The organism is Streptomyces sp. NPDC091682, assembly GCF_044756625.1.
Lineage (GTDB): Bacteria > Actinomycetota > Actinomycetes > Streptomycetales > Streptomycetaceae > Streptomyces.
In genome coordinates this window covers 1-98,448 of the sequence record NZ_JBIVTH010000027.1, presented here as the reverse complement: position 1 = coordinate 98,448, position 98,448 = coordinate 1, and the positions used below count along the sequence as shown (strand labels likewise).

Here is a 98,448-nt window from a genome sequence, read left to right as displayed (position 1 = left end):
CGAACCATTCCCCTTGCACCACGAGAACGAGTCTGGCCCCACCGCTGACGCGGCGGGGCCAGAACCCAACATCTTCATCAGTTTCCTAGGCCGTCCCTTCCGGGAGGTCGTGGACGGGTGAGCCAGGTCTCGACTGAGGGATCTTGGAGATCTTGAAGGGGTGTGACCCCGATGGACCAGGAACCCGCCAGAGCTTGATCTCGGCCTGCTGAGTGCCTGACGCTGTCGGGGATCTTGGGGATGACGGTCGGCCATGCCCTCGACATCTCAGTCTCCGTGATCCCCGACAGCGTCACCCGCGATCAGCTCTGCGTCTCCTCGCGGCGTCCAATAGCGGCCGCATCGGGTACGACGAGCAGCTTGCCGGTGGTACGCCGAGCCTCCAGATCGCTGTGGGCCCGGGCGGCCTCGGACAATGCGTAGCGGCCCGTTACGGTGACCTCGAGCGCCTTGGAGCGCACCCACTCGAACACATCGGCGGCCCGTCGGAGCAGTTCGGACCGATCGGCGATGAAGTCCCCGAGGCTGGGCCGGATCAGGGTCAGCGAACCGCCGTGGGCGAGCCGAATCGGATCGAACGGCGGCACGGCACCACTTGCCGCGCCGAAGAGCACGAGATGGCCGCGGGTTCGCAGGCTGGCGAGGCTCGCATCGAAGGTGTGCGCGCCGACGCCATCGAAGACGACCGGCAGTCCCTGGCCGCCGTTGAGCCGCCTCACCTCGGCTGCGAGATCGTCGACTGCGGAGGAAAGGATCACCTCGGCGGCCCCGGCACGCTTCGCCAGCTCGGCCTTGGCCGAGGTCGACGTCGTGCCGATCACCCTGCCGCCGAGATGGGTGATGAGCTGGGTCAAAAGCAGCCCCATGCCACCAGCAGCCGCATGCACGAGCACGGTGTCGCCCCCCTGAACCGGGTAGGCGTCCTTGACGAGATAGTGCGCGGTCATGCCTTGGAGGAGCACGGCGGCGGCCGTCTCGAAGCCGATGTCGTCGGGCAGCGGCACCAACCGGGAGGAGTCCACGACGGCCCGCTCGGCATACGTACCGGGAGTCTCCACCCAACCGACCCGGTCCCCGACTGCGACGTCAGCGACGCCGGGTCCCACTTCGACGACCGTGCCGGCGCCCTCAGTGCCCGGGGTGAAGGGCAGCGGGAGGATGTACCGGCCCTCGCGGTGGTAGACGTCGAGGAAGTTGACCCCGGATGCGGCGACCTCCACGACCGCCTCGCCCGGACCCGGCCGCGGCTGGTCCACCTCGGCCTCCTGCAGCACCTCGGGACCGCCCACTTCGTACACCTGAATCGCTCGCATGACCCTCCAATTAACGGCTCGTCCACCACCAACCCCGTTGCTGGCGAACCGATTCCCGGCCAGCAGACCAGCCCGCCGCTTCCGCACCGCCGTACGGCCACCCGCCATCACCGGCGCAGCCTCCGGCAGCTCCACCGCCCACGCCGCCTCCTCCCGCGTCGGCGCGAAGAACAGCTGCAGCTCATGCGCTCGCCGGGCCCTTGCGCCCCGGGGGATTTCCCCTGGGGCGCCCGTCGCCCGTCGCCCGTCGCCCTGCGCCTCGGCGGGCGGCGAGCGGCGACCGTCCCGGCCTGCCGGGGGCGCGGGGGCGGATCCTGGAGGCATGCCGGGACGGCGGCCCTCAGTGCTTCGCGGCGGGCGCCTTACCCGTGGCCTTGGCGTAGAGCGAGGCCGCGTACTCGCCGAGGACCGTGCTGGTCGACACGTCGTCCGTGTCCCCGCCCGTGAGGATGCCGATGATCTTCCCGTCGCCGGCGATCCACGCGCTGCCGCTGGTGCCGCCGGGGAAGTCGGCGCAGTCGAAGCGCTGTTGGGTCGCGCTTTCGCGGACGGCCACCGACTTGCACGTACGGGGGACCTTGCGGTCGGCGGGGTAACCGGTCACGGTGACCTCCTCGCCCGCACGGCCGCTGGTGTCGAGGACGGCCGCGCCGGTCACGTCCTCGATGGTGCGGCCCTTGGCGTCCGGGGCGAGGCGGGCGAATGCGAGGTCGTAGTCGTCGTCCGTGCCCTCGGCCCAGCGGTCGTCCTCGAAGACCTGCTCGATCTTCCACGTGCCGTACGGGGCGACCCCGTTGGCGTACGCGGGCGCGAAGACGGCGCTTCCGCCGCTCTGGTCCCCTTCGAGCAGGCAGTGCCCGGCAGTGATGATCAGGTTCCGGCCGGGGCTGCTCACCACGGTGGCGGTGCAGAAGTGATCACTGTCCAGGCCGTTGGTGAACAGGGCCCCGGTGAAGGCGGCGGGCCCTCCGGGCGGCGGGGTGACGGCCGGCGGCAGGGTGGTACCGGGGGGTGCGGACAGCTGCGGCTTCGCCACTTGCGATCGCGATGACGGTCCCGTCGGCGAGGCGCTCGGCGCCGCCTTCGCCCGTACCTGAGGAACTCCCTCCGGTGGCGGCGAGAGCTTGGCCACCGCAGCGGACGCCCCGAGGGCCGCCACCGCGCACAGCACCGCCGTCACGACGGTCCGCTTGTCCACCGGCATGATCATCCTCCCGCTTTGCCCTGGCGAAGCATGCCCCGGCGGCAGGGTCGGGTGCAAGGCCGCGGACGGCCCCCGGCCCGAGCCTCACACGGTTTGGACCTGCAGGTCACACACGAAGCGCAGGCCCGGACGGCCGTCCAGATCGACATCGCCGGAGACCACGAATCCCGTACGGGCCAACACCGCGCGCGAGCCGGTGTTGTCGAGCGTCGTGACCGCCCGCAGCTCGGCCAGTCCGTACTCCGCGACGGCGAGCCCACATGCTTCCCGGACCGCGGCCGTGGCCAGGCCCCGGCCCGCGGCACGCTCGGCGATCCGGTATCCGAGCTCGGCCGAACCGGCTGCCACGTCAACGAGGTTGACCCGTCCCACCACCTCGCCCCCGTCGCCCACCAGGACGTGGAAGAAGCACAGCCCGGCGGCCTGCTCGGCCATCAGCGCGGCGTGCCGCTCGTCGAAGGCGGCGAAGTAGCGGTCGCCCCGGTCCGGGACCGACGCGGCGAAGTAGGACCGGTTCTCCCGCTCGAACGCGAGTAGTGCCGGGGCGTGGTCGAAGCGGAGCAACTGGAGTCGGGTCACGGCCAGATGGTAGGGGCTGTCCCCCACGGCCCCACGGCCCCACGGCCCCACGGCCCCCACGGGCCCTTACGGACGCCGGACCGGGCGCTCGCGCAGCCGCTGTCGGGCCGCGATGCCGAGCGTGATCCCCCAGAACAGGAAGAGCCCGTACCAGAACAGCCCCCAGACGGCCTGCGGGTGGGTGTCCGACCCGGTGCCCGAGCGGGTCCGGCCCGCGCACGACCCTCTCCACCCCGCGCGGGGGAACCCCCGGTGCGACGCATAGGTCGTCTGCCCGATCCCCGGCCCCCGCCTTAGAACACAGGCTGGGCCGGTGATCGAACGAGGTGTGGGGAAGGTCCTGCGGGACCGCAACGCGCGGCTCTACCTGTCCGGGGTGGTGGTCTCGGGGTTCGGTACGAGCGCCATGTGGCTGGTCGCCGGGGTCTGGGTGAAGTCACTGACCGGGTCGGACGCCCTCGCGGCGCTGACCGCGTTCGCCCTGTGGGCGCCGGTCCTGGCCGGACCGGCCCTGGGGGCGCTCGCCGACCGGCTGCCCCGGCGGCCGCTGCTGGTCGCCCTCGGCCTCGTGATGGCCGCGCTGCTGCCCGTACTGACCCTGCTGGACTCGGCGGACCGGGTGTGGCTGCTGTTCGCGGTCCTGCTCGTGTACGGGGTCTGCGGCACCGTGCACGGGGCGGCGGAGGCGGCCCTGGTTCCGCAGGCCGTCGGCCACCGGCTCCTCGGGGACTTCAACGGACTGCGGCTGACCGCCGCCGAGGGCACGAAGCTGCTCGCACCGCTGGTGGGCGCGGGCCTGTTCGCCCGCTTCGGCGGGGCGTCGGTGGCCCTGCTCGACGCGGTGACCTTCGCGCTGGCGGCGGGGATCTTCGCCCTGCTGCGGGTGGCCGGGGAGCCGCCGGAACGGGAGCGGATCCGGGGCGGGCCGGGAGGATTCGCGCAGGTGCTGGAGGGCGGGCGGCAACTGCGGGAGGCGCCCGCGGCGCGCACGCTGGTGGCGGTCGGCGCCGCCGTGATGTTCCTGGCCGGGCTGAACGGCGCGGCGATCTACGCGGTCGCCGGGGACGTGCTGGGGCACGCGCCCACCTACGTGGGGGTGCTGTACGCGGTGCAGGGCGCGGGTTCGGTCCTGAGCGGGCTCCTGGCGGGCCCGCTGCTGCGGTGCGTGCCGGAGCGGATGTTCACGGCCGTCGGAGTGACCCTGTTCGCCCTCGGCGCCGGGGTCCGGGCGCTGCCGTACGAAGCGGTGGCCCTGGCGGGCAGCGCGGCCATCGGCGCCGGGCTGCCGTGCGTGTTGGTCGCGGCGCTGACGGCGGTGCAGCGCGAGGTCCCGAACGCCGCACTGGGCCGGGCCGCGGCCACGGCCAACACCCTGATCTTCGTACCGAACGCGCTGGCCCTGGCGCTGGGCTCCGCCCTGGTGGCCTTCGTGGACGTGCGCGTGCTGCTGCCGGTGTTGACGGTGGCGGGGCTGGCGGTGGCCCTGGCGCTCGCGGCCGGGGCCGGCACGCGGGCCGTCGCCGGGGCCGGCACGCGGGCGGGGCACGGGTGACCGTAGGGCGTGGCCGGCGAAGGGGGCCGGGCCACGCCCTACGACCGCGGGATCACGCCCCCGGGCCCGGCCACAGGCCGTCGGGCGTGAGTCCGAGCAGGTCGATCGCGTTGCCGCGCACGATGCGGTCCACCACGTCCGGTGCGAGGTGGCCCATCTGCGCCTCGCCCACCTCGCGGGACTTGGGCCAGGTGGAGTCGGAGTGGGGGTAGTCCGTCTCGTAGAGGACGTTGGCGACGCCGATCGAGTCGAGGTTCTTCAGTCCGAAGGCGTCGTCGAAGAAGCAGCCGAAGACGTGCTCGGCGAAGAGCTCCGACGGCGGGCGCAGCACCTTGTCGGCGACCCCGCCCCAGCCGCGGTTCTCCTCCCAGACCACGTTCGCCCGCTCGAGGATGTACGGGATCCAGCCGATCTGGCCCTCCGCGTACATGATCTTCAGGTTGGGGAAGCGTTCGAACTTGCCGCTCATCAGCCAGTCGACCATCGAGAAGCAGCAGTTGGCGAAGGTGATGGTGGAGCCGACCGCGGGCGGTGCGTCGGCCGAGGTGGAGGGCATGCGGGAGGAGGACCCGATGTGCATGGCGATGACCGTGCCGGTCTCGTTGCACGCCTCCAGGAAGGGGTCCCACTCGTCCGTGTGGATGGAGGGGAGGCCCAGGTGCGGGGGTATCTCGGAGAAGGCCACTGCGCGCACTCCGCGCGCGGCGTTGCGGCGGACCTCGGCGGCGGCCAGTCGGGCGTCCCAGAGCGGGACCAGGGTGAGGGGGACGAGACGGCCGCGCGCTTCGGGGCCGCACCACTCCTCCACCATCCAGTCGTTGTAGGCCCGGACCCCGAGGAGTCCCAGCTCACGGTCCTTGGCCTCGGTGAAGGTCTGGCCGCAGAAGCGGGGGAAGGTCGGGAAGCAGAGGGCCGACTGGACGTGGTTGACGTCCATGTCCGCGAGCCGGTCGGGAACCGAGAAGGACCCCGGGCGCATCTGCTCGTAGGTGATGACTTCCAGTTTGATCTCGTCGCGGTCGTACCCGACAGCCGTGTCGAGGCGGGTGAGCGGCCGGTGCAGGTCTTCGTACACCCACCAGTCGCCGATGGGGCCCTCGTCGCCCTTGGCCCCCATGACGGGGGCGAACTTGCCGCCGAGGAAGGTCATTTCCTTCAACGGGGCGCGGACGACGCGGGGACCGATGTCGCGGTACTTGGACGGGAGCCGGTCCCGCCAGACGTGGGGGGGCTCAACCGTGTGGTCGTCCACCGAGATGATCTTCGGGAAGGTCTCCATGACCCCTACGGTAGCGCTGATCTGACGAACCGTCAGCTAGTTGACCAGTGATCGCTCGGACACGGGCTGACGTGTGCGCGCGAGACAAGGCAGACTGACCCTTACACCGACGGAAGGCAGGGGGACGACAGATGGACGGCGTACCGGCCATCCCGAGCCCGCGGAAACATCCCGAGGCCCGTACGGCTGCCGTCGTACCCGAATCCGGTCCGGGGGCGACCCCCGCACGACGTGCGACCCCCGCGCCCGGCACCACTGCGCCCCGAACGGGTCCAAAACGATCCGCGCCCACGGGGTCCGCGGGGCCAACCGAGCCCACCGCATCCGCCCGGTCCGCCGAGCCCGCCGCAGGCGAGACGGCAGGCGAGACGGCGGGTCCGGGCGAGTCCCGCTTCGCCGTCCTCGGCCCCGTCCGGGCCTGGCGGGGCGCCGAGATCCTGCCCTCCGGCACCCCCCAGCAGCGCGCCCTGCTCGCCGTGCTCCTGCTGCGCGACGGCCGCACCGCCACCGCACCCGAACTCATCGACGCCATCTGGGGCGAGGAGCCGCCGCAGCAGGCCCTCGCCACCATCCGCACGTACGCCTCCCGCCTGCGCAAGGTCGTCGCCCCCGGCCTCCTCGTCACCGAGTCCGGCGGCTACGCCATCCGGCTGCGCTCCACCGCCACCCTCGACCTCGGCGTCGCCCGTAGCCTCGCCGCCGACGCCGAAGCGGCCCGGGCCGCCGGTGACCGCTCGCTCGCCCGTACGCTCCTGACCCGCGCCCTCGACCTTTGGGAGGGCGAGCCCCTCGCGGGCGTCCCCGGCCCGCACGCCGAGACCGAGCGCATCCGGCTCGTCGAATGGCGCCTCCAGCTGCTGGAGACCCGCCTCGACCTCGATCTGGAGGTCGGCCACCACGCCGACGCCGTCTCCGAGCTCACCGCCCTCACCGCCGCCCACCCGCTGCGCGAACGCCTGCGCGAGCTGCTGATGCTCGCCCTCTACCGCAGCGGCCGGCAGGCCGAGGCCCTCGCCGTCTACGCCGACACCCGGCGCCTGCTCGCCGACGAACTCGGCGTCGACCCGCGCCCCGAACTGGCCGCGCTCCAGCAGCGTATCCTCAACGCCGACGCTGATCTCGCCCGCGCGGAGGACCCCGCCCCGGCCGCCGCGACCGTTCACGTGAGGCCCGCCCAATTGCCTGCCACCGTTCCCGACTTCACGGGCCGCGCCAGCTTCGTCGCCGAGCTCGGCGCGATCCTCGGCGGCGGCGCCCAGGACCAGGTCATGGCCGTCTCCGCGCTCGCGGGCATCGGCGGCGTCGGCAAGACCACCCTCGCCGTCCACGTGGCCCACGCCGCCCGCCCGCACTTCCCCGACGGCCAGCTCTACGTCGACCTCCAGGGCACCGAGGCCCGCCCCGCCGAGCCGGAGGCCGTGCTCGGCTCCTTCCTGCGCGCCCTCGGCACGCCCGACACGGCCATCCCCGACTCCGCCGCCGACCGGGCGGCGCTCTACCGCTCCATCCTCGACGGCCGCCGCGTGCTGGTCCTCCTCGACAACGCCCGCGACGCCGCCCAGGTCCGCCCGCTGCTCCCGGGCACCGCCGGCTGCGCCGCCCTCGTCACCAGCCGGGTCCGCATGGCGGGCCTCGCCGGGGCCCATCTCGTCGACCTCGACGTGATGAGCCCCGAGGAGGCCCTCCAGCTCTTCACCCGCATCGTCGGCGAGGAGCGCGTGCGCGCCGAACGCCAGGCCGCCCTCGACGTCGTGGGCGCCTGCGGTTTCCTGCCGCTCGCCATCCGCATCGCCGCCTCCCGGCTCGCCGCCCGCCGCACCTGGACCGTCTCCGTCCTGGCCGCCAAGCTCGCCGACGAGCGCCGCCGCCTCGACGAGCTCCAGACCGGCGACCTCGCCGTCAAGGCCACCTTCGAGCTCGGCTACGGCCAGCTGGAGCCCGCCCAGCAGCGCGCCTTCCGCCTCCTCGGCCTCGCCGACGGCCCCGACATCTCCCTCTCGGCGGCGGCCGCCGTGCTCGATCTGCCCGAGTACGACACCGAGGACCTGCTGGAGGCTTTAGTCGACTGCTCCCTCCTCGAATCCGCCGCCCCCGGCCGCTACCGCTTCCACGACCTCGTACGCCTCTACGCGCGTGCCTGCGCCGAGCGCGACGAACAGCCTCCGAGCGGGCGCGAGGCGGCCCTGGACCGGCTGCTGGACTTCTACCTGGCCACCGCCTCCGGGGTCTACGCCCTGGAACGCCCCGGCGACCGACTGCCCGCGCACCTGTCCGACACCCACTACCCCGGGCTGGTCTTCGCCGAACCGCGCGCCGCCCTGGACTGGCTGTACGCCGAGGCCGACCCGCTGCTGGCGTGCGTACGGCAGGCCTCCGTACGGGGCGGTGAGTCGCTGGTCCTGCGCCGGGCCGTGGACCTGCTGTGGGCGGCGAAGGACCTCGCCGAGTCCGGGGCCAACTCCCGGCAGTACGAGTCGGCCGCGGTCGCCCTGCGCGACGCCGGCCAGGCGGCGAAGGAGCCGTACGCCGAGGGCCGCGCCCGCACCACCCTCACCAACGTCCACCTGGTGGCGGGCCGCTTCGCCGAGGCCGACGACGAGGCCGCCCGGGCCACCGTGCTCGCGCGCGAGGCCGGCGACCCGCTGCCCATGTGCTGGGCCCCCAACGACCGCGGGATCATCGCCCTCTACGAGGGGCGGCACGCGGACGGCGAGCGCTACCTGCTGCAGGCCATCGAGTGCTTCCGCGCCGACGGCAACAACGTCGGCGAGGCCAGCGCCCTGTGCAACCTCTCCCGCATCCACGTGGAACTGGGACGTCTGCCCAGCGCCATAGACCTGGCCCAGCAGGGCATCGCCATCTACGACCGGATGGGCCTGAGCCTGCGCCTGGCCAACGGCCGCTACGCGCTGGGCATCGCCCTCACCCAGGCGGGTCGGCTCGGCGAGGCCCTGGCGCAGCTCGCCGAGGCGCTGTCGCTGTTCCACGAGAACCGCCAGCCCCTGTGGGAGGGCGTGACGCACTTCCGGCTCGCCGAGGCCCACCTGGCGGCGCGCCGACCCACGCTGGCCGCCTCGCACGCCGAGCAGGCCATCGCGCTGCGCGGGATCGGCGGGGAGTGGCGCCGGGCGACGGTCCTGACGGTGCTCGGCAAGGCGCTGCGGCGGCTGGGGCAGCGGGACCGCGCGCGGGCCTGCTGGCGGGACGCGGAGGCCGTGTTCACGCAACTGCGGTCAACCGAACTGGGCGAGGTACAGGCCCTGTTGGCCTCGGAGATCGCTGCCTGAGCTGCGGGGACGCAAGTTGAACGAGGCGTTCATCGTTCGTTTATCGCCGTCCGACACGATGAGTGCATCGACCCGGTGCCTCGGGGGAGCATCCGGGTCGGTTGGTGGACTACCCGTTCGGCGGTCATCGGGGGAATCGCCGAACGGGCCCAGCCCTAACCATCCTTCAGGAGAATCGATGACGACGAACGAGAACCTCAAGCCGCTCGACAACCACGCCTCGGGCGTCGAGATCGAGACCCTGGAAAACCACGCTTCCGGCATCGAGATCAAGCCGCTGGAAAAGACGGCGGACCCGGCTGCGGTTCCGGTCGCACCGCCGGTCGCGGGCGAGGAGATCCTGACGCTGGACAACCACGCGTCCGGTCCGCGCCCGTAACACTCGCAAGACGTACGGGGGAGCAACGGGGGAACGGCGGTCGCGGTGGCCCGGAGGGGGAGCCACCGCGACCGCCGTACACGTATGTGCGGGGGCAGCGGCATAGGCTGGGGGTGTGTTCTCCTCCCACGGGCCGAGCGTCCGCGAACTGGCAGTGCAGGGCCTCTCCTCGGTCGAGCGGGGCTACGACCTCCTCGCGCCGAAGTTCGACCACACCCCCTTCCGCACCCCCGACCGGATGCTCGACGCGGTCGAGGAGACCCTCGCCCAGTACGAGGGCGGCTTCGGCGCCGGTCTGGACGTGTGCTGCGGCACGGGCGCCGGGATCGACATGCTGAGCCGGCTGTGCCGCGGCCGGATCACCGGGGTGGACCTCAGCGCGGGCATGCTCGCGGAGGCCGGGCGCCGGTACGCCGCGGGCGCGGACGCCGACGCCGATCGCGTGGACTTCGTACGGGCCGATGCGCGGGCCCTGCCTTCCGCCCTCGCGAACACCTACGACCTGGCGGTCAGCTTCGGCGCCTTCGGCCACTTCCTCCCGTCGGAGCGCCCCGCGCTCTTCTCCGGGGTCCACGCCGCCCTGCGCGGGGGCGGCGTCTTCGCCTTCCCGATCGGCGCCCCGCTGCCGCTCGGCTCCCGGGTGTGGTGGGCGACGACGGGCTTCGACGCGGCGATGCGGGTCCGCAACGCGGTGTGGCGTCCCCCGTTCGTCATGTACTACCGCACCTTCCCCCTGGGCCCGGTCCGCGAGGACCTCCGGGCGGCGGGCTTCACGGTGGAAACGGTCCCCCTGGCCCACTTCGGCCACCGCCCGGACGGCACCCCCCACTGGCGCCTGGTCCTGGCCCGCCGCGGCTGACCCGCCCGCGCCGACGTATCGATCTGGGCGGCCTCGTCCCCTGAACCGGCTCAGCCGGTGCGGAGGGCGCGTTTGAGGATCTTGCCGCTCGCGTTGCGCGGGAGCTCCGTCACGAACTCCACCGCGCGCGGGACCTTGTAGTTGGCCATCTCGCGGCGGGACCAGGCGATCAGGTCGTCCGCGGTGAGGGTGGAGCCGGGGCGACGGACCGCGTAGGCCTTGCCGACCTCGCCGAGGCGCGGGTCCGGGATGCCGATCACCGCGACGTCCGCGATGTCCGGGTGGAGGCCGAGCAGTTGCTCGATCTCGGCGGGGTAGGCGTTGAACCCGCCGACGATGAACATGTCCTTGATCCGGTCGGTGATGCGCAGGTTGCCGGCCTCGTCCACGTACCCCACGTCGCCGGTGTGCAGCCAGCCCTCGGGGGTGATGGTCCGGGTGGTTTCCTCGGGGTCCTCGAAGTAGCCCTGCATGACGTGGTAGCCGCGGACCACGATCTCGCCCACGTGCCCGGCCGGCTGCGGCCGCCCGTCGGTGTCCAGGATCCTCACCTCCGTGTCGGGGATGGCCCGGCCGGAGGTGGCGGAGACGGTCTCCGCCGGGTCGCCGCGGCGGCACATGGTGACGATGCCGCTGGCCTCGGAGAGCCCGTACGCCGTGAGGACGGTGGCGATGCGCAGTTCGCCGCTCAGCCGTTCGACGAGCCGCAGCGGGACCACGGCGGCGCCGGTGACGACCAGGCGCAGGGCGGAGAGGTCGTGGCGGTCGCGCTGGGGGTGGTCGAGGATCGACTGGTGGAGGGTGGGCGGCCCGGGGAGTACGGAGATCCGCTCGGCGGCGACGTTCGCGAGGACGGTGTCCACGTTGAAGACGGGCTGCGGGACCATCGTGGCCCCGCGCATCAGGCAGGCGATGATCCCGGCCTTGTAGCCGAAGGTGTGGAAGAAGGGGTTCACGATCAGGTAGCGGTCGCCCTCGCGCAGTCCGGCGAGCTCGCTCCACACGTCGTAGCAGCGCAGGGACTGGGCGTGGGTGATGACCGCGCCCTTGGGGCTGCCGGTGGTGCCGGAGGTGAAGATGATGTCGGAGGGCGACTCGGGGCGGATGGATTCGGCGCGCTCGCGGACCGCCGCGGCCGGTACGCCGTCCCCGCCCACCAGGAACTCCTTCCAGGTGCGGAAGGAGTCGGGGGCGTCGTCGGCCAGGACCACGACCTGTTCCAGGTGCGGGAGTCCGGGCAGCGGGCCGGTGCCGGGGCCCTCGGCCGCGGCGCGGCGCAGGGAGGCGACGTAGGAGGTGCCGAGGAAGGTGCCGGTGACGAAGAGCAGCCGGGCCCGGCTGCGCTCCAGGACGTACGCGGCCTCCCCGCCCTTGAAACGGGTGTTGAGGGGGACGAGCACCGCGCCGGCCGAGACGGCGCCGAGTGCGGAAACGATCCACTCCAGGGTGTTGGGGGCCCAGACGGCGACCCGGTCGCCGGGCTCGGTCCCGGCGGCGAGGCAGGCCGCGGCGGCGCGCTCGACGCGCTCGCCGAGCTGCGCGTAACTGATCCGGGTGCGTCCGTCGACGACGGCCTCGCGGTCGGCGTACCGGGCCGCCGCCGTCCGGACGAGCTGCGCGATGCTGCCCCAGCGCAGATCCCCGCGGACGTCCTCGCGCTCGCCCTCGCGCCCGTCGCCGCGCACGCCTTCGCGCACGCCTTCGCGCCCGTCGCCGCGCCCGTCGTCACCCATGCGTGCCACCTTCCCGCAGACCCAGTAGCTGACTATCCGTCAGATTAGCTGTAGCCTTCGCGGCTGTCAGTACTGGCGCACCCCGGAGGTGGCGATGGCGGCAACGCTCAAGGACGCGACGGCGATAGTCGGCATCGGGCAGACCGCCTTTGCCAAACGTCTCCCGCAGTCCGAGAAGGAGTTGGCCTGCCGGGCCATCCTCGCGGCCCTCGCCGACGCCGGCATCGACCCGTCCGAGGTCGACGCCTTCGCCTCCTACACCATGGAAGAGACCGACGAGGTCGAGGTCGCCAAGGCCATCGGCGCCGGCGACGTCACCTTCTTCTCCAAGATCGGCTACGGCGGGGGCGGCTCCTGCGCCACCGTCGGCCACCTCGCCTCCGCCGTCGCCACCGGCCAGGCCACCGTCGGCGTCGCCTGGCGCTCCCGCAAGCGCGGCTCGGGCCCCCGCCCCTGGAAGAACACCGCCGTCCAGCTACCCACCCCCGGCCAGTGGACCCGCCCCTTCGGCCTGCTGCGCCCCGCCGACGAGATCGGCATGCTCGCCCGCCGCTACATGCACGAGTACGGCGCCACCCGCGACCACCTCTTCAACGTCGCCATGGCCTGCCGCAACCGGGCCAACGCCAATCCGGCCGCGATGATGTACGAACGCCCGCTGACCCGCGAGATGTACATGACCTCCCGCATGATCAGCGACCCGCTCTGCCTCTTCGACAACTGCCTGGAGACCGACGGGGCGCTGGCCTGCGTGATCGTCTCCGCCGAACGCGCCCGCGACTGCCGCCAGAAACCCGTCTACGTGCACTCCGTCGCCCAGGGCCTGCCCGCCCAGCACCACGGCATGGTCAACTACTGGAACGACGACCCGCTGTCCGGCCCCGCCTGGACCGCCGCCCGCCACCTGTGGAAGCAGGCCGACTTCGGGCCCCAGGACGTGGACGTTGCCCAGATCTACGACGCCTTCACCCCGCTGATCCCGCTCTCCCTGGAGGGCTACGGCTTCTGCGGCCGCGGCGAGGGCGCCGCCTTCACCGAGGGCGGCGCCCTGGAGACGGGCGGCCGGCTCCCCATCAACACCGGGGGCGGCGGCCTGTCCGAGGCGTACGTGCACGGCTTCAACCTGATCAACGAGGGCGTCAAGCAACTGCGGGGCGTCTCCACCGCGCAGGTGCCCGACGCCGCGACCTGCCTGGTGACGGCGGGCGAAGGCGTCCCGACGTCCGCGATCCTGCTGAGGAGCTGACCGATGACCACCGCGTCCGAAGCCGCCGCCGAGGCCGCGGCCGAACTGCTGCTGCCGGTCCCCGACGAGGACGGCGCCCCCTTCTGGGAGTACGCCGCGCGGGGCGAGCTGCGCGTCCAGGCCTGCGCCGCCTGTGGCCGGCTGCGCTTCCCGCCCCGCCCCTGCTGCCCGCACTGCCGGTCCTTCGACGGCGAGTGGCGCCGGATGAGCGGCCGCGGCCGCATCTGGTCCTACGTCCGGCCGTACCCGCCGCTGCTGCCCGCCTACGCCGCGCAGGCCCCGTACAACGTGATCCTCGTGGAGCTCGCCGACGCCCCGCACATCCGGCTCGCCGGGAACCTGGTGACCTCGGCCGACGCGCCGCTCGACTCGGTGGACCCGGCCCGGCTGCGGATCGGCGCCCGGGTGCACGTGGTCTTCACCGAGACGGGCGGCATGGCCGTGCCCCGCTGGGTCCTGGAGAAGTCATGACCGTGCGGGTGGAACGGGACAGGGCGACCGGCGTCGCCGTCGTCACCCTGGACCGGGAGCACCGGCACAACGCCGTCGACCTGGCCACGGCGGCCGAACTGGGCGAGGTGTGGCGGGAGTTCCGCTTCGCCGAAGAGGTGCGGGCGATCGTACTCACCGGCGCCGGGGCGACCGCCTTCTGCACCGGCATCGACCGCGGCGTCGACGTGCCCCAGCCCGCCTCCCCCTACTCGACCGACGACCCGCTGATCGCCATCGGCCCCAAGGCGGGCGACCTCTGGAAGCCGGTCGTCGCCGCCGTCAACGGCATGGCCTGCGGCGGGGCCTTCTACCTGCTGGGCGAGGCGGAGTTCCTGATCGCCTCCGAGACCGCCACCTTCTTCGACCCGCACACCACCTACGGAATGGTCAGCGCCTACGAGGCCGTCTACATGGCGCAGCGGATGCCCTTCGGCGAGGCGGCCCGAATGTCCCTGATGGGCACGGCCGAGCGGCTCTCCGCGCGCCGGGCCCACGAGATCGGACTGGTCTCGGAACTGACCGCGCCCGACGAACTGCTCCCGGCGGCCCTCCGGGCGGCACAGACCCTGGCCGGCTTCCCCACGGAGGCCGTGCAGGGCACCGTACGGGCCCTGTGGTCGGCGAAGCAGGCCGCGCTCCAGCAGGCGCTGACGCACGCTCCGGCGCTGATCGCGCTGGGGAACCTGGCGCCGGAACGGCAGGCGGAGCTGTTCGCCTCGCGGCGGCCCGGCACGGAGTTCCGGCTGCGCTGACGGGCCGCACCTCAGGCAGGCCGGTCCGCGTTCGAGGTGGACCTGACCGTGGTGAGCGGCGGAGTACCGCCGACGCACGCACGGCGCGGCCACCGGACCCCCGTGGCCCACCCCCGTGGCCCCCCCCTGTGGCGGACCCGAGGTGCGGGTCGCAGGGGCCCGGCGTAGGGTCGGCACCGAGACCCCCTACCTCGAAGGGCCGGGCATGCTCCGCAACGCACTCGGCTCCCTGATGGGTCTCGTCGGAGCGGCGGCCGCCGTCTGGAGCCCCTTCCGTGCCTGGTACGACGGCCGTCTCGGACGCGACTACCGCGTCCAGGAGCTCTTCACCTCCACCGGAATCACCGACCACGGGTCCACCCTGGCGGCCTCGATCCTGCTCCCGTACCTCTTCGCCGCCGTCCTCACCCTGTGCGCCGTCCTGCTCCGCTCGCGCCTGCTGATGGCCCTGGCCGGGATCGTCGTGCTCGGCTTCACCGTCCTGTGGACGGTCCGCCAGGGACAGGCGGCCGGCAGCCTCTCCATCGGCGGCACCACCCGGGCCCTCGGCGACGGCCTCGCGAACGCCTACGGCGCGGGCGCCCTGATCCTCCTGGGCGCAGTGGTCATGCGCGGCCGCCCCGGCCGACCCGCCCGCCCCCTCCCCCCGACGACGCCCGCCTAGGGCCTGTCGTCGACAGCGGCTCGGCCATCACCGCAGATCGCCCGAGCGAACGAGCACAGGGAATCCGGACCGGCCCCAAATGCTCCGCATTGCCCCCAACTGGCGCCCCCGCCAGGCGGTGTTGTCGCACTGCCGTGCAAGGATGATTCGCAGAAGCGTCGGGGAATTCCAATGAGCACGGGGGTGCGGGAGCATGTCTGTCACGGTGCCGGACTGGGCGGACACCCTGCTGGATCTGATCGGTGTGGCCTGGCCGAACGTGGACGAGGACGCCTACCGGGACATGGCGGACTCGCTCCGCGAGTTCGCCGAGGACCTGCTGGACGACGGCCAGCTCGCGAACAACCACGTCGAACGCCTGCTCTCCGCGAGCAAGGGCGAGTCGATCGAGGCCCTCAACAAGCACTGGAACACCGTAAAGACCAAGCACTTCAAGGACCTCGCGTCCGCGGCCCGCACCATCGCCGGGGCCATGGACCTGGCCGCCGACGCCGTGGTCGCCATGAAGTCCGCCGCCCTGGTGCAGCTCGGCTACCTGGCCGCCGAAGCGGGCATCGCGCTCTCCCTCATACCCGTCACCGGCGGCCTGTCGATGCTGATCGGGGCCGGTGCCATGCGCGCCACCCAGGAAGTCATCAAGCGCCTCATCAAGGAGTGCATGGAGGAGGCCGTCGGCTACATCGTCTCGGCCATGACCGAGCCGGCCGTCGCCGCCCTGGAAGGCATGGCCGCCGACCTCGTCGTCCAACTCGGCTCCATGGCACTCGGCTTCCAGGACGGCGTGGACCTCGACCAGGCCAAGGACGCAGGCAAGGACGGCTTCAAGGAAGGCGTCCAGTCCGGCAAGGAATCCCTCCACCTCGCCTCCGCGGGCGGTGGCGGCGGTGGCGGCGGTGGCGGTACCGGCCTGGTCGACCTGCACATCGAGCACTCCGAGCACGACCGTGCCGGGACCAGCCTCAACACGGTCAGCACCGGCATCCACGGCAAGACCAGCTCGAAGCTGACCAAGGCCAAGTCACACCACGGCCGCACCCGAGGGCGCGACTCCATAGCCCAGGCCATCGACCCCGTCGCGGACAAGGCCCTGGCAGCCCTCACCAAAGCCACCAAGGCCATGGGCGACCACGTGGGAACGACCCTCCCCAAAGCCGTCAAGCAGATCTCCACCGACCACAAGAAGAACGACCAGGCCCTCCACGACGACTTCAACCGGCTGAAGGGCAAGGGCTCCGGCGACGGCAGGGCCGGGGACCACAAGTACGCCAAGGGCGACGCCGCAGGCGGCAAGGACGCGAGCAGCCGCACGAAGCCCGACTCCTTGGGCAAGGCCAAGGACGAGCCCCGCCGCAACGGCATCTCGCTGGACAAGAAGCGGTGCGAGAACGATCCGATCGATGTCGTCACCGGCGAGATGACGCTGCCGCAGACGGACCTCGCACTGCCCGGCACCCTCCCGCTCGTCCTCAAGCGCACGCACCTGTCCGAATACCGCTACGGCCAGTGGTTCGGCCGCAGCTGGGCCTCCACCCTCGACGAGCGGCTGGAGGACGACCCGCTCGGCGGCGGCCTGATCTGGGCCCGCGAAGACGGCTCCCTCCTCGTCTACCCCCGGCTCCCACAGGCGGGCGGCGACCCGGTCCTGCCGCTCGAGGGCCCGCGGCTCGCCCTCGCCCACGACGGCCAGCACGACGGCGAGACGACCTACACGGTCACCGACACCCGGTCCGGGCTGACGAAGTCCTTCACCGGAAGCCCGTACCGCACCTCCGCGGCGTACTGGCTGACGACGATCGAGGACCGCAACGACAACGTCATCTCCTTCGCCCGCGCCGGCGACGGAGCCCCCACCACCGTCTCCCACAGCGGCGGCTACACCGTCCGGCTCGCCACGGACGACCAGCGGGTCACCGCCATGGACCTGCGCACCGGTGACGGGCCCGTCACCGTCATGACGTACGGCTACGACGAGTCCGGCAACCTGGCCGCCGTCGCCAACTCCTCCGGACTGGCCCAGCGTCTGACCTACGACGAGGACGCCCGCGTCACGTCCTGGACCGACCGCAACGACTCCACCTTCCGCTACGTCTACGACACCACCGGCCGGGTCGTACGCACCATCGGCCCCGACGGCTTCCTCTCCTCCACCTTCGCGTACGACACCGCATCCGGGACCACCCGGTACACCGACTCCACCGGTGCAGCCACCGTCTTCCGGTTCAACGACCACCTCCAGGTCATCGCCGAGACCAACCCGCTCGGCCACACCGTCCGTCGGCTCTGGGACCCGTACGACCGCCTGCTCGCCCAGACCGATCCGCTCGGCCGGACCACGACCTACACCTACGACGGACGTGGCGACCTCGTACGCATCGACCACCCGGACGGCAGCACGGCCACGGTCGAGTACAACGACCGGCACCAGCTGACCTCCGTCACCGGCCCCGACGGCTCGACGTCGCACCAGGAGTACGACGACCGCGGGAACCCGACCCTCTTCACCCGCCCGAACGGCACGGCGACCCGGCTCACCCACAATGCGTCGGGCCACCTGACCGGCATGGACGATTCCGGCGGCACGTCGGACCGCCTGCTCTGCGATGCCGCCGGCCTCCCCCTGGCCGTCCGGGGTCCGCTGGGCACGGTCACCCGCTACGAGCGGGACGCCTTCGGCCGCCCGATCCTGATCTCCGGGCCGGACGGCCGCACCACACGGCTGGAGTGGACGGTCGAGGGCGAACTGGCCCGGCGCACCGACCCCGACGGCTCCACCCGGTCCTGGACGTACGACGGCGAGGGAAACTGCCTGACCCACGTCGACGCCGTGGGCGGCGAGTCCCGCTTCGAGTACACCCACTTCGACCTGGTCACGGCCCGCACCACACCGGACGGAGCTCGCCACTCCTTCGCGTACGACACCGAACTGCGCCTCACCCAGGTCACCGACCCGGCCGGCTCGTCGTGGAGCTACACGCACGACGCAGCCGGACGCCTCACGTCCGAAACGGACTTCGACGGCCGCGTCCTGCGCTACACCCACGACGCGAACGGACAGTTGGCCAGCCGCACCAACGGCTGCGGTCAGATGGTCCGGTACGAACGCGACGCCGTCGGCCGGGTGGTGACCAAGGACGCCGAGGGCGCACTCACCCACTTCGCCTACGCCGCGTCCGGCCGCTTGGCCCGGGCAGCGGGCCCGGATGCCGAGATCCTGTTCACACGGGACGACTCGGGGCGGGTCGTGCGCGAGCTGTGCAACGGCCGAGAGCTCAGCCACACCCACGACGAGGCCGGCCGCCGCGTCGGTCGCACCACGCCGAGCGGGGCGGTCAGCTCCTGGACCTTCCCCGCCGACCACAGCGCGCTGCTCAACGCCTCGGGCCGCCAGGTGACCTTCGAGTTCGACGGGACGGGACGCGAGACCACGCGCCGCATCGGCGAAACGCTCACCATCGACCATGCGTACGACGACCAGGGGCGCCTCACCGACCAACGCGTCCGGGTCGCCGGCGACCGGACCGTCCAGCACCGCGTCTACGGCTACCGCCCGGACGGCCATCTGACCTCGGTCGACGACCACCTCGCCGGCCGACGCCGGTTCGATCTGACCCGCGAGGGCCGGATCACGGGTGTGACCGCCGCGAACTGGAGCGAGCGGTACGCCTACGACGAGTCCGGCAACCAGACCGAGGCCTCCTGGCCTGCGGACGACAGCGCTGCAGGGCCCCGCACCTACGTGGGCACCCGCCTCACCGGGGCGGGCTCGGTCCGCTACGAACACGACGCGCAGGGGCGGGTGGTCCTGCGGCAGAAGCGCCGCCTCTCGCGCAAACCAGACACCTGGCGCTACGGCTGGGACGCGGAGGACCGCCTCGTCTCGGTCACCACGCCGGACGGCACCCGCTGGCGGTACCTGTACGACGCGCTGGGCCGCCGCGTCGCGAAGCAGCGCCTGGCGCCGGACGGGGCGTCGGTCACCGACGAAGTGACCTTCACCTGGGACGGCGACACCCTCATCGAGCAGGTGACCCGCACCCACGGCTCCCGAGAGGCCGTCGCGCTGACGTGGGACCACGACGGCGTGAAGCCGGTCACCCAGGTGGAACGCCGCCTCCTCGACCAGGCGGAGATCGACAGCCGCTTCTTCGCCATCGCCACGGATCTGATCGGAACCCCTCGCGAGCTCGTCGACGAGCAGGGCGAGGTGGCCTGGCACACTCGCGCCACGCTCTGGGGCGTCACCACCTGGAACCGCGACGCGACGGCCTACACCCCCCTCCGCTTTCCGGGCCAGTACTTCGACCCGGAGTCCCAACTCCACTACAACCGCCACCGCCACTACGACCCGGCTTCCGGCCGGTACGTCTCCCCGGACCCCCTCGGTCTGACCCCGGCACCCAACGCGTTCGCGTACGTCGACAACCCAACGACGTGGATCGACCCGCTGGGCCTGGCGATGTGCCCGCACAGCAAGAACAAGGAGAACCGGCACAGCGTGGTCCTGGGCGCGAACGTCGCCCCGCACGACCAGTCCGACAGTCTCGCCAGGTACCTGCGGAACGACCCGAACGACCCGGATTACCACGACCCGGCCAGACCGCGGGATCCGGGCGCCCACACCTACAACGGTTCCGCCTACTCGGGGCAGGAGGCAGGCGGTCCGGTATGGATGACCAACGTCATGAGCGCCGTCAACGATCGGGGCACGACGTTGTCGATCACCCTTGACGGCATGCCGAACAGCTCCGGCCAGGTGGGCAACTGGAACACGCCCGAGGACATCGTGGACGCGTTCCAGACGGCGGCCAAGCACGGCGCACAATTCAACAGCCGGCACGAAGACAACTACCCGGGCCGCGGCGACGGAACGGCTTGGGAGATGAGCCAGGTCGCTCTCGCCGTCACGCAGCACGACGGCGCAGCCGCCTGGGGCGATGCCGACCACGAACGCCCCGGACGCCCTTGGGAGGAGATCCACTGGTACTCCGAGAACCAGCGGATCCACGTACCCAAACCGGATATCCCGGAGATCACCCCGGACCTGTCGCTGCTACACAAGAAGAAGTGATGTCACCGCATGACGAACGATGAAGCCCCGCCGACCGCAGCGGAGATCGTGGCGACCGCATGGCGGACCGTCCTCGCCTACGGCCCTGACCGGGTCGATCCCGCCGTGCCGCGGGCCGCACACAGCCATGCGGCACTGCGGGAACTGTTCCCCGCCGTCAGCCACGGCGTGCTGTACCTCAGCCGTTGCATCCAGTTCCCGTGGACCCGGGACATCGGTACCGCCTTCCCGCAGGCCAGCGGCGGCTACCGCGTGCGCCGGCAGTCCGACAACACGCTGCTCGGCGTGACGGAGACGGCAGAGGAGGCCTACCACCTGATCGCCGCGCGCCTCCCCGAGGACTGCGGCCCGGCGATCGACGGCACCGCGAACGACCTGTGACGTCCGCCCAACGCACGGCACGCGGTGCGGTGCGGCGGGCCCGGCCCGGAAACGGCGGCGGCCCCGGCCCCCGGGAGGGGGCGGGGCCGACCGGCCGGTGGGGCGGGGTGGGGATCAGGCGGCGTCGACGACGCCGGAGGCCGAGATCTCGACCTTGCCCTTGGGGGCGCCGGACTGGGAGCCCAGGGCCTCGATCTGATCCACGAGCTCCTGGCCCTCGACGACCTCGCCGAAGACGACGTGCTTGCCGTCGAGCCACGAGGTGACGACGGTGGTGATGAAGAACTGCGAGCCGTTGGTGTTGCGGCCGGCGTTCGCCATCGACAGCAGGTACGGGCGGTCGTGCTTCAGCTGGAAGTTCTCGTCCTCGAACTTCTCGCCGTAGATGGACTTGCCGCCGGTGCCGTTGTGGTTGGTGAAGTCACCGCCCTGCAGCATGAACTGGGGGATGACGCGGTGGAAGCCCGAGCCGGCGTAGCCGTAGCCGTTCTGGCCGGTGGCCAGCTCACGGAAGTTGCGCGCCGTCTTCGGGACGACCTCGTCGAAGAGGCTGAAGACGATGCGGCCGGCAGGGGCGCCGTTGATGGTGATGTCGAAGTAGACGTTGCTCATGGGGTCCATCCTGTCACTCCCGGTGCGGTGCGCTACCCGGCGGGGCCGCAGCCCCGCCTCCGGGCAGGTCAGCCGCTCGTACGGGTGCCCGTCCCCTTCGCCGCGTCCAGGGCGTACACGCAGCGGTCCTTGCTGCATGCGTAGACCACGCCCGCCTCCGCCACCGGGGCGCCCGTGATCTCGCCGCCCGTGGCCAGCTTCCAGCGCAGCTGGCCGCCCGCCGCGTCCAGGGTGTACAGGCAGTGGTCGGCCGAACCGAAGTGCACCCGGCCGTCCGCGACCGCCGGCAGGCCGGTGATCTCGCCGCCCGCCGCGAACCGCCACTTCGGAGTGCCGGTGACCGCGTCGAGCGTGTACAGGGCGCTGCCCGCGCCCAGGTGGACGTTGCCGTTCGCGACCACCACCGGGTCCGGGGACTGCCGTCCCTCGGTCGCGATCCGCCAGCGGTCCTGACCGGTGGCCGCGTCGAGGGCGTAGACCGTGCCCAGGTAGTCGACGAGGTAGACCCCGCCGCCCGTGATGGCCGCGCCGGGCGCGAAGGCCGGGGGCGCCAGGAAGACCGCGGGGGCCTCGAAGTGCCAGCGGACCCGGCCCGAGGCCCGGTCCACCGAGATGACCCGGGTGCCGGCCGCGACGTACACGTTGCCGTCCGCGGCCGGAGTGACCCGTACGGGCACGTTCCCGCAGGAGGCCGCGTCACCGATCGGGTAGGACCAGGACTCGCGGCCGGTGCGGGCGTCCAGGGCGCGCAGCCGGGCGTCCTGCCACACGTACACCGTGCCGTCGTGGAGGACGGGGGCCGCCTCCGGGGTCTCGAAGTCGCTCTGCGCGCCGGTCAGCTCCCACAGCTTGTGGCCGGTGGAGGCCTCCCGGCCCTGTACGCCGCCGCCGCGGCTGGCGGTGACGACGGTGCCGCGCTCGGCGCGCAGGGCGTACACCCAGGCGTCGGTGGACAGCCGCCACCGCTCGGAGCCGTCGCCGGCGTCGAGCGCGTAGAGGGACGGGCCGTCGGAGGCGTGGATCCGGCCGTCGGCGACCGCCATGGACCAGGCGACGTCGCGGGTCTTGAACTGGCGCCGGCCGCTCGCCACGTCCAGGGCGTGGACCTCGAAGGAGGTCACGTACAGCAGGTTCCCGGCAACGGTCGGCGTGCCCCACACCTCGTTGGACATGCGGAAGCGCCACGGCCGCCAGCGGCCGCTGTCCGGGGCCGGACCGGGGCTCGGTACGGGCTGCACCGCCGACGGGGTGGCCACCGACCCGCCGGGCGGGCGGATCCAGCCGGTCGCCGAGTCCGCGGCGGCCGGGGAGGCGTGTGCGGCCGGGGCCGCGGCGGTCGCGCGCGGCCCGGGCCCGATCGGCACCGGCGAGCCGCCCAGGCGGACCGGCTCGCCCGAGGGCACCGGAGACCTCGGCGGGTGGTGCGGGCGCTGCGGGACGGCCTGGCCGGTCCGCGGGTCCACCCAGGAGTCGGCCCCGCGCGGACGCCGGTGCGTGACGGCCTCGGCGGCCGCCCCGCGGCCCCCGGAGCCCGATCCGGGCGCCGGCAATGCGGGGAGCGGCGCGGGCGGCGTACGGTGCCCCGCACGCCGTGCCTCGATCATCGCGACGGCCCTGGCGGGCAGCCACGCCGAGGCGGTGCCGCTGTCGTCGCCGCCGTCGAACAGGTGCGGGGCGAGCTGCGCCTGCAGGTCGGCCGGGGTGGGCCGGAGCGTGGCGTCCATCTGCATGCAGGAGTCGATCAGCGGCCGCAGCTCGGCCGGGAGGCCCTCCAGGTTGGGGCCCTCGCGCAGCAGCATGAAGACCGTCTCCACCGGGTTCGCGCCGTGGTAGGGCGGGTGCCCGGTGGCGGCGAAGACGAGGGTGGAGCCGAGCGAGAAGACGTCGCTGGCGCCCTTGACGCTGCGCGAGTCCTTGGCCTGCTCGGGCGACATGTAGGCGGGGGTGCCGACGGCGACGTTCGTCATGGTCAGGCGGGTGTTGGAAACCCCGCTCGCGATACCGAAGTCGATCACGCGCGGGCCGTCCTCGACGACGAGCACGTTGGACGGCTTCAGGTCGCGGTGGACCAGGCCGGCGCCGTGGATGGACTGCAGGGCCTCGGCGATGCCGGCCGCGAGCCACCGTACGGCCTGGGCGGGCATGGGCCCGCACTCGTTGACGATCTCCTCCAGGGAGGGCGCCGGGACGTAGGCGGTCGCCAGCCACGGCACCGCGGCGCGCGGGTCGGCGTCGACCACGGCCGCGGTGTAGAAGCCGGACACCGCGCGGGCCGCCTCCACCTCGCGGGTGAAGCGGACCCGGAAGAGCTGGTCCTCGGCAAGCTCGGTGCGCACCGTCTTGATCGCGACCCGCCGTCCGGACGCGGACCGCGCGAGATAGACCAGCCCCATGCCGCCGGCGCCGAGCCGTCCCAGCACCTCGAAGGGGCCGATCCGTCTCGGGTCGTGCTGCGTCAGCTGCTCCACCACTCGCCTCCACACCTCCCCGTACGGGCCACTCAGCGGGCCCGCATCCACCGGCACGGGGCCCTGCCCCGTGCAGCGTCTCACTCCGGGCGCCGCCCGGGTCGAGCAACCCCGATTCTGTCAGGCCCGGACCCGGTCCGGCCCCGGCACGTCGAGCGGGGTGGTGTGATCTGCTCGACGATCCCTCCGGGACCGGGGGGACACGGGCCGGATGCGGGCCCGATGCGGGCCGGATGCGGGCCGGATGCGGGCCCCGCGGCCCGGCGGGTGGGGGGTACTCGACCGGTCATGCGTCCGGCTGCGCGCCCGGCTGCGTACGGGGTTCCGAGAGCAGCCCGAAGACCGCCCCCTGGTTGTCGGCGACGACCGCGATCCGCCCGTAGGGGGTGTCGAAGGGATCGGCGGTGACCCGGCCGCCGAGCCGCTGCACCGTGGCGACGGACCGGTCGCAGTCCGGTACGGCGAAGTAGGCGAGGAAGTGCGCGGGCATCGCTTCGGGGAAGGCGTCGGTGATCAGGCTGCGACCGAGGACGGCGGTGTCCGTGCCGGGCGCGGTTCCGGGCGGGGACCAGATGCGGTACTCGACGCCGGCGTCGTCCTGGTCCTGCGGGACGTAGCCGAAGACCTTGGCGTAGAAGGCGTCGACGGCGTCGCGGGCGCGGGTGTAGACCTCGCTCCAGCAGTACGTGTACGGCTCCTGCTGGGCCTCGAAGCCGTGGTGGGTGCCGGGCTGCCACAGGCCGAAGACGGCGCCGCCGGGGTCGGCGGCCATCGCCGCGGTGCCGTACGGGCCGACCGGCATCGGGTCCATCACCATCTGGCCGCCGGCGGCGCGGATGCGTTGGGCGCAGGCGTAGGCGTCGGTGGTGTAGAGGTAGATCCCCCAGACGGTGGGCATGCGGCCGTCGGGCTTGGGGGCGAGGGCGGCGACGTTGCGGCCACGGCTGTAGGCCTGGGTGTAGTGGCCGTACTCGGCGCCCGCAGCGTCGGCGAAGGTCCATCCGAAGAGCTCACCGTAGAAGCGCTTGCCCCCCTCGACGTCCGGAAGCGAGGCGTCCACCCAGCAGGGGGCGCCTTCCACGAATGCGGCCATGGGCCCGTTTCCTTCCGTTGTGCGGGGGTGTGTACCCTCCCAACCCTCTCAGCCATGATCCGCCCGAAAACTTGTCCACAGCCTGTTGATAAGACTATTCGGGGGAAATCCCATGGAACCGGGCGACACGCCCGGGCCGGGGCGGGGGGCGGGGGTGGCGCGGGGACACGGCCCGGCCGGGGGCGCGCGGGGGCCGATTTCCGTCCGGAATGCGCCTGCCCTACCGCCCGGGAGCCCCTTCGGCCCAGGCCAGGGGCCCCGTAACCCCATTTGCAGGCGGCCGAATAGCGCCCCGATCACCCCTCGGTAAGCTGACGGCATGACAGGACAAGTACGCACCGTCGACGGGCGTGTCGCCGGCCGGCGCGGCCAGGCGACGCGGCAGAAGCTGCTCGACTGCCTCGGCGAGATGCTCAGCTCCTCGCCGTACCGCGACGTCAAAGTGATCGACGTCGCCCGCAAGGCCGGTACCTCCCCCGCGACCTTCTACCAGTACTTCCCGGACGTCGAGGGCGCCGTCCTGGAGATCGCCGAACAAATGGCCACCGAGGGCGCACAGTTGACGTCGCTCGTCGAGGGCCGGACCTGGGTCGGCAAGTCAGGGTGGGCCGCCGCCGAGGAACTCGTCGAGGGCTTCCTGGAGTTCTGGCGCCGCAACGACGCGATCCTGCGGGTCGTCGACCTCGGCGCGGCCGAAGGCGACAAGCGCTTCTACAAGATCCGCATGAAGATCCTGAACTCGGTCACCAACTCCCTCACCGAATCGATGAAGGAGCTCCAGGCCAAGGGCAAGGTCGACAAGGACATCAGCCCCGCGGCGATGGCCGGTTCGCTGGTCGCGATGCTGGCCGCGGTCGCCTCGCACCAGAAGGGCTTCCAGACCTGGGGCGTCAAGCAGGCCGAGCTCAAGCCGAACCTGGCGCTGCTCGTCCACCTCGGCATCACGGGCAAGAAGCCGACGAAGTAGCGGCGGCCCCCGGACGCCCTCCAGGGGCCCGCCGACCACGCCCGATCGCCTGCGATCAGCGACGCTCCAGGCGGAACAACCGGATCTCGCGCTCGATGCGCGCCTGGTACGTCGCGTAGGGCGGCCAGAACCCCAGCACCGCCCGCCACGCCTCCGCGCGTTCCTCACCCGCCAGCAGCCGGGCCCGGACGGGGATGTCCCGACCTTGCCAACTCACGTCCGCGTCCGGGTGCTTGAGTAGGTTCCCGGTCCATGCCGGATGCCCGGGCCGGCCGAAGTTGGAGCCGATCAGGATCCACGTCGTCCCGCCGTCCTCCGGCATGCAGGCGAGCGGGGTCGTGCGCGGCTCACCGGTCTTGGCACCCTTGGCGGTGAGGATCACGCCCGGCAGCATCTGGGCGCTGAGGATGACCTTGCCGCGGGTCAACTTGTGCACCGCCTTGTCCAGGGCGGGGATGAAGTGCGGTGCGATCTTGGCGAAGAGCACGGTCGAGGAGATCTTCTGCATCAGCTTGACGCCGGGAGCCACGCGAGCCATCAGACGGCCACCTTCTCTTGTGCGGGCGGGGGTGTGGGCTCGGGCGAAGGTTTCGACGGAGGTTTTGGTGGAGCCGGAGCCGGAGCCGCCGCCGGGTCCGCGAACAGGCCCGCGCGGTCGGCGGCGTGCGCCCGCAACCGGTGGACCGGGCCGAACAGCAGCTCGTCGGCCGCCGCCCGCTTGAAGTAGAGGTGCGCGTCGTGCTCCCAGGTGAAGCCTATGCCGCCGTGCAGCTGGATCGCCTCGCCCGCGGTCACCCGTAGCGCCTCCAGGGCCTGGGCCAGCGCGAGGCCGCCCTGGTCGGGGTCCCAGGCGGCGTAGTAGGCCGCCGAGCGGGCCGCCTGCACCTGCACGTACAGGTCGGCGAGGCGGTGCTTGACCGCCTGGAAGGAGCCGATCGCCCGGCCGAACTGCTCGCGCTGGCGTACGTACTCCACCGTGCGGGCCAGCGCCTGACCGGCCGCGCCGACCGCCTCGGCGGCCAGTACGGCAGCGGCGGTGCGCCCCGTGGCGGCGAGCGCGCCGAGCACATCGACCCCTTCGGCCCCTTCGACCCCTTCGACCCCGAGCAACTCCGCCGGCACGTCCCGCAGTTCGATCCTGGCTTGCGGGCGGGTCTCGTCCAGGACGACCTGCCGGGACCGTACGAGCCCCGGCGCGTCCTCCCGCACGAGGAACAGCAGCGTGCGGCTGCACGCGAAGCCGCCGGTGTGCGCGGCGACCAACAGGAGCCCGGCGCTGTGACCGTCGAGCACCTGGGCGACCTCCCCGTACAGCCGCCAGCCGGCGCCGGTATCGGCGGCGGTGGTATCGGCGGCGGCGGCAACGGCGCGGGCCTGGACGCCGCCCGCGCGACCGCCGCCGGACCACTGTCCGGCGGCGTCCTCCCCGGTCAGTGCGAGGGCGGTGGCCAGCGCCGGGCCGCTGATGGCGAGGGCGGCGGTCAACCCGCCCGTCGCCAGCAGCGGGAGCAGCGCGGAGCGCTGGGCGTCCGTGCCGAGGGCGGCGATCAGGGGCGCGCACAGCGCGGCGGTGGCCAGCAGCGGCGAGGGCAGCAGCGCCCGGCCCGTCTCCTCGCAGGCCAGGGCCAGGTCGGCGGGGGCGCAGCCGACGCCGCCGTACTCCTCGGCGACGGCGATGCCCGGCAGCCCGAGCTGCCGGGCCAGCTGCTGCCAGAGCTCGCGGTCGTGCCCAGCGGCGGTGCGGACGGCCGCCTTGACCTCGTCGGGGCCGCAGCGTTTGCCCAGGATCTCGCGCAGGGTACGGCGCATCTCGTCCTGCTCCGCGGTGAAGGCGGCATCCATCGTCGAGCTCCTCCCGGGGGCACCTCCCAGCGGTAGCTGGGCTGTATCTGACGGGCCGTCATGTTAGGCCCGACGGGGTCAGATGCACAGGGGGCTACGGGAGTCGGTTGCGCGGCGGGGTCTAGCGTCTGACACTTCGTCAGATATACGGTCCCCTCATGCCTGGACCCACATCCGGACCCTTCTCCGGACCCACGATCGGCCCCACGACAGGCCCCGCGACAGGACCCACGACCGGCCCCGCACCTCGCACCCGCCGGCGGGTCGCGGTGGTCGGCGTCGCCCTTTCGGACTGCGGCCGGGTCGACGGCCCCACCCCCTACGCCCTGCACGCACAGGCCGCCCGGCGCGCCCTGGCCGACTCCGGCCTGCAACGTTCCGTCATCGACGGCTTCGCCTCGGCCGGCCTCGGCACGCTCGCACCGGTCGAGGTGGCCGAGTACCTGGGTCTGCGCCCCACCTGGGTCGACTCCACCTCGGTCGGCGGCTCGACCTGGGAGGTCATGGCCGCCCACGCGGCGGACGCGATCGCCGCCGGGCACGCCAACGCCGTGCTCCTGGTCTACGGCTCCACGGCCCGCGCGGACATCAAGGCGCGGCGCCGCACCTCCAACCTCTCCTTCGGAGCGCGGGGACCGCTGCAGTTCGAGGTCCCGTACGGCCACACGCTGATCTCCAAGTACGCCATGGCCGCCCGTCGCCACATGCACGAGTACGGGACGACGCTGGAGCAGCTCGCCGCCGTGGCCGTACAGGCCCGGGCGAACGCGGCCACGAACCCGGACGCCATGTTCCGCGACCCGATCACGGTCGAGGACGTGCTCGGCGGGGACATGATCGCCGACCCCTTCACCAAGCTGCACTGCTGCATCCGCTCGGACGGCGGCTGCGCGGTGCTCCTGGCGGCGGAGGACTACGTACCGGACACCGCGAAGGCCCCCGTCTGGATCTTGGGGGCCGGTACGTCCGTCTCCCACACCACCATGTCGGAGTGGGAGGACTTCACGGTGTCCCCGGCGGCGGTCTCGGGCCGCATCGCCTTCGAGCGGGCCGGCCTCACCCCGGCGGACGTGGACCTCGCGGAGATCTACGACGCGTTCACCTACATGACCCTGGTGACCCTGGAGGACCTCGGCTTCTGCGCGAAGGGCGAGGGCGGGGCGTTCGTGGAGAAGGGCCGCCTGCTGCGTGACGGGGAACTCCCGGTCAACACCGACGGCGGCGGCCTCTCGGCCTGCCACCCCGGCATGCGCGGCCTGTTCCTCCTGGTCGAGGCGGTCCGCCAACTCCGCGGCGAGGCGGGGGCCGGCCAGGTCACCAAAGCCGGCGGCCGCCTCCCGGAGGTCGCCCTGGCCTCGGGCACGGGCGGCTGGTTCTGCTCGTCGGGAACGGTCCTGCTGGGGCGGGGGTGACCGGCCCCCGGCCCGGGTGCGGTCTTGCCGGGACGGCTACTTGCTCTTACTTGCCCTCGGCGAGGGTGTGCGCCACGAGCGCGTTGGCGTGACCGTGCCCCAGACCGTGCTCGGCCTTGAGCCACGAGACGAGCTCCATGTGCTTCGTCAGCGGCGAGGACCGGATGAGGTCCTGCCACTCCCCGATCGGACGTCCGTACTTCTTCTCGATCGAGGGGAAGTAGCTGGCGGGGCCCTTGACTGTCTCGGCCATGATGCGTGTCCCTCCGGGGGTGCGTGCGGGTGTGTGCGCGGGGCGGGGTACGGAGTGGTGCGGTCTCGTACGTATGACTGCGTCGGGGAGGAAAACTCATCGGTGGGGCGAAAGATTTCTTCGGGGGCGGGGCGGGGCGGGGCCACCCGGCCGGCATCAGGGATGCGTATGGGGTTTTCCCGTCAGTCCGATCGTCTCCGGGGCGGGCCGGTCCCTCAAGGGCGCTCCTCCGTCGCGTCGCTTCGCGATGGCCTTCGGCCACCCTTGACCGACCGTCCCGCCACGGAGAACCGAAGACTGCCGAGAAACCCCCAAAAGAACGAGCCGGGTGTTCAAGGACCAGGGCGGGGCGGTCGGAGACGCCCGTCCCCGTCCGGAGTGAAGAGCCGCGGCCGAGAGACGGGGCCCGTCCAGACCCGGGCCCGGGTCAGTGGGCGCGTCCGATCGCTACGCGCTCGTCACCGCTCAGCGTCCGACGGCCGTCTTGGGCCGAACATAGGCCGCCCACGGCCTCGGGTCCGGCGCTCGACCTGCGTCCGACGACCGGCCGGGGCTGGAAATAGGCCGCCTCAGATTGCCACGCTCTTCTCAACGACCCCGACCGGCTGTCCACGTCACTTGCTGTCCGTCGCGCGTGGGTGCCCGGTTCCGGCAAAGGTGATCCAACAGGTGTCACGAGCCGTGTCCACGAGGTACCAAATCCGACCGCCTCCCGTCACCTCGATCTGCCACTGCGCACACGTCTGTCCACGGTGAATTCCGTGGGACAGAGTTCCCTTGAGACGGTGGTGACGAGATGTTTCGACCGCGGGCCTGGGTTCCGTGCGCATCATGACCCAGGCGCGGTACGTGTTCTCACGTGCTTGCTGGGCGAGACATTCCCAGCCCTTCGCCGATGCGGCATCGGCGAAGCGGACATCCCATTGACCCTCAGGTGCCGGAGGTGCGGCTCGGTCACCGCGTCCTGTGGTCAACGGACGTCAAGCGGGTCGGATGCGGGGCCGTAGTCCGCACCGTGGTCCGTCGTCAGTGCCGACAGGAGAACAGGATCGGAATGCACCTCGGCCGTGTGCTGCCAGGCGATGAGCAACTGAGCGACGGACGCGTTGTTGCCGATCGAGTCGGCGGCGCGCATGGTGTCGACCAATTCCACAGCAAAGGCATGGACGTCCGGCTCAGGAAGGAAACGGACCCAGGGAAATGCCTCCGGCAGTATGTCGAGGAGCAACTCCATGCTGCCGGGCTCTCGCCTCGCCATGGCTGACAGCATCTTTGTGGCGGCCGAGACCACGGTCTGGTCCTGCTCGGCTCTGGCCGCGGTGGTGAGGACCAAATCCTCACCGTCCCTACGGTGCAGCAGCAACCGTGGTGACTCCTTGAGCCGAGCCAGAGTCTGCTTGTTCTTGTTGACCAGCTCGGAGAAGTTCACGGCGGCGTTCTCGGCACTCATGACTTTGAAACTACTTCGAAAGCAATGGACCCGCCATCGCCCGCACGAGGGACAGAGACGGGACCAACCCCGGACGGCCGTCGGACGCGTGCAGGAGGAACGCCAGCGGGTCGTGGGCGGCCTATGTCCGGCCCGAGACGGGGTGGAGACGCTGAGCAATGGGGAGCGCGTAGCGATCGGACGCGCTCCCCCCGACGCGGCAAGTGGCTGTCGTGGGTCCCGTCTGGGCACCGTGCCCTGCCGGTATCTGCCTGGGTGTCTCCGACGGCCCGTCCCTGAAGCTTGGACCGGCCCGTTCTTTTGGGGGTTTCTCGGCAGTCTTCGGTTCTCCGTGGCGGGACGGTCGGTCAAGGGTGGAGCGCAGCGACATCGCGAAGCGACGCGACGGAGGAGCGCCCTTGAGGGACCGGCCCGACACGGAGACGATCGGACTGACGGGAAAACCCCATGCACAACTCTGATACCGCCCCGGCGACCCCCGCCCGCCGAAGCCCGCCCGCCCTGGTTCCATAGGCCTCATGACGAGCGAGACCAGCGGTTCCGGCCGGGCCGGCGAAGTCGCCACCGACGCCTTCCACTCCACCCTGCACTCCCTGCGCGTATGGGACTCCCCCTTGCCCGACTTCGACCCGGAGGCTGCCCCCGCCGAGCCCGTTGCTCTGTTCCGGGAGTGGTTCGTGCATGCCGCGCGGGCGGGGCAGTTGGAGCCGCACACGATGGGTCTGGCGACCGTGGACGGGGACGGGCGGCCCGATGTGCGGACGTTGATGCTGCACGACGTCGACGCGCGCGGCTGGCACTTCGCCTCGCACGCCACCAGCGCCAAGGGCGTGCAGCTGGCCGGGCACCCGGAGGCCGCCCTCGGGTTCTACTGGCCGACCGTGGGCCGCCAGGTCCGCGTCCGGGGCCGGGTCGCCGCCTGCGGGCCGGAGGAGAGCCGGGCGGACCTGGCGGTCCGCTCGCGGGGTGCGCTCGCCGCCGCGCTCACCGGGCGGCAGAGCGAGGTGCTCGGCTCGGTGGCGGAGCTGGCGCGGGTCTCGGCTGCCGCCTGGGAGCGGGCCGGCGTCGAGCCGGACGCGCCGGCCCCGACCTGGACGCGGTACGTACTGGAGCCCACCGAGGTGGAGTTCTTCCAGGGGGACGCCGCGCGCCGGCACGTCCGCCTGCGGTACTCCCGTACCGCGGGCGGGTCCTGGGACCGCGAGCTGCTCTGGCCCTGATCCCCGGCCCGAGTGACCCCCGCCCGGAAGACCCGGGCCCGGAAGACCCCCGGCCCGGAGGGCCCTCAGTCCGGTGCCGGCCGAAAGACCGCCACCCGCACCCCGTCCGCGGCCTCGCGGAAGGTGACCGTCAGCGGCATGCCGATGCGCAGGTCCGCCGCCTCGCAGTCCACCACCTCGGTCATCATCCGCGGGCCCTCGGCGAGGTCGACGACGGCCGCCGCGTACGGGACGCGCGTACCGAACGGCGGGAGGTCGTTGCGGTGGATGACCGACCACGTGTAGAGGGTCGCCCGGCCGCTCGCCGGCTCCCACGTCACGCGGTCCTCGCCCGCCCAGCAGAACGGGCAGAACTCGCGCGGGTAGTGGTGCGCCCGCCCGCAGTCGGCGCAGCGCCGCAGCAGCAGCCGGCCCTCCGATGCCGCGTCCCAGTAGGGGCGGGTGAAGTCGTCCGCCTCGGGGAGGTCGTACCGGACCGCGCCGCTCACGGGAACAGTCCGATCGCCGCGTCGAGGGACCAGGTCTGCCAGGACATGGCGAGGAGCGCGACGAGGGAGATGAGCGCCATCATCGCGTTCTGGCCCTGCTCGGCCCAGTCGTGGATCATCAGCACCAGGTAGAGCAGGTTCAGCAGGAGTCCGCCGATCAGTGCGACCGGGGTCAGGAAGCCGAGTACGAGGCCCAACCCGAGGGCGAGTTCCGCGTAGACGACGGTGTACGCCATCGCCTTCGGCCGCGGTGCGACGACCAGCTCGAAGCCGCCCTTGACGAAGGTCCACCGGTGTTTGCCGGCGACGTCGGCGGCCCAGGCGATGCCGGTGCCGCGCTCGAACCAGCCCTTCTTGTCCTTGTGCCGCCAGCTCTCCAGCCACCACAGGCCGAGGCCTATCCGGAGCACGGCGAGCCATTCGGCCCCACTGAGCCAGATGGTCTGCATCGGCGGCCCCCACCCCTCTCGCGATCGACGCGCACGCTCTATCTGACGGTACGTCAGTTGAGCGGATCCGAGGCGATCGCGCAAGGCCCCGGCCGGCCGGGGATCCGCGCTCCTGCGGCCACCGTGCGCGCCCGTGATCGATCCGCAATCGATTCCCCGCCCGACCGAGACCCATCAACCCAGCGTGGCGATACGATCACACCTCATGCCCGGAGACCCCACAGCACCCGACATGACCACCCGCCCCCGCCCCGTGTACGTCATCGGGGCCGGCCCCGGCGGCCTCGCCGCCGCCGCCGCGCTGCGCGCCCGCGGGGTCCGTGCGGTGGTCGTCGAGAAGTCCGACGAGGTCGGCGCATCCTGGCGGCAGCACTACGACCGGCTGCGCCTGCACACCACGCGCCGGCTCTCCGCCCTCCCGGGCCTGGCCATGCCGCGCCGCTTCGGGCGCTGGGTCGCCCGCGACGACGTCGTGCGCTACCTGGAGAAGTACGCCGAGTTCCACGAGCTGGAGCTGGTCACCGGCGTGGAGGTGACCCGGATCGAGCCCGCCGCGCCCGAGGGCGAAGGCGAGGGTGAGGGCGGCTGGACCCTGCACGCCAGCGGCGGCCGGGAGCTGGCGGCTTCGGCCGTCGTCATCGCCACCGGGTACAACCACACGCCGGCGCTGCCCGACTGGCCGGGCCGGGACGCGTACGAGGGCCGACTGCTGCACGCCCGCGCGTACCGCAACCCCCGGCCGTACGCCGGCCAGGACGTCCTCGTCGTCGGCGTCGGCAACACCGGCGCCGAGATAGCCGTCGACCTCGTCGAGGGCGGCGCGGCACGGGTGCGGCTCGCCGTGCGCACCGCGCCGCACATCATGCGCCGCTCCACCGCCGGCTGGCCGGCCCAACGCAGCGGGATCCTGGTGCGCCGACTGCCGGTGTGGCTCGTGGACCGGGTGGGTCGGCTCGCCGCCGGGGTCTCCGTACCGGACCTGTCGGCGTACGGGCTTCCGCGCCCGGCCGCCGGGCTGTACAGCAGGGTGAAGCAGGGGTCGATACCGGTTCAGGACGTCGGCCTGATCGACGCGGTCCGCAGCGGCAGGGTCGAGCCGGTGGCCGCCGTCGAGTCCTTCGACGGCGCCGAGGTGGTGCTCGCGGACGGCTCGCGGATCACCCCGGACGCGGTGATCGCGGCGACCGGCTACCGCCGGGGGTTGGAGGGGCTGGTCGGCCACCTCGGGGTGCTCGACGAGCGCGGCCGTCCGCGCACGCACGGCGCCCGCACCCCCGAGCAGGCCCGCGGCCTTTACTTCACCGGATTCTCCAACCCCATCAGCGGCATGTTCCGGGAGATGGCCCTGGACGCGGAGAAGATCGCCGGGGCCATCGCCCGCCGCGCCGCAAAGGGGGCGCGGTGAGCAACTCCGACGCCGCCGCCGTCCTGAGGACACCGGACCTGGCGCGGGCGCTGCGCGCCGTGCGCACCCTGCTGGACATCGCGGACACCACGGGCGGGGAGGTCGACTTCGAGGCGGTGATCCGGTCGCCGGAGGTTCTGGCCCGTGTGCGCGAGGTGCTGCCCGCCCTGAAGTGGTCGGCCGCGGCCGGAAGGGAGCACGGCTCGTCGGACGCCGGCGACGACCCGGTGCGGTGCCTGCCGGTCTCGGTCTTCGACTTGTGCCACCCGCTCGATCTCGCCGAGCCGTTCGTCGCCGCGCTGTGTCCCGACCCGGCGGCCGTCCGGTTCGATCTGAACGCCTGGCCCGAGGTGCCCGAGGCCGGGCTGGAGTACGTCTCGCAGAAGTACGCGTACCTCACGCTCTCGGTCAACTCCCGCTACCTCTAACAGTGCGAGCTGTCCGAGGACCACCCCCTCCACGTCCACGTGCGGAACACCGCGCTCGCCGAGGACACCGCCCGCATCGTGTGGCTCGCCGATCAGGTCGGCGGCCGGTTCACCGGCCGGGTGGAGACGGCGCTGCTGTGAGCGACCGGGGCTGCCGGGCTGCCGGGCGGGACGGACCCGCCCGGTCGTCGTGTCGGCCGAATCCCGCCCTGGACCGGTCCGGGCGGGATCTGTCACCGTTCACTTCACCGGAATTCTCTCAGGAGGCCGCGGCCTTGGGGCCGGGGAGGAATGGGTGCTTGGGTCGCAGGCGCGGAGCGCTGGAGGTCGGTTCGCATCTGGTCCGACCTGTGCTTTCGGCTGTTGTCATTGGTCGGGGATAGGTTGTTGGGATGGTGACGACGCAGATGGCGGGGGATTCCGGACATGCCCGGTGGACCTTCCGCGTGCGCGTGTCGTCCACTGCGCTCGCCGCCCTGACGGCGGAGTGGGACCGGTGTCGCTGGGTGTGGAACGAGTGCTGCGCGAAGTCGAAGCAGACGCACCTGTGGAACAAGGACCGGCCCGAGGGCGTCGACAAGCAGACCTGTGGTCCGGCCCAGCTCGACAAGATGCTGACCGAGGCCCGAACAAAGAAGCTCCGCCATCTTGAAGTGGCTGGTCAGCGGGGTGGCGTGACCTCGTTTCGGGGTGCTCGTGCTGGTCGTGGGCGGCAGTCTGTGTTGTAGATCGTCCGGCGGGGTGGTTGTACCGATGAGTTCACTGTCCTCGAACGGTCTACCCAGCGACACGACTGGCTTTGTAGGCAAGTTCCAGGAACGTCTGTTGCTCAGCGCCAGAAACGCCCGGTTCTGCGGGAGAGTGATGTCGCTGAGATGAGATTCGAGAACACCTCGGTGCTTGCTTCGGGACCATGATCGTGCTGCGCAGGGACCTGGTGCTGCCGAAGCCGATCTGTACGCGGCCACCTGCCGTGACGCAAAGGCCGGCCTGTCGCTGCGTGCGGTCACGACGTCCTGCACTGCGCGCACGGTGGTCACATGGTGGAGGCCATCATCGCCACGAAGATGAGGCCCGCCGTGACGGCCCACAGCAGCAAGGTCCCGATGGTGGCTGCCACACGTGTGAAGGGGCGACGGACAACGCCCGGGTGGCCGGGGCTGTCCGGGTGTTAGCTGATCTCGATCTGGCTCGCGAAGTTGCTCCGGTAGCAGCTGTGGGTCTGGCCGCTGGAGTCCGTGTACGCGTACTCCTCCGCCTTGCCGGTGTATGGACGGGTGCGCAAGGCCATCACCGTGATGGCGTGCCGCGGGAACAGCCACATCTGGAAGGTCCCGTACGTCGCGGCGGCACTCGCGACGTTGAAGAGCACGGTCACGAGTCCCGCGGGGACCGCGAGGAGGAGCATGCCCGCCTCTCCCTTCATGACGACCAGCACGCAGGTCAGGATGAGCGTGACGACACCAGGCCCGAACGCGATCGCGAGCGAGGCGATGTCCTGCGCCTTCGCGCCGGCGCTGAGGGACGGAGGGCGCAACGAGCGGGTCGTCACGAGCGACGCGCCATCGAAGGACGGGTCCGGCTCCGGCAACTCGGCCAGGGCCGTGCCCACCGCCATCGCGAACAGGTCTGCGGCAGCCTCGCTGACACCATCGATCCGGTACGTAACGGGCGTGCCGCCGGCCGGGACCCGCAGTTCGACAGATACGGCACGACGGTTCGGTATGACGTCGCGGATGGCCCGCAGGGGGATGAGTAGCTCTTCGTCCCTGCGGCGCAGCGTCAGTGCGTCGTCCTCGTGACGGAGAACGGCGCCGCCGCCGCGCAGGACAGGGATGGAGGGTGTGGTCGACATTGACGTGATCGTAAGGGGTGATCACTAACCCTGACACGACGCTGCCCTCGTAGGTTGGCGTCACTGTCCCTACTTCTCGCCAACATCCGTGGCGCCAACCACCCATCACCGTTCCTGGAACGCGGCAACAACTGTTCCTGGTTCTCGGTTCTGGCACAGATCTTGGGGAGCGGTCGCGGAGAGCGACGGTGCCGTTCGATTACAGGGGGAGGGGCGCGAGCCCAGGGCCCCCTGTTTCAGTGCCCCTTTGGTCGCTCATCCGGCACTCATCGATCGCATGGGCACAGGATCCGGTGTGCGTCGATCAGTGTGAAGGTGTCTTCGCTCCAAGAGCAGACCTCAAGCCACGCCAGATACCCGTCCTCGGCGAACACCAGAACCTCGCCGGCGGTCTCTCCGTCCGCGCCGAACAGTTCCATGTCGGCCACCACCTGCGTGCCCGTAAGCGCGGGTGCAGGTGAAACACCGTCCGCATCGAGACTGAAGTACGTCGAACCGCAGCCGCACGCACAGCACTTCTCCAGTCGGAGATGCCGCATCTGCCGATGCAGCGCGAGACCTGGGTCCACCACCATGCTCAAAACGGTGTCCAGTACGTGAGCAACGTCAGTAGGCAACACTCTGGTCATGTCTGCAAGGTATCTGACCTGCGCAGTACTTCTCGGTTCTCGCGCAGCTCTTGGGGAGCGTCTCGTAGTGCTACTGGAGCAGGATCATCTTTCGGAGAAGTTCGAATCCGGCGCGGCCATAGAGCTGCCGCTTGATCTTCTTGATGCGGTTGACGGCTCCCTCGATACTGCCGGAGCTCCAGTTGAGAGTGAGACCGGCTGTCACTGCGTCGAGGTCTCGGAGCAGATGGAGTGCGAAGCCGGTGAGGCCGGGTAGCTGGCTGGCGTCGACGGCATCGATCCAGGTGGGGAGTGTGGCGCCGAGGCGTCCGGTGAGGATCTCGCCGAACTCGCGGACATGCCTGGAGGCCGTGTCAAGTTCAGGGCAGCGGGCAAGGATGCCCTTCAGTCCGGCGCGGTCATCTTCGGTCAGGGCGGTGGGGTGGCGAGTGAGCCAGCCGGTCACCTGCCGCACCGACGGCGGCCGCGGTGCCGCGTCGGCCGGAGTCCTGCGGAGGGTCGCGATGTGGGCGCGGACCATCTGGTAGGTGACGGGCGCGTTGGCGGCAATGAGTTCGCCGTGCAGTCGGGTGACGCTGGTGCATCCCTCGGCGAATCGCCGCTCCAGGTAGGGCTTGTAGGGGTCCAGCTTGCTGGACCGGGGCCGGTTCTCGCGAAAGGTGTCCTGCCAGCGTGCGGCGTTCGCGTACCGGAGCACGGTGTTGAGACCCCAGCCCAGGTGCCGAGCAATCGCCCGGCGTGAGTGGCCTTGGGCGAGGAGCTCGTGGACCAGGGCGTGTGCTGCCTTCTTCCGTTCGGCCCGCCGGCCGACAGGTGCCGAGTCGTCCTGCGGCCGAGCGGGGTCGGGACGGGTCGCGCCTGGCAGTGTGCCGGTGGGCGACGGGCTGCGCAGGCAGTCGCGGTGGGCGGCGACGCAGGTCTCAACGGCTCGGCCGAGGCCCTGCCACAGATGGAACCGGTCGGCGACCTGCAGAGCGCCGGGGGCGCCGCGGCGGGCGCCCTCGGCGTATGCGCCAGCTCGGTCCCGGCAGATGATCTCCACGCCTGGGTGCTGGATCAGCCAGGCGGCCAGTGGCCCGGCTTCGCGGGTCGGGAGCACATCGACCACGCGATGGTCTTCGACGCTGGTCAAGACGGTGGAGTAGGTCTGGCCGCGACGGATCGCGAAGTCGTCCACGCCCAGCACACGCGGCGTGCTGGGCGGCCAGCCGGGCCCCGGCCCGCCCGGCCAGCGCGAGCCCCACCCGCTCCAGGGCGCGGTTGAGCCGCGTTGTAAACCGTGCGTGAGGGACGGCCAGCCGTGAGAACGGCTCGGCGAACGTCCGGCGCGGGCAGTCCGCCGCTCCGCAGATGAAGCGCCGGACCGTCAGCAGGATCACGAAGCCCCGTTCAGCGAGCGGAAGGTCTTTCAGCCTGCGTTGGTACCGGTCGTGGACTCGGTCCGAGAAGCGACCACAGTCCGGACATGCCGCCCCCACCGCGCGGCCTCTCGCCATCACCTCGACTGTGCCGAACGCGGCCGTCACCGCCTCGACGTCCACATCGTCGATCCCGTCGAACACCAGCGAGTCCCAGAACGGTGCATCGGTCTGCATGACCAGCACCATCACCGCCCACAACCGAGCGCAGCAGCGGCAGGCAGGCACCTGAGGGAGCGTCAATTCTGATCGAGGGATGCCAAGGCGTACGCGGTCTCACGCGAAGCGTCTCCTCGCAATCGAACAACGGGGTAACGCTCCGCGACGACTCCCCAAGATCTGTGCCAGAACCTGGTTCTCACCTATGTAGCCAACACGACCGTTCTCGGCAGGAGTACCATGTCCACCATCCAGCCAGTGATCTTTACTGCCAACCAGGACGTTCTGCTCGGCTTCTATACGAAATTGTTCGGCGCTGAGGAGATCTTCCGGGTACCGGCGGAAGGCCCGGCCTTCTACCTCGGCTTGCGCATCGGCGACACCGACCTCGGGCTGGTGGCCAAGGCGAACCTGGGGACCGGGGCGGCGTCGCGGATCCTGCTCAGCATCGGTGTCGACGATGTCGACGAGACGCTCGGCCGGGTGGAGGCGCTGGGCGGCTCGGTCCGCAGCGGCCCCAACGACATGCCGTGGGGACAGCGCGTCGCCCACATCCAAGACCCCGACGGCAACCCGGTGAACCTCACTCAGTACTAGGCCGGGCCCAGTTCCGGGTCGCGGGTTTCGTGGACTTCCCAGTGGCCCAGGCGGTCCGTGAGGGCCGCTCGGCGGCGGGCCAGGAAGACGAAGGCGGCGACGGCGGTGGTTGCGGCGGCTGCGGTCGTGGACAGTGCGGCGCCCCAGGACATCGGGACCATCAGGACGTAGGTGGCGAGGGCGTAGGACAGTAGCAGGCCGCCGAGCCAGGGCCAGTGGGCGCCCGGCAGCACGGTGGTGGGGGTGGGGGCGAGGACGGTACGGCGATTTGGGTCGGGCTGTACGGGGGTCGCGGGGGCGAGGATTCGCTCGAAGTCGGCGCGGTCCAGTTCCAGCCACGCCGCCTCGCCTTCGTCGGTGACGAAGACGACCGGCTGGTTGTTCCTGATCAGGCGCCAGTTGCGGGCGCCGCACAGCCAGCCCGGCCGTTCGCCCATGGTGGCCGCGAGCAGGGAGAGCGCGTGGGGCGGGCCGCCGCGGTTGGCGGCCAGTACCTCGGAGCCGTCCTCCAGTGCGAAGCGCAGCTTGTGGTCCGAGGTCACGCGGACGGTGCCGTCGACGTCGCCGAGCGACACGTGGTCGCCGCGCCGGGCCGAGGTGATCCGTGCACGGACGGCGGGCAGGGCCGATCCGCCGGCCGCGTCCTCGCGGAGGGTCCGAGCGGCGGCGTCGGCCTTCGGGGCGTACCAGGTCACGCGCAGCACCCAGATGTACAGCAGGAGGCCGCCGGGAACGAAGGCGGCCACCGTGAGATAGGGCGGCAGGGAGAGCGCGAACGGGGAGTCCGTCTCCGCGTACCGGCCGATCTGGCCGGAGTAGTCCACCACGCCGCCGAGTTCGGGTGCCGAGGGGGCGTACAGGACGATCACGGGTCTGGGCGAGCTGCGCCTGCTCCCCCCTCCCCGCATCCCGAAGTGGCCGTTGAGCACCGCGACCCGCCCGGTGACCCGGTGACCGTCCGGGGCGAGGACGGGGACTTCGACCGTCACGTCACCGCTGGACATCGCGACTTTCGGGTCGTCTCTCGTCAGCCGGTGAACGTCGACGATCGTGCCCTCGGCGGTTTCGGCGCCGGCCTTCTGTATCGCGGCGATGCGCCTGAGGTCGTCGCCGTCCGGCCGGATCGCCAGCTCGGTCGCCACGGACAGGGCGGGCAGTATCACGGCCACGCCCAGCAGCCACGGTGTGATGCGGCGGATCCACTGCGGCTCGACGGGCAGGTGTGCGGGCGGTGGCGTGGGATCGGCCTGCTGAGGGGCCGCAACGCGGACCGGCCGGGAACCCGACCACACCCATACGGCGCCCAGGACCAGAGCCACGGCCCCGAGTACGGCCACGTCCGGCCGGTACGCGGACATACCCGCCCGCAGCAGCAGTGTCCAGATCGCCAGCACTGCGAACAGCAGCGCGCCCCCACCCGAAGTCCTGGTCAGCCAGGTGTTTCTCGCCATGATCGCGGACTGTACCAACGCCGGTGCGCGGGGCGGCAGGCCCGCGGTAGAGATCAATTGTCTGTAGTGGCCTCGATGTTCGTCAAGACGAGCAGCGCGCGAAACAGGTGGGTGGCGCGGGCGGGGTCAGTACGGAGCTTGGTGAGGATCCGCCAGTTCTTCAGGTGGGCAAAGCCGCGTTCGACGGGGACGCGTCCGGCGGCCAGGACCCGGTTGGCCTCCTTCTCGGCGGGGGTGAGCTTGCGGGCGCGGGTGGCCTTGAAGCCGGTGACGACCACGGGATCGTCCAGGCCGAGGAAGCCGAGGTCTGCCAGGGCGCCGAGGCCGGCAGCACGCAGGTGGGCCAGGATGCGGTCGCGGCGGGCGGCGGTGATGTCGTGGGTGCGGCCGGGCCGGGCGGCCGATATCCACACCAGACGGCCCCGCTCGTCGGTCAGCGCGAGGACGTGCAGGCCGTGGCGGCGATGCTTGCCGGAGTAATTTGGGCGGTTCGCCTCTCCGGTACGGCGCTGGGTGGGGATGAGGGTGCCGTCGATCAGGACGACCTCGCCGCCCTGCCGGGCGATCTTCTTCAGGGCGCGGTCCAGGCGAGGGGCCTTCGCGGCCAGCAGGTGGATCAGCTCGTCGCGCCAGCACCGGATGGTGGTGGCGGAGATGTCGTTGCCGCCGGCCATGTCGGCCAGGCGCTGATCGTGCCGCAGCACAGCCAAGACGATCACCGCGATCCTCCCGGGCGGCAGCGCCCGCCACCTCGACCGTATCGCTTTGAGATGGCGTCGCAGCAGGTCGGAGAGGTAGTTCAGGGTGTGCGTGGACAGCGGCAGGCGGCACTGGTAGACGAGGGACACAGTGTCCCCAGCGTGCTCTTTGGTTTTCGTCATACAATTCCAACAGCCGCCGGGGGCACCTTGGTTACGCCCCGATCTCCGTGCGGACCGTTCACGGGCGGGTGGTGAACTTCCCATCGGGTCGTTTGTGCAGCCAGCCGCGGTCGGCCAGCTTCGTGAGCTTCCCGCGCAACGGCTCCAGCTTGCCCCGTACCCCGGTGTCCAAGCCCAGCAACTTGCCGAGCTGCCGGGTGGAGACCGGGCCGGCGGCCTGCCGCACCGCGGTCAGGATGCGCTGATACTCCGCCGGCAGTGCGGACTCAGCCACCCCCGGACCATGGTCCGGGACCAGCCGCACCGCCCGACCTGCCACCTGGACCACCGGCGACCCGGCCTCCGTGCGCTCGTCGGCGAGCTGCTCGCTCATCCGCTGCCACACCCGCTCGGCCACGGCCAGCTCATCGCGCTCAGCTCGCACCTCCGACAGCTCCGCACGCCGCGCGGCGATCCGCTCCAACACCTCGGGATCCATCATGGGCCGGAGCGTAGGAGCGGCACCCGCGACGACGGACGGGAATCCACAAACCCACTCCTGCCAGACGATCTACACCCCAGACTGCCGCCCACGACCAGCACGAGCACCCCGAAACGACATCACACCAGCACCCTGACCAGCCACTTCAAGATGGCGCAGCTTCAAAGAACACCTGGCTTCGGGATGGATCCTCGGTTCCGCAGCAGCAGTTGATCCGGGACTTCGGCAAGTCCAAGGCCAGGGCGCAGAAGGACATCCGCGCACGACTGCCCATGGCGCGTCGGGCCGGGATGCCGAAGTGGAAGAAGAAGCGGGAGGCGCTGCCGTCCCTCAACTACACCCGGCGCGGTTTTCGGTTGAAGGACGGGAATCTGCACCTGGCGGGCGGGATCGCCCTGACGGTCGTGTGGTCGCGCGGCCTCCCTGCCGACCCGACCTCCGTGCGTGTCTACCGGGACAGTCTCGGGCACTGGTACTGCTCGTTCGTCGTCCCCGCCGAGGTCGAGCCGCTTGCGGAAACCGGCGCGGTGATCGGTATCGACTGGGGTGTGAAGGAGACCGCGACCACCACCAGCGATGCCCACGACCTCCCGCACTCCGAGCACGGCAAGAAGGCCGCCGTCGGCCTCGCGCGCTACCAGCGGATGATGGCCCGCCGAAAACCGAAGAAGGGCAAGCCCTGCTCGAAGGGCTACGAGCGGGCGAAGAGGCGAGTCGCGAAGCTGTACAAGAAGGTGGCCCGGCAGCGCCAGGACACCGGCCGTAAATGGGCCAAGCGTGTGGTCCGCAACCACGACGCCCTGGCGGTGGAGGACTTCCGCCCGAAGTTCCTCGCCAAGTCCACCATGGCGCGGAAGGCGGCCGACGCGGCGATCTCCGCGACGAAGACGGCCCTGGTCGAGATGGGCCGAAAGCACGGCCGTGCCGTGCACCTAGTACACCCCGCGCACACCACCATGGATTGCGCGCAGTGCGGAGCGAGAACCAAGCACGCACTCCCCCTCTCGGAACGAACCTATGCCTGCACCGTGTGCGGAGCCGTGTCCCCCAGGGACAAGAACTCCGCCCGCGTGATGCTGGTCCGGGCTGGTCTCAACCCGGCTGGTGCCGAGGGCGTAAGACCGCCTGGGGCGCTGCCCCGGGTGGCTGCCTGAGCCAGAAATCCCCGATCAGCCCTGGAGGGTGAAGAATCCCCTCCCTTCAGGGAGGGGAGGATTCAACACACCACCTCCACACCTTTCCTGCGCAGCCCTGTTCCTGACGGCACGTCAGTTCAGTAATCTGACTACACGTCAGTTATCGAGTTCCATCGAGGTTCATCGAGCAGGAGCGGGCGGCAACGATGCTTGGATCTACTCACGGCACCCTCACCACCGACTTCCGCGCACGTGTCGAGGCCTGCGGGGAGTCTCCCAGGACCGCCGTCCATTCGTCGGCGGCCCCCTCCGCCGACGACGCGGTCCCCCTGGACGTCAGCGGACGACCGCTGCACGCCGAGGTCCCCGACCTGGACCGGTTCTTCCGACCCGAATCCGTGGCCGTCATCGGCGCCTCCGACGCGGAGGGCCGGCCGAACACCGGCATCACCCGCCAGCTCATCGCCTGGGCGGAGCGCGTCGGCGCCCGGATCCACCCCGTGCACCCCACCCGCCCCACCGTCTTCGGGCTGACCTGTCACGCCTCCGTGGCCGACCTGCCCGAACAGGTGGACCTCGCCGTCCTCCTCGTCGCCGACCCGCTCCCCGTCATCCAGGAACTGGCCGAGACCAAGGTCAAGTTCGCGGTCGCCTTCGCCTCCGGCTTCGCCGAGACCGGCGACGCGGGAGCCGCCGCCCAAGAACGGCTCGGCGCCGCCGTCCGGGGCTCCGGCCTGCGCCTGCTCGGCCCGAACACCAACCTCAACGCCTTCCAGGAGTTCCGCGAGGACCTCGACGGCCCGGCCATCGCCCTCATCACCCAGTCCGGCCACCAGGGCCGACCCGTCTACACCCTCCAGGAGCTGGGCATCCGGCTCTCCCACTGGGCACCCACCGGCAACGAGGCGGACCTGGAGACCTCCGACTTCATCTCCTACTTCGCCGAGCAGCCCGAAGTCGGGGCCATCGCCTGCTACGTGGAGGGCCTCAAGGACGGCCGGTCCTTCCTGCTCGCCGCCGACCACGCCGCGCGCAACGGCGTCCCCGTCGTGGCCGTCAAGGTGGGCCGCACCGAGACCGGCGCCCGCACGGCGGCCTCCCACACCGGGAAGCTGACCGGCGCCGACACCGTCGTGGACGCCGCCATGCGCCAGTTCGGCGTCATCCGCGTCGACGGCCTCGACGAACTCCAGGACACCGCCGCACTGCTCGCCCGGGCCCGCAGGCCCACGGCGGACGGGGTCGTCGTCTACTCCATCTCCGGCGGCACCGGGGCCCACTTCTCCGACCTGGCCACGGAGGCGGGCCTGACCCTGCCCGCCCTCTCGCAGGCCAAGCAGGACGAGCTCCACCAGTGGATCCCCGAGTACCTGAACGTCGCCAACCCCGTCGACAACGGCGGCCACCCGGTCGGCGACTGGCGCGGCCGCAAGATCATCGACGCGATCCTCGCCGACCCCGCCGTCGGGGTCCTGATCTGCCCGATCACCGGCCCCTTCCCGCCCATGAGCGACAAGCTCGCCCAGGACCTGGTGGACGCCGCCGAGCAGAGCGACAAGCTGATCTGCGTGATCTGGGGCTCCCCCGTCGGCACCGAGGACGCCTACCGCACCACCCTCCTCGGCTCCTCCCGCGTGGCCACCTTCCGTACCTTCGGCAACTGCATCACCGCCGTACGCGCCTACCTCGGCCACCACCGCTTCACCGCCCGCTACCGCTCCCCCTTCGAGGACGCACCGCGCACGCCCTCGCCCTCGTACCGCAAGGCACAGGCCCTCATGCGGCCGTCCCAGCAGCTCAGCGAGCACGCGGCGAAGCAGCTCCTGCGCGCCTACGGGATACGGGTCCCCCGCGAGCAGCTGGTGACCAGCGCGGCGGCGGCCGTCCGCGCCGCCGGGCTGGTCGGCTACCCGGTGGTGATGAAGGCCTCGGGTCCGCAGCTGGGCCACAAGACGGAACTCGGCCTGGTGAAGATCGGTCTGACCTCGGCGAGCCAGATCCGTGACGCGTACCGGGAGCTGACCGACATCGCGCGCTACGAGAACGTGCCGCTCGACGGGATCCTGGTGTGCCAGATGGTGGAGCGGGGCGTGGAAATGGTCGTCGGCGTGACCCAGGACGACCTCTTCGGCCCCACCGTCACCGTCGGGTTGGGCGGGGTCCTGGTGGAGGTCCTGCACGACGCGGCGGTCCGCGTGCCGCCGTTCGGCGAGGACCAGGCGCGGGCGATGCTGAGGGAGCTGCGCGGGCACGCGCTGCTGGAGGGCGTACGGGGGGCGCCCCCGGCCGATGTGGACGCCCTGGTGGAGGTCGTCCTGCGGATCCAGCGGATGGCCCTCGAACTGGGCGACGAGCTGTCCGAGCTGGACATCAACCCCCTGATGGTCCTCCCCCGGGGGCAGGGGGCGGTGGCCCTGGACGCCCTCGCCATCTGCCGCTGACGCTGCACCGGCCCCGCGAGCCGTTTCCCGGGCTCCGCCCGGACCCGCGCCTCAATCGCCGGCGAGGCTGAAGGATCCAGCCCGCCCGGCGTTTGAGGGCACGGGCGCGAAGCGCACGTACGGGGTCCGGGGCGGGGCAGGCTCCGCGCAGCGGCGACCGGCACCCGGCCACGGCACCCGGCCACGGCCGCAACCACCGACCACGAAGGGAGCCAGGCCCATGACCGCCGCCCCCGAGGACGAAGTCCTCCACCGCATCGAGAGCAACGTCTCGTGGATCACCCTCAACCGCCCCGGGGCGATGAACGCCGTCACCTGGGACCAGCGCGAGCGCGTCGTCGCGCTGCTCGCCGAGGCCTCCACCGACCCGGCCGTGCGGGCCGTCGTCGTCACCGCCACCGGCAAGGGCTTCTGCGCGGGCGCCGACCTGCGCGGCGGCCCCGCTGCCGGTGGGGAACGCATCGCCGGCGACGTCGCCCGGATGATCCGCCTCGGCGCGCAGCGCCTGATCACCGCCGTCCTCGACTGCGAGAAGCCCGTCCTCGCCGCCGTCAACGGCACGGCCGCCGGCATCGGAGCCCACCTCGCCCTCGCGTGCGACCTCGTGATCGCCGCCGAAGGGGCCCGGTTCATCGAGGTGTTCGTCCGTCGCGGCCTGGTTCCCGACGGCGGGGGAGCGTACCTGCTGCCCCGGCTGGTGGGCCCGCAGAAGGCCAAGGAGCTGATGTTCTTCGGCGACGCCGTACCGGCCTCCGAAGCCGAGCGCCTGGGCCTGGTCAACCGGGTGGTTCCGGCCGAGGAGTTGGAGGCGACGGCACGGGAGTGGGCGGAGCGGCTCGCCCAGGGGCCCACCCGGGCCCTGGCCATGACCAAGCAGCTGGTCAATGCCTCCCTGGACGGCGACCGGGCGGCCGCGCTGGCCGCCGAAGCCACCGCTCAGGAGATCAACATGACGACCGCCGACGCCAACGAGGGCGTGGCGAGCTTCGTGGAGCGCCGTACGCCCAAGTACCTCGGCCGTTGACCCCGGCGCCCCGGCGCGCGCGACGGCGCACTACATCCGCGGGTCGGGCTTGAGCAGCGCGAACACCGCTCCGGCCGGGTCGGCCAGCCAGGCGATCCGGCCGACCTCGGGGAGGTCGGTGGCCGGCATGACCACCGTCCCGCCGCCCGCCCTGGCCGCCGCGACGGTGGCGTCGACGTCCGCCGAAGCGAAGTACGGCACCCAGCGCGCCTGCTCCTCCCCGCCCTCCCCCAGGAAGGGGGCGACCCCGCCGAAGGAGGCGTCCTGCTGGTCACCGTCGGCGGTGCTCAGCACCCGGTACGTCATTCCGGGTGCGGGCATCTCGGCGCTGCGCCAGCCGAACAGCCCGGCGTAGAAGGAGATGTCGGCGACGGGGTCCGGCACGTGGAGCTCCGTCCACACCAGCGAGTTGTCGGCGGAGGTCAGCTGGAGCCCGGCGGTGTTCCCGGGCTGCCAGCAGGCGAACTCGGCGCCCTGCGGGTCGGTGAACTGGGCCAGCCAGCCCTCCCCCATGACGTCCATGGGTTCCATCCGGACCGTGCCGCCGCCGGCGGTGACGGCCGTGGCGGTGGCCTGGATGTCGGGGGTCATGAAGTGCTGCATCCAGGCGGAGCCGGCCCCCTCCTCGGTGAGCGGCCCGAGTGCGGCGACGGTCTTGCCGTCCACCTGGAAGAACCCGTACCCGCCCGCCTCCGGTCCGGCGGAGACGAACTCCCAGCCGAGGACGGCGCCGTAGAACGCGGCGGCCGCCGCGGTGTCGGGGCTGCCGAGGTCGAGCCAGTTGGGTGATCCGGTGGTGAAGTCGGTGCCGAGCATGGGTCCTCCCGGGAGTACGGCGGCGGTACGAGGTCGCTGCCACGATGCCGAGCCTCCACCCGCGCCGGGGCCCGCGGAGCCGCCCGGCCGGCCGGTTTCACCCGTGTGGGGGCGTCACCACCGTGCCGGTGCGGCGCAGGATCCGTACGTCCCCGGCGTCCGGGTCGCCGACCAGGTGGAACAGTGCCGGACGCGCCGCGGTGCCGGTCACCTGCCAGGTCTTCTCCCATCCGGAGCAGTGGCTCACGTCGATCTCCACCCCTGCCCGCGTCCCGGTTCGGGGATCGTCTGCGCGTTCCGTCCAGGTGCCGGTGGCAGTGCAGTACGTGACGGAACCGTCGAAGTGGTGCACCGCCACGCGTTCGACCGCTGCGTCGCCGCCCTCGTACAGCCGGACCGCCCCGTCGCCGTCGTCCCCGCGCCACTCGCCGACGTACTGGGCGCGGACCAGGGTCGGTGGCTCGTAGGTCTTGAAGGCTCCGGCGTCGCTCATGGCCGCCACGACCGCGGCTGCCACGAGGACGAGTACGGGAGTGGCGATGCCCGCCCTCGCCACCAGCGTGCCGGGCCGCGTTCCCGACCGGTGCGCCAGGTGGGCCACCAGCAGGGGCGGCACACCGATGCCCGCGATCCAGGCCAGGGCCTCGAGGTACGGGGCTCCGGCGAACCGGGCGAGCAGGGCGGACACCGCTGACACCGAGCAGAGCCAGGCCACCGCGGCTGCGGCGCGGCCGGTCCTGCGGGCGAGGGCGAGGGCCGGCCGGGTGAAGACCAGGGCGTGCAGGAGGCCGAGGCCCAGGAACACCACGGGGGCGAGCACGCTCAGCACCAGGAACAGGAAGACGACCGCAAGCGCCCATACCGTTTGGCCATAGGTGTCACCGGAGTCCGGCACGGCGACCCAGACGGTCAGGCCGACGATCATCTCCACGGCGAACACGGCCTCGGCTCCGGGCGCCGACGCCCACCACGAGGGGCGTTCCACACCCGGCTCGCATGCCCTCCCCGCCACGACACCCACCTCAACTCAACTCACTTGAACGCGTTCAATGGCCCTTCGACCCCACCATACACCCGACTTGAACATGTTCAAACAAGGCCGGATCCCGCACCACCCTTCCTATCTGACGCATCGTCAGCTTCAATCGTGAGTGTGATGGGACACGCAGGGATGGCGGCCACCGTCGTCCGATACCTCAGGTCAGTGGGCTCCCCCACCTCCGCCTCGGCGCAGCGGGAAGCCGGGTCCGTCGACGCCCTGCCGCGTCCCGACCTGCGCGCGGTCGGCGAGGACGAGCGCGCGCCGGTGTCCCCCGCCGAGTTCCGGGCCGTATTGGGGAACTTCGCCAGCGGGGTCACCGTCATCACGGCACCGCCCGGCGAGGACGCTCAGGGCCCGGCCGGCTTCGCCTGCCAGTCGTTCGCCTCGCTGTCCCTCGACCCGCCCCTGGTCACCTTCATGGTGGCCCGTACGTCGACCACCTGGCCGCGGATCGCCCGCGCCGGGGTGTTCTGCGTCAACATCCTCGGTGCCGAACAGGGCGAGTTGTGCCGGTCCTTCGCCGTCAGCGGCGCGGACAAGTTCGCCGGGGTGACCCACACGCCCGCCCCCGTCACGGGATCGCCGCAGCTCGACGCCGTGCCCGCCTGGATCGACTGCCGCATCCAGGCCGTCCACACCGGCGGGGACCACCTCATCGTCGTGGGGCGGGTGGTGGCCATGGGTGCGGCCGGCGAGGGCGAACCGCTCCTCTTCCACAAGGGTCGCTTCGGACGCCTCGCCGACTGACGGACCGGGTCGGCGAACCGAATCGGCGAAACGAGCCGACGGGCCGGCCCGCCGGTCTTCCTGCGGCAGTTCGATGTCCCCGCGCCCGTCCGCTGCGTAAGCTCCCCAGGGGCTGGAGCACCTCGGTGTTCCAACCCCTTCGGAATTCTTCGGATACGCGGGGATTTGATTTGATACTGAACCTGATGCGCCGCACGCGCGGCGCCGTTGCCGTCACGGTCGCCACCGGAGCCCTCCTGGTGGCCGCCACGCCGTCCTCGTCGGCGGCTCCGGTCGCCGCACCTCCCGTCACGGCCGCCGGCTCGATCCTGATCGACGGCACCAGCGGGGCCACGCTCGCCAGCAAGGACGCCGACACCCAGCGGCAGGGGGCGAGCACCACGAAGATCATGACCGCCCAGGTCGTGATGCGCACGCCCAACCTGAACTACGACCAGAAGATCACCATCAAGCAGGAGTACCTGGACTACGTCGCCCGCGAGGGCGCGAGCTCCGCCCACCTGAAGGTGGGTTCCACCCCGACGGTCCGCCAGCTGCTGTACGGGCTGATGCTCCCGTCGGGCTGCGACGCGGCCTACGCGCTCGCCGACACCTTCGGCAAGGGCGCGACCACGCAGGCCCGCACGGCGGACTTCATCGCGCAGATGAACGCCAAGGCGAAGTCGCTGGGCATGACCAAGACGGTCTACGACTCCTTCGACGGCATCTCGCCGACCGGCAAGAACGTCACCACCGCGCGCGACCTGGCGAAGCTCACCAAGTACGCGATGTCGGGCGTGACCTTCCCGAAGATCGTGGGCGCGAAGACCTACAGCACGGGCGGCACTTCGACCGACGCCACGTGGGGCAACAGCAACCTGCTGATCAGGGAGCGTCCCACCGGCTACGCGTACCCGGGTGCGATCGGCGTCAAGACCGGCACCGGCTCCGCCGCGGGCAAGTGCCTCGTCTACTCCGCGACCCGCAACGGCAAGACCGTCATCGGCGTCCTGCTGAACGACGAGGAGCGCTACGCGGACTCGATGAAGCTCATGGACTGGGCGCTCGGTTCGAGTGCCGGCTCCGGGGCGGCACTGCAGCGCGGCAACACCGACCCGATCCCGGACGTCCTCGACTGACGGTGACACGGTGGACGGCTCCTGCGCCGGCGGGTTCGCACCCGCCGGCGCAGGAGCCGAGCCGTTTCCGGGGACCGGCGGCGCCGGGTCAGAAGGTGAGCACGCCCCTGGCCACCCGCCCGTGGTGGGCGTCGTCCACGGCCTCGGCGAAGTCCTCGACCGGGTAGACCTCCGTCACCAGTTCGTCCAGCAGCAGCCTGCCCTGCCGGTAGAGCTCGGCATAGAGCGCGATGTCGCGCTGCGGGCGCGAGGACCCGTACCGGCAGCCCATGATCGTCTTGTCCAGGTACATGGACGACACGAGGAACGACGCCTCCTCGCGGAAGCCGGGCACCCCCAGCAGGACCGCCTGCCCGTGCCGGTCGAGGAGGTCGATCGCCTGACGGATCAGCTTGACGTTGCCCACGCACTCGAAGGCGTGGTCGGCGCCGGTCGGCAGGATCTCGCGGACCGCCGCCGAGGAGTCGGCGACGGCGGACGCGTCGATGAAGTGCGTGGCGCCGAACTGCCCGGCCACCGCCTCCTTCGCCGGGTTCGCGTCCACCGCCACGATCGTCGTGGCGCCCGCGATCCGGGCCCCTTGCAGCACGTTCAGCCCGATGCCGCCGGTGCCTATGACGACCACGCTCTCGCCGCGGTCCACCCGCGCCCGGTTCAGTACCGCCCCCACTCCGGTGAGGACCCCGCAGCCGATGAGCGCCGCCGAGGTCAGCGGGATGTCGGTCGGGATCTTCACTGCCTGCACGGCCTTGACCAGCGTGCGCTCGGCGAAGGCCGAGTTGGAGGCGAACTGGAACAGCGGCGTCCCGCCCCGCGAGAACGGCTGGCCCGGCATCCCGATCGCCTTGCGGCACATCGTCGGCCGGCCCCGGTCGCAGTCCGCGCACGCCCCGCAGTTGGCCAGGGTGGACAGCGCCACGTGATCACCCGGCACCACGTGGGTGACGCCCGGGCCCACCGCCTCCACGACCCCCGCGCCCTCGTGCCCGAGCACCACCGGCGGGGGGAAGGGGATCGTCCCGTCGATCACCGACAGATCGCTGTGGCACAGCCCGGCCGCGCCGATCGCGACCAGCACCTCCCCCGGCCCCGGGTCCCGGATCTCCAGGTCGTCGACCACCTGAGCCTGCTTGCCGTCGAACACGACGCCTCTCAACCGGACTCCTTAGGCAGGCCGAGCACGCGCTCGGCGATGATGTTCCGCTGGATCTCGTCCGAGCCGCCGTAGATGGTGTCGGCGCGGGTGAACAAGAACAGGCGCTGTTCCTCGTCGAGTCCGCGTTCGTACGGGAGCCCGGGCGTCCAGGCGGCCGGCCCGGCCGTGGCCGCCGCGCCGCGGACCTCCACCGCCAGCTCCCCGAGCCGCCGGTGCCAGCCTCCCCACAGCAGCTTGGCCACGCTGGGCGCGCCCGCGCCGCCCGCGCCGCCGCCCGAGCCCGCGCCGCCGCCCGAGCCCGCGCCCGCGCCCGAGCCCGAGCCCGAGCCGAGGGTGCGCAGCGCGTTCCACCGCATCGTGCGCAGCTCGGCCCACTGCCGGACCAGCCGCTCCCGCAGGACGGGGTCCCCGGCGCCGGCTGCGACCCGCGCCGCGTACGCGGCCAGGACGCGCTCCAGTTCGGCCGCGAAGCCGATCTGCTGGACCAGGGTCGAGACGCCGCGCTCCAGGGCGAGCAGGCCCATGGCCACCCTCCAGCCGTCGCCCTCGGCGCCGACGACCTCGGCCGCGACCGCCCCGTCGAAGAACACCTCGTTGAACTCGCTCGTGCCCGACATCTGCCGGATCGGCCGGACCTCGACGCGGCCGGGTTGGTCCATGCGGACCAGCAGGAACGACAGCCCCCGGTGCCTGCGCGAGCCGGGCTCGGTGCGGGCGAGCACGAAGCACCAGTCGGCGTCCCGGGCCAGCGAGGTCCAGATCTTCTGGCCCGTCACCCGGTACCGCCCGTCGGCCGCGTCCCGTACCGCGGCCGTACGGATGCCCGCGAGGTCGGACCCGGCGCCCGGCTCGCTGTAGCCCTGGCACCACAGCTCCTCGCCCCGCGCGATGCCGGGCAGGAAACGGTCCTGCTGCTCGGGCGACCCGTGGGCGATGAGCGTCGGGGCGAGGAGGTTCTCGCCGATGTGGCCGACCCGGCCGGGCGCGCGCAGGGCCGCGTACTCCTCGGCCCACACCACCTGGCCGGTCAGGGACAGCCGCCGGTTTCCCCACCCGTCGGCCTCCCAGCCCTGCCCGATCCAGCCGCCCCGGCCGAGCTCGCGCTCCCACGCCCGCCGGATTCCGGCCCCCTCGTGCTCGCTGCCCGGCCCGCCGAGGCCGAGGGCTTGCGCGTACGGGCCCACGAGGTGCTCGGCCAGCCACGCGCGGGCGCGCCCGCGCAGCTCCTCGTCCTCGGCCCCGAAGCTGAAGTCCACGCCGCTCCCCCTGCTCCTGTCCGGTCGGTCGGTCCTACGCGTTGGGGCGGTCCTTGGCTGCCGCCGCCTTGGCCATGGCCTCCAGTTGCGCGAGCATCGGCATCGGGTCGGTGCCCACCGTGCCGGGCAGGAAGTCGGCGATCTTCTCCGGTGTCCAGGAGCCTTCGGCGTATCCGGCGCGCAGTTCGCGCGGCTGCGCCCAGACGGCGATCTTCGGGCCGGCGATCGTGTAGACCTGCCCGGTGATGTCCTCGGCCCTGGCCTGGTCGCTGAGCAGGTAGGTGACCAGCGCCGCCACGTCCTCGGGCTCGCCGATCTCCTTGAGTTCCATGGGGACCCCCGCGGACATGCGGGTGCGGGCGACGGGGGCGACAGCGTTGGCCGTGACCCCGTACTTGGCCAGGCCCAGCGCGGCGGAGCGGACGAGCGAGATGATCCCGCCCTTGGCGGCGCTGTAGTTGGCCTGGGCGACGGAGCCCTGGTGGTTGCCGCTGGTGAAGCCGATCAGGGTGCCCGTGCCCTGCCTGCGCATGACGGCGGAGGCAGCGCGGAAGACGGTGAAGGTGCCCTTGAGGTGGGTGGCGACGACCGGGTCCCACTCCTCTTCGGACATGTTGAACAGCATCCGTTCGCGCAGGATGCCGGCCACGCAGACGACCCCGTCGATGTGGCCGTACCGCGCGAGTGCGGTGTCGACGAGGCGCTGGCCGCCCGCCATGGTGGAGATGTCGTCGGCGACGGCGACGGCCTCCCCGCCGAGCTCGGTGATCTCCTTCACCACGGCCTCGGCGATCTCGCTGGTGGGCTCCGCGCCCTCGATCCCGACCCCGTAGTCGTTGACGACGACCTTGGCGCCCTCGGCGGCCGCGGCGAGTGCCACGGCCCGCCCGATGCCCCGGCCGGCGCCGGTGACGGCGACGACCTTGCCTGCCAAGAAGTTCCCCACGCCCGGCCCCTTCCCGCGATTTCTGACGGACCGTTAGATTCTATGGGTAGTCAGATGCACCTGCACAAGCCCTCGTTGTTGCCGTAACCGCCGCATCCACGCAAGGAGCTGTCGACGCCCATGACCCTGCCCGCCGAGTTCCACGACATCGCCAAGCGCGTCAACAACTGGGGGCGCTGGGGCGCCGACGACGAGATCGGCACCCTGAACCTGATCACCGACGAGGTGGTCCGGGGCGCCGCGGCACAGATCCGTACCGGCCGCCGGATCCCGCTCGCCCTCCCGCTCAAGGAGGACGGGGTCCAGGTCGGCATGATCCCCGGCCGGATCAACCCGCTCCACACGATGGTGCAGATCAACCAGGAGCTCTTCGGCCCCGGCACGGTGGCGTGCAGCGACGACGCCGTGAGCATGGGCCTCCAGGCGGGCACCCACTGGGACGCCCTCACCCACGTCTCGCACTCGGGGAAGATCTACAACGGCCGCCCGGCCGGCACCATCACGGCACACGGCCGCGCCGAGTTCAGCGGCATAGACAAGGCCGGCCACATCGTCTCGCGCGGGGTGCTCCTCGACGTGGCGCGCGCGAAGGGGCTGGACCGGCTGCCGGGCGACCACGCGGTGACCCCCGGGGACCTCGACGAAGCCGCGGAGTTCGGCGGGGTCACCGTCCGCCCCGGGGACGTCGTCCTGGTCCGCACCGGTCAGATCCAGGTCTACCTGGCGGGTGACAAGCACGGCTACGGCTTCCCCTCGCCCGGGCTGTCGATCCGCACGCCCGAGTGGTTCCACGCGCGGGACGTGGCGGCCGTCGCGAACGACACCCTGACCTTCGAGATCTTCCCGCCGGAGATCGAGAACCTGTGGCTGCCCGTGCACGCCCTCGACCTGGTCGAGATGGGCATGCACCAGGGCCAGAACTGGAACCTCGAAAAGTTGTCCACAGCCTGTGCAGAAGAGAACCGGTACGCGTTCCTCCTCTCCGCGATGCCGGAACCGTTCGTCGGCGGCACCGGTACCCCCGTGGCCCCGGTGGCCGTCCTCTGAGCCCGGCGGGGCAGGGGGCGGACCCGAAGAATCCGGCCACCCGCAGGCCGCCGGAGTGGAACCATGAGGTGTACATGACGCGTCACCGTTCGCGTGCGTCACACCCCGTCCCCGCCACGTTCCCCGCAGGAGAAGCCCGCATCATGGCCAACCCGTACCAGGTAACGCCGCCACCCGCCCCCAGACGCCGCTCGGGCGGCAACGTCGTCGCCGTCATCGTGCTCGCCGTGCTCGTCGTCGGCGGCTACTTCTTCATGCAGTCCCGCAAGGACGACGGAAAGCCGTCGGCGTCCCCCTCGGCCTCCCCCTCCGCCAAGCCCACCGCCAAGGACCCCGGATCCCCCGAGTCCTCCTCCGACACCTCCAGCGCCTGGAAGGTCGGCGACTGCGGCGGCCCCGACCCGGCCAAGGCACCCGACGGGTACAAGCGGCAGGGCTGCTCCGACTCCGGGGCGACCTTCAAGGCCATCGACATCAAGGAAGCCAGCATCTTCCCGGGCGGGGTCCAGTGCCCGCCCGGCACGGACCTGATGATCGACGTGAGCATCTCCTACGGCGGCAAGGGCAGCGGCATCCCCACCAACACGGTCTGCGGCCGCAACCTCTCGGGCGACCACCCCGGCGACGCCGGCGCCGGCGGCGGCCAGCTGGTGAAGGGCGACTGCGTGACCTCCCAGGCCAAGGAGGTCGCCTGCGGCGGCTCGGGCGCCCAGAAGGTCCTCGGCCTCGTCAAGACGCAGGCCGAGTGCCCCTCCGGCACCACCGACCCGATCAAGCTGACCATCGCGGTCGGCCGCCCGTACGACGTGATCTGCACCGACGGCTGAGACGCCCCGAAAGACGCGACCGCCCGCCGCCCCGGCACGCCGCCCGGGACGGCGGGCGGTCGGCTGTCGGCGGTCGCCTGTCGGCCGTCAGCTGTCGACCGCCGCCGAAAATGCCGCGCCCCCGCGCCGGCGAAGGCGCAGACTCGCCCCATGGCGGACATGCGGGCGTTCCGGGAAGCGGTCGACGACTGGGCGAGCGGCGGTACCGGCCGGGCCGCGCGCGAGCTGGCCGCCCACCTGGACGTGCGGACGGCGGTGCTGCTGGAAGGCCCCAGCGACCTGGCGGCCGTCGAGGCGCTCGCCGAGCGGCGCGGCCGCGACCTCGCCGCCGAGGGCGTGTGCGTCGTACCGATGGGCGGGGCGATGAGCGTGGCCCGGTACACCGACCTCCTGGGACCGCCCGGCCTCGGCCTGCGCCTGACGGGACTGTGCGACGAGCGCGAGCAACCCTTCTACGACCGGGCGCTGGAACGGGCCGGGGCGCCGCGGCAGGGCTTCTTCGTGTGCGTGGCGGACCTGGAGGACGAACTCATCCGCGCGCTGGGCACCGCGAGGATCGAGGAGGTCTTCCGGGTCGAGGGCGACCTCCGCTCCTGGGAGACCTTCGTGCGCCAGCCCGCCCAACACGGTCGGCCCCGGCAGCAGCAGTTGCGGCGCTTCTTCGGCACGAAGAAGGGGCGCAAGATCCGCTACGGGCGCCTCCTCGTCGAGGCCCTCGAAGCCGACCGGGCACCGGACCCGCTCGACGACCTCCTCGCGAGCCTGTGACCGATCGGGCCGGGCTGCTCGATCAGCCCGGCCCGGCGGGTTCTTCGGGTGGCGGCGGCGCGCATGCACGCCCCGAGCGCGGCACGGCAGCCGCCACCCCACGACCCGCACTCGTCAAGGCCTGCCCTTGGCGTCCCCTCGCGTCGAATCGCTCCACACCAGGGTGATCAAGACGTGACGAACCGTCAACACCTCGTTAGAGGTACACGCGCGGTTCCCGCGGCGGAGTATGAATTTCCGACGGGCCGTCCGCGGGCCTCTCGGACGCGCAGTCCGAGGTGAATTTCTGCGCGCGGTCGATCTCGCACCAGATCCGTTTGCCCGCGCCCTCGCGCTGCCAGCCCCAGCGGTCAGCCAGCCCGTCGACCAGCTCCAGGCCGCGCCCGCCCGTGTCCTCCCCGCACGCCTGCCGGCGGTTCGGCGCCCGATCGCTCGCGTCGGCCACCTCGACCCGCACCCCCGGCCCCCCGAACAGCATGCGCAGCACGGCCGGACAGCCCGTGTGCACGACCGCGTTCGTGACGAGCTCGGAGATCAGCAGGATCAACGTCTCGGCGAGCGGCTCGTCGTCCCCTATGCCCGACCCCGCCAACCGGGAACGCGCCCACCGGCGGGCCCGGCCGACCTCGGCGGGATCCGCACCGACCTCCAGCTGAACCTGAAGCACCTGCACCGCTCACACCATCCGAACCGGCGGACACTTCGCCTCGCGACAGGACGGGACCACCGACTGTGATCCCCTTCCGTAGCAGCATGGTTGACGTACAGTCACCACAACAAGCGCTTCGGGCATATTCCCGCGCGAAGGAGTGGGCGTGGTGCATACTGTGCGACGCTCGCGCCGCTCAACCGCTCGCATTCGTGGGAGCGTACCGGAGCAGGCCCCCGCTTCCGGGGCGCAATGAGTCGGGCGAAGGACACAAACCGATATCAACTCTCTGTAATCGGAAATGCGTCCCGCGCCGTTGCTGCCGTGCCTGCAGGTCACCGTGAGCAACGCCCGCCGAAACCTCCGGCCGACGGGCCTCCTACCCCGCCCGCCCCACCTACCCGCCCCGCCCCACCTACCCCAGCCGCCCGGCCCCCTCCTCCGAGTCCACCAGTTCCCGCGCCAGCAGCTCCTCCGCCTGCGCCGCCGTCCGCCACTGCTCGGCCCGCACCCAGGCCCGCTTCAGGTGCAGGTGCACGTCCGCCTCCCAGGTGAAGCCCATGCCGCCGTGCACCTGCAGGCAGTCCCGGGCACCCTGCACCGCCGCCCCGTCCGCCAGGAGCTTGGCCGCGGCCACCTCGCCCGCGTCCCCCGTCACCGCCGCCGCGTAGACCGCCGTACGGGCCACCTCCGCCCGCACCAGCATCCGCGCGCACAGGTGCTTGACCGCCTGGAACGCCCCGATCGGCTGCCCGAACTGCTCGCGCTCACCCGCGTACCGCACCGCCAGCTCCACCGTCCGCAGCGCGCTCCCGACCTGGAGCGCGGCCGTCAGCAGCGCCCCCGCCTCCCGGTACGCCGAGGCGTCGCCCGCCACCGCCACCCGGTGCAGCGGGGTCAGCGGGTCCACCGAACGCACCGGCTCGCCCGCCGGCACCCCCGACGCCCCCAGCACCGCGTCCGCCTCCGCGAGGTGGGCCACCAGCGGCCCGCCCAGGTCGAAGGCGCTCACCACCGCCGTCCCCGCCGCCGCCCCCGGGACCACCCCTGCGGCCAGGTGCGTGGCGACCAGCGGCCCCGGCACCAGCGCCCGGCCGGCCTCCTCGAAGACCAGGACCGCCTCGGGCAGCCCCAGGCCCACACCGCCCTCGGATTCCGGCAGGCGCAGCGCGAAGAACCCCGCATCGCCCAGCTCCCGCCACAGCGCGCGGTCCACCGTCACCCCCGTGTCCACCGACGCCCGCAGCGCCTCGCGTCCGTACCGGCCCGCCAGCAGGTCCCGTACGCCCGCCCGCAGGTCCTCCTGCTCCTCGGTCGGCTGGAAGTCCACGCCCCTCACCGGCCCTTCGGGAGGCCGAGGATCCGCTCGGCGACGATGTTCCGCTGGATCTGGGAGGTGCCCGCCGCGATCGTGTACGAGAGGGACGAGAGCCGGTCCAGGGTCCACTCCTCCTCCAGGGACAGGGACCGGGCCCCCAGGACCTCCGCCGCCGTGTCGTACAGCTCCTGGCGGGCATGCGAGTAGGCGAGCTTGAAGACGGAACCGCCGATGCCGGGGACCCCGCCCGCCGACCGCTCGGCCTCGCTGACGTTCCACTGGGTGAGCCGCCACAGCGCGCCGAACTCCCCGTACAGCCGCCCCAGCCTGCGCCGCAGCACCGGGTCGTCCCACCGGCCGTTGGCCTTCGCCGTCCGGGCCAGTTCCCCCAGGGTCCGGCGGCAGGCGACGACCTCGCCGACGAAGGCGGTGCCGCGCTCGAAGGACAGCGTGACCATGGTGACCCGCCAGCCGTCGTTCTCCGCGCCGACCCGGTTGGCCACCGGGACCCGCACCTCGTCGAGGAACACCTGCGCGAACTCCGCCGACCCGGCGAGCGTGCGCAGCGGCCGTACGCTCACCCCCGGCGCGTCCATCGGCAGGGCCAGCCAGGAGATCCCCCGGTGTTTGGGCGCCCCGGGATCGGTGCGCACCAGCAGCTCGCACCAGTCGGCGACCTCCGCGTGCGAGGTCCAGATCTTCGACCCGCTGATCACGTAGTCGTCGCCGTCGCGCACGGCCCGCGTCCGCAGGGAGGCCAGGTCGGAGCCCGCGTCCGGCTCGCTGAACCCCTGGCACCACACCTCGTCGCCGCGCAGCACGGGCGGCAGCCAGCGCGCCCGCTGCTGCGCCGTGCCCTCGGCGGCGATCGTCGGGCCGGCGTGCAGCAGCCCGACGAAGTTCGCGCCGACGTACGGGGCGCCGGCACGCTCGGTCTCCTCCAGGAAGATCAGGTGCTGGGTCGGGGTGGCCCCGCGGCCGCCCGCGTCCACCGGCCAGTGCAGGCCCGCGTACCCGGCCTCGTACAGCCGGCGCTGCCAGCCCAGGTCGTACGCGCGCCGGCCCGGCCAGTCGTCGGGGGACGGTCTGGCGGGCAGTTCGGGGAGCACCTTGGCGAGCCAGGCGCGCAGCCGGGCCCGGAAGTCCTGCTCCTCCTCGGTGTAGGTCAGGTCCATCAGCGGCGGCTCTTGTCCAGGTCGAGGCCGAGCATGCGGATGGCGTTGCCGCGCATCAGCTTGTAGACCGTCTCGTCGTCCAGGCCCTTCACGTGGTCGAGGGCGACCTCCTTGGTGTGCGGGAAGGTCGAGTCCACGTGCGGGTAGTCGGTCTCGAAGGTCGCGTTGTCGCGGCCGACGACGTCGAGGGCGGCGATCCCGTGCTTGTCGCGGAAGAAACAGCAGAACATCTGCCGGTAGTAGTACGTGGACGGCGGCTCGGGGATCAGGTCGCGGACGCCGCCCCAGGCCCGGTGCTCCTGCCAGACGTCGTCGGCGCGTTCCAGGGCGTAGGGGATCCAGCCCATCTGGCCCTCGCTGTAGGCGAGCTTGAGCGTCGGGAACTTCACCAGGACGCCGCTGAAGAGGAAGTCCATCATCGAGGCCATCGCGTTGTTGAAGCTGAGCGAGGCCTGGACGGCGGGGGGTGCGTCGGGGGAGGCGGCGGGCATCTGGGAGCTGGACCCGATGTGCATGTTGACCACCGTGCCGGTCTCCTGGCAGACGGCGAAGAAGGGGTCCCAGTAGCCGGAGTGGATGGAGGGGAGCCCGAGGTAGGTGGGGATCTCGGAGAAGGTCACGGCCTTCACCCCGCGGGCCGCATTGCGCCGGATCTCGGCGACGGCGAGGTCGATGTCCCAGAGCGGAATGATGCACAGCGGGATGAGCCGGCCGCCGCTGTCGCCGCACCATTCCTCGACCATCCAGTCGTTGTAGGCGCGCACGCAGGCGAGGGCGACCTCCTTGTCGTGGGCCTCTGCGAAGGTCTGGCCGCAGAAGCGCGGGAAGGTCGGGAAGCAGAGCGAGGCCTCGACGTGGTTGAGGTCCATGTCGGCGAGGCGCGCCGCGGGGTCCCAGCAGCCCCGGCGCATCTCCTCGCGGGTAATGCCCTCCAGGGTCATGTCGTCGCGGTCGAAGCCGACGGCGGCGATGTTGCGCTTGTACGGGAACTTCAGGTCCTCGTAGATCCACCAGTCGGTCGGCGGGCCGTCGGGGTCCATGGTGATGACGTACTTGCCGCCGGTGTAGGCGAGTTCGCCGATGCCGGCGGTGAGCGCCTTGGGGCCGCGGTCGCGGTACTTGGCGGGCAGCCAGACGTCGAACAGGTGCGCGGGCTCGATCACGTGGTCGTCGACGCTGATGATCCGAGGCAGTCCCAGTTCCATAGCAGTCTCCCCAATTCACCGATCTGATGGATCGTCAGAAACAAGCTAGCCCCGCCACCCCTGGACCGACAAGCATCGGCGCCCTACGCTCTGCGGTTGATCTGACTATCCGTCAGCTATGGGGAGGTCTGGGATGACGGACACCGCGACCGCGACAGAACTGAGCCGCTCCCGCACCCTGTGGGAGCTGGTCTCCCGCCGGGCCGCACTGACCCCCGACGCCCCCGTCCTGATCGAGGCGGCCGAGGACCGGTCCGAGGACCGGTCCGACGACCGCCGACTCACCTTCGGCGAGCTGCACGACCGCTGCGAACGCGTCGCCGCCGGCCTCCACGCCATGGGGGTGCGCCCCGGCACGGTCGTCGCCTGGCAGCTCCCCACCCGCATCGAAACGGTGCTGCTCTCCGTCGCCCTCGCCCGCATCGGCGCCGTCCAGACCCCGGTCATCCCCTTCTACCGGGACCGCGAGGTCGGCTTCGCCCTCCGCGAGTCCAAGGCCGAGCACTTCGCCGTCCCGGGAACCTGGCGCGGCTTCGACCACACCGCCATGGCCGCCCGCCTCGGCGCGCGCGGCACCTTCGAGGCCTACGCGGACCTCCCCGACGGCGACCCGGCCGTACTCCCCGCGCCACCCGCCACCGGCACCGACGTCCGCTGGATCTACTGGACCTCCGGCACCACCTCCGACCCCAAGGGCGTCCTGCACACCGACCGCTCCCTGATCGCGGGCGGCTCCTGCCTGGCCCACGCCCTCCACCTGGGCCCGTCCGACGTCGGCTCCATGGCCTTCCCGTACGCGCACATAGGCGGCCCGGACTACCTGGTGATGCTCCTCCTGTACGGCTTCCCCGCCGTGCTCTTCGAGAAGTTCGCGCTGCCGGACGCCCTGGCCGGCTACCGCCGCCACGGGGTCACCGTGGCGGGCGGCTCCACCGCCTTCTACTCCATGTTCCTGACCGAGCAGCGCAAGGCCCCGGACGTCCCGCTGATCCCCACCCTGCGCCTCCTGGCGGGCGGCGGCGCCCCCAAGCCGCCGGAGATCTACCACGCGGTCGTACGGGAGCTGCGCTGCCAGCTGACCCACGGCTACGGCATGACCGAGGTCCCGATGATCACCATGGGCTCCCCGGACGACACCGCCGAGCACCTCGCCACCACCGAGGGCCGCCCCCCGGAGGGCATGTCCATCCGCATCACCGCCCCGAACGGCACCGAGCTGCCGCCGGACACGGACGGCGAAGTACGGCTGCGCGGCGAGGCGGTCTGCCGGGGCTACCTGAACGGCGACGACCCGGCCGGGGCCTTCGACCCCGACGGCTACCTGATCACGGGCGACCTCGGCCACCTCACGCAGGACGGCTACCTGGTCCTCACCGGCCGCAGCAAGGACGTCATCATCCGCAAGGGCGAGAACGTCTCGGCGAAGGAGATCGAAGACCTCCTCCACCAGCTCCCCGGCATCACGGACGTGGCGGTCATCGGCCTCCCGGACCCGACCCGCGGCGAACGCGTCTGCGCAGTGGTCGAACAACCCCCGGGAGCGGCCCCCCTGACCCTCCCCCAGCTGACCGCCCACCTGCGCGCCCAAGGCCTGGCCCCCCACAAGCTCCCGGAACGACTGGAACTCCTGGAGGCCCTCCCCCGCAACGAGACCCTGCGCAAGGTCCTGAAGTACAAGCTCAGGGAGCGGTACGCGTAGGGGTCGGGCCGGTACGGGTGCCACGGTGCCCGGGGCCTTCACCCCCGCGGCCCCGCCACCCCGGGTCGGCGGCTGCCCACCCGCCCCCGAGGTGCAGCGGGGTCGGAGCGCGGCGGAAACCGATGGGCGTGGAGAGAGAAGTACGGCGGGGTGCTGGGGGCGGGTCTGCGCTGGGCGGCATCAGGGACGTGCTGGGGGTTTCCCGTCAGTCCCATCGTCCTTCCGGGTCGTGCCGGTCCCTCAAGGGCGCTCCTCCTTCGTCGTCGCGTCGCTTCGCGATGGCCTGCGGCCACCCTTGACCGACCGTCCCGCCCCGGAGATACGAGGACAGCCGGGAACCCCCCAGAGGAACGGGCCGGGGGATCCTTTCCAGGGACGGGGCGTCGGATACGCCCATGCCTGTCCAGCGTGAAGGACGAGCAGGAGACGGGCCCCATCAGAGCGGCAGGCCGTGTCGGGGGAAGCGCGTCCCATCGCTACGCGCTCCCGACGTCCCAGCGTCCGACGACCGTCCGGGGCTGGACACAGGCCGCCTCAGATCGCTACGCGCTTCTCGATCACGCGTCTGCGAGCGTCACATCAGGTGGCGGCTTCCTCGATGGCCTCGAAGATGTCGGCGTCAGTCTCCTGCTGCCAGGACGGCAGGTCTGGCCAATCAGCCACGTAGCCCGGCTTCGGGTCCTCGAAGTGCTTGAACATCTGGGCCGTCCAGCACGTCGCGACAAACCGGCTCTTCTGCTCACGGGACAACCTCGACGTGTGGCCACCGCTGATCTCGATGAACTGCCGGACCTGGTCGTACACCGAACCTGCGGCCTCGCGCTCCCAATCCGGGGTTTCCTCCCACGGAGTGACGTAGCCGGCCTTCGGCTCTCCCGGGTAGTGCTGGCGCACTCCCCCGATCCAGGCCTCACGGAACAGTCGTGCACCCTCGGTCTGCAACATGCCTACCCCTCTCGTCACGGCGTGCTCAGTGCGGCGATCTCCGCCCCCAGCTCCGCTACGCGGTGGTCTCGACTCAAGGGACCGAACTCGGCGCACAGGGCTTGGAGTCTACGGGCGACGTATCCGGATGATGAGGCTCGGGCCAGGCTCACGGCTTCCTGCCCGTACGCCAGAACCTGGTCTGGATCACGCCGCTTCGCTCCAATGGCAGCCAGGCTGGTCAGCACTGTGCTCCGGCGCCGATACGACTGCCCCGAGGCGAGCGCCGTCTGCGCCAATGCTGTCTTCAACGTCACTTCCGCCAGGTCCAGACGGCCGAGCTGCACGTAGCGGGCTCCCCGCTCCTCGGCCAGGCGGGTGCCGTCGAAGCGGAGCCATCCACCGTTCGTGCTGCCAGCGGTAAGGTCCCTGACCTTCTCGGCCTGGTCCAGGGCGCGTTCGCACGCGGTGAGGTCCCCGAGACCCGCATACGTCTCCGCTTGGACAGACGCGACCCAATGCCGTGTCGAAAGGGCGTTGTCCCCTCGACCGGCCAGCCGTTCGGCCGCGCCCAGCACCTGCGCCGCCTGGCGGTAGCGCCGCTCGGACATGTCCACGTAGGCGTGGCGTACAAGGGCGCAGGCCCACAGGTCGTACGCGCCCGCGTCCTTACTGACCGAGGCAGCGAGCGAGTACGAGGCTGCGGCGTCGGTGTACCGGTCCCCGTCGAAGGCGACTTCACCGGCCAGCTGGAAGAGGTCGGCCGCTGCGCTCAAGAGAGGCCGGGAGCTGCCTCGGCTGGCGGCCAGCGCTTCGTTCAGAGTCGTCAGCTGGTCACGGATGACGGGGTAGACCGAGCCTTTCGAACGCGCCAATTGGTAGACCTGCCACAGGTGGCCGTTCATCCGCTCGAAGTCGGCAGGCACCCCCCTCAGCACCCCATCGGTGAGGGCCTCGGCCTCGTCGACCGGCAGGGCCGTCAGGGCCCCGCTGACCGTGAGGATGCGGAGGAATTCGCGGCGGATCATTTCGTCGGGGGCTCCCGCGCTCGAGTGGTCACTGGACTGCCGCCCTGTGGCCTCCTGCCCTGCGGCTCGTAGCTCTGCCAGGAGGACATCAAGCTCTTGGAGGCTGACTTCGAGGGCACTGGCCAAGCCTCGCCGCTGGGGTGGCTGCGGTTCGATCCTGCCGCTCTCCCAGCGCCCGACCGTCGTACGGTCCACGCCGAGCAGCCCGGCCAATTTCTCCTGACTGTAGCCCAGGGTCTTGCGTCGTTCAGCTAATCCCATAACGACCTCTTTCCGCGGCCTCGAAGCCTGCGGCACCCGTGCACGGATCTGCTCCAAGAATGCGGCATGCATGCCGTGGATCCCCTCGACTGCCACCGGTTCTATGGGAGTTGTCGCGAACCGATCGGGCATGACGCAGCGAAGGGTGCCGATATGGCAACACAGACTGGCACAGAGGAACACGTCCGCGAACCACACTCGCGTACTCGCGAACTCACGGCGGAGCCTTGCCCCCTCATGACGCTTCGCGTGTCCCGCGACTCAGGTCGTACGTGGACTCAGACGACCCATGTCCAGGCGGGTGACTCGTACGTCATCCTCTCGGACCCGGGCCGCTACCCGCCGTGCGAGTGCCCGCGCTGTGGTGACCAGCGGGGATCTGCCTGTGCACAGGGTCTGCACCCCGCGGGTTGAAGCCAGCACGTCCTCAAGACGCGCGCACAGCGCGTCGCCTCCCGATGACCTCGGTGCGGCAGGCACGTTCCCGGCCCCGTCCTCACGACGGTGTCCAGACATGAAGGAGAAGACAGGTGTTCAGTCACGCCGACCGCGTACCCACCAGTGACGCCTTGCCCATGGGACATGTCACGTCCGTCCCATGGGGCGTTCAGCGGATGGCTCCCTACCCTGCCGTGGCACCCGAATACCGGCACGTCGAGATCGACGCGCACACCCAGACCGCCCGCTACTACGGTGCCGATGGCGAGCCGATGATGATTCCCGAGCACGGGACCAGCACCGGCACCAACCCGGCGACCAACACCGGAAACCCGTCCGACGGCAGCAGCGGCGGCGGTTCGGGCGGCGGGGACCAGGACACCGGGAACGACAACGACCAGTGAGCCACTCCGGCCCGGTGATGGTCGTCACCATGAAGGACGACCCCACGGCCGACCTGGTGATCCGCGAGCTGCACGACCGGGGCGTACCGGTCGTGCGGCTCGACTCCGGGGACTTCCCCGCCACCTTGTCGTTCGCGGCATACGTCACGCCTGAGGGCATCGAGGGGTCCTTGACCACCCCGACCCGGACCGTGGACCTGACACGAATCCGGTCCCTCTACTACCGGCGACCGTCAGGATTCGCCTTCCCCCACCTGCCCGAGCATGACGCCCGGTTCGCGCTCACCCAAGCGCGGTACGGGCTCGGCGGCGTCATCGCCTCCTTGCCGCGCTGCCTGTACGTCAACCACCCGCACCGCATCGGCGACGCCGAGTTCAAGCCTTCCGGCCTCGCAGCCGCCGCCATCTCCGGTTTCGACGTCCCCGCCACGCTCATCACGTCCGACCCCGGCGCCGCCCGCACCTTCATCAAGGATCATCACGGGCCGGTGATCTACAAGCCTCTGTCGACGCCGCTGTACCGCATCGACGGCGTCTCCTGCACCGTCGAAGTGAACGAGGTGACGGACGACGAGATTGACGACCGAGTCTCCGGGACAGCTCACCTGTTCCAACACCTCGTACCCAAATCGGCCGACGTGCGGGTAACCGTGATCGGTGACCGCGTTTTCGCGGTTCGCATCGACTCCGACCTGTTGGACTGGCGGACCGACTACGACCGGCTCGGCTACAGCGTCGTACAGCCCCCGCCCCAAGTCACCGCGAGCCTGTTTCGATACCTGTCGCTGTTCGGGCTGGTCTTCGGAGCTTTCGACTTCGCAATCGACCAGACGGGGACATGGTGGTTCCTTGAATGCAATCCCTCCGGACAGTGGGCGTGGCTGGAGCCCGAGACCGGATTGCCCATGGTCGCAGCCATGGCTGATCTCTTGGAAAGGAACGGCACGTGAACGACCAGGCGCAGAAGCTGCGATTGCAGCTTGCCAAGCAGCTCGCCGACGCCGGTCACCTGCGCACGGACCCGTGGCGCCGAGCAGCCGAGGCCGTGCCGCGTCACGAGTTCCTGCGGGGCGGATACTTCGAACGCAGCGACGTGCCGGGCCGCCCCACGGCCTGGACACCCGTCATGCCTGAGAGTCCGGCATGGCTGGAGGCCTGCTACACGGACGACTCTCTGGTCACGCAGATCGCGGGCACCATCGTGCCTGGTGACCTGCGTGGGGAGATCACGCGCCTGCCCACGTCGTCCAGCACCCTGCCGTCCTTGGTCGTGCGGATGCTCGAAGAGCTCCGGATCGAGGACGGACACCGTCTGCTCCTCGTCGGCCTCGGAACCGGATACTCCAGTGGCCTGGCCTGCCACCGCCTCGGCGACGATCGCGTAACCGCCGTGGAGATCGATGCAGACGTCGCCGCGCGTGCCCGAAGCGCGCTCGGCCGCTGCGACTACGCGCCTACGGTGGTCGTCGGCGACGGTCTCGCCGGGTGGAGGGACGGCGGCCCCTACGACCGGATCGTCGCCTACTGCGGAACGGTCACCGTTCCCTACGAGTGGGTGGAACAGACGCTGCCCGGCGGAGTCATCCTGGCCACCGTAGGTGGGTGGATGTACTCCTCCGAACTCGCTCGCCTCACAGCCTCCGGGGACGGCACCGCCACAGGTCGGTTGCTCGACGGCCGCAACTCGTTCATGCTCGCCCGCCCACAGACGCCCCCACCCATCGGGCTCCTCCCCGACCTCGATCAAGCCGACGAACAGCCCACAGAGCTTGCCGCCCCCGTACTCGACGACTGGGACACCCGGTTCGTCGCCCAGCTTGCCGCTCCCCGTGCTCAGCGCATGACCTTGAACCGCAACGGCGGCACAGAACACGTGCTCCTCGACGTCGAGGCGGGAGCATGGGCGGTACTGCGACAAGACGGCAGCAGGTGGCTGGTACGCCAGGGTGGGCCGGACGAATTGTGGGACCGGATCACAGACCACGTCACCCGCTGGCGCCACGACGGATCGCCCACTCTCGACCGGTTCGACATCACGGTCACGCCTGAAGGGCAGACGATCACATGGCGGCGCTGATCGCCCACTCTGTGCCCCAGACGGATCGCAGCCGCGTGATCGAGAAGCGCGTAGCGATCTGGGGCGGCTCATGTCCGGCCCCTGACGGCTCGCGGACGCCGTCGGGCAGGAGCGCGTAGCGATGTGGGGCGCTCCTGGCTCCCGCCCGGGCTCCTCCGACGTCCCGATGGTCTCTTGACGCCCGGCCCGTTCCTTCGGGGGGTTCCCGGCTGTCCTCGTATCTCCGGGGCGGGACGGTCGGTCAAGGGTGGCCGCAGGCCATCGCGAAGCGACGCGACGACGAAGGAGGAGCGCCCTTGAGGGACCGGCACGACCCGGAAGGACGATGGGACTGACGGGAAACCCCCAGCACGTCCCTGATGCCGCCCAGCACGGATACCGCTCCCGAATCCCCGCCGCACCTCCCCGGCCCCGCCGCGCCGCGGGGGCGGGGGCCGCGGGGGCGGGGGCCCCGCGCGCAGTGATACCCGTACATGCGCCGGCCCCGCGCCCGCGCCCCGCTCCCCCGCCCCGACCCCTACAGCCTGCTCAGTGACGCCGCCGCGAACAGGACGTCGCGGATCGCCTCGCGGTCACCGTGCTGGCCCACCGCCGCCTCCTCCGGGGAGATGTGCCCGGCTGCCAGCTGACAGAACTCGATCCCGTCCAGGGCGATCTCCGCCACCGTGCGTTCCGGCGACGGCTTCGCCCCCGGCGAGTCCAGCGCGATGTCCCAGCCGCCACCGCCCGAGCCCTCGATCTCCAGGTGCAAGGTCCGCCCGGGCGCGCCCGCCGCGACCAGGCCCCGCGCCGGAGCCGCCAGACCGGCCCGTCTGCGCTGCGCCAACGCGCCCGGCAGGAGCCGCGCCGCCAGGTCGATCATCCCGTGCAGGTGCGGGCCGGCCGGCGGCTCGTACGGGTAGTCCACCGCCTCCGCGATGTCCCACGCGTGCACCCAGCACTCGAAGGCCCGTTCCAAGAACGCGTCCCCGAGCGGCAGCGCGAAGCCGCCGTAGTCCACCGCCAGCTCCGCGACTCCCCGGCCGGCGAAGGAGACCGTACGCACCAGCGTGTGGCCCTGCTCCCGCCACGGGTCGCGGACCTGCCGCGTGACCGGGTGCGGGGTCGCACCCCAGAAGTGCTCCGTCCGCACGGTCGGCCCGCCCTTCGGCGCGTCCGGACCCAGCGGGTCGTCGAGCCCCAGCGCCGAAGCGACCAGTCCGTCCACCGTCAGCAGATGGCCGATCACCCCTGCCACCGTGGTCCGCTGCGACCGCAGCCGCTCCTCCTCGAACCACTTGAGCCGCACCGGGGTGTGCCACTCCGAGTCCCCGAAGTCCTGGAGCAGCGCGTCGAGCCGCGCGGTCTCGGTGTCGTACGGGCTCGCCCACACCGGCACCGGGATGCGGGCCGGCCGCTTGCCCAAGCAGTCCTCCAGGACGCGCGAGCGCAGCAGCGGTTTCAGGTCGAGGCTCTCCTCCGGGTGCAACAGCCCCACCGCGTCGCGCAGCCGCAGCGCCTCTTCCGCGCAGGGCGCGCACTCGGTGAGGTGGTCCTCCACCGCCTGGGTCTCCTCGGCCGAGCAGGCCGCCAATGCCCATGCCCCGAGCAGGGACTTCAGCACGGCGTGCGAGGGCGGGGGCGGCACCTCGACCGGCGGCGGCAGCGGCGGCAGCGCCCGCGGCGCGTGCCCCGGGTCGAGGTCGTCCGCAGCCCCGCGCGGACCCGGTATCCGCGCCCGACCGCCGGGACGCTCGTATCCGTCATCGGGCGGCTGGGGAGGGCCGTTCATCGGGGCGTTCCATATCCGGACTGGGCGCTCTCCTCCTGCGGGAGGGCGTTGGCGGTCGACAGCAACTGCAGTCCGAGCCGCAGCCTGCGCCGCGCCTCGTCCTCGCTGATCTGCAGGTCGGCGGCGGCCTGCCGGTAGTCCCGCCGCTTGAAGTACGCGAGTTCCAGCGCGGCGCGCAGCGGCGCGGGCATCGAGGTGACGATGTAGTCGGCGCGCGCGGCCGCATTGGCGGTGCGCACCTTCTGCTCCAGCTCCTCGCGCGAGCCGCGGCCCAGTTCGGCCTGGCGCAGCCGGGCCACCGCCTGGCCCTGGGTGATCCGGGCGACCCAGGAGCGCATGGAACCCTGCTTGGGGTCGTAGGCGTCCGGGTTCTCCCAGATGTAGCCGAAGACCTCTCTGGTGATCCGGTCCGCCGCCTTCTCGTCGCCCAGCACCCGGTGCGCCAGGCTGTGCACGAGTGAGGCGAAGCGGTCGTACAGCTCCCCGAGCGCGGCGGCCTCGCCACGGGCGAGCCGCTGCTGCATGCGGCGGTCCCAGCGCGGTGGTGCGTCCTTCGGCATGAATGCCCCCAGCCGTGTGTCGACTCAACGAATGTAGTGGGCACATGGCGGATCGCGCCTGTTTTGGAAGAACCTCTCCCCGGAAGTGCGCCCTGCGTGATAGGGGCGTGGCAGGGCGTGAACGGTGGTACGTCCGACGGCACATGGGGACAGGTGTACGCGCCCCACCGCGCTCCCCGTGCGCGGGTTCGATGCGGCCGCCTCCTTGACCGCTTCGCTTAACGTGCAGGCCGCATAGGGCTTACGCTCCTGCCTTGTCTTGATCTGAACCCCACTGCACATGTGAAGGCGGAACGCCGAAATGGACAGCGCAGAATACGAGCGCAAGATCGCCGCCCGATTCGCCACCTTCGACCAGGACGGGTCCGGGTACATCGACCGGGAGGACTTCAGCGCTGCCGCGAAGTCCGTCCTGGCCGAATTCGGTACCACCGCCCGGTCGGACAAGGGCCAGGCCGTCTTCGCGGGCGCCGAGGCCTTCTGGCAGGGAATGGCCGGCATCGCAGACGTCGACGGGGACCAGCGGGTGTCCCGCGAGGAGTTCATCACCGGGGCCGCGAAGCGGCTGCGCGACAACCCGGAGCGGTTCGCGGAGATCGCGCGACCGTTCCTGCGGGCCGTGATCGCGGTGGCGGACGAGGACGGCGGCGGCACGACCCCGCCGAATGCCGCCCGGGTCCTGCGCGTCCTGGGCACCGCCCCGGAGCTGGCCACTCAGGTGGCCGCGGCCCTGGACGCGGACCACGACGGTCGCATCTCGGAGGACGAGATCCTGGCGGCCTTCGCGGGCTACTGCGGCGTGGAAGCCCCCGACGCGTAACGCCTGCGGCGCGCTCGGCAGGTGACGGCGGGGCCCCGGCCCCGCCTCACGCTCCCGCGGCCGGGGCCACAGGCCGCCGCGCTGGCCCCTGCGGCCCGGGGCGCCGCCCCGGACCCCGCGCCTCAAACGCCGGCGAGGCTGTCTCGGCTACCCGAAGACGACCGTCCGGGCGCCGTTGAGCAGCACGCGGTGCTCGCTGTGCCACTTCACCGCCCGTGCGAGCGCCTGGCACTCCACGTCCCGCCCGATCGCGACCAGCTGGTCCGGTGTCACCTCGTGGCCCACCCGCTCGACCTCCTGCTCGATGATCGGCCCCTCGTCGAGGTTCGCCGTCACGTAGTGCGCGGTCGCGCCGATCAGCTTCACACCGCGCGCGTGCGCCTGGTGGTACGGCTTGGCGCCCTTGAAGCTCGGCAGGAACGAGTGGTGGATGTTGATGATCCGCCCGCTCAGTTCCGTGCACAGGTTGTCGGACAGCACCTGCATGTAGCGCGCCAGGACCACCAGGTCGACGTTCTCGGCGCGCACCAGCTCCAGCAGCTGCGCCTCCGCCTCCGCCTTCGTGTCCTTGGTGACGGGGATGTGCACGAAGGGGATGTCGTAGGAGCCGACCAGTTCGGCGAAGTCGGTGTGGTTGGAGACCACGGCCGCGATCTCGACCGGCAGGGCACCGATGCTGGTACGGAACAGCAGGTCGTTCAGGCAGTGTCCGAACTTGGACACCATGAGGATGATCCGCATGCGCTCCTCGGAGCGGTGGATCTGCCAGTCCATCTTGAAAGAGTCGCCGATCGCGGCGAAGCTGGCGCGCAGCTTCTCGACCGTCACCGGGGGCTCGGCCTCGAAGTGCACCCGCATGAAGAAGAGCCCGGTCTCCCGGTCTCCGAACTGCTGGCTGTCCACGATGTTGCATCCGGTCATGAAGAGGTAACTCGACACGGCATGCACGATGCCCTGCTTGTCGGGGCAGGACATGGTCAGGACGTATTGGGGCTGGGCCTGGGCCTCGGTGTGCGGGTCGCTCATGACCGCACAGCCTTTCACACCGCGCGGGTGAGGATCTTCAACACATCGAGCGATGTCGGTCGCACGTCCGGGTCGTCACCGTCGGCCTCCGCCAGCCGCACGTGCGCCTCGCGCGCGGCACGTACCGCCTCGGGCCACGCGTGGTGCTCCAGGTAGGCGGAGACGGGGGCGTCGGGCCCGACCTGGTGGAGGATGCGGAGCACCCGCAGCACGGCGAGGTCGACGACGGCCGCCTCCTGCGAGTCGCGGAAGATCGTGCCGACGTACTTCTCGGCGGACCAACTGTCGAGCCAGGTGTCCTCGACGAGCCGGTACACGGCGTCGGTGATGTCGCCGTACGCCGCGTCGCCGGTCAGCCAGGTGTCCTCGTGGAAGACCGGATCGGAGAGCATGTGCAGCGCCGAGCGCACGTTGCTGCGCCAGCGCCACCACGGCATGTCATTGAGGGGCATGCCGCCCATGGTGGAGGAGCGGCCGCCGCGTCGGGAAGGGTTCTTCGAACCTTGGGCGAATGTCACGCTTTCGATCGTACGTTCCTGGTCAGTGCGATCTTGAGGCGCCCACGGGGACCACGCCCCCGCAATTCACCTGGGCGTCACCCGATGTTGTGTCCATCTCACTCGACAGTTACCGGTGGGGCGGAATGGTGCATGGACATGACCCTTTCGCGACGCGTCGCATCCCGCTCCCGCACCTTCGCGGCCACGGCCATGGGCGCGTGTCTCATCGCCGGGTGCGGGACGCTCCCCGGGGGCTCGGGGGGCTCCGGGGAAACCGTCACCGTCATGACCTTCGCCCCTGAAGACACCAAGGCGACCAACATGCCCGGAATGACCGGCATGGCCAAGGCGTACGAGCGCTACGTGAACTCCAAGGGTGGGATCAACGGGCGCAAACTCCGCGTATTGACCTGCAACGAGAAGAACACGCCCTCCGGCGCCGCCGACTGCGCCCGCAAGGCCGTCGCCGAGAAGGCCGTCGCCGTCGTCGGCTCCTACAGTCAGCACGGACGCGCCTTCATGGCCCCGCTGGAGGCGGAGAGCGTCCCCTTCATCGGCGGTTACGGAGTCTCCTCCGAGGAGTTCCAGTCCCCCCTGTCGTACCCGGTCAACGGCGGCCAGCCCGTCCTCATCGCCGGCGCCGGCCACCAGCTGAGCCGCGCCTGCAGCCAGGTCGCCCTGGTCCGCCCGGACACCCTCGCGGCCGACACCCTGCCGGTGCTGCTCAACGCCGGACTGCGGGCCAACAAGATGGCGGACGCCTCCGACATCCGGGCCGCCGAGGACTCCGCCGACTTCGGACCGCAGGCGCGCGAGGCCCTCGCGCACACCAGCGGCACCGGCAAGGACAAGGAAAAGGACAAGGGTTGCGTGACCGCCGTCCTCGGCGAGCGCACCGAGACGTTCTTCGACGCCTTCCGCCGGACCGACGCCCAGCGCAAGAAGCCGCAGATCTCCTCCGTCCTGGGCAGCGTCAGCCAGTCCCTGGTGGACCGCACGGGCGGCAAGGAGAGCCCCTTCGAGGGGGCGTACCTGACCAGCTGGTACCCGGTGGCCGCCGATCCCCTCTGGGAACCCATGCGGAAGGTGGTCACCGAGTTCGCCTTCGGCGACGACAACGTCGACCCCGACGACAGCGGGGCGCAGACCACCTGGATCGCCTACACCGTGCTCAGCGAGGTGCTGGGGCGCTTCAAGGAGGACGATCCCGTCACCAGCCGCAAGGTCAAGCGCGCGCTGAACGAGTCGCAGCCGGTCAGCACCGGAGGCCTGACCCCGAACCTGAGCTGGCGCTACCAGGACATGCGCGCCGTCGCCGGCTTCCCCCGCATCGTCAACGGCCGGGTCACCTTCCAGATCGTGCAGGCCGGGCGGCTCGTGGCGCAGCCCGGCGAGCAGTCCCTGGACATGACCCCGACCCTGGTGACGGCCCCGCCCATGGCCTGACCACCCGCATCGGCTCAGAGCTGGGACTTGTCCCGCTTGGTGAGGCCGTACTTGCCGGCGATCGCGTTCCACCCGGTCGCGGCGGACTCCTTGGCCCTGGTCGCCTCGCCGCTCGACCGGTTGCCCTCGGAGGCGTTCTTGGTGACCTTGGCCTTGCCGTCCTTGCACTTGTCGTCGTCCACGTCGTCGGCCCAGGCCGCGTAGCTGTTGTCGGCGTCCGCGGAAGACTGCCAGGCCTTGGTCAGCGACGCGGACAGCTTCGCGTGGTCCGGGAGCTGGTCCAGCTTCAGCTCCTGGAGTCGGGTGACGAGCTCCTCGCGCTGGCGGGCCGCGTCGCGCAGGTCGGCGGCCGCCTGGTCGAGGTTGTTGCAGCCCTTGATGTCCTCCACGGCCTTGATCACCGCGGCCCGGCTGTCGTTGCTGTCCGCGAGGAGCTTGTCCAGCTGGACGGCCTGCGGGCGGGCCGGGTCGACGGGGGCCTCGCCGCCGGGGGCCGCGGAGCCGCCGCTCGTGGTCGGGGTCCCGGCGACCGCGCCGGGGTCGTTGTTCTGCGGCTTGTCGTCGGCGAGCAGCGAACCGATGCCGAGCCCGGCGACGGCCAGGCCGATGACCACCGCGCCGATGATGACGGGCGAGACCTTGCGCGCGGGCTCCTGGGGCGGCGGGGGCGCCGCGTACTGCTGCTGCTGCTGCGGGTGCGGCTGCTGGTACTGGGGCTGCTGCTGCCGGTACTGGGGCTGCTGCGGGCGGGCCGGATGCGGGCGCGGCGGCGGCTGGCGCAGCACGGGCTCCTGGACGGGCGGCAGGTGCTGGGTCTGCCCGGGGGAGTCGTCGCCCCGGAAGAGCCCGTCAAAGCCTTCCACGCCGCGGTCGGCGGGGACCGGCGGTATGTACTGGGTCGCCGCCTCGCCGTGCGCGGGCGCCGCCGGGACGGGCGGGATGTACTGCGTCGCCGCCTCGTCATGGCCGGAGGCCGCCGGAACCGGCGGAATGTACTGCGTCGCCGCCTCGCCGTGCCCGGGCGCCGCCGGGACGGGCGGGATGTACTGCGTCGCCGCCTCGTCATGGCCGGGCGCCGCCGGGACGGGCGGGAGGTACTGCGTCGCCGCCTCGGGCAGCGGGGGGTAGCCGTAGCCGTGCGGATCCCCCGGCCCCTCGTAGCCGGGCCCCACCACGTGCCCCGGGGCGCCCTCCGCGCCGGGATAGGCCTGCGGATATCCGTACGCGGCCCCGGGCTGCACCTGCTGCTGCACCTGTTCCTGCGGCTGCGGCTGCTCCGGGTACGCCGGGTAGCCGGACGCCGGGTCCGGACCCCACGGGGCACCCGGCTGGGGGGCGCCCCCTTGTCCGCTCTGCGTCACCGGGACTCCTTCTCCGACTCGCCCGACCCTACGGAACCGTCAGGTCACGCTACCCCGTCACGCACCGCCACCGTGAGAGCACCCCGAACCCCGACCGGCCCCGACCGGCCCCGACCGGCAAGACGCGCCCTACGCCGTCACCTCCAGCCGCGCCGCGAACTCCCGCACCGCTGCCTCCTCCCGGTACGGCTCCAGCCGCGCCCGGAAGTCGTCCAGGTACTCCACGCCCCGGTTCGAGCGGAGCCCCTCCAACAGTTCCGCAGCCCGCGTCGCCGTCAGGCAGGCCTGTTCCACTTCCCGCTGCTGCACCTGCGCCGCCGCCAGCAGCAGCAGCCCGATGGCCCGGCGGCGCGCCTTGCCCGCCGGCAGGCCCCGTAGGGCCTCCTCCGCCCGCCTGGCCGCCGCGTCCGCCTGGCCCAGGTCGCGGTGGCAGTGCGCCAGCTCGTCCGCGAGGTACGCCGCGTCGAAGTGGCGGATCCACACCGGGTCGTCACCCGATTCCGGCTCCGCCCGCTCCAGCGCGCTCACCGCCCTCCCGGACAGCACCGCCGTCGCCCGGGCGTCCCCGAGCAGCGCGTGGCCGCGCGCCTCGGCCGCGTAGAACATGGCCTCGACCCGCGGGGTGACCTGCCCCCGCGTCCCCTCCTGGGCGGCCCGCGCCAACTGCGCGATCTCCCGCGGGTTGCCCAGTTCGGCGGCGAGGTGGCTCATGGACGCGGCGAGCACGTAGCCCCCGTACGCCCGGTCCCCCGCCGCCTGGGCGAGGCGCAGCGCCTGGATGTAGTACCGCTGCGCCAGCCCCGGCTGGCCCGTGTCCACCGCCATGTAGCCGGCGAGCTCGGTCAGCCGGGCCACCGAAGCGAACAGGGCCCGCCCGACGGGTTCCCGGTAGGAGCCCCCGATCAGCCCGGACACCACCGAGTTGAGGTAGTGCACGACCACCGGCCGGACGTGCCCGCTACCAAAGCGGTGGTCGAGGTCCTTGAGGGCCTCGGTGGTCGCCCGGACCGCCTCCACGTCCGGCATGCCCACCCGCGAGCCGCCGCTGCGGGCGACCTGGGTGTCGGCCCCGGTGATCAGCCAGTCGCGGCTCGGCTCCACGAGCGCGGAGGCGGCCACGCTGGAGCCCGCGAGGAAGTCGCGGCGGCCGACGTCGCTGCGCCACAGCTCGCAGACCTGCTCGATCGCGCCGATGACGGTCGGGGAGAACTGCAGGCCGACGCCGGAGGCGAGGTTCTTCCCGTTGGCCATGCCGATCTCGTCGATGGTGACGGTCCGGCCGAGCTTGCGCCCCAGCGCCTCGGCGATGATCCCGGGAGCCCGGCCGCGCGGCTGCTGGCCGCGCAGCCACCGGGCCACGGACGTCTTGTCGTAGCGGAGATCGAGGCCGTGTTCGGCCCCGCACATGTTCACGCGCCGAGCGAGCCCGGCGTTGGAGCACCCGGCTTCCTGAATGAGCGCCTGCAGCCGTTCGTTCGGCTGGCGGGCGACGAGAGGCCTGGCTGCCATGAAAACCCCCTGCTGACCGCGGGTGATCCGTTGGAATGATCACTTCCCGCCTGATGTGCGGAGAATCTTCCGCTCTGCGTCGTGTCGCTACCCAGTAACAGCGCCCCGGCCTCCTACGCGCCCCCACGCGTGCATCAGTGCGCCCCGTTTGCAGGATCGATGCTCCGCCCGCCGCCGGGTTTACGCCCGTAACCCCGGGTGACCCGAGAAGTTGTGATGGGCGTGGAAGAGACCATCGGAGTCACGGAGACCGCACCCATCCCCAAGCAGCGCGGCGAGCAGCTGCTGGACCATGCCGTGCGGTACGCGGAAGAACGGCACTGGGATGTCTTCGCCGGCACCTGGTTGGAGCCCGCGGACGGCCGCGAGCTGTGCTCCTGCGGGGCGGCGGACTGCCCGGCTCCCGGCGCGCACCCGACGGTGGAGGACTGGGCGGCACAGACCACCGGCAGCGCGGTGCAGGTCAGGCGGATCTGGGCGAAGCAACCGCAGGCCTCGATCCTGCTGCCGACCGGCCGCGCGTTCGACGCGCTGGACGTGCCCGAATCGGCCGGGTTCCTCGCGCTGGCACGGCTGGAGCGGATGGAGCGCACCCTCGGGCCGGTCACCCTCACGCCCGACCACCGGATGCTGTTCTTCGTCCTGCCGGGCGCCGGCGTCAAGGTGCCCGACCTGGTGCGCAAGCTGGGCTGGCCGGCCGCCACGATCGACCTGGTGGCTCGGGGCGAAGGCGAGTACGTCGCGGCGCCGCCCACCCGCTTCGGCGGCCGGGGCTCGGTCCAGTGGGCGCGGCGGCCCACGCCGGCGAACCGGTGGCTCCCGGACACGGAGGAGCTGATCGACGCACTGGCGTACGCGTGCGGCAGCGAGGCCGCGGCGGAACGCAGGCGCCGCCAGGGCTGACCCCCGAACTCACCCTCCGCACCTGCGAAATCAGGGCGAGAACTGATGACATAAGTAACTGCTCAAGCCTCTCCCCCTCCTCCTATGGTGAAGGAGGAACGACCAACGGGGACGTGATGAGAGGCAGGCGCATGCCGGACCAGGGCGATGCGACGGGTGGACCGAACGGAACGGGTGGCGCGCGGTCCGCGCCGCCCGCCGTGCGGGTGGAAGGCCTGTGGAAGCGGTTCGGCGACCAGGTGGCCGTCGAAGGGATAGACCTGGAGCTGCCCGCGGGGCAGTTCATCGGCCTGGTGGGCCCCAACGGCGCGGGCAAGACGACCACGCTGTCGATGGTGACCGGGCTGCTGCGCCCGGACATGGGGCGGGTCCACGTCGCGGGGCACGACGTATGGGCCGACCCGACCGCGGTGAAGGCGCGGATCGGCGTACTGCCCGAGGGGCTGCGGCTCTTCGAGCGGCTGTCGGGGCGCGAACTGCTCGGCTACATGGGCCGGCTGCGCGGGCTGCCGGGCGAGGAGACCGACAAGCGGGCGACGCAGCTGCTGGAGGTCCTCGACCTCGCGGGCTCGCAGCACAAGCTGGTCGTGGACTACTCGACCGGCATGCGCAAGAAGATCGGTCTGGCGGCGGCGCTGCTGCACAACCCCGAAGTGCTCTTCCTGGACGAGCCGTTCGAGGGCGTCGACCCGGTGTCGGCGCAGACCATCCGCGGGGTGCTGGAGCGCTACACGGCTTCCGGCGCCACGGTCATCTTCTCCTCCCACGTGATGGAGCTCGTCGAGTCGCTGTGCGACTGGGTGGCCGTGATGGCCGCCGGCCGGATCCGCGCCGCGGGCCCGCTGGCCGACGTACGGGGCTCCGCGCCCTCGCTGCAGGCCGCCTTCCTCGAACTGGTCGGCGCGCACGGGCGCGACGCGGCAGGGGACTCGCTGGAGTGGCTCGGCGGCGGCTCCGGGGCGGGATCGCGATGACCTCGCCCGCCAACCCGGCCGCAGGTCCGGCCGCAGGTCCCGCCGGCACCGTGACCGCTCCCGCCACCGGGTCCACCCGGTCCACCGGAGCCCCGTCCGTCGCGTCGGTCCCGCTGACCCCGGTCTTCGTCCGCCTCAAGCTGTCGCTCCTGCGCAACGGGCTGAAGGGCTCCTCCAAGCGCAAGGCCGCCTACTTCTCGTCGCTCGCCTTCGCCCTGGCCGTCGGCTTCCTCGTGACGCTCGGCCTGGCCCTGCTGCACGGGAACGCCCACGCCAGCACGGTCGTCGTCCTGCTGGCCGCGATCCTGGCCCTCGGCTGGGCCTTCATGCCGCTGTTCTTCCCCACCGGGGACGAGACCCTCGACGCGAGCCGGCTGGTCATGCTGCCGCTGCGCCCGCGTCCTCTCGTACGGGCCCTCCTCGTCTCCTCGCTGGTCGGCATCGGGCCGCTGTTCACGCTGTGCCTGGCCATCGGCTCCGTACTGGCCGTCGCGCGCGGCGCCGCCGGCGCGGTGGCCGCCGTGGTGGCCGCGCCCCTGCTGGTGCTCGGCTGCGTGACCCTCGCACGGGCGGTGGCCACGGCCAACGTGCGGCTGCTGAGCAGTCGCAAGGGGCGGGACATGGCGATCCTCAGCGGTCTGCTGATCGCGGTGGGCGGCCAGCTGGCCAACTTTGGTAGCCAGCGCCTCTTCGAGGTGGGCGGCCTCACCACGCTGGAGCCGGCCGAGGCCGTGGTGCGCTGGCTGCCGCCGGCGACCGCCGTCGGCATGGTGGACTCGGCGAGCGAGGGCGCGTACGGGGTGGCGGCCGCCCAACTGGCCTTGACCCTGGCCGCCGTGGCCGCCCTCCTGTGGTTCTGGGAGCGGAGCCTGACGCGGCTGATGGTCACCCCGGACGGCTCGACCCTGACGGCGGCCCAGCCGACGAGGGACCGCGGCGCGGGCGGCCTGTGGTCCCTGCTGCCCGCCGGCCGGACGGGCGCGACCATGCAGCGCACGCTGCGCTACGCCGTGCGCGACCCGAAGACCAAGGCGTCTTGGGTGACCGGACTGGCGATCGGCCTGATCATCCCCGTCTTCAACGCCCTCCAGGGCACGGGGTCCGTCTACCTCGGCTGCTTCGGCGCGGGCATGCTCGGCATGCAGATGTACAACCAGTTCGGCCAGGACACCTCCGCGTTCTGGATGGTCGCGCAGACCATCAGCTCCCCGCGCGACGCGTACGTGGAACTGCGCGCGCGGGCCGCCTCGCTGGCCCTGGTCACCGTCCCGTACACGGTCCTGGTCATGGTGGTCACGGCCGCGCTGCTCGGCGACTGGTCCACCTTCCCGGCGGCCACGGGCCTGGCCCTGGCCCTGTTGGGCTCGATGCTCTGCACGGGGGCGCTGGCCTCGGCCCGCTTCCCGTACTCGATCCCGTCGGACGGCGCCTTCAAGAACGTCGTCCCGGGACAGGCCGGACTCGCCTGGGCGGGCATCTTCGCCGGGATGCTGGCCTCGGCGGTGATCTCCGCCCCGGTGATCGCCCTGACGATCTGGATCAAGGTCGGTGGCCACCAGGACATCTCCTGGATCGCGCTCCCGCTGGGTGTGGCCTGGGGCGCACTGGCCACCTGGACGGGCCTGCGGCTCGCCGCCCCGACGGTGGCGCGCAAGCTCCCGGAGATCCTGTGGGCGGTCAGCAAGGGCTGACCGCCGACCGTACTGGAACGGGCCGGCCTCCCCTCCCCTCGCGGGAGCGGAGGCCGGCCCTCTTCGCACAGGCCCGGCGTCAGTTGGCGGCGAGCAGGACGAGTACGACGACCGAGCCGGCGAAGACGACGACGTGCCGGAGGTTCTGGAGGTACGGCATCACCCAGTCGGGGAAGCCGTCCTCGGCGGCCCGGAGCATGGACCTGACGTCGATGCGCTGTAGTTCGGCGTCACCGGACTTGGCGAAGGCGGCGGTCACGGACGGCACGGCGGTCAGGTTCGAGTAGAGGATCACACAGTTCACGAGGATGACGAGCGGCTGGACGATCCAGGACACCGTCCCGCTCCACGAGCTACCGGCGATCCCGAGCACCGCGGGCAGGGCCAGCGCCGCCGCGATCCCGACGGGGGCCCAGGTCTCGTGCCCGCCGGCGTCGAGCCGCATGCCGTTCTCCGCCATGACGCTGGTGCGCACCCCCTGCCGCCCCAACTCGGCCTCGACGGCGGCCTGGGCGCGGGCGCCGTAGCGGCTGCGCACGACGGGAATGCTCAGGAAGGCGACGGCGATCAGGAGCTGCAGGGCGGCGACGGCGTTCATCGGGGGACCTCGTTTTCTCGGTGCTTGCCTGGCGACGTCGCCACCATGAGGCCGCCCCCTGACAGGCCCCGAACACCTCACTGACAGACCGCTGACACGCTCGGTCGTACGACGGCACGACCGCCGACGGCACGACCGCCGACCGTTCCGCCCCTCCCTGCGCACCGGGGGGCGGAACCGTCGGGGTGGTCAGGGAGCTTCGGCCTTGATGCCGTCGAGGAAGGGTTCCAAGACCTCGCGCCAGGCCGTCGGCTGGTCGTAGTGGAGGTAGTGACCCGCATCGGGGATTTCCGCGTACTGGCCGGCCGGGAGGACGCGCACCATTTCCTGGGCCTCGGCCCGGCCCAGTTCGCCGTCGAGGCCGCGGACCACCAGGGTCGGGCAGCGGACCTGGGCGAGCTCCTCCCAGTGGGCGTCGTGGACCCAGGTCTCGCGGGCCGTCAGCATCTGGCGGCGGGAGAAGACCGGGCGCCAGCCGTCCGAGGCCTCGTGCATGACCTCGGCGAAGAAGGCACCGCGGCCGGGGTCGGGACGTTCCACCCGGGGGTCGTCCTCGCCGAACCAGCGGCGGGCCGCGTCCTGGGTGGGGAAGGGGAGGGGCCAGTGGTGGAACCAGTCCTCCCATTCCTGCTGGGAGGCCGCGCCCAGGGCGGAGGCGCGCATGTCGCAGATGACCACGGCTTCGACCAGGTCCGGGCGGCGGGCCGCGAGCTGCCAGGCGGTGAGGGCGCCCATGGAGTGGCCGATCAGTGTCACGGGGGCGAGGCCGAGCTGCTCGACGGCCGCTTCGGCGTCGGCCACGAAGGCCTCACGGCCCAGGGAGGTGGGGGTGCCGTCGGGGGCGGCGGGCGGGCGGGCGCTCTGGCCGTGTCCGCGCTGGTCCAGGGCCACGACGCGGCGGCGCTCGCGGAGCCAGCGGGCGGTGCCGGCCCAGTGGAAGGCGCGGCCCATCAGCCCGTGCAGTAACAGCACCCCGGGGCGGGTGTCGGGCTCGGCCTCTGCTTCGCGGAACTCCCAGGCGGCCAGGCGGACGCCTTCGGCCCCTGTCACATCGACGCGCTGTACCACCGCAGATGCACCCCCTTCGCTCCCCGCCAGACTATCGAACCCGTATTCGAGAACGGGTTTTTCGCCTACAACACCGCTCTTTCGAGTGACCTTGCTCAAGGATTGACCGCCGCTGCCGATGGAGATCCTTTCAACAGGGAGGCGGGCCGCTCGGGGAAGACGGTCCGAGGGGACGACCTTGAGAGCTCGGGGCTCCAGGTCACAAGGGGAGGACCGGTCCCGGCGCCGAAAGGCGCCGGGACCACCCACACCAAGGGCTGGTCATCCGTACGGGTCACGACCCGTGGGACAGGAACCCCCGGAACGCGTCTCGTACGGATCGATCCCCCGGACTCATCCGCGTCGACGCGAACGCCGACGCGCCGGGATCAGCGCTTCGCCACGAACACGTGCGAGGCGACCTCCACGTCCAGCTCGGCGGCCTCACCGCCACTGCCGACCAGCACACCCCCCGGAGACTCGGTCACGCTCACCACCGCGCCGGGCTGCACGCCCGCCCGCCGGAGCGTGTACATCAACTGGGCGTCCGTCTGGATCGGCTCACCGATCCGCCGGACGACCACGGTCTTGCCTTCGGTGCCCGCATCGAGCTCGGACAGGCTGACCATGCCGTCCTCCAAGAACGGGTCGGCCTCGGCCTTCTCACCCAGCTCCTCCAGCCCCGGGATCGGGTTTCCGTACGGCGACTCGGTCGGGTGGCGCAGCAACTCCAGCACCCGCCGCTCCACCGCTTCGCTCATCACGTGCTCCCAACGGCAGGCCTCCGCGTGCACCTGCTCCCACTCCAGCCCGATGACGTCGACGAGCAGACACTCCGCGAGCCGGTGCTTGCGCATCACGCGCGTGGCCAGTCGGCGGCCCTCCTCCGTCAGTTCGAGGTGCCGGTCGCTGGCGACGGCCACCAGGCCGTCCCGCTCCATGCGCGCCACCGTCTGGCTCACCGTCGGACCGCTCTGGTCGAGCCGCTCGGCGATCCGGGCGCGCATGGGGACCACGCCTTCCTCTTCCAGCTCGAGGATGGTGCGGAGATACATCTCCGTGGTATCGATCAGTCCGGACATTCGTGCCCCTCGGATTGCGTGCGCTGGCCCTGCCCCCAATTCTGACGCATCGGGCCGACAACCGTCCCGTGCCGAGCGTCAAGACGGCTCCCGGACATCCCCCCGACATCCCCGGGAAGATCGTTCGGGGATGTCGGGGGCGCGCGACCAGAGCTTTCGGCACGGGATTGACGTTCGTATTGACACACCCTTGGTCCAGACCGCACGGTGAGCGGCGGACACGGACGCTCCCCCACCCCTGGAAGGGCCATCGGCGTATGAGCGAGAGCAAGCTGGCCGGCCAGTTCTTCGATGCCGCCATCGGTCTGCTGGAGCGGGTGCGGGACGAGGAGGCCCCGCACATCGCCGAGGCCGGCTCCCTCATCGCCGACGCGGTCGCCGCCGGCAACCGGCTCTTCGCCTTCGGCGCCGGGCATTCCTCGCTGCCCGCCCAGGACGTCGTCTACCGGGCCGGCGGCCTGGCCCTGATGAACTTCCTCGCCGTCCCCGGCACGGCCGGCGTCGACGTCATGCCCGCGACCCTGGGCAGCGCCCTGGAGCGGGTCGACGGCCTGGCCGGCGCCGTCCTCGACAGCAGCCCCGCCTCCGACGGCGACGTCCTCGTGATCATCTCCCTCTCCGGGCGCAACGCCCTGCCCGTCGAGATGGCGATGAACGCCCGCGCCATCGGCCTCAAGGTCATCGGCGTGACCTCGGTGGCGTACGCGACCGGGACCAAGTCACGGCACCTCTCCGGCACCTTCCTCAAGGACCACTGCGACGTCGTCCTCGACAGCAAGATCGCGGTCGGCGACGCCGAGCTGAGCATCGACGGCATCGACGCGCCCTTCGCCCCCGCCTCCACCGTGGTGACCAGCGCGATCATGCAGGCCGTCATGGCGACGGCGGCCGGCGAGCTCGCCGCCCGCGGGGTGGAGCCCCCGCTGCTGCGCTCGGGCAACGTCGACGGCGGCCACGAGTGGAACGGCCGCGTGATGCAGGAGTACGGCGACCGGATCTTCTTCCGGCACTGAGGGGTCGGCCCGGGAGGCGCCTGCGGGCACCCGGGCCGCGCTCACTCCTCGCCCGGACCGGCCGGACCCGCCGGACCTGCCGGACCCGCCGGACCCGCCGCCAGGTCCAGGTCGGCCGCGACCCGGGCCGCGACCTCCTCCGCGTACACCGCGTCCGCGCGCTCGAAGGCCGCCCGCGAGGGCCCGCGCAGGAACGTCAGCGCCCCCAGGGTCCGCCCCCGGCTCCGCAACACCGTGCACAGCCCGTGCACGGCGCCCTCGGGCCACTGGCGCGCCCGCGCCCACTGCGCGTCCGCCTCCCCGCGCGGGGCGCTGGTGCGCACCGAGCCGATCCGGTCCAGCGCCTGCAGCGCCGGGTGCCCGGCCGCGTACCGGACGGGGATCGACCCGGGCCCCGGCAGCACCGGCGGCGACGCGGCGGACCGTACGAGCCTGCGCCGCTCGGGGTCGGCCGTGGGGTCCAGTACGTCCAGCAGCGCGTGCTCGGCGAAGCCGGCGAGGGCGAAGTCCAGGCGGACGGCGGCCGCTTCGGCCGGATCCTCGCACTCGGCGGCGGCCCGCCCCGCCCGGTGGAGCTGGTGCGAGCGGAACCGCAGCTGCGCGGTGTCCAGTTGCTCCTGGCGGGCCTCGGTGACGTCCTGGAACAGCCAGCCGACGCCCAGCGGTACGGGCTCCTCCGCGAGCGGCGAGGCCAACCGCAGGAACCCGCACCGCCAGCACCTGCGCCGCACCCCCTCCGCCGTGCGCACCGACACCCACATCTCCACCGGCGCGGGCGGGGCCCCTTCGGCGAGCACGTGCTGGAGCGCGCCCTCCAACTCCTCGACGCCCTGGGTCAACAGCTCTCCCAGGGGCCGCCCGAGCAGTGCGGTGCGGCCGGTCCCGAAGGCCCGGGCGGCGTGCCCGTTGACCACGGCGGGCCGCAGGTCGACGTCGACCAGGACGACGCCCCACGAGGCGTCCTCCATCAGGGCCTCGCTCAGCGCGATGGAGCGCTCCAGGTCGATCTGGGCGTGCACCTCGCTGAAGGCGCAGTACACCCCGGCGGGTTTCCCGTCCGCGCCGGGCACCCCGGCGGACTGGGTCCGTACGAGGACGCGCCCGCCGTCCTTGGTCAGCAGCGCGAACTCGTGCACCTGCCGGCCGGGCACGTGCTGGACGGCCATCAGCCGGTCCTGGACGTCGTGCGCGTCGGCGGCCCGCACTGCCCAACCCTCGAAGCCCTTGCGACCCACGGCCTCGGCCGCGGTCCACCCCAGGATCCGCTCGGCCTCGCGGTTCCAGTGGGTGATCACGCCGTCGGAGTCGAACGCGCACAGGGCGGCGTCCATCCCGTCCAGCAGCGCTGCGAGCAGATCGTCAGCGGTCTCGTTACGTCCGTAGGCACTCACCTGGGACCCCCAGCAGGTGTTCGCGTATGCGGCACGTCAGATCATTGAACTCGAACGTGACCCACACCACACCACTTTCGGGGAAATCGGCGCGCATCCCCACACACCTGGGAAAGCACCACCGGAACGGCCACACGTTCGAGTGACCAGCCCCAGTCATCACGATCCCCGGATCAGTAGAGGTGCCTAGATGACTACGTTCCGCACGGGCGAGCGGACCCACCAGGCTGTGCTTCCTCAGCAACCTGCTCTGGAATCCGCGGGCGCAGACACCCCTGGGAGCAGGGACGAAACGGCTCACGGGCTCCCGGCCGCAATGCCGGGCACCGGTGTGGAACATGGGCGAGGGGAGACCGGCGAAGTCCGCACCGGGACACGTCGGCGGCACGCCCGATCTGCCGCTTCGGCAGCGGAGACGGCAGAGACCGGGAGCGGTGACGCTCCCCGCCCGGCAGCAAGCCGAGTGTTCGTGCTGGCCAAGGGGGGCGAGCCGCTGATGCCCTGCCATCAGGCCCGTGCACGCGAGTTGCTCGCTGGTGGACGTGCCGTCGTGGCACGGCGTGCTCCGTTCACCATCCGGCTCAAGCACCGTACCCGTGCGGGCTCGGCCGTCGAAGGCGTACAGCTGCGCCTCGATCCTGGCTCCAAGGCGACGGGTATCGCCATCGCCGACGAGCGTCACCGGAACGGCCCGAAGGGCCGAACCGCGGTCGCCCGCCGGGGTCTGATCACTCTCGAACTCCGGCACCGGGGACAACAGATCCACGGCGGCATGGTGCGACGCGCCGCCTATCGGCGCCGGAGGCGCTCGGCGAATCTCCGGTACCGGGCGCCCCGGCACGACAACCGCCCGCGGCCGGACGGCTGGCTCCCCCCGTCCCTGCGCCATCGCGTCGACTCGACCACGGCCGTGGTCGCGCGACTGTGCCGATATGCACCAGTGCGTGAGATCCACGTGGAGCAGGTGGCATTCGACACGACCGCATTCGCCGGAGTCATGCCGTCCTGCGTGCAGGACGGCATCGAGCCGACGTACGCCGCCTCCGAGGTCCCTCAGTTCCTCCGGGCCAAATGGAAGAGGTCCTGCGCCTACTGCGACGCCACGGGGGTGCCTCTCAACATCGATCACGTCCGTGCACGAAGCCGTGGTGGATCGGATCGGGTATCGAACCTCGTCCTCGCTTGTGTTCCCTGCAATCAGGCAAAGGGGACGGCACCCGTCCAGGAGTTCCTCGCCGACCGGCCGGCCCGGCTGGAACGCGTGATCAGGCAGCTGAGGAAACCTCTGCAGGACGTGGCCGCCACTAACGCCACCAGGCTCCAGCTCGTGAAAGCGCTCGCAACGCAGAGTGTGCCGGTGCATGCGTGGTCGGGCGGGCGTACCCACTGGAACCGGTTCGCGATGGGCTTGCCGAAGAGCCACACGCTCGACGCCCTGACCAACGGAGTCATCGACCACGAGCGGGGGACGCGCTCGTCCGGGTACCCGCGCAGATCCTAGTGGTGTCGTCGACCGGGCGTGGTTCGTACGCCAGGACCACCCCTGACCGCTTCGGATTCCCCCGCTTGCAACGGCCCCGCGGCAAGGTCCACCACGGGTACGCAACCGGAGACCTGGTGGCGGCCGTCGTGCCCAGAGGAAAGTGGGTCGGCAGGTGGGTGGGACGCATCGCGGTCCGGACCAGCGGCCAGCATCGCATCACGACGTCGACCAGCCGCTTTGACGTCTCCCACCGGAACTTGCGGCTACTTCAGAGAGCCGATGGATACACCTACGGATTCGCCGAAGAAATTCGATTGAGCGGACCGCACGGGCCTGCCTAGAGTGGAGGCACACTGAAAGGAGGTGATCCCGGAAATGTACGAACTCCGGACGCGTGAGGTGGCTGCGGGCTAGGGCCCGTCGTCAGTAGCGCACCCAGTGCGGTGCCCGGCGGAATCGCCCGGCGCCAATCCCAAGCAGTCACCCGACCCGCGGGCTCGCCGGCACGTCCGGCCGGCTTCTCTCACTGCAGGAGAGAAACCCGAGCCCGCGGGTCGCCTGCGTTCACCGCTCCCGCTCGGGGTGAGCGGGAGCGTACGGTCCCACTGGCGGGAGCCGCCGCAGACCCGCCCGCCCGGCTACGGGCAGAGCCGCTCCACGCGCCACTTGGCCCCGTCCAGGACGTAGTGCAGACGGTCGTGCAGGCGGTTCTCGTGGCCCTGCCAGAATTCCACCTCCTGCGGGACCACGCGCAGGCCGCCCCACTCCGGCGGGACCGGCACCTGCTCGCCCTCCGGGTAGCGGGCCGCCAGCTCGGCGTAGCGCCGGTCCAGCTCCGCACGGGAATCGATGACGCTGGACTGCTCGCTCGCCCAGGCACCCAGCTGGGAACCGTGCGGGCGGGAGCGGAAGTACGCGGCTGTCTCGTCGCGGCCGATCCGGGCCGCCGTACCGGTGACGATCACCTGGCGGGCGATCGGGTGCCACGGAAACAGCAGCGCGACCTGCGGGTTCTCGGCCAGCTCGCGGCCCTTGCGCGAGGCGTAATTGGTGAAGAAGACGAAGCCCCGGCCGTCGAACTGCTTCATCAGCACCGTCCGCGAACTGGGCCGGCCGTCCGGGGTGGCCGTCGATACGACCATGGCGTTCGGCTCGAAGAGGTGCGAGTCGGCGGCCTGCTGGAACCAGAGCGCGAACTGGTCCATCGGATGCTCGGCGAGGCTCCCCTCGTCGACGATCTCCGAGCGGTACTGCTTGCGCATCATGGCGGGGTCAATGTCCTGATCGGTCACGCTTGCCATCCTGCCGCAGCCGGACCGGCGACGGTGTGCCGTATGTCACGCTTCCGCAGTCGGGGCGGAGCGGCCAAAATCTTGGGGCCGGTCCGAAGGTCCCCGAGCGGGTGACCGACGGCCGTGCCGGGCATCAACGGGGATGACCGCGCCGGACCGCGAATCACGCCGGGAGCCGCGCGTGTTCGCACTATCTGAGGAGCCGCCTGATGTCCGACTTCGTACCCGGGCTCGAAGGGGTCGTCGCGTTCGAGACGGAGATCGCCGAACCCGACAAGGAAGGCGGGTCGCTCCGCTACCGGGGCGTCGACATCGAAGACCTCGTCGGCCACGTCTCCTTCGGGAACGTCTGGGGCCTGCTGGTCGACGGTGCCTTCAACCCGGGCCTGCCCGCCGCCGAACCTTTCCCCATCCCGGTCCACTCCGGTGACATCCGCGTCGACGTCCAGTCCGCGCTCGCGATGCTCGCCCCCGTGTGGGGTCTGAAACCACTGCTGGACATCGACGTGCAGACCGCCCGTGACGACCTCGCGCGCGCAGCCGTGATGGCACTGTCGTACGTCGCCCAGTCCGCCCGCGGCCAGGGCCTGCCCATGGTGCCGCAGCGGGAGATCGACAAGGCCGAGTCCGTCGTCGAGCGGTTCATGATCCGCTGGCGGGGCGAGCCGGACCCGCGGCACGTCAAGGCCGTCGACGCGTACTGGACCTCGGCCGCCGAGCACGGCATGAACGCCTCCACCTTCACCGCGCGGGTGATCGCATCGACCGGCGCGGACGTCGCCGCCGCGCTGTCCGGCGCCGTGGGCGCCATGTCGGGACCGCTGCACGGCGGGGCGCCGTCCCGCGTGCTCGGCATGATCGAGGAGATCGAGCGCACCGGCGACGCCGTGGCGTACGTGAAGAAGGCTCTCGACAAGGGCGAGCGGCTGATGGGCTTCGGGCACCGCGTCTACCGTGCCGAGGACCCGCGCGCCCGCGTGCTGCGGCGCACCGCCAAGGAGCTCGACGCGCCGCGCTACGAGGTGGCCGCCGCGCTGGAGAAGGCCGCACTGGAAGAACTGCACGCGCGCCGCCCCGACCGGGTGCTCGCCACGAACGTGGAGTTCTGGGCCGCGATCATGCTGGACTTCGCCGAGGTCCCCGCGCACATGTTCACGTCGATGTTCAGCTGCGCCCGCACCGCCGGCTGGTCGGCGCACATCCTGGAGCAGAAGCGCACGGGCCGCCTGGTGCGGCCCTCGGCCCGCTACACCGGGCCCGGGCGGCGCAACCCGCAGGAGATCGAGGGCTACGCGGACATCGCCGAGACGGCGTAACCGCCGCTCGTGTCCTGGGGCGCCGTATCCCGCTCTCGCGGGGTGCGGCGCCCTTCCCGTTCCCGCCGCCTCAGCCCAGGGCCGCGTCCAGGATCCGGGACCACTGGGCCACCACCCGGGCCCGGCGGGCCGTATCGTCGGTGAGCACGTTGGCGAGGCCCAGGCCCCGCGCCATGTCCAGCAGACCCTGCACGGTCTCCCGTACGCCCGGCACCGACTCGTCCGCACCCAGCAGCTCGACGGCGATGCGGTGGGTCTCGCGACCGACCCGGGCCTCCAGTTCGGTGACCTGGGGGCGCAGCTGCTCCTCGTTGGAGGCGGCCACCCACAACTGCAGGGCGGCCCGGAAGAGGGCGCCGGTGTACAGGTCGACCAGCGCCTCCACCACGGCGGGCCGGGCGGCCGGGCCGGCGTGGAAGAGGTCGCGCAGGGCCGTGGAGCGCTCCTCGGCGACGTACTCGACGGCCGCGGTGAACAGGTCCTCGCGGGTCGGGAAGTGGTGCTGGGCGGCGCCGCGCGAAACCCCGGCCCGTTCCGCGACGACCGAGACGGTCGAACCGGCCCAGCCGTGCTCCGCCAGGCAGGACACCGCCGCCTCCAGGAGGTGGCGGCGGGTGACGCGGCTGCGCGCCTGCTTGGGGCCGGTCACAGCGACCATGACGGTTCCCGGCGCTCGAAACGGGCGGTGATGCCTTCGCGGGCCTCTTCGGAGGCGAACAGTCCGGCGGACAGCTCGGTCAGGCGGGATCCGTCGCGGGCGAGGGCCTCGCGTACGGCGGCGGACGTCAACGCCTTGGTCGCGGCCAGCCCCTGCGGGGAGGCCTTGCGCAGGCCGGCGAGTACCGGCTCCAGGGCCGTGTCCACGTCCTCGCCGTGCAGGGTGAGCAGTCCGATCCGGGCGGCCTCGGCGGCGTCGAAGGCCTCGGCGGTGAGGAAGTAGCGGGCCGCGGCGCGCGGGTCGAGGCGGGGCAGCAGCGGCATGGAGATCACCGCGGGGGCGAGGCCCAGGTGGGTCTCGGTGAAGGCGTACGAGGACTGCGGTCCGGCGGCGGCGACGTCGCAGACACCGAGCAGCCCGAGGCCGCCGGCCCGGACGTGGCCGGTGACCCGGGCGACGACGGGCTTGGGGAGCTCGGCGGTCTCGCGGAGCAGGGCCAGGAAGTCGGCGGGATCGCAAGGTGACTTGAGGTCGGCCCCGGCGCAGAAGGTGTTGCCGGTGTGGGTGAGGACGACGGCCCGGACGTCCGCGTCCGCGGCGGTGGCGGCGAGCGCGGAGCGGAGCTCGGCGACGAGGTCGACGGAAAGGGCGTTGCGGTTGCCCGGGGAGTCCAGGGTGAGGGTGGCGATGCCGGTCGCCTGGGCGGCGTGCACTCGTGGGGCCATGTCTCCTCCGGAGTGGCTTGCGGATGGGGGTACTTCGGGAGCCGGGTCCCTCCGGGAGGGTACGTGGACGGCTGCGGTGTGCCCTGCGGTGTGCCCTGCGGGCGGCTCGGCGGTGTTCGGCTCGGTGGCACGTTGCCTCGTGCCGAGGTGGGTCGCCTCAATCGCCGGCGGGGCTTCAAAGGGTGGGGCGGGGCCCCGCACGAGGGTCTCCTCGGCTCGGCGCGCGCGGGCACGTCTCGGCTGTACCCGGCGGTCGCGCCTCGTCCTGCGGGGACCCTCCTGCGTGTCCCCGCCCCACGGCAGAGCTTCGACAGCTACGACCCATCCCCCCAACGCCAAGGCTCCTCCTCCCTCCATCCGGGCCCGTGCCGCCGAGGTGTGGGGGACGTGCGGGCGTGTGCCGCTGAGGGGTGGGGGGACGTGGCGGGGTGTCCCCGCAGGACGAGCGCGCACCACCGGGCACAACCGAGACATGGCGCACCGCGCGAGCCGAGGAGACACCCCCCCCCCGCCCCCCCCCCCCCCCCCCCCCCCCCCCCCCCCCCCCCCGGCCCCCGGACCGACCCACACCAACAACCCGCCACCCCCAACCCCGCCCACCCGCCGAGGCGCGGGCCCGCCCATTCAGCCTCGCCGGCGATTGAGGCGCGGGCCCGGGCAGCGCCCGGCAGACGGCAGCAACACGACCAAGCAGCCCGCAGCGCAACGGCGCGGGCCCGGGCAGAGCCCGGCGAGGATCCGGACCCCGCGCACCGCCGACCAGGCCTCACGGCAAACGCGTCGATATGTGACGCTTGAGCCGTGCGCATCCTCGTGGTCGAAGACGAAGAAGGCCTCGCCGAATCCCTGCGGCGCGGCCTCTCCGCCGACGGCCACCGCGTCGACGTCGCCCACGACGGCCACCGCGGGCTCGACCTCGCCCTCGCCGGTGGCCCGTACGACGTCGTCCTGCTCGACCTGATGCTCCCGGGTCCCAGCGGCCACGCGATCTGCACCCGCATGCGCGCCCACGGCGACACCACCCCGGTCCTGATGCTCACCGCCCGCGACGGCGAGTACGACGAGGCCGAGGGTCTGGACTCCGGCGCCGACGACTACCTCACCAAGCCGTTCTCCTCCGTGGTCCTGGCCGCCCGGATCCGGGCGGTGGCACGCCGCGCCGGCACGCCGGACCGCGGCACCCTGCAGGCCGGCGACCTCGTCCTGGACCCGCAGGGCCGCCGCTGCCGCCGCGGTGACCGGGACATCGAACTGACCGCCCGCGAACTGGGCGTCCTCGCTTGTCTGATGGAGCAGCCCGGCCGGGCCGTCGCCAAGCAGGACATCCTGGACGAGGTCTGGGACACCCCGCACGGCATCGACCCGAACATCGTGGAGGTGTACGTCTCCTCGCTGCGCAAGAAGATCGACGCACCCTTCGGCCGCCACTCGATCCGCACCGTCCACGGAACCGGCTACCGGATGGCCCCCGACGGTGGTTAGGCCCCGGCGGGCGGATCCCGTGCGCCGTGAAGCCGCCCGCCGCAGGCGACCCGGCATCCGGGCGCGCACCGCCGCGGCCGCCGCACTCGCGATGGCCGCCGTCCTCGCCGGCGGCGGGCTGTGGTTGCACGCCCTGCTCCGGGCCAACCTCCTCGAGAACACCACCGGCCGCGCCGAGCTCGCCGCCCGCAAGGTCGCCGCCCAGCTCGACAACCGGACCCTGCCGACCGGCGGACGGCTGGCCGCGCCCGAGAGCGGAGTGGACCTGGTCCTCGTACGGGACGCGGCCGGGCGGACGGTCGCGTCCACCGGCGATCCGAAGCACGCCCCCGACCTCGGCGGCGCCCCACTGCCCGGCCCCGGTGACGACTCCCGGTCGGCCGTGCTCCCGCCGGCGCACTCCGGCGGGGAACGGCGTGCGGTGGTCGTCGTCGAGGCGCCGGGGGCGCACAGGGTGTACGCAATGACCGTGCTCGGCGACGTGGACGACGCGACCCGGGCCGTCGCGGTCGGGCTGCTCGCGGGGGCGCCCCCGCTGACCGGCTTCGCCGCCGCCCTCGCCTGGTGGGTGACCGGCCGCGCGCTGCGCCCGGTGAGCGCGATCCGCTCCGAACTGGCGGCGGTCACGGCGAGCGAGCTGGACCGGCGAGTTCCGGACCCGGGCGGGGTGGACGAGATCGCGCAGCTGGCCCGGAGCGTCAACGAAACCCTGGACCGGCTGGAGCGTTCCGACGCCCGGCAGCGGCAGTTCACCGCGGACGCCTCCCACGAGCTGCGCAACCCGCTGGCCGCCGTCCGGTCCCGGCTCGAGGTGGCCCTCGCCATGGACCGCCCCGACCGGGAGTCGGTCGCGGCCGCGCTGGCCGATACCGAGCGGCTCCAGGCCGTCGCGGCGGACCTGCTACTGCTGGCCCGCCTCGACGGCGGACCGGCGTCGGCGCCGCGGAGCGAGCCGGTGGACCTGGCCCTGCTGGCCGCGGAGGACGCGGCGCGGCGGGGTGGCTCGCGGATCGCGCTACGGCTGGACGCGCGGGCGCCCGTACCGGCCTCCGGGGACCCGGCGCGGCTGGAACGGGCCCTGGCCAACCTCGTGGACAACGCCCTGCGGTACGCCAGCGCCGAGGTGGTCGTACGGGCGGCGGCGCACGACGGATGGACGGTGCTGGAGGTCACGGACGACGGCCCCGGCATCCCGGAGGCGGACCGGGACCGGGTCTTCGAACGCTTCGTACGGCTGGACGCGGACCGCGGCCGGGCCAGCGGCGGAACCGGGCTGGGCCTGGCCATCGCCCGGGAGATCGCGCGGGCGCACGGGGGCGACGTACGCGCGCTGCCGGCGCCCGCCGGGGGCGCTCGGCTGGTGCTGCGCATCCCGTAGGCCGGCGCCTCAGGATTCCTTCAGCGGACCTGCGTCAGCATCGGCAGGCATGAGCGCGCACCGGAGGAAGCCGACGACCCGATCCCGCCGCCGCCACCCGGCCCGCCGCCGGCGGCGGCTGGGCCGCACGCTGCTGGTCACCGGTTGCGCGCTGGTGGGCCTGACGGGCGGCGGAGCCTGGTACCTGTACCGCGACCTCGCCGCCGGCATCGGCAGCTCCAAGGCCCTCGAAGGCGCGGAGAAGTCCACGTCCGGCGACAGCAACATCCTGCTCATGGGCCTGGACAGCCGCCGGGACCAGAACGGCGAGAAACTGCCGGAGGAGGTCCTCGACAAGCTGCACGCCGGCAGTTCGGACATCGGCGGCTACAACGCGAACACCCTGATCCTGCTGCACGTACCCGGGGACGGCGGCCGGGCGAAGGCCTTCTCGGTGCCGCGCGACGACGTCGTCGACATACCCGGCCACGGCAAGGACAAGATCAAGAAGGCGTACGGGCTGGCGAAGGAGAAGAAGCAGGAGCAGCTCGCCGCGCGGGGGGTCAAGGACGTCCGGCAGCTAGAGCGGGAGGGCCGGGAGGCGGGGCGCGCGGCACAGATCGAGACGGTGCGGAACTTCCTGGGGGTCCCCATCGATCACTTCGCCGAGCTGAATCTGGCCGGTTTCTACCACCTCGCGGACGCGCTGGGCGGGGTACCGGTGTGCCTGAACAAGGCGGTGAAGGACACGTACTCGGGCGCCGACTTCCCGGCGGGCCCACAGACGCTCGACGGCCGGCAGTCGCTCGCCTTCGTGCGGCAGCGGCACGGCTTGGACAGGGGTGACCTGGACCGGACCAAGCGCCAGCAGGCCTTTCTCGCGGGCGCGACGAAGAAGCTGAACTCGGCCGGGACCTTCACCGACCCGGCGAAGCTGATCAAACTGATCGACGCCGCCAAACAGGACGTGGTCACGGACGAAGGCTGGGATCTCCTCGCGTTCGTGAAGCAGGCGAAGAACCTGTCCGGCGGGAAGGCGCAATTCACGACACTTCCCATCGAAGGTTTCGGGAGGAACCATGGGGAGGACATCAACGTCGTAGATGATATGAAGATAAAGCGCCTCATTGCCGAACAGATCGGACCCGAAGCTTCCGCTGACGCCGGTGCATCGGGCGCCACGTCCTCGCCCCCGTCCCCGTCGCCGTTCTCGCCTTCGTCCTCGTCCTCACCTTCGTCCTCGCCCGATGCGGCGCCCCCGCCGCCCTCGCCGTCCGCCCCCAAGGAGGGTGGCGGCATCCCGTGCGTGGACTGAAACCCCTGACGTCGGCGGTCGCCCGCCGCCGCACCGAGGCGCTGCTCCTGGTCTTCGTCATCGCCATCGCCGTGTTCGGCCACGCCGCCGCGGGCCTCGCCATGAACGGCGAGCTGCCGCCCAAATTCGTCGACTTCACCATCAGCATGACCCTGCTATCGCTGGTGGGGCACCTGGGGATACGCCGGTTCGCGGCCTACGCGGACCCGTTGATCTTCCCGCTCGCCATGCTGCTGACCGGCCTGGGACTCGTACTGATCCACCGGCTCGACCAGGGCTACATCGAGCGGTGGAACTCGGACGCGAACGCCCCGGGCCAGCTGTTGTGGACGGTGGTCGGCGTCGCCGCCTGCATCGCGGTGCTGGCCCTGTTGCGCGACCACCGGCTGCTCCAGCGGTTCATCTACATCACGATGGCCGTCGCGCTGGTACTGCTGATCGCGCCGGCGTTCTTCGGCGCGGACACGTACGGCGCCAAGCGGTGGATCATCCTCTTCGGCTTCTCGGTCCAGCCCGGCGAGTTCGTGAAGATCATGATCGCGATCTTCTTCGCCGGGTACCTGGTCATCCACCGGGACTCGCTGGCCCTGACGGGCCGCAGGTTCCTGGGCATGCGATTGCCCCCGATGCGGCAGCTCGGCCCCATCGCCACGGTGTGGATCCTCTCGATGCTGGTGCTGATCTTCGAGCGCGACCTGGGCACGTCACTGATCTTCTTCGGCGTCTTCGTGGTGATGCTGTACGTCGCCACCGAGCGCACCAGCTGGATCGTGTGCGGCGTGCTCATGGCCTCGGCGGGCGCCTTCGTCGTCGGCTCGACGGAGCCGCACGTCAAGGCGCGCGTGGCGGCCTGGTTGAACCCGCTCTCCGTCTACTGGGACACCCCTCCCCCGGGCATCACCTCGGACCAGTCGGCGCAGGCCCTGTTCAGCTTCGGCACGGGCGGCATCTCGGGGACCGGCCTCGGCATGGGCCACCCCGAGCTGATCAAGTTCGCCGGGCGCAGCGACTTCATCCTCACGACGGTGGGCGAGGAGCTCGGCCTGGCCGGGGTCATGGCCGTACTGATCCTCTACGCGCTCCTCGTGCAGCGGGGGCTGCGGATGGCCCTCGGCGCGCGCGACCCCTTCGGCAAACTGCTCGCGGTGGGCCTGGCGGCGGCGCTGGCCCTGCAGGTCTTCGTGGTCGCGGGCGGCGTGACGGGCCTGATCCCCCTGACGGGCAAGGCCCTGCCCTTCCTCGCCAAGGGCGGCTCGTCCCTCCTGGCCAACTGGGTCATGATCGCCCTGCTCCTGCGCATCAGCGACAGCGCGGAACGCCAACGCGAGGCGGACACCCACGGCCCGGTAGAAACGACGATCACGCCGGTGGTGCGGGTGTAGGGGGCGGGGCTCTTGGCCGGCGTCGGGGACGTGTACGGGGTTTCCCGTCAGTCCCATCGTCCCTCCGGGGCGGGCCGGTCCCTCAAGGGCGCTCCTTCGTCGCGTCGCTTCGCGATGGCCTACGGCCACCCTTGACCGACCGCCCCGCCACGGAGATACGAAGACTGCCGGGAACCCCCGAAGGGAACGGGCCGGGGGAGGCTTTCAGGCGCGGGGCGGTCGGCGACGCCCGGGCAGATCCCGGCAGGGCACGTCCCGAGACGGGGCCCATGACAGCCACCTGCCGGGTCGGTGGGCGCACCATGTCGCTACGCGCTCCTCACCCCTCAGCGTCCGACGGCCGTCTTGGGTCGGGCATAGGCCGCCCACGGCCCCGGCCCGACGCTCGACCCGCGTCCGACGGACGTCTGGGGCTGGGCATGGGCCGCCTCGGATCGCTCAGCGCGTCTCCGTGGACGTGTCCGGCGCCCGTACCGGGCTGATCACGGTCTTCGCGGGGGCCTCATTCGGCGGGCTCGACGTTGGCGGCGGACGTGGTGAATTCGCGCCCGGACGGGCCACGGATGTAGGCCAGTTCCACCCAGTGCTCGGTGTAGGCGTCCGAGACGTTGTCGTTGACCACGGCCATCAGCTCGCCCTCGGCGCCGGAAGCGATGCCGCGGACACGGCGGCGCAGGAGACGGTGAGGCACGTATTCGTACCGCTCACTCATCGGCCGCCCCTTGCAAGGTGCTGAGGAAGCGCTCCCAGCCGACCAGCGCCCGCCCGAGCAGGTCTTCGCTGGGCTCGCATATGACGGCCACCCTCACCGGGAGGGCGTCGCCCGTGTCGACGGTGAAGACATCGCGATGCTGCGGCATACAGATCACTCCTCACTCATGAGGCCACCCCACGATCGACCTCTCTAGAGATGCATTCACTACAGCCGACCCTGCCTCGATCCGTCAGTAGTTCTCTAGAGATGCCATGGGAAGGGGGGCCGCCGCTGGTGCGTGCGGTGCCTCACCTCTGGACCTAGGGTGTCTAGAGAGGAGAAGGAGTGATCGGTTTCATGACCAGCCAGGGCAGCAGCCGTCATCCGAAATACCGGCGGATCGCCGATGCGCTGAGGACGGCCATTCAGGCGGGCGAGTACGGTCCGGGCGACCGGCTGCCGGGTGAGAACGACCTCATGGCCACCTACGAGGTCGCGCGGATGACCGCGCGCCAGGCCCTCGGCGTACTGCAGAACGAAGGACTCGCGGAGGCCCGGAAGGGCGCCGGCGTCTTCGTCCGGGCGTTCAGGCCCCTGCGGCGGCGCGGTATTCAGCGGCTGGCGCAGGAGCAGTGGGGTGCGGGGCGGTCGATCTGGTCCGATGAGTCCGAGGACCGGGAGCTGGTCGTCGACCAGGTCGAGGTGCGCGAAGGGGAGGCGGACGACCGTGTCTGCGACGCACTCGGCGTTCCGGCGGGGACTCGGGTGTGGGTGCGCAGCCGCCGTTTCGTGCTCGACGGCAAGCCCGCGCTCTTCGCGGTGTCGTACCTGCCGGCCGACGTCGTCGGGGACTCCGCCATCACGCAAGTCGACACCGGTCCCGGCGGGACGTACGCGCGGCTGGCCGAGCTGGGGCACGGGCCCGTTCGTTTCCGGGAGGAGGTGCGGTCCCGGATGCCTTCGGCCGCCGAGGCCGAGCGGCTCTCGCTTTCGACGGGCACGCCCGTGATCCAGATCGTGCGCACCGCGTTCGCCGGGGGCGGGCGGGTCGTCGAGGTCAACGAGATGACGCTCGACTCCGCCGCCTACGTGCTGGAGTACGACTTCGACGCCTAGAAGACTCGTGAAGATCTTGTTGGAGGGCCGTCCGGCCGTAGGCCGGGAGGCCCTCTCGCTTATGCGGTGGCCGTGGTGAGCGTCCAGG

88 protein-coding genes and 1 pseudogene are annotated in these 98,448 nt (G+C 71.8%); 42 read left to right on the top strand and 47 right to left on the bottom strand.

The window, feature by feature from the left end; all coding sequences use genetic code 11:
• Positions 1 to 302 precede the first annotated feature (302 nt).
• The 3 genes from ACIQK6_RS37785 to ACIQK6_RS37775 all read right to left on the bottom strand — a co-directional run bounded on the left by ACIQK6_RS37785 (position 303) and on the right by ACIQK6_RS37775 (position 3,096).
• Positions 303 to 1,313, bottom strand: coding sequence for a quinone oxidoreductase (locus ACIQK6_RS37785; RefSeq protein WP_329107841.1), 1,011 nt, complete (start codon positions 1,311 to 1,313; stop codon positions 303 to 305).
• Positions 1,314 to 1,653: 340 nt separating this feature from the next.
• Entirely contained in the window at positions 1,654 to 2,517 is an 864-nt protein-coding gene (locus ACIQK6_RS37780; protein WP_402696962.1) for a trypsin-like serine peptidase, read from the bottom strand.
• Positions 2,518 to 2,601: 84 nt separating this feature from the next.
• The gene (locus ACIQK6_RS37775; protein ID WP_402696960.1) at positions 2,602 to 3,096 is read right to left on the bottom strand and encodes a GNAT family N-acetyltransferase; all 495 of its coding nucleotides are present in this window, start codon (positions 3,094 to 3,096) and stop codon (positions 2,602 to 2,604) included.
• A gap of 313 nt (positions 3,097 to 3,409) precedes the next feature.
• Between ACIQK6_RS37775 and ACIQK6_RS37770 the strand changes: the two genes are divergently transcribed.
• Entirely contained in the window at positions 3,410 to 4,648 is a 1,239-nt protein-coding gene (locus tag ACIQK6_RS37770) for an MFS transporter (RefSeq protein WP_402696958.1), read from the top strand.
• A gap of 52 nt (positions 4,649 to 4,700) precedes the next feature.
• On the opposite strand, the gene ACIQK6_RS37765 is transcribed toward ACIQK6_RS37770, so the two are convergent.
• Positions 4,701 to 5,927: an amidohydrolase family protein gene (locus ACIQK6_RS37765; RefSeq protein ID WP_329100939.1), complete on the bottom strand. Its 1,227-nt coding sequence runs from the start codon at positions 5,925 to 5,927 to the stop codon at positions 4,701 to 4,703.
• Between the two features lie 131 nt (positions 5,928 to 6,058).
• On the opposite strand from ACIQK6_RS37765, the gene ACIQK6_RS37760 reads away from it, so the two are divergent.
• The 3 genes from ACIQK6_RS37760 to ACIQK6_RS37750 all read left to right on the top strand — a co-directional run bounded on the left by ACIQK6_RS37760 (position 6,059) and on the right by ACIQK6_RS37750 (position 10,452).
• Positions 6,059 to 9,214, top strand: coding sequence for a BTAD domain-containing putative transcriptional regulator (locus tag ACIQK6_RS37760; RefSeq protein WP_329100938.1), 3,156 nt, complete (start codon positions 6,059 to 6,061; stop codon positions 9,212 to 9,214).
• A 178-nt stretch (positions 9,215 to 9,392) separates the two neighbouring features.
• Positions 9,393 to 9,593 (top strand): hypothetical protein, encoded by a 201-nt coding sequence (locus tag ACIQK6_RS37755; protein ID WP_329100936.1) that lies wholly within the window; start codon positions 9,393 to 9,395, stop codon positions 9,591 to 9,593.
• A gap of 115 nt (positions 9,594 to 9,708) precedes the next feature.
• Positions 9,709 to 10,452, top strand: a complete 744-nt coding sequence (locus ACIQK6_RS37750) for a class I SAM-dependent methyltransferase (RefSeq protein WP_329100934.1) — start codon at positions 9,709 to 9,711, stop codon at positions 10,450 to 10,452.
• Positions 10,453 to 10,502: 50 nt separating this feature from the next.
• Here the strand turns inward: ACIQK6_RS37750 and ACIQK6_RS37745 are convergent, their stop codons facing one another.
• Positions 10,503 to 12,185 carry a FadD3 family acyl-CoA ligase gene (locus ACIQK6_RS37745; RefSeq protein WP_402696955.1) on the bottom strand — a complete coding sequence of 561 codons (1,683 nt, stop codon included), beginning with the start codon at positions 12,183 to 12,185 and terminating at the stop codon, positions 10,503 to 10,505.
• A gap of 94 nt (positions 12,186 to 12,279) precedes the next feature.
• On the opposite strand from ACIQK6_RS37745, the gene ACIQK6_RS37740 reads away from it, so the two are divergent.
• From ACIQK6_RS37740 to ACIQK6_RS37715, 6 genes are all read left to right on the top strand, one after another.
• Complete coding sequence (locus ACIQK6_RS37740) at positions 12,280 to 13,431, top strand: lipid-transfer protein (RefSeq protein WP_329100930.1); 1,152 nt, start codon at positions 12,280 to 12,282, stop codon at positions 13,429 to 13,431.
• 3 nt (positions 13,432 to 13,434) lie between these two features.
• Positions 13,435 to 13,902 carry an OB-fold domain-containing protein gene (locus ACIQK6_RS37735; protein ID WP_329100927.1) on the top strand — a complete coding sequence of 156 codons (468 nt, stop codon included), beginning with the start codon at positions 13,435 to 13,437 and terminating at the stop codon, positions 13,900 to 13,902.
• A complete protein-coding gene (locus ACIQK6_RS37730) occupies positions 13,899 to 14,675 on the top strand; it encodes an enoyl-CoA hydratase/isomerase family protein (RefSeq protein WP_402696952.1) in 777 nt (258 codons plus the stop codon). The genes ACIQK6_RS37735 and ACIQK6_RS37730 overlap by 4 nt, the downstream gene beginning before the upstream one ends.
• A gap of 205 nt (positions 14,676 to 14,880) precedes the next feature.
• The gene (locus tag ACIQK6_RS37725; protein WP_329100924.1) at positions 14,881 to 15,339 is read left to right on the top strand and encodes a hypothetical protein; all 459 of its coding nucleotides are present in this window, start codon (positions 14,881 to 14,883) and stop codon (positions 15,337 to 15,339) included.
• 193 nt (positions 15,340 to 15,532) lie between these two features.
• Positions 15,533 to 20,407: an RHS repeat-associated core domain-containing protein gene (locus ACIQK6_RS37720; protein WP_402696950.1), complete on the top strand. Its 4,875-nt coding sequence runs from the start codon at positions 15,533 to 15,535 to the stop codon at positions 20,405 to 20,407.
• Positions 20,408 to 20,416: 9 nt separating this feature from the next.
• Positions 20,417 to 20,788 carry a DUF6193 family natural product biosynthesis protein gene (locus tag ACIQK6_RS37715; RefSeq protein ID WP_402696948.1) on the top strand — a complete coding sequence of 124 codons (372 nt, stop codon included), beginning with the start codon at positions 20,417 to 20,419 and terminating at the stop codon, positions 20,786 to 20,788.
• A 114-nt stretch (positions 20,789 to 20,902) separates the two neighbouring features.
• Here the strand turns inward: ACIQK6_RS37715 and ACIQK6_RS37710 are convergent, their stop codons facing one another.
• The 3 genes from ACIQK6_RS37710 to ACIQK6_RS37700 all read right to left on the bottom strand — a co-directional run bounded on the left by ACIQK6_RS37710 (position 20,903) and on the right by ACIQK6_RS37700 (position 24,961).
• On the bottom strand, positions 20,903 to 21,400 hold the full coding sequence (locus ACIQK6_RS37710) for a peptidylprolyl isomerase (RefSeq protein WP_329100916.1): 498 nt from the start codon (positions 21,398 to 21,400) through the stop codon (positions 20,903 to 20,905).
• Positions 21,401 to 21,468: 68 nt separating this feature from the next.
• Entirely contained in the window at positions 21,469 to 23,871 is a 2,403-nt protein-coding gene (locus ACIQK6_RS37705; RefSeq protein ID WP_329100914.1) for a serine/threonine-protein kinase, read from the bottom strand.
• A gap of 283 nt (positions 23,872 to 24,154) precedes the next feature.
• A complete protein-coding gene (locus tag ACIQK6_RS37700; protein ID WP_329100912.1) occupies positions 24,155 to 24,961 on the bottom strand; it encodes a VOC family protein in 807 nt (268 codons plus the stop codon).
• A gap of 319 nt (positions 24,962 to 25,280) precedes the next feature.
• Between ACIQK6_RS37700 and ACIQK6_RS37695 the strand changes: the two genes are divergently transcribed.
• Positions 25,281 to 25,928, top strand: a complete 648-nt coding sequence (locus tag ACIQK6_RS37695; RefSeq protein WP_189971482.1) for a TetR family transcriptional regulator — start codon at positions 25,281 to 25,283, stop codon at positions 25,926 to 25,928.
• A 55-nt stretch (positions 25,929 to 25,983) separates the two neighbouring features.
• On the opposite strand, the gene ACIQK6_RS37690 is transcribed toward ACIQK6_RS37695, so the two are convergent.
• Positions 25,984 to 26,466 (bottom strand): nitroreductase family deazaflavin-dependent oxidoreductase, encoded by a 483-nt coding sequence (locus ACIQK6_RS37690; RefSeq protein ID WP_329100907.1) that lies wholly within the window; start codon positions 26,464 to 26,466, stop codon positions 25,984 to 25,986.
• Positions 26,466 to 27,770, bottom strand: a complete 1,305-nt coding sequence (locus tag ACIQK6_RS37685; protein ID WP_329100905.1) for an acyl-CoA dehydrogenase family protein — start codon at positions 27,768 to 27,770, stop codon at positions 26,466 to 26,468. Before ACIQK6_RS37685 ends, ACIQK6_RS37690 begins: the two co-directional genes overlap by 1 nt.
• Positions 27,771 to 27,928: 158 nt before the next feature.
• Here ACIQK6_RS37685 and ACIQK6_RS37680 point away from each other — a divergent pair, with 158 nt between their 5' ends.
• A complete protein-coding gene (locus tag ACIQK6_RS37680; protein ID WP_329100904.1) occupies positions 27,929 to 29,182 on the top strand; it encodes a thiolase C-terminal domain-containing protein in 1,254 nt (417 codons plus the stop codon).
• 46 nt (positions 29,183 to 29,228) lie between these two features.
• Here ACIQK6_RS37680 and ACIQK6_RS37675 read toward each other — a convergent pair whose 3' ends face one another.
• Together ACIQK6_RS37675 and ACIQK6_RS37670 are read right to left on the bottom strand one after the other, a co-directional pair.
• Positions 29,229 to 29,435, bottom strand: coding sequence for a DUF4287 domain-containing protein (locus tag ACIQK6_RS37675; RefSeq protein ID WP_327384749.1), 207 nt, complete (start codon positions 29,433 to 29,435; stop codon positions 29,229 to 29,231).
• A gap of 970 nt (positions 29,436 to 30,405) precedes the next feature.
• Positions 30,406 to 30,885, bottom strand: a complete 480-nt coding sequence (locus tag ACIQK6_RS37670) for a hypothetical protein (protein ID WP_329100901.1) — start codon at positions 30,883 to 30,885, stop codon at positions 30,406 to 30,408.
• Positions 30,886 to 31,403: 518 nt separating this feature from the next.
• Between ACIQK6_RS37670 and ACIQK6_RS37665 the strand changes: the two genes are divergently transcribed.
• The gene (locus ACIQK6_RS37665) at positions 31,404 to 32,105 is read left to right on the top strand and encodes a pyridoxal 5'-phosphate synthase (protein ID WP_329100900.1); all 702 of its coding nucleotides are present in this window, start codon (positions 31,404 to 31,406) and stop codon (positions 32,103 to 32,105) included.
• 65 nt (positions 32,106 to 32,170) lie between these two features.
• On the opposite strand, the gene ACIQK6_RS37660 is transcribed toward ACIQK6_RS37665, so the two are convergent.
• Both ACIQK6_RS37660 and ACIQK6_RS37655 read right to left on the bottom strand, forming a co-directional pair.
• On the bottom strand, positions 32,171 to 32,626 hold the full coding sequence (locus ACIQK6_RS37660; protein WP_402696971.1) for a Zn-ribbon domain-containing OB-fold protein: 456 nt from the start codon (positions 32,624 to 32,626) through the stop codon (positions 32,171 to 32,173).
• A complete protein-coding gene (locus ACIQK6_RS37655) occupies positions 32,590 to 33,042 on the bottom strand; it encodes a DoxX family protein (protein ID WP_329100895.1) in 453 nt (150 codons plus the stop codon). The genes ACIQK6_RS37660 and ACIQK6_RS37655 overlap by 37 nt, the downstream gene beginning before the upstream one ends.
• Positions 33,043 to 33,247: 205 nt before the next feature.
• On the opposite strand from ACIQK6_RS37655, the gene ACIQK6_RS37650 reads away from it, so the two are divergent.
• The 3 genes from ACIQK6_RS37650 to ACIQK6_RS37640 all read left to right on the top strand — a co-directional run bounded on the left by ACIQK6_RS37650 (position 33,248) and on the right by ACIQK6_RS37640 (position 35,603).
• Complete coding sequence (locus ACIQK6_RS37650; RefSeq protein WP_402696945.1) at positions 33,248 to 34,447, top strand: flavin-containing monooxygenase; 1,200 nt, start codon at positions 33,248 to 33,250, stop codon at positions 34,445 to 34,447.
• On the top strand, positions 34,444 to 34,875 hold the full coding sequence (locus ACIQK6_RS37645) for a hypothetical protein (RefSeq protein WP_329100891.1): 432 nt from the start codon (positions 34,444 to 34,446) through the stop codon (positions 34,873 to 34,875). The genes ACIQK6_RS37650 and ACIQK6_RS37645 overlap by 4 nt, the downstream gene beginning before the upstream one ends.
• Before the next feature lie 392 nt (positions 34,876 to 35,267).
• Positions 35,268 to 35,603: a hypothetical protein gene (locus ACIQK6_RS37640; protein ID WP_402696943.1), complete on the top strand. Its 336-nt coding sequence runs from the start codon at positions 35,268 to 35,270 to the stop codon at positions 35,601 to 35,603.
• A 443-nt stretch (positions 35,604 to 36,046) separates the two neighbouring features.
• Here the strand turns inward: ACIQK6_RS37640 and ACIQK6_RS37635 are convergent, their stop codons facing one another.
• The 4 genes and pseudogenes from ACIQK6_RS37635 to ACIQK6_RS37620 all read right to left on the bottom strand — a co-directional run.
• A complete protein-coding gene (locus tag ACIQK6_RS37635) occupies positions 36,047 to 36,730 on the bottom strand; it encodes a hypothetical protein (protein WP_402696942.1) in 684 nt (227 codons plus the stop codon).
• 266 nt (positions 36,731 to 36,996) lie between these two features.
• Positions 36,997 to 37,359 (bottom strand): hypothetical protein, encoded by a 363-nt coding sequence (locus ACIQK6_RS37630; protein WP_327380642.1) that lies wholly within the window; start codon positions 37,357 to 37,359, stop codon positions 36,997 to 36,999.
• 70 nt (positions 37,360 to 37,429) lie between these two features.
• Positions 37,430 to 38,545 carry a transposase gene (locus ACIQK6_RS37625; RefSeq protein ID WP_402696941.1) on the bottom strand — a complete coding sequence of 372 codons (1,116 nt, stop codon included), beginning with the start codon at positions 38,543 to 38,545 and terminating at the stop codon, positions 37,430 to 37,432.
• A 220-nt stretch (positions 38,546 to 38,765) separates the two neighbouring features.
• Positions 38,766 to 38,855: pseudogene (locus ACIQK6_RS37620) on the bottom strand (hypothetical protein); the annotation flags it as partial.
• Positions 38,856 to 39,176: 321 nt separating this feature from the next.
• Between ACIQK6_RS37620 and ACIQK6_RS37615 the strand changes: the two are divergent.
• Positions 39,177 to 39,533 (top strand): VOC family protein, encoded by a 357-nt coding sequence (locus tag ACIQK6_RS37615; protein WP_402696940.1) that lies wholly within the window; start codon positions 39,177 to 39,179, stop codon positions 39,531 to 39,533.
• Here the strand turns inward: ACIQK6_RS37615 and ACIQK6_RS37610 are convergent.
• The 3 genes from ACIQK6_RS37610 to ACIQK6_RS37600 are packed head-to-tail and all read right to left on the bottom strand — an operon-like array spanning position 39,530 to position 42,346.
• The gene (locus ACIQK6_RS37610; RefSeq protein ID WP_402696939.1) at positions 39,530 to 40,984 is read right to left on the bottom strand and encodes a hypothetical protein; all 1,455 of its coding nucleotides are present in this window, start codon (positions 40,982 to 40,984) and stop codon (positions 39,530 to 39,532) included. The two genes, ACIQK6_RS37615 and ACIQK6_RS37610, sit on opposite strands and share 4 nt — an antisense overlap.
• A 53-nt stretch (positions 40,985 to 41,037) precedes the next feature.
• The gene (locus ACIQK6_RS37605) at positions 41,038 to 41,865 is read right to left on the bottom strand and encodes a transposase family protein (protein ID WP_329100876.1); all 828 of its coding nucleotides are present in this window, start codon (positions 41,863 to 41,865) and stop codon (positions 41,038 to 41,040) included.
• A gap of 58 nt (positions 41,866 to 41,923) precedes the next feature.
• Positions 41,924 to 42,346 carry a hypothetical protein gene (locus tag ACIQK6_RS37600; protein WP_329100875.1) on the bottom strand — a complete coding sequence of 141 codons (423 nt, stop codon included), beginning with the start codon at positions 42,344 to 42,346 and terminating at the stop codon, positions 41,924 to 41,926.
• Positions 42,347 to 42,387: 41 nt separating this feature from the next.
• Between ACIQK6_RS37600 and ACIQK6_RS37595 the strand changes: the two genes are divergently transcribed.
• The 3 genes from ACIQK6_RS37595 (at position 42,388) to ACIQK6_RS37585 (ending at position 46,947) form a co-directional block, all read left to right on the top strand.
• Entirely contained in the window at positions 42,388 to 43,500 is a 1,113-nt protein-coding gene (locus ACIQK6_RS37595) for an RNA-guided endonuclease InsQ/TnpB family protein (protein ID WP_402696969.1), read from the top strand.
• Positions 43,501 to 43,688: 188 nt separating this feature from the next.
• Positions 43,689 to 45,923: an acetate--CoA ligase family protein gene (locus ACIQK6_RS37590; RefSeq protein ID WP_329100873.1), complete on the top strand. Its 2,235-nt coding sequence runs from the start codon at positions 43,689 to 43,691 to the stop codon at positions 45,921 to 45,923.
• 220 nt (positions 45,924 to 46,143) lie between these two features.
• Positions 46,144 to 46,947 carry an enoyl-CoA hydratase-related protein gene (locus tag ACIQK6_RS37585; protein WP_329100871.1) on the top strand — a complete coding sequence of 268 codons (804 nt, stop codon included), beginning with the start codon at positions 46,144 to 46,146 and terminating at the stop codon, positions 46,945 to 46,947.
• Positions 46,948 to 46,977: 30 nt separating this feature from the next.
• Here ACIQK6_RS37585 and ACIQK6_RS37580 read toward each other — a convergent pair whose 3' ends face one another.
• Positions 46,978 to 47,763, bottom strand: coding sequence for a VOC family protein (locus tag ACIQK6_RS37580; protein ID WP_402696937.1), 786 nt, complete (start codon positions 47,761 to 47,763; stop codon positions 46,978 to 46,980).
• Positions 47,764 to 47,860: 97 nt separating this feature from the next.
• Positions 47,861 to 48,775 carry a hypothetical protein gene (locus ACIQK6_RS37575; RefSeq protein ID WP_329100867.1) on the bottom strand — a complete coding sequence of 305 codons (915 nt, stop codon included), beginning with the start codon at positions 48,773 to 48,775 and terminating at the stop codon, positions 47,861 to 47,863.
• A gap of 159 nt (positions 48,776 to 48,934) precedes the next feature.
• Between ACIQK6_RS37575 and ACIQK6_RS37570 the strand changes: the two genes are divergently transcribed.
• Positions 48,935 to 49,552, top strand: coding sequence for a flavin reductase family protein (locus ACIQK6_RS37570; protein WP_329107839.1), 618 nt, complete (start codon positions 48,935 to 48,937; stop codon positions 49,550 to 49,552).
• A gap of 185 nt (positions 49,553 to 49,737) precedes the next feature.
• Entirely contained in the window at positions 49,738 to 50,670 is a 933-nt protein-coding gene (locus tag ACIQK6_RS37565; RefSeq protein ID WP_329100866.1) for a serine hydrolase, read from the top strand.
• A gap of 88 nt (positions 50,671 to 50,758) precedes the next feature.
• On the opposite strand, the gene ACIQK6_RS37560 is transcribed toward ACIQK6_RS37565, so the two are convergent.
• The 3 genes from ACIQK6_RS37560 to ACIQK6_RS37550 are packed head-to-tail and all read right to left on the bottom strand — an operon-like array spanning position 50,759 to position 54,028.
• The gene (locus tag ACIQK6_RS37560) at positions 50,759 to 51,826 is read right to left on the bottom strand and encodes a Zn-dependent alcohol dehydrogenase (RefSeq protein ID WP_329100864.1); all 1,068 of its coding nucleotides are present in this window, start codon (positions 51,824 to 51,826) and stop codon (positions 50,759 to 50,761) included.
• Entirely contained in the window at positions 51,823 to 53,082 is a 1,260-nt protein-coding gene (locus ACIQK6_RS37555) for an acyl-CoA dehydrogenase family protein (RefSeq protein ID WP_402696934.1), read from the bottom strand. Before ACIQK6_RS37555 ends, ACIQK6_RS37560 begins: the two co-directional genes overlap by 4 nt.
• A 34-nt stretch (positions 53,083 to 53,116) precedes the next feature.
• Complete coding sequence (locus ACIQK6_RS37550) at positions 53,117 to 54,028, bottom strand: SDR family oxidoreductase (RefSeq protein WP_329100860.1); 912 nt, start codon at positions 54,026 to 54,028, stop codon at positions 53,117 to 53,119.
• A 120-nt stretch (positions 54,029 to 54,148) separates the two neighbouring features.
• Between ACIQK6_RS37550 and ACIQK6_RS37545 the strand changes: the two genes are divergently transcribed.
• The 3 genes from ACIQK6_RS37545 to ACIQK6_RS37535 all read left to right on the top strand — a co-directional run bounded on the left by ACIQK6_RS37545 (position 54,149) and on the right by ACIQK6_RS37535 (position 56,670).
• Positions 54,149 to 55,075, top strand: coding sequence for a cyclase family protein (locus tag ACIQK6_RS37545; RefSeq protein WP_329100858.1), 927 nt, complete (start codon positions 54,149 to 54,151; stop codon positions 55,073 to 55,075).
• A 143-nt stretch (positions 55,076 to 55,218) separates the two neighbouring features.
• Positions 55,219 to 55,902: a hypothetical protein gene (locus tag ACIQK6_RS37540; protein WP_329100856.1), complete on the top strand. Its 684-nt coding sequence runs from the start codon at positions 55,219 to 55,221 to the stop codon at positions 55,900 to 55,902.
• A gap of 150 nt (positions 55,903 to 56,052) precedes the next feature.
• A complete protein-coding gene (locus ACIQK6_RS37535) occupies positions 56,053 to 56,670 on the top strand; it encodes a TOPRIM nucleotidyl transferase/hydrolase domain-containing protein (protein ID WP_402696932.1) in 618 nt (205 codons plus the stop codon).
• 196 nt (positions 56,671 to 56,866) lie between these two features.
• Here ACIQK6_RS37535 and ACIQK6_RS37530 read toward each other — a convergent pair whose 3' ends face one another.
• The 4 genes from ACIQK6_RS37530 to ACIQK6_RS37515 form a co-directional block, all read right to left on the bottom strand.
• Positions 56,867 to 57,343, bottom strand: a complete 477-nt coding sequence (locus tag ACIQK6_RS37530) for an ATP-binding protein (protein ID WP_402696931.1) — start codon at positions 57,341 to 57,343, stop codon at positions 56,867 to 56,869.
• 391 nt (positions 57,344 to 57,734) lie between these two features.
• On the bottom strand, positions 57,735 to 58,649 hold the full coding sequence (locus ACIQK6_RS37525; protein WP_402696929.1) for an acyl-CoA dehydrogenase family protein: 915 nt from the start codon (positions 58,647 to 58,649) through the stop codon (positions 57,735 to 57,737).
• Between the two features lie 5 nt (positions 58,650 to 58,654).
• A complete protein-coding gene (locus ACIQK6_RS37520) occupies positions 58,655 to 59,812 on the bottom strand; it encodes an acyl-CoA dehydrogenase (RefSeq protein WP_329100849.1) in 1,158 nt (385 codons plus the stop codon).
• Positions 59,812 to 61,017 carry an amidohydrolase family protein gene (locus ACIQK6_RS37515; protein WP_329100847.1) on the bottom strand — a complete coding sequence of 402 codons (1,206 nt, stop codon included), beginning with the start codon at positions 61,015 to 61,017 and terminating at the stop codon, positions 59,812 to 59,814. Before ACIQK6_RS37515 ends, ACIQK6_RS37520 begins: the two co-directional genes overlap by 1 nt.
• A 133-nt stretch (positions 61,018 to 61,150) precedes the next feature.
• Here ACIQK6_RS37515 and ACIQK6_RS37510 point away from each other — a divergent pair, with 133 nt between their 5' ends.
• On the top strand, positions 61,151 to 62,716 hold the full coding sequence (locus ACIQK6_RS37510) for an AMP-binding protein (protein ID WP_402696928.1): 1,566 nt from the start codon (positions 61,151 to 61,153) through the stop codon (positions 62,714 to 62,716).
• A gap of 579 nt (positions 62,717 to 63,295) precedes the next feature.
• On the opposite strand, the gene ACIQK6_RS37505 is transcribed toward ACIQK6_RS37510, so the two are convergent.
• Positions 63,296 to 63,661: a hypothetical protein gene (locus ACIQK6_RS37505; protein WP_329100844.1), complete on the bottom strand. Its 366-nt coding sequence runs from the start codon at positions 63,659 to 63,661 to the stop codon at positions 63,296 to 63,298.
• 14 nt (positions 63,662 to 63,675) lie between these two features.
• Complete coding sequence (locus ACIQK6_RS37500; RefSeq protein WP_402696967.1) at positions 63,676 to 64,929, bottom strand: helix-turn-helix transcriptional regulator; 1,254 nt, start codon at positions 64,927 to 64,929, stop codon at positions 63,676 to 63,678.
• A gap of 575 nt (positions 64,930 to 65,504) precedes the next feature.
• On the opposite strand from ACIQK6_RS37500, the gene tgmA reads away from it, so the two are divergent.
• Genes tgmA through tgmC form a run of 3 tightly spaced genes read left to right on the top strand, consistent with a single transcriptional unit; the run spans position 65,505 to position 67,848 of the window.
• Positions 65,505 to 65,771 carry a putative ATP-grasp-modified RiPP gene (gene tgmA, locus ACIQK6_RS37495; protein ID WP_402696966.1) on the top strand — a complete coding sequence of 89 codons (267 nt, stop codon included), beginning with the start codon at positions 65,505 to 65,507 and terminating at the stop codon, positions 65,769 to 65,771.
• A 17-nt stretch (positions 65,772 to 65,788) separates the two neighbouring features.
• Positions 65,789 to 66,721: an ATP-grasp ribosomal peptide maturase gene (gene tgmB / locus ACIQK6_RS37490; protein WP_402696965.1), complete on the top strand. Its 933-nt coding sequence runs from the start codon at positions 65,789 to 65,791 to the stop codon at positions 66,719 to 66,721.
• Positions 66,718 to 67,848, top strand: coding sequence for an ATP-grasp peptide maturase system methyltransferase (tgmC, locus tag ACIQK6_RS37485; protein WP_329100838.1), 1,131 nt, complete (start codon positions 66,718 to 66,720; stop codon positions 67,846 to 67,848). Before tgmB ends, tgmC begins: the two co-directional genes overlap by 4 nt.
• 517 nt (positions 67,849 to 68,365) lie before the next feature.
• Here tgmC and ACIQK6_RS37480 read toward each other — a convergent pair.
• Together ACIQK6_RS37480 and ACIQK6_RS37475 are read right to left on the bottom strand one after the other, a co-directional pair.
• A complete protein-coding gene (locus ACIQK6_RS37480; protein WP_402696926.1) occupies positions 68,366 to 69,619 on the bottom strand; it encodes a zf-HC2 domain-containing protein in 1,254 nt (417 codons plus the stop codon).
• Positions 69,616 to 70,179, bottom strand: a complete 564-nt coding sequence (locus ACIQK6_RS37475) for a sigma-70 family RNA polymerase sigma factor (RefSeq protein ID WP_329100834.1) — start codon at positions 70,177 to 70,179, stop codon at positions 69,616 to 69,618. Before ACIQK6_RS37475 ends, ACIQK6_RS37480 begins: the two co-directional genes overlap by 4 nt.
• Positions 70,180 to 70,480: 301 nt before the next feature.
• Here ACIQK6_RS37475 and ACIQK6_RS37470 point away from each other — a divergent pair, with 301 nt between their 5' ends.
• Positions 70,481 to 70,999 carry an EF-hand domain-containing protein gene (locus ACIQK6_RS37470; protein ID WP_329100832.1) on the top strand — a complete coding sequence of 173 codons (519 nt, stop codon included), beginning with the start codon at positions 70,481 to 70,483 and terminating at the stop codon, positions 70,997 to 70,999.
• Between the two features lie 147 nt (positions 71,000 to 71,146).
• Here the strand turns inward: ACIQK6_RS37470 and purU are convergent, their stop codons facing one another.
• Together purU and ACIQK6_RS37460 are read right to left on the bottom strand one after the other, a co-directional pair.
• The gene (gene purU / locus ACIQK6_RS37465) at positions 71,147 to 72,025 is read right to left on the bottom strand and encodes a formyltetrahydrofolate deformylase (protein ID WP_329100831.1); all 879 of its coding nucleotides are present in this window, start codon (positions 72,023 to 72,025) and stop codon (positions 71,147 to 71,149) included.
• 14 nt (positions 72,026 to 72,039) lie between these two features.
• A complete protein-coding gene (locus ACIQK6_RS37460) occupies positions 72,040 to 72,486 on the bottom strand; it encodes a hypothetical protein (protein ID WP_329107835.1) in 447 nt (148 codons plus the stop codon).
• A 195-nt stretch (positions 72,487 to 72,681) separates the two neighbouring features.
• Between ACIQK6_RS37460 and ACIQK6_RS37455 the strand changes: the two genes are divergently transcribed.
• The gene (locus ACIQK6_RS37455; RefSeq protein ID WP_402696923.1) at positions 72,682 to 73,971 is read left to right on the top strand and encodes an ABC transporter substrate-binding protein; all 1,290 of its coding nucleotides are present in this window, start codon (positions 72,682 to 72,684) and stop codon (positions 73,969 to 73,971) included.
• A gap of 14 nt (positions 73,972 to 73,985) precedes the next feature.
• Here ACIQK6_RS37455 and ACIQK6_RS37450 read toward each other — a convergent pair whose 3' ends face one another.
• Positions 73,986 to 75,332 (bottom strand): hypothetical protein, encoded by a 1,347-nt coding sequence (locus tag ACIQK6_RS37450; RefSeq protein ID WP_402696921.1) that lies wholly within the window; start codon positions 75,330 to 75,332, stop codon positions 73,986 to 73,988.
• 129 nt (positions 75,333 to 75,461) lie between these two features.
• Entirely contained in the window at positions 75,462 to 76,841 is a 1,380-nt protein-coding gene (locus ACIQK6_RS37445) for a transcriptional regulator (protein WP_329100825.1), read from the bottom strand.
• Positions 76,842 to 77,063: 222 nt separating this feature from the next.
• On the opposite strand from ACIQK6_RS37445, the gene ACIQK6_RS37440 reads away from it, so the two are divergent.
• From ACIQK6_RS37440 to ACIQK6_RS37430, 3 genes are all read left to right on the top strand, one after another.
• Positions 77,064 to 77,744, top strand: a complete 681-nt coding sequence (locus ACIQK6_RS37440) for a bifunctional DNA primase/polymerase (protein WP_329107832.1) — start codon at positions 77,064 to 77,066, stop codon at positions 77,742 to 77,744.
• Positions 77,745 to 77,875: 131 nt separating this feature from the next.
• Positions 77,876 to 78,718: an ABC transporter ATP-binding protein gene (locus tag ACIQK6_RS37435; protein ID WP_329100823.1), complete on the top strand. Its 843-nt coding sequence runs from the start codon at positions 77,876 to 77,878 to the stop codon at positions 78,716 to 78,718.
• Complete coding sequence (locus ACIQK6_RS37430) at positions 78,715 to 80,409, top strand: transporter (RefSeq protein ID WP_329100822.1); 1,695 nt, start codon at positions 78,715 to 78,717, stop codon at positions 80,407 to 80,409. The genes ACIQK6_RS37435 and ACIQK6_RS37430 overlap by 4 nt, the downstream gene beginning before the upstream one ends.
• Positions 80,410 to 80,488: 79 nt before the next feature.
• Here the strand turns inward: ACIQK6_RS37430 and ACIQK6_RS37425 are convergent, their stop codons facing one another.
• From ACIQK6_RS37425 to ACIQK6_RS37415, 3 genes are all read right to left on the bottom strand, one after another.
• Positions 80,489 to 81,007, bottom strand: a complete 519-nt coding sequence (locus tag ACIQK6_RS37425; RefSeq protein ID WP_329100820.1) for a hypothetical protein — start codon at positions 81,005 to 81,007, stop codon at positions 80,489 to 80,491.
• Positions 81,008 to 81,196: 189 nt separating this feature from the next.
• Positions 81,197 to 82,075 (bottom strand): alpha/beta hydrolase, encoded by an 879-nt coding sequence (locus ACIQK6_RS37420; RefSeq protein ID WP_314251828.1) that lies wholly within the window; start codon positions 82,073 to 82,075, stop codon positions 81,197 to 81,199.
• 368 nt (positions 82,076 to 82,443) lie between these two features.
• Complete coding sequence (locus tag ACIQK6_RS37415; RefSeq protein WP_329100816.1) at positions 82,444 to 83,136, bottom strand: metal-dependent transcriptional regulator; 693 nt, start codon at positions 83,134 to 83,136, stop codon at positions 82,444 to 82,446.
• A 257-nt stretch (positions 83,137 to 83,393) separates the two neighbouring features.
• On the opposite strand from ACIQK6_RS37415, the gene ACIQK6_RS37410 reads away from it, so the two are divergent.
• A complete protein-coding gene (locus tag ACIQK6_RS37410) occupies positions 83,394 to 84,149 on the top strand; it encodes an SIS domain-containing protein (RefSeq protein ID WP_030009576.1) in 756 nt (251 codons plus the stop codon).
• Positions 84,150 to 84,190: 41 nt separating this feature from the next.
• Here ACIQK6_RS37410 and ACIQK6_RS37405 read toward each other — a convergent pair whose 3' ends face one another.
• Complete coding sequence (locus ACIQK6_RS37405) at positions 84,191 to 85,540, bottom strand: PAS domain-containing protein (protein ID WP_329100812.1); 1,350 nt, start codon at positions 85,538 to 85,540, stop codon at positions 84,191 to 84,193.
• A 463-nt stretch (positions 85,541 to 86,003) separates the two neighbouring features.
• On the opposite strand from ACIQK6_RS37405, the gene iscB reads away from it, so the two are divergent.
• A complete protein-coding gene (iscB, locus tag ACIQK6_RS37400) occupies positions 86,004 to 87,041 on the top strand; it encodes an RNA-guided endonuclease IscB (RefSeq protein ID WP_329100810.1) in 1,038 nt (345 codons plus the stop codon).
• 620 nt (positions 87,042 to 87,661) lie between these two features.
• Here the strand turns inward: iscB and pdxH are convergent.
• Positions 87,662 to 88,324 carry a pyridoxamine 5'-phosphate oxidase gene (pdxH, locus tag ACIQK6_RS37395; protein ID WP_329100808.1) on the bottom strand — a complete coding sequence of 221 codons (663 nt, stop codon included), beginning with the start codon at positions 88,322 to 88,324 and terminating at the stop codon, positions 87,662 to 87,664.
• Between the two features lie 200 nt (positions 88,325 to 88,524).
• On the opposite strand from pdxH, the gene ACIQK6_RS37390 reads away from it, so the two are divergent.
• A complete protein-coding gene (locus ACIQK6_RS37390) occupies positions 88,525 to 89,631 on the top strand; it encodes a citrate synthase 2 (protein WP_329100806.1) in 1,107 nt (368 codons plus the stop codon).
• Between the two features lie 70 nt (positions 89,632 to 89,701).
• Here ACIQK6_RS37390 and ACIQK6_RS37385 read toward each other — a convergent pair whose 3' ends face one another.
• The gene (locus ACIQK6_RS37385; protein WP_030009580.1) at positions 89,702 to 90,289 is read right to left on the bottom strand and encodes a TetR/AcrR family transcriptional regulator; all 588 of its coding nucleotides are present in this window, start codon (positions 90,287 to 90,289) and stop codon (positions 89,702 to 89,704) included.
• Positions 90,277 to 91,014, bottom strand: coding sequence for an enoyl-CoA hydratase family protein (locus tag ACIQK6_RS37380; protein WP_329100803.1), 738 nt, complete (start codon positions 91,012 to 91,014; stop codon positions 90,277 to 90,279). Before ACIQK6_RS37380 ends, ACIQK6_RS37385 begins: the two co-directional genes overlap by 13 nt.
• Positions 91,015 to 91,815: 801 nt before the next feature.
• Between ACIQK6_RS37380 and ACIQK6_RS37375 the strand changes: the two genes are divergently transcribed.
• Genes ACIQK6_RS37375 through ACIQK6_RS37360 form a run of 4 tightly spaced genes read left to right on the top strand, consistent with a single transcriptional unit; the run spans position 91,816 to position 96,550 of the window.
• Positions 91,816 to 92,496, top strand: a complete 681-nt coding sequence (locus ACIQK6_RS37375; RefSeq protein ID WP_329099536.1) for a response regulator transcription factor — start codon at positions 91,816 to 91,818, stop codon at positions 92,494 to 92,496.
• Between the two features lie 19 nt (positions 92,497 to 92,515).
• Positions 92,516 to 93,874, top strand: coding sequence for a sensor histidine kinase (locus tag ACIQK6_RS37370; protein WP_402696915.1), 1,359 nt, complete (start codon positions 92,516 to 92,518; stop codon positions 93,872 to 93,874).
• 49 nt (positions 93,875 to 93,923) lie between these two features.
• Positions 93,924 to 95,168 (top strand): LCP family protein, encoded by a 1,245-nt coding sequence (locus ACIQK6_RS37365; protein ID WP_402696913.1) that lies wholly within the window; start codon positions 93,924 to 93,926, stop codon positions 95,166 to 95,168.
• The gene (locus ACIQK6_RS37360; RefSeq protein WP_329099539.1) at positions 95,156 to 96,550 is read left to right on the top strand and encodes an FtsW/RodA/SpoVE family cell cycle protein; all 1,395 of its coding nucleotides are present in this window, start codon (positions 95,156 to 95,158) and stop codon (positions 96,548 to 96,550) included. Before ACIQK6_RS37365 ends, ACIQK6_RS37360 begins: the two co-directional genes overlap by 13 nt.
• Before the next feature lie 502 nt (positions 96,551 to 97,052).
• Here ACIQK6_RS37360 and ACIQK6_RS37355 read toward each other — a convergent pair.
• Together ACIQK6_RS37355 and ACIQK6_RS37350 are read right to left on the bottom strand one after the other, a co-directional pair.
• Entirely contained in the window at positions 97,053 to 97,262 is a 210-nt protein-coding gene (locus ACIQK6_RS37355) for a hypothetical protein (RefSeq protein WP_329099540.1), read from the bottom strand.
• A complete protein-coding gene (locus ACIQK6_RS37350) occupies positions 97,255 to 97,410 on the bottom strand; it encodes a hypothetical protein (protein WP_402696910.1) in 156 nt (51 codons plus the stop codon). Before ACIQK6_RS37350 ends, ACIQK6_RS37355 begins: the two co-directional genes overlap by 8 nt.
• A 191-nt stretch (positions 97,411 to 97,601) precedes the next feature.
• Here ACIQK6_RS37350 and ACIQK6_RS37345 point away from each other — a divergent pair, with 191 nt between their 5' ends.
• On the top strand, positions 97,602 to 98,360 hold the full coding sequence (locus tag ACIQK6_RS37345; protein WP_402696908.1) for a GntR family transcriptional regulator: 759 nt from the start codon (positions 97,602 to 97,604) through the stop codon (positions 98,358 to 98,360).
• Positions 98,361 to 98,448: the final 88 nt, after the last annotated feature.

Bases quoted from the DNA above. Each gene is read 5' to 3' on its own strand.
- ACIQK6_RS37785 (WP_329107841.1), bottom strand. From the start codon at position 1,313: ATGCGAGCGATTCAGGTGTACGAAGTGGGCGGTCCCGAGGTGCTGCAG.
- ACIQK6_RS37780 (WP_402696962.1), bottom strand. From the start codon at position 2,517: ATGCCGGTGGACAAGCGGACCGTCGTGACGGCGGTGCTGTGCGCGGTG.
- ACIQK6_RS37765 (WP_329100939.1), bottom strand. From the start codon at position 5,927: ATGGAGACCTTCCCGAAGATCATCTCGGTGGACGACCACACGGTTGAG.
- ACIQK6_RS37760 (WP_329100938.1), top strand. From the start codon at position 6,059: ATGGACGGCGTACCGGCCATCCCGAGCCCGCGGAAACATCCCGAGGCC.
- ACIQK6_RS37755 (WP_329100936.1), top strand. From the start codon at position 9,393: ATGACGACGAACGAGAACCTCAAGCCGCTCGACAACCACGCCTCGGGC.
- ACIQK6_RS37745 (WP_402696955.1), bottom strand. From the start codon at position 12,185: ATGGGTGACGACGGGCGCGGCGACGGGCGCGAAGGCGTGCGCGAAGGC.
- ACIQK6_RS37740 (WP_329100930.1), top strand. From the start codon at position 12,280: ATGGCGGCAACGCTCAAGGACGCGACGGCGATAGTCGGCATCGGGCAG.
- ACIQK6_RS37735 (WP_329100927.1), top strand. From the start codon at position 13,435: ATGACCACCGCGTCCGAAGCCGCCGCCGAGGCCGCGGCCGAACTGCTG.
- ACIQK6_RS37730 (WP_402696952.1), top strand. From the start codon at position 13,899: ATGACCGTGCGGGTGGAACGGGACAGGGCGACCGGCGTCGCCGTCGTC.
- ACIQK6_RS37725 (WP_329100924.1), top strand. From the start codon at position 14,881: ATGCTCCGCAACGCACTCGGCTCCCTGATGGGTCTCGTCGGAGCGGCG.
- ACIQK6_RS37720 (WP_402696950.1), top strand. From the start codon at position 15,533: ATGTCTGTCACGGTGCCGGACTGGGCGGACACCCTGCTGGATCTGATC.
- ACIQK6_RS37715 (WP_402696948.1), top strand. From the start codon at position 20,417: ATGACGAACGATGAAGCCCCGCCGACCGCAGCGGAGATCGTGGCGACC.
- ACIQK6_RS37710 (WP_329100916.1), bottom strand. From the start codon at position 21,400: ATGAGCAACGTCTACTTCGACATCACCATCAACGGCGCCCCTGCCGGC.
- ACIQK6_RS37700 (WP_329100912.1), bottom strand. From the start codon at position 24,961: ATGGCCGCATTCGTGGAAGGCGCCCCCTGCTGGGTGGACGCCTCGCTT.
- ACIQK6_RS37695 (WP_189971482.1), top strand. From the start codon at position 25,281: ATGACAGGACAAGTACGCACCGTCGACGGGCGTGTCGCCGGCCGGCGC.
- ACIQK6_RS37690 (WP_329100907.1), bottom strand. From the start codon at position 26,466: ATGGCTCGCGTGGCTCCCGGCGTCAAGCTGATGCAGAAGATCTCCTCG.
- ACIQK6_RS37685 (WP_329100905.1), bottom strand. From the start codon at position 27,770: ATGGATGCCGCCTTCACCGCGGAGCAGGACGAGATGCGCCGTACCCTG.
- ACIQK6_RS37680 (WP_329100904.1), top strand. From the start codon at position 27,929: ATGCCTGGACCCACATCCGGACCCTTCTCCGGACCCACGATCGGCCCC.
- ACIQK6_RS37675 (WP_327384749.1), bottom strand. From the start codon at position 29,435: ATGGCCGAGACAGTCAAGGGCCCCGCCAGCTACTTCCCCTCGATCGAG.
- ACIQK6_RS37670 (WP_329100901.1), bottom strand. From the start codon at position 30,885: ATGAGTGCCGAGAACGCCGCCGTGAACTTCTCCGAGCTGGTCAACAAG.
- ACIQK6_RS37665 (WP_329100900.1), top strand. From the start codon at position 31,404: ATGACGAGCGAGACCAGCGGTTCCGGCCGGGCCGGCGAAGTCGCCACC.
- ACIQK6_RS37655 (WP_329100895.1), bottom strand. From the start codon at position 33,042: ATGCAGACCATCTGGCTCAGTGGGGCCGAATGGCTCGCCGTGCTCCGG.
- ACIQK6_RS37650 (WP_402696945.1), top strand. From the start codon at position 33,248: ATGCCCGGAGACCCCACAGCACCCGACATGACCACCCGCCCCCGCCCC.
- ACIQK6_RS37640 (WP_402696943.1), top strand. From the start codon at position 35,268: ATGGTGACGACGCAGATGGCGGGGGATTCCGGACATGCCCGGTGGACC.
- ACIQK6_RS37635 (WP_402696942.1), bottom strand. From the start codon at position 36,730: ATGTCGACCACACCCTCCATCCCTGTCCTGCGCGGCGGCGGCGCCGTT.
- ACIQK6_RS37630 (WP_327380642.1), bottom strand. From the start codon at position 37,359: ATGACCAGAGTGTTGCCTACTGACGTTGCTCACGTACTGGACACCGTT.
- ACIQK6_RS37615 (WP_402696940.1), top strand. From the start codon at position 39,177: ATGTCCACCATCCAGCCAGTGATCTTTACTGCCAACCAGGACGTTCTG.
- ACIQK6_RS37610 (WP_402696939.1), bottom strand. From the start codon at position 40,984: ATGGCGAGAAACACCTGGCTGACCAGGACTTCGGGTGGGGGCGCGCTG.
- ACIQK6_RS37605 (WP_329100876.1), bottom strand. From the start codon at position 41,865: ATGACGAAAACCAAAGAGCACGCTGGGGACACTGTGTCCCTCGTCTAC.
- ACIQK6_RS37600 (WP_329100875.1), bottom strand. From the start codon at position 42,346: ATGATGGATCCCGAGGTGTTGGAGCGGATCGCCGCGCGGCGTGCGGAG.
- ACIQK6_RS37590 (WP_329100873.1), top strand. From the start codon at position 43,689: ATGCTTGGATCTACTCACGGCACCCTCACCACCGACTTCCGCGCACGT.
- ACIQK6_RS37585 (WP_329100871.1), top strand. From the start codon at position 46,144: ATGACCGCCGCCCCCGAGGACGAAGTCCTCCACCGCATCGAGAGCAAC.
- ACIQK6_RS37580 (WP_402696937.1), bottom strand. From the start codon at position 47,763: ATGCTCGGCACCGACTTCACCACCGGATCACCCAACTGGCTCGACCTC.
- ACIQK6_RS37570 (WP_329107839.1), top strand. From the start codon at position 48,935: ATGGCGGCCACCGTCGTCCGATACCTCAGGTCAGTGGGCTCCCCCACC.
- ACIQK6_RS37565 (WP_329100866.1), top strand. From the start codon at position 49,738: ATGCGCCGCACGCGCGGCGCCGTTGCCGTCACGGTCGCCACCGGAGCC.
- ACIQK6_RS37545 (WP_329100858.1), top strand. From the start codon at position 54,149: ATGACCCTGCCCGCCGAGTTCCACGACATCGCCAAGCGCGTCAACAAC.
- ACIQK6_RS37540 (WP_329100856.1), top strand. From the start codon at position 55,219: ATGGCCAACCCGTACCAGGTAACGCCGCCACCCGCCCCCAGACGCCGC.
- ACIQK6_RS37535 (WP_402696932.1), top strand. From the start codon at position 56,053: ATGGCGGACATGCGGGCGTTCCGGGAAGCGGTCGACGACTGGGCGAGC.
- ACIQK6_RS37520 (WP_329100849.1), bottom strand. From the start codon at position 59,812: ATGGACCTGACCTACACCGAGGAGGAGCAGGACTTCCGGGCCCGGCTG.
- ACIQK6_RS37515 (WP_329100847.1), bottom strand. From the start codon at position 61,017: ATGGAACTGGGACTGCCTCGGATCATCAGCGTCGACGACCACGTGATC.
- ACIQK6_RS37510 (WP_402696928.1), top strand. From the start codon at position 61,151: ATGACGGACACCGCGACCGCGACAGAACTGAGCCGCTCCCGCACCCTG.
- ACIQK6_RS37505 (WP_329100844.1), bottom strand. From the start codon at position 63,661: ATGTTGCAGACCGAGGGTGCACGACTGTTCCGTGAGGCCTGGATCGGG.
- ACIQK6_RS37500 (WP_402696967.1), bottom strand. From the start codon at position 64,929: ATGGGATTAGCTGAACGACGCAAGACCCTGGGCTACAGTCAGGAGAAA.
- tgmA (WP_402696966.1), top strand. From the start codon at position 65,505: ATGGGACATGTCACGTCCGTCCCATGGGGCGTTCAGCGGATGGCTCCC.
- tgmB (WP_402696965.1), top strand. From the start codon at position 65,789: ATGGTCGTCACCATGAAGGACGACCCCACGGCCGACCTGGTGATCCGC.
- ACIQK6_RS37480 (WP_402696926.1), bottom strand. From the start codon at position 69,619: ATGAACGGCCCTCCCCAGCCGCCCGATGACGGATACGAGCGTCCCGGC.
- ACIQK6_RS37475 (WP_329100834.1), bottom strand. From the start codon at position 70,179: ATGCCGAAGGACGCACCACCGCGCTGGGACCGCCGCATGCAGCAGCGG.
- ACIQK6_RS37470 (WP_329100832.1), top strand. From the start codon at position 70,481: ATGGACAGCGCAGAATACGAGCGCAAGATCGCCGCCCGATTCGCCACC.
- purU (WP_329100831.1), bottom strand. From the start codon at position 72,025: ATGAGCGACCCGCACACCGAGGCCCAGGCCCAGCCCCAATACGTCCTG.
- ACIQK6_RS37460 (WP_329107835.1), bottom strand. From the start codon at position 72,486: ATGGGCGGCATGCCCCTCAATGACATGCCGTGGTGGCGCTGGCGCAGC.
- ACIQK6_RS37455 (WP_402696923.1), top strand. From the start codon at position 72,682: ATGACCCTTTCGCGACGCGTCGCATCCCGCTCCCGCACCTTCGCGGCC.
- ACIQK6_RS37445 (WP_329100825.1), bottom strand. From the start codon at position 76,841: ATGGCAGCCAGGCCTCTCGTCGCCCGCCAGCCGAACGAACGGCTGCAG.
- ACIQK6_RS37435 (WP_329100823.1), top strand. From the start codon at position 77,876: ATGCCGGACCAGGGCGATGCGACGGGTGGACCGAACGGAACGGGTGGC.
- ACIQK6_RS37430 (WP_329100822.1), top strand. From the start codon at position 78,715: ATGACCTCGCCCGCCAACCCGGCCGCAGGTCCGGCCGCAGGTCCCGCC.
- ACIQK6_RS37425 (WP_329100820.1), bottom strand. From the start codon at position 81,007: ATGAACGCCGTCGCCGCCCTGCAGCTCCTGATCGCCGTCGCCTTCCTG.
- ACIQK6_RS37415 (WP_329100816.1), bottom strand. From the start codon at position 83,136: ATGTCCGGACTGATCGATACCACGGAGATGTATCTCCGCACCATCCTC.
- ACIQK6_RS37410 (WP_030009576.1), top strand. From the start codon at position 83,394: ATGAGCGAGAGCAAGCTGGCCGGCCAGTTCTTCGATGCCGCCATCGGT.
- pdxH (WP_329100808.1), bottom strand. From the start codon at position 88,324: ATGGCAAGCGTGACCGATCAGGACATTGACCCCGCCATGATGCGCAAG.
- ACIQK6_RS37390 (WP_329100806.1), top strand. From the start codon at position 88,525: ATGTCCGACTTCGTACCCGGGCTCGAAGGGGTCGTCGCGTTCGAGACG.
- ACIQK6_RS37385 (WP_030009580.1), bottom strand. From the start codon at position 90,289: ATGGTCGCTGTGACCGGCCCCAAGCAGGCGCGCAGCCGCGTCACCCGC.
- ACIQK6_RS37380 (WP_329100803.1), bottom strand. From the start codon at position 91,014: ATGGCCCCACGAGTGCACGCCGCCCAGGCGACCGGCATCGCCACCCTC.
- ACIQK6_RS37365 (WP_402696913.1), top strand. From the start codon at position 93,924: ATGAGCGCGCACCGGAGGAAGCCGACGACCCGATCCCGCCGCCGCCAC.
- ACIQK6_RS37355 (WP_329099540.1), bottom strand. From the start codon at position 97,262: ATGAGTGAGCGGTACGAATACGTGCCTCACCGTCTCCTGCGCCGCCGT.
- ACIQK6_RS37350 (WP_402696910.1), bottom strand. From the start codon at position 97,410: ATGCCGCAGCATCGCGATGTCTTCACCGTCGACACGGGCGACGCCCTC.
- ACIQK6_RS37345 (WP_402696908.1), top strand. From the start codon at position 97,602: ATGACCAGCCAGGGCAGCAGCCGTCATCCGAAATACCGGCGGATCGCC.